Annotated in this window: 98 protein-coding genes and 5 pseudogenes (1 of these 103 only partly in view); 50 read left to right on the top strand and 53 right to left on the bottom strand. The window is 64.4% G+C overall.

Annotated elements, in window-relative coordinates:
- Positions 1 to 587, top strand: the 3' portion of a protein-coding gene (locus GW587_RS22900) for an SDR family oxidoreductase (RefSeq protein WP_166106980.1). 499 nt of this gene lie to the left of the window's left edge; only the last 587 of its 1086 coding nucleotides appear in the window; the start codon falls outside the window, past its left edge; its stop codon occupies positions 585 to 587.
- On the opposite strand, the gene GW587_RS22895 is transcribed toward GW587_RS22900, so the two are convergent.
- Positions 584 to 1495, bottom strand: a complete 912-nt coding sequence (locus tag GW587_RS22895; RefSeq protein ID WP_166106979.1) for a LysR family transcriptional regulator — start codon at positions 1493 to 1495, stop codon at positions 584 to 586. The two genes, GW587_RS22900 and GW587_RS22895, sit on opposite strands and share 4 nt — an antisense overlap.
- Before the next feature lie 79 nt (positions 1496 to 1574).
- Positions 1575 to 1967 carry a hypothetical protein gene (locus tag GW587_RS22890; protein WP_371875639.1) on the bottom strand — a complete coding sequence of 131 codons (393 nt, stop codon included), beginning with the start codon at positions 1965 to 1967 and terminating at the stop codon, positions 1575 to 1577.
- 473 nt (positions 1968 to 2440) lie between these two features.
- Between GW587_RS22890 and GW587_RS22885 the strand changes: the two genes are divergently transcribed.
- Positions 2441 to 3190, top strand: a complete 750-nt coding sequence (locus GW587_RS22885; protein ID WP_166106977.1) for an SDR family oxidoreductase — start codon at positions 2441 to 2443, stop codon at positions 3188 to 3190.
- Between the two features lie 21 nt (positions 3191 to 3211).
- Here the strand turns inward: GW587_RS22885 and GW587_RS22880 are convergent, their stop codons facing one another.
- The 9 genes from GW587_RS22880 to GW587_RS22840 form a co-directional block, all read right to left on the bottom strand.
- On the bottom strand, positions 3212 to 3622 hold the full coding sequence (locus GW587_RS22880; protein WP_166106975.1) for an Hpt domain-containing protein: 411 nt from the start codon (positions 3620 to 3622) through the stop codon (positions 3212 to 3214).
- 78 nt (positions 3623 to 3700) lie between these two features.
- On the bottom strand, positions 3701 to 4576 hold the full coding sequence (locus GW587_RS22875; RefSeq protein WP_166106973.1) for a proteasome-type protease: 876 nt from the start codon (positions 4574 to 4576) through the stop codon (positions 3701 to 3703).
- A 45-nt stretch (positions 4577 to 4621) separates the two neighbouring features.
- The gene (locus tag GW587_RS22870) at positions 4622 to 5425 is read right to left on the bottom strand and encodes a transglutaminase family protein (RefSeq protein ID WP_166106971.1); all 804 of its coding nucleotides are present in this window, start codon (positions 5423 to 5425) and stop codon (positions 4622 to 4624) included.
- 15 nt (positions 5426 to 5440) lie between these two features.
- Positions 5441 to 6394 (bottom strand): alpha-E domain-containing protein, encoded by a 954-nt coding sequence (locus GW587_RS22865; RefSeq protein WP_166106969.1) that lies wholly within the window; start codon positions 6392 to 6394, stop codon positions 5441 to 5443.
- Between the two features lie 10 nt (positions 6395 to 6404).
- On the bottom strand, positions 6405 to 7835 hold the full coding sequence (locus GW587_RS22860; protein ID WP_166106968.1) for a circularly permuted type 2 ATP-grasp protein: 1431 nt from the start codon (positions 7833 to 7835) through the stop codon (positions 6405 to 6407).
- A 76-nt stretch (positions 7836 to 7911) separates the two neighbouring features.
- A complete protein-coding gene (locus tag GW587_RS22855; protein WP_166106966.1) occupies positions 7912 to 8658 on the bottom strand; it encodes a transporter substrate-binding domain-containing protein in 747 nt (248 codons plus the stop codon).
- 117 nt (positions 8659 to 8775) lie between these two features.
- On the bottom strand, positions 8776 to 9288 hold the full coding sequence (locus GW587_RS22850) for a PRC-barrel domain-containing protein (RefSeq protein ID WP_166106964.1): 513 nt from the start codon (positions 9286 to 9288) through the stop codon (positions 8776 to 8778).
- Positions 9289 to 9423: 135 nt separating this feature from the next.
- On the bottom strand, positions 9424 to 10662 hold the full coding sequence (locus tag GW587_RS22845) for a D-amino acid dehydrogenase (protein ID WP_166106963.1): 1239 nt from the start codon (positions 10660 to 10662) through the stop codon (positions 9424 to 9426).
- Position 10663: 1 nt separating this feature from the next.
- Complete coding sequence (locus GW587_RS22840) at positions 10664 to 11935, bottom strand: serine hydrolase domain-containing protein (protein ID WP_229259601.1); 1272 nt, start codon at positions 11933 to 11935, stop codon at positions 10664 to 10666.
- A gap of 184 nt (positions 11936 to 12119) precedes the next feature.
- Between GW587_RS22840 and GW587_RS22835 the strand changes: the two genes are divergently transcribed.
- From GW587_RS22835 to GW587_RS22810, 6 genes are all read left to right on the top strand, one after another.
- A complete protein-coding gene (locus GW587_RS22835) occupies positions 12120 to 13004 on the top strand; it encodes an N-acetylmuramic acid 6-phosphate etherase (RefSeq protein ID WP_166106959.1) in 885 nt (294 codons plus the stop codon).
- 66 nt (positions 13005 to 13070) lie between these two features.
- On the top strand, positions 13071 to 13961 hold the full coding sequence (locus GW587_RS22830) for a LysR family transcriptional regulator (RefSeq protein WP_166106958.1): 891 nt from the start codon (positions 13071 to 13073) through the stop codon (positions 13959 to 13961).
- Positions 13962 to 14214: 253 nt separating this feature from the next.
- Positions 14215 to 16962: a TonB-dependent receptor gene (locus tag GW587_RS22825; RefSeq protein WP_207393608.1), complete on the top strand. Its 2748-nt coding sequence runs from the start codon at positions 14215 to 14217 to the stop codon at positions 16960 to 16962.
- Entirely contained in the window at positions 16962 to 17993 is a 1032-nt protein-coding gene (locus tag GW587_RS22820) for a S66 peptidase family protein (RefSeq protein WP_166106954.1), read from the top strand. Before GW587_RS22825 ends, GW587_RS22820 begins: the two co-directional genes overlap by 1 nt.
- A 39-nt stretch (positions 17994 to 18032) precedes the next feature.
- Positions 18033 to 18824, top strand: a complete 792-nt coding sequence (locus GW587_RS22815; RefSeq protein ID WP_166106952.1) for a ferritin-like domain-containing protein — start codon at positions 18033 to 18035, stop codon at positions 18822 to 18824.
- Positions 18825 to 18907: 83 nt separating this feature from the next.
- Positions 18908 to 19306, top strand: coding sequence for a cupin domain-containing protein (locus tag GW587_RS22810; protein WP_166106950.1), 399 nt, complete (start codon positions 18908 to 18910; stop codon positions 19304 to 19306).
- Positions 19307 to 19312: 6 nt separating this feature from the next.
- Here the strand turns inward: GW587_RS22810 and GW587_RS22805 are convergent, their stop codons facing one another.
- The 4 genes from GW587_RS22805 to GW587_RS22790 form a co-directional block, all read right to left on the bottom strand.
- Positions 19313 to 20059, bottom strand: coding sequence for a substrate-binding periplasmic protein (locus GW587_RS22805; protein ID WP_166106948.1), 747 nt, complete (start codon positions 20057 to 20059; stop codon positions 19313 to 19315).
- Between the two features lie 104 nt (positions 20060 to 20163).
- Positions 20164 to 20364: a zf-HC2 domain-containing protein gene (locus tag GW587_RS22800; RefSeq protein WP_166106947.1), complete on the bottom strand. Its 201-nt coding sequence runs from the start codon at positions 20362 to 20364 to the stop codon at positions 20164 to 20166.
- Positions 20361 to 20948, bottom strand: a complete 588-nt coding sequence (locus GW587_RS22795) for a sigma-70 family RNA polymerase sigma factor (protein ID WP_166106945.1) — start codon at positions 20946 to 20948, stop codon at positions 20361 to 20363. Before GW587_RS22795 ends, GW587_RS22800 begins: the two co-directional genes overlap by 4 nt.
- 71 nt (positions 20949 to 21019) lie before the next feature.
- Positions 21020 to 21946: a catalase gene (locus tag GW587_RS22790; RefSeq protein WP_166106944.1), complete on the bottom strand. Its 927-nt coding sequence runs from the start codon at positions 21944 to 21946 to the stop codon at positions 21020 to 21022.
- A gap of 178 nt (positions 21947 to 22124) precedes the next feature.
- Between GW587_RS22790 and GW587_RS22785 the strand changes: the two genes are divergently transcribed.
- From GW587_RS22785 to GW587_RS22740, 10 genes are all read left to right on the top strand, one after another.
- On the top strand, positions 22125 to 23567 hold the full coding sequence (locus GW587_RS22785) for a catalase (protein ID WP_166106942.1): 1443 nt from the start codon (positions 22125 to 22127) through the stop codon (positions 23565 to 23567).
- A gap of 19 nt (positions 23568 to 23586) precedes the next feature.
- Positions 23587 to 24489 carry a LysR substrate-binding domain-containing protein gene (locus GW587_RS22780; RefSeq protein ID WP_166106940.1) on the top strand — a complete coding sequence of 301 codons (903 nt, stop codon included), beginning with the start codon at positions 23587 to 23589 and terminating at the stop codon, positions 24487 to 24489.
- 60 nt (positions 24490 to 24549) lie between these two features.
- The gene (gene yghU, locus GW587_RS22775) at positions 24550 to 25392 is read left to right on the top strand and encodes a glutathione-dependent disulfide-bond oxidoreductase (RefSeq protein ID WP_166106939.1); all 843 of its coding nucleotides are present in this window, start codon (positions 24550 to 24552) and stop codon (positions 25390 to 25392) included.
- 114 nt (positions 25393 to 25506) lie between these two features.
- Positions 25507 to 26814 (top strand): MFS transporter, encoded by a 1308-nt coding sequence (locus GW587_RS22770; RefSeq protein WP_166106937.1) that lies wholly within the window; start codon positions 25507 to 25509, stop codon positions 26812 to 26814.
- Between the two features lie 25 nt (positions 26815 to 26839).
- Positions 26840 to 29725 carry an ATP-binding protein gene (locus tag GW587_RS22765; RefSeq protein WP_166106935.1) on the top strand — a complete coding sequence of 962 codons (2886 nt, stop codon included), beginning with the start codon at positions 26840 to 26842 and terminating at the stop codon, positions 29723 to 29725.
- Positions 29726 to 29812: 87 nt separating this feature from the next.
- Positions 29813 to 30829: an aldo/keto reductase gene (locus GW587_RS22760; RefSeq protein ID WP_166106933.1), complete on the top strand. Its 1017-nt coding sequence runs from the start codon at positions 29813 to 29815 to the stop codon at positions 30827 to 30829.
- 14 nt (positions 30830 to 30843) lie between these two features.
- On the top strand, positions 30844 to 31260 hold the full coding sequence (locus GW587_RS22755; protein WP_166106931.1) for an SRPBCC family protein: 417 nt from the start codon (positions 30844 to 30846) through the stop codon (positions 31258 to 31260).
- Between the two features lie 68 nt (positions 31261 to 31328).
- On the top strand, positions 31329 to 31802 hold the full coding sequence (locus GW587_RS22750) for a (2Fe-2S)-binding protein (protein WP_166106929.1): 474 nt from the start codon (positions 31329 to 31331) through the stop codon (positions 31800 to 31802).
- Complete coding sequence (locus GW587_RS22745; protein WP_166106927.1) at positions 31799 to 33943, top strand: xanthine dehydrogenase family protein molybdopterin-binding subunit; 2145 nt, start codon at positions 31799 to 31801, stop codon at positions 33941 to 33943. Before GW587_RS22750 ends, GW587_RS22745 begins: the two co-directional genes overlap by 4 nt.
- Positions 33940 to 34545, top strand: coding sequence for an Isoquinoline 1-oxidoreductase subunit (locus tag GW587_RS22740; RefSeq protein WP_166106925.1), 606 nt, complete (start codon positions 33940 to 33942; stop codon positions 34543 to 34545). Before GW587_RS22745 ends, GW587_RS22740 begins: the two co-directional genes overlap by 4 nt.
- Here the strand turns inward: GW587_RS22740 and GW587_RS22735 are convergent.
- Entirely contained in the window at positions 34520 to 35554 is a 1035-nt protein-coding gene (locus tag GW587_RS22735) for a GlxA family transcriptional regulator (protein ID WP_166106924.1), read from the bottom strand. The genes GW587_RS22740 and GW587_RS22735 overlap by 26 nt on opposite strands.
- Before the next feature lie 140 nt (positions 35555 to 35694).
- On the opposite strand from GW587_RS22735, the gene GW587_RS22730 reads away from it, so the two are divergent.
- Complete coding sequence (locus GW587_RS22730) at positions 35695 to 36801, top strand: S-(hydroxymethyl)glutathione dehydrogenase/class III alcohol dehydrogenase (RefSeq protein WP_166106923.1); 1107 nt, start codon at positions 35695 to 35697, stop codon at positions 36799 to 36801.
- Here the strand turns inward: GW587_RS22730 and GW587_RS31480 are convergent.
- The 3 genes from GW587_RS31480 to GW587_RS22715 form a co-directional block, all read right to left on the bottom strand.
- On the bottom strand, positions 36798 to 37421 hold the full coding sequence (locus GW587_RS31480; protein ID WP_229259600.1) for a PEP-CTERM sorting domain-containing protein: 624 nt from the start codon (positions 37419 to 37421) through the stop codon (positions 36798 to 36800). The genes GW587_RS22730 and GW587_RS31480 overlap by 4 nt on opposite strands.
- A gap of 106 nt (positions 37422 to 37527) precedes the next feature.
- Entirely contained in the window at positions 37528 to 38007 is a 480-nt protein-coding gene (locus GW587_RS22720; RefSeq protein ID WP_166106922.1) for a nuclear transport factor 2 family protein, read from the bottom strand.
- 97 nt (positions 38008 to 38104) lie between these two features.
- Positions 38105 to 39574 (bottom strand): NAD-dependent succinate-semialdehyde dehydrogenase, encoded by a 1470-nt coding sequence (locus GW587_RS22715; protein ID WP_308495398.1) that lies wholly within the window; start codon positions 39572 to 39574, stop codon positions 38105 to 38107.
- Between the two features lie 201 nt (positions 39575 to 39775).
- On the opposite strand from GW587_RS22715, the pseudogene GW587_RS31475 reads away from it, so the two are divergent.
- Positions 39776 to 40125, top strand: a pseudogene (locus GW587_RS31475) (ISNCY family transposase); the annotation flags it as partial.
- A gap of 43 nt (positions 40126 to 40168) precedes the next feature.
- On the opposite strand, the gene GW587_RS22710 reads toward GW587_RS31475, so the two are convergent.
- The 3 genes and pseudogenes from GW587_RS22710 to GW587_RS22700 form a co-directional block, all read right to left on the bottom strand.
- Positions 40169 to 40813, bottom strand: a complete 645-nt coding sequence (locus tag GW587_RS22710) for a HEAT repeat domain-containing protein (RefSeq protein WP_166106921.1) — start codon at positions 40811 to 40813, stop codon at positions 40169 to 40171.
- A complete protein-coding gene (locus GW587_RS22705; RefSeq protein ID WP_166106920.1) occupies positions 40814 to 42130 on the bottom strand; it encodes a hypothetical protein in 1317 nt (438 codons plus the stop codon).
- 41 nt (positions 42131 to 42171) lie between these two features.
- Positions 42172 to 42763 (bottom strand): annotated as a pseudogene (locus GW587_RS22700) (flavin reductase family protein).
- Between the two features lie 196 nt (positions 42764 to 42959).
- Between GW587_RS22700 and GW587_RS22695 the strand changes: the two are divergent.
- The 7 genes from GW587_RS22695 (at position 42960) to GW587_RS31470 (ending at position 53696) form a co-directional block, all read left to right on the top strand.
- The gene (locus GW587_RS22695) at positions 42960 to 43250 is read left to right on the top strand and encodes a DUF1330 domain-containing protein (RefSeq protein WP_166106919.1); all 291 of its coding nucleotides are present in this window, start codon (positions 42960 to 42962) and stop codon (positions 43248 to 43250) included.
- On the top strand, positions 43247 to 43693 hold the full coding sequence (locus GW587_RS22690) for a DUF2721 domain-containing protein (protein ID WP_166106918.1): 447 nt from the start codon (positions 43247 to 43249) through the stop codon (positions 43691 to 43693). The genes GW587_RS22695 and GW587_RS22690 overlap by 4 nt, the downstream gene beginning before the upstream one ends.
- Positions 43694 to 43702: 9 nt before the next feature.
- Positions 43703 to 44446 carry an alpha/beta fold hydrolase gene (locus tag GW587_RS22685; protein ID WP_166106917.1) on the top strand — a complete coding sequence of 248 codons (744 nt, stop codon included), beginning with the start codon at positions 43703 to 43705 and terminating at the stop codon, positions 44444 to 44446.
- 493 nt (positions 44447 to 44939) lie between these two features.
- Positions 44940 to 48140: a di-heme oxidoredictase family protein gene (locus GW587_RS22680; RefSeq protein ID WP_229259599.1), complete on the top strand. Its 3201-nt coding sequence runs from the start codon at positions 44940 to 44942 to the stop codon at positions 48138 to 48140.
- 63 nt (positions 48141 to 48203) lie between these two features.
- Positions 48204 to 48914: a glycine-rich domain-containing protein gene (locus tag GW587_RS22675; RefSeq protein WP_166106916.1), complete on the top strand. Its 711-nt coding sequence runs from the start codon at positions 48204 to 48206 to the stop codon at positions 48912 to 48914.
- Positions 48915 to 48996: 82 nt separating this feature from the next.
- Positions 48997 to 51363, top strand: a complete 2367-nt coding sequence (locus tag GW587_RS22670; RefSeq protein ID WP_166106915.1) for an acyl-CoA dehydrogenase — start codon at positions 48997 to 48999, stop codon at positions 51361 to 51363.
- Between the two features lie 95 nt (positions 51364 to 51458).
- Entirely contained in the window at positions 51459 to 53696 is a 2238-nt protein-coding gene (locus GW587_RS31470; RefSeq protein WP_166106913.1) for a GDSL-type esterase/lipase family protein, read from the top strand.
- Here the strand turns inward: GW587_RS31470 and GW587_RS22660 are convergent.
- The gene (locus tag GW587_RS22660) at positions 53665 to 55023 is read right to left on the bottom strand and encodes a glycoside hydrolase family 88/105 protein (RefSeq protein WP_207393607.1); all 1359 of its coding nucleotides are present in this window, start codon (positions 55021 to 55023) and stop codon (positions 53665 to 53667) included. The genes GW587_RS31470 and GW587_RS22660 overlap by 32 nt on opposite strands.
- A gap of 12 nt (positions 55024 to 55035) precedes the next feature.
- Positions 55036 to 56547 (bottom strand): rhamnogalacturonan acetylesterase, encoded by a 1512-nt coding sequence (locus GW587_RS22655; RefSeq protein ID WP_166106911.1) that lies wholly within the window; start codon positions 56545 to 56547, stop codon positions 55036 to 55038.
- Positions 56548 to 56671: 124 nt separating this feature from the next.
- On the opposite strand from GW587_RS22655, the gene GW587_RS22650 reads away from it, so the two are divergent.
- On the top strand, positions 56672 to 58003 hold the full coding sequence (locus GW587_RS22650) for a TolB-like translocation protein (protein ID WP_166106909.1): 1332 nt from the start codon (positions 56672 to 56674) through the stop codon (positions 58001 to 58003).
- A 2-nt stretch (positions 58004 to 58005) separates the two neighbouring features.
- Here the strand turns inward: GW587_RS22650 and GW587_RS22645 are convergent, their stop codons facing one another.
- The gene (locus tag GW587_RS22645) at positions 58006 to 58641 is read right to left on the bottom strand and encodes a 3-keto-disaccharide hydrolase (protein WP_166106907.1); all 636 of its coding nucleotides are present in this window, start codon (positions 58639 to 58641) and stop codon (positions 58006 to 58008) included.
- A 17-nt stretch (positions 58642 to 58658) separates the two neighbouring features.
- On the opposite strand from GW587_RS22645, the gene GW587_RS22640 reads away from it, so the two are divergent.
- The gene (locus GW587_RS22640; protein WP_229259598.1) at positions 58659 to 59579 is read left to right on the top strand and encodes an alpha/beta hydrolase; all 921 of its coding nucleotides are present in this window, start codon (positions 58659 to 58661) and stop codon (positions 59577 to 59579) included.
- On the opposite strand, the gene GW587_RS22635 is transcribed toward GW587_RS22640, so the two are convergent.
- The 6 genes from GW587_RS22635 to GW587_RS22605 are packed head-to-tail and all read right to left on the bottom strand — an operon-like array spanning position 59567 to position 69150.
- Positions 59567 to 59881 carry an L-rhamnose mutarotase gene (locus GW587_RS22635; RefSeq protein WP_166106906.1) on the bottom strand — a complete coding sequence of 105 codons (315 nt, stop codon included), beginning with the start codon at positions 59879 to 59881 and terminating at the stop codon, positions 59567 to 59569. The two genes, GW587_RS22640 and GW587_RS22635, sit on opposite strands and share 13 nt — an antisense overlap.
- Entirely contained in the window at positions 59878 to 61071 is a 1194-nt protein-coding gene (locus tag GW587_RS22630) for a glycoside hydrolase family 88/105 protein (protein WP_166106904.1), read from the bottom strand. The genes GW587_RS22635 and GW587_RS22630 overlap by 4 nt, the downstream gene beginning before the upstream one ends.
- Entirely contained in the window at positions 61071 to 62501 is a 1431-nt protein-coding gene (locus GW587_RS22625; protein WP_166106902.1) for a glycoside hydrolase family 28 protein, read from the bottom strand. Before GW587_RS22625 ends, GW587_RS22630 begins: the two co-directional genes overlap by 1 nt.
- Positions 62498 to 65707: a glycosyl hydrolase gene (locus tag GW587_RS22615; protein WP_371875638.1), complete on the bottom strand. Its 3210-nt coding sequence runs from the start codon at positions 65705 to 65707 to the stop codon at positions 62498 to 62500. Before GW587_RS22615 ends, GW587_RS22625 begins: the two co-directional genes overlap by 4 nt.
- A gap of 3 nt (positions 65708 to 65710) precedes the next feature.
- Positions 65711 to 67006, bottom strand: a complete 1296-nt coding sequence (gene rhaI / locus GW587_RS22610; protein WP_166106901.1) for an L-rhamnose catabolism isomerase — start codon at positions 67004 to 67006, stop codon at positions 65711 to 65713.
- Between the two features lie 44 nt (positions 67007 to 67050).
- A complete protein-coding gene (locus GW587_RS22605) occupies positions 67051 to 69150 on the bottom strand; it encodes a bifunctional rhamnulose-1-phosphate aldolase/short-chain dehydrogenase (protein WP_166106899.1) in 2100 nt (699 codons plus the stop codon).
- A gap of 311 nt (positions 69151 to 69461) precedes the next feature.
- Here GW587_RS22605 and GW587_RS22600 point away from each other — a divergent pair, with 311 nt between their 5' ends.
- Genes GW587_RS22600 through GW587_RS22575 form a run of 6 tightly spaced genes read left to right on the top strand, consistent with a single transcriptional unit; the run spans position 69462 to position 76239 of the window.
- Positions 69462 to 70328, top strand: a complete 867-nt coding sequence (locus tag GW587_RS22600; RefSeq protein WP_166106897.1) for a DeoR/GlpR family DNA-binding transcription regulator — start codon at positions 69462 to 69464, stop codon at positions 70326 to 70328.
- A gap of 17 nt (positions 70329 to 70345) precedes the next feature.
- On the top strand, positions 70346 to 71332 hold the full coding sequence (gene rhaS, locus GW587_RS22595; protein ID WP_229259597.1) for a rhamnose ABC transporter substrate-binding protein: 987 nt from the start codon (positions 70346 to 70348) through the stop codon (positions 71330 to 71332).
- 11 nt (positions 71333 to 71343) lie between these two features.
- On the top strand, positions 71344 to 72861 hold the full coding sequence (locus GW587_RS22590; protein WP_166106894.1) for a sugar ABC transporter ATP-binding protein: 1518 nt from the start codon (positions 71344 to 71346) through the stop codon (positions 72859 to 72861).
- A complete protein-coding gene (locus GW587_RS22585; protein WP_166106892.1) occupies positions 72858 to 73853 on the top strand; it encodes an ABC transporter permease in 996 nt (331 codons plus the stop codon). Before GW587_RS22590 ends, GW587_RS22585 begins: the two co-directional genes overlap by 4 nt.
- A gap of 14 nt (positions 73854 to 73867) precedes the next feature.
- The gene (locus tag GW587_RS22580) at positions 73868 to 74872 is read left to right on the top strand and encodes an ABC transporter permease (protein ID WP_166106890.1); all 1005 of its coding nucleotides are present in this window, start codon (positions 73868 to 73870) and stop codon (positions 74870 to 74872) included.
- Positions 74873 to 74874: 2 nt separating this feature from the next.
- Positions 74875 to 76239 (top strand): FGGY-family carbohydrate kinase, encoded by a 1365-nt coding sequence (locus GW587_RS22575; RefSeq protein WP_229259596.1) that lies wholly within the window; start codon positions 74875 to 74877, stop codon positions 76237 to 76239.
- Between the two features lie 14 nt (positions 76240 to 76253).
- Here the strand turns inward: GW587_RS22575 and GW587_RS22570 are convergent, their stop codons facing one another.
- A complete protein-coding gene (locus tag GW587_RS22570; RefSeq protein ID WP_166106887.1) occupies positions 76254 to 77153 on the bottom strand; it encodes a LysR substrate-binding domain-containing protein in 900 nt (299 codons plus the stop codon).
- A 100-nt stretch (positions 77154 to 77253) separates the two neighbouring features.
- Here GW587_RS22570 and GW587_RS22565 point away from each other — a divergent pair, with 100 nt between their 5' ends.
- The gene (locus tag GW587_RS22565) at positions 77254 to 78438 is read left to right on the top strand and encodes an MFS transporter (protein WP_166106885.1); all 1185 of its coding nucleotides are present in this window, start codon (positions 77254 to 77256) and stop codon (positions 78436 to 78438) included.
- On the opposite strand, the gene GW587_RS22560 is transcribed toward GW587_RS22565, so the two are convergent.
- Both GW587_RS22560 and GW587_RS22555 read right to left on the bottom strand, forming a co-directional pair.
- Positions 78378 to 79349 (bottom strand): glycoside hydrolase family 43 protein, encoded by a 972-nt coding sequence (locus GW587_RS22560; RefSeq protein ID WP_229259595.1) that lies wholly within the window; start codon positions 79347 to 79349, stop codon positions 78378 to 78380. The two genes, GW587_RS22565 and GW587_RS22560, sit on opposite strands and share 61 nt — an antisense overlap.
- Before the next feature lie 53 nt (positions 79350 to 79402).
- Positions 79403 to 82552 (bottom strand): TonB-dependent receptor, encoded by a 3150-nt coding sequence (locus GW587_RS22555; RefSeq protein ID WP_166106882.1) that lies wholly within the window; start codon positions 82550 to 82552, stop codon positions 79403 to 79405.
- 183 nt (positions 82553 to 82735) lie between these two features.
- Here GW587_RS22555 and GW587_RS22550 point away from each other — a divergent pair, with 183 nt between their 5' ends.
- A complete protein-coding gene (locus tag GW587_RS22550; protein WP_166106880.1) occupies positions 82736 to 84403 on the top strand; it encodes an FAD-dependent oxidoreductase in 1668 nt (555 codons plus the stop codon).
- Here the strand turns inward: GW587_RS22550 and GW587_RS22545 are convergent.
- Together GW587_RS22545 and GW587_RS22540 are read right to left on the bottom strand one after the other, a co-directional pair.
- On the bottom strand, positions 84400 to 84570 hold the full coding sequence (locus GW587_RS22545; RefSeq protein ID WP_166106878.1) for a hypothetical protein: 171 nt from the start codon (positions 84568 to 84570) through the stop codon (positions 84400 to 84402). The two genes, GW587_RS22550 and GW587_RS22545, sit on opposite strands and share 4 nt — an antisense overlap.
- Complete coding sequence (locus tag GW587_RS22540) at positions 84567 to 85739, bottom strand: PepSY-associated TM helix domain-containing protein (protein WP_166106877.1); 1173 nt, start codon at positions 85737 to 85739, stop codon at positions 84567 to 84569. Before GW587_RS22540 ends, GW587_RS22545 begins: the two co-directional genes overlap by 4 nt.
- 127 nt (positions 85740 to 85866) lie before the next feature.
- On the opposite strand from GW587_RS22540, the gene GW587_RS22535 reads away from it, so the two are divergent.
- Positions 85867 to 88062 carry a TonB-dependent receptor gene (locus tag GW587_RS22535; protein WP_166106875.1) on the top strand — a complete coding sequence of 732 codons (2196 nt, stop codon included), beginning with the start codon at positions 85867 to 85869 and terminating at the stop codon, positions 88060 to 88062.
- Between the two features lie 3 nt (positions 88063 to 88065).
- On the opposite strand, the gene GW587_RS22530 is transcribed toward GW587_RS22535, so the two are convergent.
- From GW587_RS22530 to GW587_RS22520, 3 genes are read right to left on the bottom strand one after another with little or no spacing between them, the layout of a single operon-like run.
- On the bottom strand, positions 88066 to 89454 hold the full coding sequence (locus GW587_RS22530) for a DUF2799 domain-containing protein (RefSeq protein WP_166106873.1): 1389 nt from the start codon (positions 89452 to 89454) through the stop codon (positions 88066 to 88068).
- 42 nt (positions 89455 to 89496) lie between these two features.
- Positions 89497 to 91284: a sensor domain-containing phosphodiesterase gene (locus GW587_RS22525; protein ID WP_166106872.1), complete on the bottom strand. Its 1788-nt coding sequence runs from the start codon at positions 91282 to 91284 to the stop codon at positions 89497 to 89499.
- A gap of 2 nt (positions 91285 to 91286) precedes the next feature.
- Entirely contained in the window at positions 91287 to 92936 is a 1650-nt protein-coding gene (locus GW587_RS22520; RefSeq protein WP_166106870.1) for a methyl-accepting chemotaxis protein, read from the bottom strand.
- Between the two features lie 190 nt (positions 92937 to 93126).
- Between GW587_RS22520 and GW587_RS22515 the strand changes: the two genes are divergently transcribed.
- On the top strand, positions 93127 to 94188 hold the full coding sequence (locus GW587_RS22515; protein ID WP_166106868.1) for an acyltransferase family protein: 1062 nt from the start codon (positions 93127 to 93129) through the stop codon (positions 94186 to 94188).
- Here the strand turns inward: GW587_RS22515 and GW587_RS22510 are convergent.
- On the bottom strand, positions 94185 to 95411 hold the full coding sequence (locus GW587_RS22510) for a putative porin (RefSeq protein ID WP_166106867.1): 1227 nt from the start codon (positions 95409 to 95411) through the stop codon (positions 94185 to 94187). The two genes, GW587_RS22515 and GW587_RS22510, sit on opposite strands and share 4 nt — an antisense overlap.
- A gap of 68 nt (positions 95412 to 95479) precedes the next feature.
- On the opposite strand from GW587_RS22510, the gene GW587_RS22505 reads away from it, so the two are divergent.
- A complete protein-coding gene (locus GW587_RS22505) occupies positions 95480 to 95971 on the top strand; it encodes a hypothetical protein (RefSeq protein WP_166106865.1) in 492 nt (163 codons plus the stop codon).
- 135 nt (positions 95972 to 96106) lie between these two features.
- On the opposite strand, the gene fusA is transcribed toward GW587_RS22505, so the two are convergent.
- Positions 96107 to 98209 carry an elongation factor G gene (fusA, locus tag GW587_RS22500; RefSeq protein ID WP_166106863.1) on the bottom strand — a complete coding sequence of 701 codons (2103 nt, stop codon included), beginning with the start codon at positions 98207 to 98209 and terminating at the stop codon, positions 96107 to 96109.
- 200 nt (positions 98210 to 98409) lie between these two features.
- Here fusA and GW587_RS22495 point away from each other — a divergent pair, with 200 nt between their 5' ends.
- Entirely contained in the window at positions 98410 to 99507 is a 1098-nt protein-coding gene (locus GW587_RS22495) for a phospholipase A (protein ID WP_166106861.1), read from the top strand.
- On the opposite strand, the gene GW587_RS22490 is transcribed toward GW587_RS22495, so the two are convergent.
- From GW587_RS22490 to GW587_RS22480, 3 genes are all read right to left on the bottom strand, one after another.
- A complete protein-coding gene (locus tag GW587_RS22490; RefSeq protein WP_166106860.1) occupies positions 99504 to 99701 on the bottom strand; it encodes a hypothetical protein in 198 nt (65 codons plus the stop codon). The two genes, GW587_RS22495 and GW587_RS22490, sit on opposite strands and share 4 nt — an antisense overlap.
- Positions 99702 to 99833: 132 nt before the next feature.
- Positions 99834 to 100082 carry a hypothetical protein gene (locus GW587_RS22485; RefSeq protein WP_166106858.1) on the bottom strand — a complete coding sequence of 83 codons (249 nt, stop codon included), beginning with the start codon at positions 100080 to 100082 and terminating at the stop codon, positions 99834 to 99836.
- Positions 100083 to 100149: 67 nt separating this feature from the next.
- Complete coding sequence (locus tag GW587_RS22480; RefSeq protein WP_166106857.1) at positions 100150 to 101073, bottom strand: class I SAM-dependent methyltransferase; 924 nt, start codon at positions 101071 to 101073, stop codon at positions 100150 to 100152.
- Positions 101074 to 101259: 186 nt separating this feature from the next.
- Here GW587_RS22480 and GW587_RS22475 point away from each other — a divergent pair, with 186 nt between their 5' ends.
- Complete coding sequence (locus GW587_RS22475; RefSeq protein ID WP_166106855.1) at positions 101260 to 102063, top strand: alpha/beta fold hydrolase; 804 nt, start codon at positions 101260 to 101262, stop codon at positions 102061 to 102063.
- On the opposite strand, the gene GW587_RS22470 is transcribed toward GW587_RS22475, so the two are convergent.
- Both GW587_RS22470 and GW587_RS22465 read right to left on the bottom strand, forming a co-directional pair.
- On the bottom strand, positions 102060 to 102749 hold the full coding sequence (locus GW587_RS22470; RefSeq protein WP_229259594.1) for an ankyrin repeat domain-containing protein: 690 nt from the start codon (positions 102747 to 102749) through the stop codon (positions 102060 to 102062). The two genes, GW587_RS22475 and GW587_RS22470, sit on opposite strands and share 4 nt — an antisense overlap.
- Complete coding sequence (locus GW587_RS22465; protein WP_166106853.1) at positions 102746 to 103525, bottom strand: TatD family hydrolase; 780 nt, start codon at positions 103523 to 103525, stop codon at positions 102746 to 102748. The genes GW587_RS22470 and GW587_RS22465 overlap by 4 nt, the downstream gene beginning before the upstream one ends.
- Positions 103526 to 103572: 47 nt before the next feature.
- On the opposite strand from GW587_RS22465, the pseudogene GW587_RS22460 reads away from it, so the two are divergent.
- Both GW587_RS22460 and GW587_RS22455 read left to right on the top strand, forming a co-directional pair.
- A pseudogene (locus GW587_RS22460) lies at positions 103573 to 104530 on the top strand (cation:proton antiporter); the annotation flags it as partial.
- Positions 104531 to 104549: 19 nt separating this feature from the next.
- Entirely contained in the window at positions 104550 to 105134 is a 585-nt protein-coding gene (locus GW587_RS22455; RefSeq protein ID WP_166106851.1) for a DNA-binding protein, read from the top strand.
- Here GW587_RS22455 and GW587_RS22450 read toward each other — a convergent pair.
- From GW587_RS22450 to mltG, 5 genes are read right to left on the bottom strand one after another with little or no spacing between them, the layout of a single operon-like run.
- Positions 105109 to 105624: a GNAT family N-acetyltransferase gene (locus tag GW587_RS22450; RefSeq protein ID WP_166106849.1), complete on the bottom strand. Its 516-nt coding sequence runs from the start codon at positions 105622 to 105624 to the stop codon at positions 105109 to 105111. The genes GW587_RS22455 and GW587_RS22450 overlap by 26 nt on opposite strands.
- Positions 105625 to 105639: 15 nt before the next feature.
- Positions 105640 to 106020 (bottom strand): PilZ domain-containing protein, encoded by a 381-nt coding sequence (locus GW587_RS22445; protein ID WP_166106847.1) that lies wholly within the window; start codon positions 106018 to 106020, stop codon positions 105640 to 105642.
- Between the two features lie 10 nt (positions 106021 to 106030).
- On the bottom strand, positions 106031 to 107065 hold the full coding sequence (locus GW587_RS22440; protein WP_166106846.1) for a DNA polymerase III subunit delta': 1035 nt from the start codon (positions 107063 to 107065) through the stop codon (positions 106031 to 106033).
- 28 nt (positions 107066 to 107093) lie between these two features.
- A complete protein-coding gene (gene tmk, locus GW587_RS22435) occupies positions 107094 to 107723 on the bottom strand; it encodes a dTMP kinase (RefSeq protein WP_166106844.1) in 630 nt (209 codons plus the stop codon).
- Between the two features lie 4 nt (positions 107724 to 107727).
- On the bottom strand, positions 107728 to 108717 hold the full coding sequence (gene mltG, locus GW587_RS22430) for an endolytic transglycosylase MltG (protein WP_166106843.1): 990 nt from the start codon (positions 108715 to 108717) through the stop codon (positions 107728 to 107730).
- Positions 108718 to 108874: 157 nt separating this feature from the next.
- Between mltG and ygfZ (GW587_RS22425) the strand changes: the two genes are divergently transcribed.
- Genes ygfZ (GW587_RS22425) through GW587_RS22415 form a run of 3 tightly spaced genes read left to right on the top strand, consistent with a single transcriptional unit; the run spans position 108875 to position 110914 of the window.
- The gene (gene ygfZ / locus GW587_RS22425) at positions 108875 to 109891 is read left to right on the top strand and encodes a CAF17-like 4Fe-4S cluster assembly/insertion protein YgfZ (protein ID WP_166106842.1); all 1017 of its coding nucleotides are present in this window, start codon (positions 108875 to 108877) and stop codon (positions 109889 to 109891) included.
- Between the two features lies 1 nt (position 109892).
- Positions 109893 to 110180 carry a DUF4936 family protein gene (locus tag GW587_RS22420; RefSeq protein WP_166106841.1) on the top strand — a complete coding sequence of 96 codons (288 nt, stop codon included), beginning with the start codon at positions 109893 to 109895 and terminating at the stop codon, positions 110178 to 110180.
- A complete protein-coding gene (locus GW587_RS22415; RefSeq protein ID WP_166106840.1) occupies positions 110171 to 110914 on the top strand; it encodes an NRDE family protein in 744 nt (247 codons plus the stop codon). Before GW587_RS22420 ends, GW587_RS22415 begins: the two co-directional genes overlap by 10 nt.
- 15 nt (positions 110915 to 110929) lie before the next feature.
- On the opposite strand, the gene GW587_RS22410 is transcribed toward GW587_RS22415, so the two are convergent.
- Positions 110930 to 112045 (bottom strand): serine hydrolase domain-containing protein, encoded by a 1116-nt coding sequence (locus tag GW587_RS22410; RefSeq protein ID WP_166106839.1) that lies wholly within the window; start codon positions 112043 to 112045, stop codon positions 110930 to 110932.
- Between the two features lie 130 nt (positions 112046 to 112175).
- A complete protein-coding gene (locus GW587_RS31065; protein ID WP_207393622.1) occupies positions 112176 to 112670 on the bottom strand; it encodes a hypothetical protein in 495 nt (164 codons plus the stop codon).
- Positions 112671 to 112847: 177 nt separating this feature from the next.
- Here GW587_RS31065 and ygfZ (GW587_RS31060) point away from each other — a divergent pair.
- The 3 genes and pseudogenes from ygfZ (GW587_RS31060) to GW587_RS22395 form a co-directional block, all read left to right on the top strand.
- Positions 112848 to 113396, top strand: a pseudogene (ygfZ, locus tag GW587_RS31060) (CAF17-like 4Fe-4S cluster assembly/insertion protein YgfZ); the annotation flags it as partial.
- Positions 113297 to 113608, top strand: coding sequence for an NRDE family protein (locus tag GW587_RS22400; RefSeq protein WP_371875637.1), 312 nt, complete (start codon positions 113297 to 113299; stop codon positions 113606 to 113608). The pseudogene ygfZ (GW587_RS31060) and the gene GW587_RS22400, both read left to right, overlap by 100 nt.
- A gap of 38 nt (positions 113609 to 113646) precedes the next feature.
- A pseudogene (locus GW587_RS22395) lies at positions 113647 to 113946 on the top strand (transposase); the annotation flags it as partial.

Raw genomic sequence — 113946 nt, 5'->3', positions numbered from 1 at the left:
ATATCGGCAACGCGCTGTCGCCGTACGCGCTGACCAAGTATGTCGACGAGCTGTACGCCGGCGTCTATGCGCGCTGCTACGGCACCGAAAGCATCGGCCTGCGCTATTTCAACGTGTTCGGGCCGCGCCAGGATCCGGCCGGAGCCTACGCCGCCGTCATTCCGCAGTGGATCGCGGCGATGATCGAACACCGCCAACTGGTGATCCATGGCGACGGTGAAAGCAGCCGCGACTTCTGCTACGTCGCCAACGCGGTGCAGGCCAACCTGTTGGCGGCCTTGGTGGACAAGCCCGCCGCCGTCAATCAGGTCTACAACGTGGCGCTGAACGCTCGGACCAGCCTCAACGAACTTTATCTGACGCTGCACGGCCTGCTGGTGGAGCGCCACCCGCACCTGCGCGACTTCCAGCCGCATTACGGCGACTACCGGGCCGGCGACGTGCGCCACTCCCAGGCGGACATCGGCAAGGCCACAAGGCTGCTGGGCTACGCGCCCACGCACGATCTGCGGCGCGGCCTCAGGCAAGCGCTGCGCTGGTACGAGGCCCATCTGACGCCGAAAGCGGCGCAACCAGGCCGTGCTTAGTCGGCGCGGTCCCACGGCGGGGTGCCGGCGAATTCTTCGACCAGGAAATCGATCATCACCCGCACCTTGGCGCTGAGGTGACGCCGGCTCGGATAGACCGCCAGCACGTCGATGTCCGGCATGTGATAGTCCGGCAGCACGCGCTGCAGGCGGCCGGCGCGCAAATCGGCGCCGATCAGGAAACTCGGTTGCCAGATCACGCCCATGCCGCCCAGCGCCGCCGCACGCGCGGTGTCGCCATTATTCGAATGCATCACGCACTGCACCTTGACCGCGTGCGGCTGGCCGTCCTGGTCCAGCATTTGCCATTCGTCGGCCGTGGCCGAATAGCTGTAGCCGACGCAGGCATGCTGCAGCAGGTCGGCCGGATGCAGCGGCATGCCACGCTTCTGGATGTAATCGGGGGAGGCGCACAGGATGTTGCGCGAGCTGGCCAGCTTGCGCGCCACGTGCGAGGTCGAACCGGTGCGCGAGATGCGGATCGCCATGTCGTAGCCTTCCTCGACGATGTCGACCACGCGGTCGATCAGCGCCACGTCTAGCCGCACCTCGGGATACTTTTGCGCGAATTTGGCCCACAGCGGCGCCAGGTGCAGCACGCCGAAGCTCAGCGGCGCGTTGATGCGCAACACGCCATGCGGTTGCAGCGTGGCCGACGAGACGATCGCCTCCGCCTCGGCCACGTCGTCGAGAATCGACTTGGCGCGCTCGTACAGCGCCTCGCCGCTGGAGGTCAGCGACATCTTGCGCGAGCTGCGATTGAGCAGCCGGGTCTGCAGATGCGCTTCCAGGTCGCTGATGTAGCGGGTGACGTTGGCCGGCGAGGTATCGAGCGCGTCCGCCGCGCGCGCGAAACCTTCGCGCTTCACCACTTCGACAAAGACTTCCAGCGCGCGCAAGCGATCCATTGCAAACTCCGATTCGAGATAAGAAAAAAGCCGCGACACCGGATTGGTGTGGCGGCTCTGTCGACGCAGGCGCTACAGCTTAATGCGCGATGTAGTTGACGGTCGCCGCTTCCTTGATGACACGGCCGGCGCTGATCGCGGCGCTGGAACCGCCGCCGATGACGACGCCGCTGTTCTGCGCCATGCTGACCAGTCCGACCGCCGCCTGGGCATCGCCGGCGCTGGCGGCGCGTTCGAACAACTGCATCGCCTCGCGGCGTTTTTCCGGTTTGGACAGGTAACGCAGCGCCAGCTCGCGCTGGGCGACCGGCGAGCCCTGGTCGGCCCATTCCTGCAGACGGCGTTCGGCGGCGGGCTGTCCCTGCGGCCCAAGTTGCATGGCGGCGGCTTCAATCACGGTCGACGAGGGCACTTCGTCTTCCTGTGCCTGGCAGGCGATCAACGCTCCGACCATCACGAGGACCGACGACACCAACACGCCAGACTTGTTGAATAATTCCATATGTTAAATACCTTTGTTTAATACCAGTCGACTCACCGCGATGCATTGCACCATTATACTTGCAGTCGGGCAAATTGTCTAATACGCAAGTGAACAGAGCGAGCAACTTTCACGCCGCAATTTACAAAATAGTCCGGAAACCGCCCGCGCGCAGGGTCGCGCCGATTCCAGCTGCAAGTGCTGGCGATATTAGCATGAAGAATTTACATCCACAGCGCACGCTTGGCGAACGGGGGTAACAATTGTAACCATTCGTTAATGGCTGAAATAGCCGATCAGCGCTCCGGTACTGTGCAGTGCAACACGAACACAGGTTCATAAATGGTGAACGGTGCATATTCCTTTAGTCGATTGTTGCCGACCGGGTCGAGGCATATAGTGAAGTCCAAGGCAGCCAGGGGGCTTCCACCGTAACAACTCATTACACTTATCAGGAGTTCACCATGAATCGCTTCGACAACAAAACCGTACTGGTCACCGGCGGCAACAGCGGCATCGGTCTGGCCACCGCCCAACAATTCGCCAACGAAGGTGCCCGTGTCATCATCACCGGCCGCGACCAGGCCAAACTGGATGTGGCGAAGGAACAACTCGGCGCCGCCGCCATCACCATCCTCAGCGATGCCGGCGACAGTAAATCGGCCAAGGCACTCGGCGCCGAACTCGCCGCCAAGGGCATCACGCTGGACGCCGTGTTCATCAACGCCGGCGTCGCCTTGTTCTCGCCGCTGGAAGGGGTGGACGACGCGTTCTGGGACAATATGTTCAACACCAACGTCAAAGGCGCCTACTTCACGATCCAGGCTATCACGCCACTGCTGAACCGTGGCGCCGCGGTGATCCTGAACGGTTCGATCAACGCCCACATCGGCATGGAAAACTCCAGCGTCTACGCGGCCAGCAAGGCGGCGCTGATTTCCCTGGCCAAGACCTTGTCGGCGGAACTGATCGGACGCGGCGCCCGCGTCAACGTGGTCAGCCCAGGCCCGGTCGCGACCCCGCTGTATGGCAAACTCGGCATGGAAGCGGAGCAGCTGAACCAAGTCGCCGCCGGCATCCAGGCGCAGATTCCGCTGAAACGCTTCGGTACGCCGGACGAAGTGGCAAGCGCCGTGGTTTATCTTTCCAGCCCGGAAGCGGCCTTCATCGTCGGCACCGAGCTGATTGTCGACGGCGGCATGAGCCAGCTGTAAGGAAAAAGGGCGGCGCGCGCTTCAGGCTTGCGCCGCCTGGCCATCCTGCGGAGCGATGCTTCGTAACCAGGCGGCGGCGTCGCGCAACACCAGCTGGTATTCCGACTCCAGGGCGGCAAACAGGGAAGGGATGTGCGCCTCCTGGCGCTCGGCGATCGCCTGTTCCAGCTTCAGCGACGCGCTGACCAGGCGCTTGGCGCCCAGCGTGCCGATCGAGCCGCGCAGGCTGTGGAACACCTTGCCGGCGTCGGTGTAGCGCTGCTCGCGCAAGGCGGCGGCCGCCGCTTCGAACGGCGCCATGCCGGGCGCGCAGGCGTCGCGCACGATTTTCGATACGATGCCCAGCGCCTTGTCGTCATTTCCCATATATTTCAGCAATACATCGACCGAGAAGATGCCTTCTTCGGGATGCAGCGGGTTGGCTTCGGACATGCGGCGCTCCATGACGGGTTGATAAGTTTTGACCCTATGATACTCTCTCCGACCGCCGCTTTCCGCCGCGCACGCTACTTATTGCTGTCCGTCATGAAATTGCTGCGCCAGAGTTTGCAGCGGCGCGCTCGCCACCTCGGGCGCCGTCACACTGGCGGGCGGGGCGATACGAATCGGCTTGCTGCTGGCGTTGCTTGAATGTAACACATTGCTGGTGGCGTCGGGCGCGGCATCCCATACCGGGCAATCCAAACCTTCGAACACGCGCTTGAGCTGGTCGCCCCACGTGTTGCGGATCATCTGGAAATACTGGTTGCGTTCGTCGATGGTGACGAAGTGGGTCACCGCCAGCGCGTTGTTTTCATACACCAGCATGTCCAGCGGCAGGCCGACCGAGACGTTGGAGCGCAGCGTCGAATCCATCGAGATCAGCGCGCATTTTGCGGCATCGTCGAGGCTGGTGGCGGGCGTGACCACGCGGTCAATGATGGGCTTGCCGTATTTGGCCTCGCCGATCTGGAAATAGGTGTTTTCGTCGTGCGACTCGATGAAGTTACCGGCCGAATAGACTTGGAACAGGCGGCAGCGCTCACCCTTGATCTGGCCGCCGAAGATGATGCCGACATTGAATTCGATGCCGAACTCGGCCAGCGATTTGGCGTCGCGCTCGTGCACCTTGCGCACCGCGTCGCCAAGCAGGCGCGCCGCCTCGTACATCGACGGCGCGTTCCAGATGCTGCTGCCGTCCTCGCCGCGGTGTTCGGCCACCAGCTGGCGGATCGATTGCGAAATCGACAGGTTGCCGGACGTCATCAGCACCATCATGCGATCGCCGGGAATCTCGAACACGCTCATCTTGCGGAACGTGCCGACCTGGTCGACCCCGGCGTTGGTGCGTGAATCGGATAAAAACACCAGCCCGGCATCCAGGCGCATGCCCACACAATAAGTCATCGTAGAACCGCAGTATTGATTTAAAGAATCGTTATTTTACACCCGTCACTGCGGGATGATCTGAACCTCGACGCTCAACGACTCGATGCCGCCGCCGCGCCGGGTGCCGCGCACCGGCGCCGCCGCGTCGTAATCACGGCCGATCGCCAGTCGGCAATAAGCGTCCGTCATCAGCCGCGAGTGGGTGATATCGATGCTGACCCAGCCGGTGTAGTCTTTGTCCTCGACCCAGGCGTCGACCCAGGCGTGGCTGGCGGCGTGGCCGGTGTTTTCCGGATCGATATAGCCGGAGACGTAGCGCGCCGGAATGCCGTGCGCGTGGCAGCAGGCCAGGAAAATATGCGCGTGGTCCTGGCATACGCCCTGGCCGAGGGCGAGGGCGGCGCTGGCGGTGGTGCCGACTTCGGTCGCACCGCTTTGATACCGGACCGCACCAAAAATGTGCTCGGCCAGCGACATCACATCGCGCGTCGCCGCCTTGCCGTCGGGCAAGCAAGATGCCGCCAGTTCCAGAATGCCGGGCGTCGCCTCGGTGAAGCGGGTCGGCACGGTGAAGATCAGCGGCGACAGGTCATCGCCGCTCGGCACCCTGCCACGGTCCGGCACCGTGGTGGCGATCACGCCCGAGGCGACGATGGACAGCGTCTGGTGCGGCGCGCTCATCGTCATCATATGCGACAAGTTGCCGTAGGCGTCGGTGTAGGCGTGGACGTGGCCCGGCATCACGATATTCCACGACAGCACGCGCTGTTGCGGCTCCACGCGCGGTGTCAGGTGCAACTGCTGGATGGTGTAGGCCAGCGGCGAGGTGTAGCCGTAGCGGGTTTCGTGCCGTATGTTCAGTTGCATGCAGTAGCCTTTCGGTCAAGCCGCCAGCGGCACCAGGAAATCGCGGCTGACGCGGTTGCCCAATTGGTAGATGTCCGACAGGAATCGGGTCAGCGTATCGTGCAGGCCATCGGCCAGGATGTCGTCGATCTTGGCGAAGCGCAGTTCGGCGTGCAGACGGCCGGCATAACGCTCGGTGTCGGCGGAAACGTCGTTGCGCACCTCGCGCAGGTTCTCGACCACCTCATCCATGCAGGCCAACAGCGAACGCGGCATATCGCCGCGCAACATCAGCAACTCGGCGATGCGCGCCGGGGTGATCACGTCGCGGTACACCTTGCGGTAGATTTCGAAGCCTGAGACCGAACGCAGCAGCGCGCCCCAGTAATAGAAATCGCGCTGCGACATGCCTTCGCCGCTGGTGGCCTCGGCGGCGCCGCCGTGGAACTTGACGTCCAGGATGCGCGCCGTGTTGTCGGCCCGCTCCAGGAAGGTGCCGAGGCGGATGAAATGCACCGCCTCGTCGCGCAGCATGGTGCCGACCGTTACGCCGCGCGACAGGTGCGAGCGGAACTTGACCCATTCGAAGAACTTGCTGGGATCGGTTTCCAGCAGATCGCTGTTGAGGCGTTTCTGCATGTCGAGCCAGGTCTGGTTCTGGATTTCCCAGACTTCGGTGGTCAGCGTGCCGCGCACGGCGCGGGCGTTTTCGCGCGCCTGGGTCAGGCAGGCGACGATGGAGGTCGGATTGTCCGGATCGCGCACCATGAAATCGATGACTTCGCGTGCCTGCAGCGACTGGTGCTTGCGGTCGAACGCGGCTTGCAACTCGGAGATGCCGAGCATCGCGCGCCAGCCCTCGGCGTCCTCCTCGGCGGATTGCGGCAGCATCGACGTTTGCACGTTGACGTCCAGCATGCGGGCGGTATTTTCGGCGCGCTCGGTGTAGCGCGCCATCCAGAACAGGTGATCTGCGGTACGGCTTAACATGGGTGTCTCCTTAGCGTTCCAGTATCCAGGTATCCTTGGTGCCGCCGCCTTGCGACGAGTTCACCACCAGCGAGCCCTCCTGCAGCGCGACCCGGGTCAGGCCGCCCGGCACCATCGAAATGGTTTTGCCGGACAGGACGAACGGCCGCAGGTCGATGTGGCGCGGCGCGATGCCGTTTTCGACATAGGTGGGGCAGGCCGACAGGGCCAGCGTCGGCTGGGCGATGTAGCCGTCCGGCTTGGCCAGCAGGCGTTGCCGGAAGTCTTCGATCTGCTGCTTGGTCGAGGCCGGCCCGACCAGCATGCCGTAGCCGCCCGCGCCGTGCACTTCCTTGACCACCAGCTCGCCCAGGTTGGCCAGCGTGTAGGCCAGGTCTTCCTTCTTGCGGCATTGATAGGTCGGGACATTGTTCAACACCGGTTCCTCGGACAGGTAGAACTTGATCATGTCGGGAACAAACGGGTAGATCGACTTGTCGTCGGCGACGCCGGTGCCGATGGCGTTCGCCAGCGTCACGCGGCCGGAGCGGTAGACCGACAGCAGCCCCGGCACGCCGAGCGAGGAGTCCGAGCGGAACGCCAGTGGATCGAGGAAATCGTCGTCCAGGCGGCGGTAGATCACATCGACCCGTTTCGGGCCGCGCGTGGTGCGCATGAACACGGTGTTGTCGCTGACGAACAAATCCTTGCCCTCGACCAGCTCGACGCCCATTTGCTGGGCCAGGAAGGCGTGCTCGAAGTAGGCCGAGTTGTACATGCCCGGCGTCATCACGACCACGGTCGGATCGTTGATGCCCATCGGCGCCACCGAGCGCAGGTTATCCAGCAGCATGTCCGGATAGTGGTCGACCGGCGCGATCTTGTTGCGGGCGAACAGTTCCGGGAACAGCCGCATCATCATCTTGCGGTCTTCCAGCATGTAGGAGACGCCGGACGGCACCCGCAGGTTGTCCTCCAGCACATAGAACTCGCCTTCGCCGGCGCGCACGATGTCGACTCCGGCAATGTGGGCGTAGATGTCGGAGGCGACGTTGATGCCCTGCATTTCGGGCCGGTATTGCGCGTTCTTGTAGATCTGTTCGGCCGGAATGATGCCTGCCTTGATGATGTTCTGGTCATGATAAATATCATGGACGAACATATTCAGCGCCTTGACCCGTTGAATCAGGCCGGTTTCCATGCATTTCCATTCGGCCGCCGTAATGATGCGGGGAATGGTATCGAACGGAATCAGCCGCTCGGTGCCGGCGTCGTCGCCGTACACGGCAAAGGTGATGCCGACCCGGCGGAAGGTCAAATCCGCCTCCGCCCGCTTGCGTTCTATGGTTTCGGCGGACTGGCGCTGCAGCCAGCCGCAAAACTCGCGGTAGTGTTCACGAACTTCGGTACTGGCGTTGTGTGCCAGACCATCTGCGGTCATTTCATTGAAGAATTTTGCCATATTGAACATTCCCTATTGAGCACATTTATTGTTATATCAAGAAACGTGCCAGAACCCGCGCACGATATTGGTGCAGTCAGCGTTTCAGCGCCAGCAAGCGATACCGTTCGATCTGGCCGGACTCGCGCATCCGTTTCAAGATCGCGGCCAGCCGGGGCGCGAGGTGGGCGTGCTTCTTGTTCAGATAAGCGTATAGCGGCCCGCGCTGCAGCACCGAAGCCACACGGATGCCGGCATCGCGGAACTCCGCGCCGGCGAGCAGCGGTTCGATCGCCTCCACGGCGTCGACGTACAAGTCGGTACGCCCCAGAATCAGTTTGCGCAGGCCGGTTTCGGAAGTTTGCACGGCGGACAGACTGGTGGCCGGCAATACCGCCATCAGCTTGCGTTCGGTGACGGAAAAGCCGAAGCGGTATTCGGTGCGGTAGGTAGTGCCGCGCAACCCCTCCCAACCGGCCGGCAGATGGATGTCCGGGCGGCGGGTATAGGCGGCGGTGGCGACGTAAAGCGTGGGTTCCGGCACGTGGATCATCGTGGTTTGCGTCGCCTCGTACTCCAGGCTGCGCGCCAGCTCGCCGTCGACATTGCCAGCCACCGCCTCGGCGCCGGCGCGCGCGGCGGGGAAGAAGCGGATTTCCAGACCCATGCCCAGCTGCTGAAAAGCCTCCAGGTAAATCAGCTCCAACCAGCGCGAGGAAAAACTGTCCTCTTGACCAAAGGATGCCATGACCAGGCGATCCGGCATGCGCTGGGCAAACGCGGAACCGCACAGCGCCGCCAGCGTTCCGCCGATAATGCCCGTAATAGCGCGTCTGCGCTGCATGGCGGTCCCAGCCTGAAATCAAAGAAGTGTTCAGTATAGCAATTATTGAGCGGAATAAAGAAGCCCGCCCCGCCTGCGGAAAACGCAAGCGGGGCGGGCGCGGGGAGAGTGCTGGAATTAGATGTTGCCGATGTCGCCGCTGCGGCTGCCGGTATAGCCGGGGTCGCTTTGCAGGCTGCCGCTGCCGGAGCCCATCACGCTGCCGCTGGCGGTACGGCCGCCGGGCACGCTTTGCTGGGTGCCGTAGAAGCTGTGCAATTGGGTGGTGAACTCGGCGCTGGCCATGTCGGGCCAATTATCCTGGTCGAAGCCGGGCGCGTTTTTCAGGTGATCCTTGGATACGTCGAGCAGGAAACGCTTGTTGACGGTGTCCAGCTCCAGCGCCTGCCATGGTACGGCGAACAGCTTGTCGCCCATGCCCAGCCAGCCGCCGAACGACAGCACCGCGTAAGCGACCTGGCCGTTGCGCATGTCGAGCATGATTTCCTTGATGTCCCCCAGGTCTTCGTCCTGGCGGTTGTATACATCCTCACCGATCAAGGTGTCGGCGCCCATCAGACGCGGGCCTGGACCCGAGGTGTCGTCGTCGCTGCGATAAATGCCGTAGGTGTCGCGGTCGAGATAGCTCATGGTGGTCTCCAAATGGTTAGTGAAGTCCCCCGTCTTGCAACGAGGTGACAAGACCAATCATGCGGGCGGCACGACGGTTGAGGTATAGGCACACGTGCGGTGTTGTTGTAGGAGGGCGCTGAGTTCCTGGGGAACCTACTTGGGCAGCGTCAGCCCGTCCAGCGTGAACGGCGCCGCCTCGCCGCGCATCAATCCGGCCAGGATGCTGGCCGTGCCGCAGGCGAAGGTGAAGCCCAGCGGGCCGTGGCCGACGTTCAGCCACAGGTTGTCGTAGCGGGTGGCGCCAATGATGGGTGCGCTGTTCGGCGTCGCCGGACGCAGACCGGCCCAGGCTTCGGCACGGTCGTAGTCGGCCGCGCCGGGCATGGCTTCCCTGGCCAGCCGCATCAGGCCCTGCACCCGGCGCGGATCGATGGTGCGGTCGGCGCCGACCATGTCGACCATGGCCGCCACCCTCAGGTCGCCGCCGATGCGCGCGTACAGCACCTTGCGTTCGAAATCGGTCACGCTGACCGCCGGCGCCTGATCCTGGGCGCGAATCGGCGCCGTCAGACTGTAGCCCTTGAGCGGGTACAGCGGCAGGTAAATACCGGCGCCGGCCGCCAGGTCGCGGCTCTGGATGCCGGCGGCCAGCACATATTTGTCGGCGCTGAGCACGCCCAGCGAGGTGCACAGCCCGGTCACCTTGCCATTGGCGGTCTGTAGAGACAGGGTGTTGCCGCGCAACACTCCGTGAAAGCGCGGATGCGCCAGCAAGCGCCGCTCCAGCGCGACGCAGAAGGCGTGGCAATCGGCCACCGCCTCGCCGCTGTTGAAGATGCCGCCGGCCAGATCGCCCTCCAAGGCGGCCAGCGCCGGCTCGCGCAGCACGGTGCCGGCCGGCGTCAGCAGCTCGGCGTCGGCGGCAGCGCGGGCGGCGGTGCGCTCGAACAGCCGACGGCTGCGATACACCACCAGCTTGCCGGCGTCGCGCCAGCCGAATTCGGACAGCGGCAGGTGCAGCGACAGCTGGTTCATCGCATTGCGGCTCAGTTCGCCTAGTTGCAGCAGCGTGGCGGTGGTGCGGCGATTGCTGTCGGCGTTGCAGTTGCGCAGGAATTGCAGCAGCCAGCGCCATTGGCGCAGATCCGCCTCGGGCCGGAAGCGCAGCGGGCCGTCCGGCTGGAACAGCCAGTGCAGCGCCTTCAAGGGCACGCCGGCGTCCGCCAGCGGCGCCACGTAGCGGTAGCTGAGCTGGCCGCCGTTGCGGTAGCTGGCGACGCTGCCCACTTCCGGCTCGCGCTCCAGCAGCGTGACGTGGTGTCCCGCCTCCAGCAGCCACCAGGCCGAGGTCAGGCCGACCACGCCGCCACCGATCACGATCACTTGACTCATATCACTGTCCCAGGATGGCGCGGCGGTACAGCGCGGTGAGGATGCGTTCTTCGCTGCGCGTCATGGCGGAGTAGCGGCCGGGGTGGCGCTCCGGATCGGCGCCGGTGCCGCCGATCAGCGAGATCATGCCGTTGCCGCTGTCCAGATCCACCACGAAGGTCGAGATCAGCCCGTACGCGTCGCCCAGATGGCCGCTGGCGCTGAAACCGCCGCCCTCGACCAGCCGGTTGCCGCCGCCCGCAGCGTCGTCGAAGCGCTGGCTGCCGAGTCCCCAGCTGTGATACAGGCCGCGATAGGTGTCGCCGTTGCCGCCGCTGTAGGTCCATTGCCGGCTAAACATCAGCTTGATGGTCTTGGGCTGCAGGATTTGTTGCTCCTGGTGGCGGCCATCGTGAATCAGCATCAGCATCACCTTGCCCAGGTCGCTGGCGGAAATACGCAGGCCGCCGGTCGGGCTGAACAGCGTCCCGTTGCTGCCGATGACGTAGCTGGCGATGCCGGGCGGCGCGACCGGCGGACGCACGCCATAGTCGTCGACCTGGGCGATCCATGGTCCGGCAGGGTTCCATTCCTCGCTATCGACCGCGCGCTTGCGGTACAAGGTCGCCACATCGGCCAGTTCGGCTGCCGAAAATTCGGACGGATTGTAGCCGCCGCGCAGCTGCATCGGGCCGAGCAGGAGGCGCCGCATCAGGCGGTCGAAACGCTCGCCGCTGACTTTCTCCATGATGGTGCCGATCACGCCCCAGTTCAGGTTGCTGTAGGTGAAATAAGCGCCAGGCGCGGCTTCCGGCGCCCACATGCCGGCCTCGGCCCCGGACAGCTTGTCCTTGATCGCCACACTGGCCGGCCACGAGTAGCCGGCGCCATCGCGCAGCGACGAAGTGTGCGTGAGCAACATGCGCAGCGTGATCGGCTGGTCCGGAAACGCGGGGTTGCGCAGCGGATAGCCGAGATACAGGCCGGCGTCGGCGTCCAGCGCCAGTTTTCCCTGCTCGACCAGCTTCATCAGACCGAAGGTGGTCATCATCTTGGACACCGACGCGACGCGGTACATGGTCTCCGCCGTGGCCGGCAGCGGCGCCTCTCCCAGGCGCCGCGGCCCGGTTTGATACTGGTAGACGACTTTGCCGCCGCGCACCGCCAGCACCGACAGGCTGGACAACGGCAGCGCCGGGTCGGTGGCGACGGCGGCCAGTTCCTGGTCCAGCGTGGCCGACTGGGCGCCGCCGCCGAGTCCGGCCATCAAGATCATGCCCATCAGAGCCTGCATTTCCGGTTTCATAGTGGCCCTTGTTGAATCGTTAAGGCACAGAATACCGGCGCTCCGTGCGCCTCGCCAATGAAAACCGGCTGTTGCCATATAACTTTTCGGAATGCCCGCCCGGCAAGCTTTCATGAGCATTCGGCGGGCGGGGCGATTACACTTCTTACAATCGAATCCCTACAGGCAGACGATGCTCAATACCGAACTCCCCAGCGAGGAACACGCCGCCCTGGACCAATATCCGACCGCCGACCTGGTCGACACGCTGATCGCCGACCAATTCAACGCGGTGCAGGCGGTGCGCAACGCCACGCCTTCGATCACCGCCGCGATCGAGGCCGCGGCGCCGCGCATCGCGGCCGGCGGACGCCTGATCTACGTCGGCGCCGGCACCTCCGGCCGTCTCGGCGTGCTCGATGGCGTAGAACTGTACCCGACTTTTTCCTGGCCGCATGAGCGCGCCTTGTCGCTGCTGGCCGGCGGCAAGGGGGCGATGTTCCAGGCGGTGGAGGGCGCGGAGGACGACCGGCAGCAGGGCGGGGCGGATCTGCTGGAACTGCTGCCGCAAGCCAACGACGTGGTGCTGTTGCTGGCCGCGTCCGGCACCACGCCCTATGTCTTGGGCGCGCTGGACGCCGCCAACGCCAGCGGCGCGCTGACCATCGGCATCGCCAACAACGCCGGCGCGCCGGTGGTGGCGGGCGCGCAGATCGGCATCACGCTCGACACCGGCAACGAAGTCATCTCCGGCAGCACCCGGTTGAAGGCCGGCACGGCGCAGAAAATCGTGCTCAACACCATCTCCAGCGCCATCATGGTGCGGTTGCACAAGGTCTACGGCAACCTGATGGTCGACATGCAGCCGACCAATATCAAGCTGGTGCAACGCGCCGTGGCGCTGACGATGCACGCCACCGGCGCCGACGAGGCCGCCGCGCGCGAGGTGCTGGAGCAATGCGGCTTCCACGTCAAGGTGGCGATCGTCGCGCTGTTGCGCAAGCAGCCGGTCGCGCAGGCGCAGGCCCTGCTGGCGCGCACCGACGGCAGCGTCCGCGCCGCGCTTTCGGCCCCCTGAGCGCGGGCTTTGATGGGCGCGTCACTCCTGCTACAGTAGCGGCTTCCGCAACCCGAAAGCAGGACGATGCGCTTACGCCATATTGAAGTTTTCCACGCCATCATGCAGGTCGGCACCATTAGCGGCGCGGCGCAGGTGCTGCATATCTCGCAGCCCGCCGTGACCAAGGTCTTGCAGCATTGCGAGCTGCAGCTGGGCATGCCGCTGTTCGAACGCGTGCGCGGCAAGCTCTATCCGAAGCCCGAGGCGCACCGCCTGTTCGCGGAAACCGAAAAACTCAACCGCGACCTGCAAGGCATCCGCCGCCTCGCGGCCAGTCTCAAGCACAGCACCGTCGAAACCATCCGCCTGGTGTCGACCCCGACCATCGCCGTCAGCGTGCTGCCGCAGGCGATGAGCGCCTGGCGCCGCAGCTTCGCCGACACCCGCTGCGAACTGGCGACCCACCACACCAGCGAAATCGTCAACACGCTGCGCCTCGGCGAGGCCGACCTCGGCCTGTCGTTGCAGGATCCGCGCCACCCCGGCATTCTGGCCGAACCGATCGCCCAAGGCGTGATGACGGTGATCGCGCCGCCGGGACGCTGGCCGGCCGCCGGGAGCGCCGAACCGCTGGGCGCCGCCGGCCTCGAAGGCGAGTTGATCGGCTATGCCGACACCGATCCGCTGGGCGAACTGGTGGTCGCCGCCTGCGAGGCGCAAGGCATCCAGCCACGTTTCCACACCGTGGTGCAGACCTACCAGATCGCCCGCTCGCTGGTGGAAGCGGGCGGCGGCATGGCGGTGGTCGATCCGTTCACCGCCGCCTCCGGCCGTGGCCGCCTGCAAAGCCGGCCGTGGGCGCCCGCGATCACCATCCAGCTCTACCTGCTGACCCCGGCCCACGCGCCGCTGTCGCACGGCGCGCGCCAGCTGGCCAACAGCATCGCGACCGCCGCCCGCGCGCTGCTCGAATAGACTTTATTTGTTGCAACGTGGCTAAAAAGATACAGATACCATTCCGTAAATCGGCCGCTACTGGCATCCTCCTGCGTCGCCGCCCGCTTCATTCCTAAAAGTTATAGCCGCAAAAGCTTATTTCATTGTCAGGGGGAGCGGGCAAGCGCTAATCTGATTTCGCCGGGATGACGTAATGCTATGACATTGCCACCCGCCGCACACGATAGATCGCAGGTATCAATCCAAGGGAGAGGCCGTGAAGGTTAAGAAAATGGCGCAAATGATTGCGCTGATAGGTGTAGTGGCTCCGGCGGCAAGTCCGGTCTTTGCGCAAGACGTCGCACCTGCGTTGCAACGGGTGGAAATCACCGGCTCCAGCATCAAGCGGGTGGCGAAAGAGGGCGCGTTGCCGGTCCAGGTCATCAATTACGAGACCATCGAGAAGTCCGGCATCACCAGCACCGAGCAACTGATCCGCAGCCTGTCGTCCAACGGCACCGGCGCCGACAATATGACGTCCGGTAACAACGTGTTCGGCGCCGACGCCGACCGCGTCAGCGGCGGCGCGTCGTACGCCTCGCTGCGCGGCCTCGGCCCGAACAGCACGCTGGTGTTGCTGAACGGCCGCCGCATCGCCGCCTTCGGCGCCAGCGCCAAGGCGGTCGACCTGAACGCGATCCCGCTGGGCGCGATCCAGCGCGTCGAAATCCTGAAGGACGGCGCCTCGGCCATCTACGGCACCGACGCCATCGGCGGCGTCATCAACTTCATCCTGCGCACCGACTACCGTGGCCTGGAAGCGTCGCTCAACGACAACTTCACCGAACACGGCGGTGGCGCCACCCGCCGGCTGTCGCTGCTGGGCGGCGTCGGTTCGCTGCAGAACGACGGCTTCAACCTGATGGGCAGCGTCACCTACGACAACAACGACAAGCTCAGCTCCAGCCAGCGCAGTTTCGCCAACGGATTCCAGCCGTCGCGCGGGCTGTCGCCGGACACCACCGGCACGCCGTACGCCAACCAGCTGACCGGCGCCGGCACCGCGCTCGGCACCGGTTTCACCCGTCCCGGCGACAGCACCACCTACCTGCAGGCCAACCCGCTGAGCTTCCAGGGCAAGTGCGACACCATCCCCGGCATGTCGCAATACCAGACCGCGCTGTGGAAGGATGTCACCGCCGCCAGCCGCAGCACCTATTCCTGCGCCTACGACTACGGCGCCGACTACATCATCAGCTTCCCGGTCGAGCGCCTGAACGCGGTTTCGCGCGGCACGCTGCAAATCAACGCCGACCACAAGCTGTTCGTCGAAGCGCTGTACGGCCACAGCAAGGCCACCGCCGAATTCACGCCGGTGCAGATCTCGACCTCGCTGGCCAACGGCAGCGCCTATCCGGTCGGCGGCGCGTATTACCAGGACTTGTCGGCCTACATCCCGACCTTCGACAAGACCAAGCCGATCATCTACAAGTGGCGCGCCAACCCATGGGGCAACCGCACCCAGGAAAACGTCACCGACAACGCGCGCCTGCTGGTCGGCGCCGAAGGCGTGGTCCGCAACTGGGACTACCGCGTCGGCCTGTCGCATGGCGAGAGCACCACCAAGACCGCGCTGCTGGACGGCTACGGCTACACCAGCAAGATCTACAGCGCGCTCGGCACCGGCATCATCAACCCGTGGCTGCTGGCCGGCCAGAGCCAGACGCCGGAAGCGATGGCGCTGGTCGAATCGACCAAATTCCGTGGTGCCTTCCAGCACGGCAAGACCAAGCTGACCCAGCTGGACGGCAACGTCTCCGGCGAAATCTGGCAACTGCCGGCCGGCGCGGTATCGATGGCGGTCGGCTTCGACCTGCGCCGCGAGGGCTATAGCTTCGCGCAGGACGTCGACGCCACGCAGATCCTGCTGTCGCCGGGCAACGCCGCGCTGAGCGACGCCAGCCGCGACATCAAGGCGGTCTACACCGAACTGCTGGTGCCGATCACCAAGCAGCTGGAAGTGCAGCTGGCCGTGCGCCGCGACCACTACAGCGTGTTCGGCGACACCACCAATCCGAAGATCTCGTTCCGCTACGAGCCGGCCAACTGGCTGCTGTTCCGGGGTTCGGCCAACAAGGGCTTCCTGGCGCCGAGCTTCACCCAGCTGTACTCGGCCCAGTTGTCGCAGGAACTGCCGAACGGCATCATCGATCCGATCGGCTGCCCGCAGCACCCCGGCGATCCGCTGTATTGCGCGATTCCGCGCCTGCCGTATTTCACCGGCGGCAATCCAACGCTGAAGCCTGAAACCTCGAAGCAGGGCAGCCTGGGCGTCGTGATCGAGCCGGTCAAGGGTTACTCGGCGTCGCTGGATTACTGGGCGATCAACTCGCTGAACCGCATCCTGAACCGCACGCCGCAAGTGGTGCTGGCCAACGCGGCCCTGCTGCAGAACAACATCATCCGCAACGCCGACGGCACTATCGCCTACGTCACCGCCGGCTGGATCAACGCGGCGGGCGCCAAGACCCGTGGCGCCGACCTCAGCCTGCGCGGCGAAGGCAAGATCGACGGCTACTCGTGGAACGCCAACCTGGACGGCACCTACACCCAGAGCTTCAAGTTCGCCGAGATCGAAGGCCAGCAATACAAGGAATACGTGGGCAACTTCTACACCCGCGACCTGTACCTGCGCTGGAAGCACAACGCCAGCCTGAGCGTGGGACGCGGCGACTGGAGCGCGATGCTGATCCAGAACTACAGCTCCGGCTACAACGACCAGCTGCCGAACGGCGGCAAGGGCACGCCGCCGGCCGGCTTCAACCCGCACGTCAAGTCGTACACCAAGTACGATCTGTCGGCGACCTACAGTGGCATCAAGAATACGACGATCACCATCGGCATCCAGAACTTGCTGGACACCGACCCGTCGTTCACCGCGCACAACGTGGATGAGGTGGTGGGCGCCGGTTGGGATCCACGCGTCGCCGATCCGCGCGGCCGCTCGCTCAACATCCTGCTCAAGTACAAGTTCCTGTAATGTCGGGCTTGTTCAGCCGGCGGCAGTTCGGCAATCTGCTGGCCGCCGCCGCGCTGGGTTCGGCGGCGCTGCCTGCAACGGCCGCGCCGCCTTCTCGGAGAAAATCCATGCGGCTGTTGAAACCGGCCCGACTGCGGCCGGGCGACTTGGTCGGCATCATCGCGCCCGGCGGCTTCACCAACGAAGCCGCGCTGGCCAAGGCGGTCGCCAACATCGAATCGCTGGGACTGCGGGCGCGGCTGGGCGACAACGTCCACTACGTCTACGGCAATTACGCCGGCACGGTGGAACAGCGTGTGGCCGACCTGCACGCCATGTTCCTCGACCCCGAGATCAAGGCGGTGTGGGCGATACGTGGCGGCTCCGGTTGCATCTCGCTGCTGGAGCACCTCGACTACAAGCTGATCCGCGCACATCCCAAGGTGCTGGTCGGATACTCGGACATTACCTGCCTGCACCTGGCGCTGTTGAAGCACGCCGGGCTGGTGAGCTTCCACGGCCCGGTGGCCTCATCGACCTTCTCCGAGTACGCGGTGACGCAGCTGCAAAACGTGCTGATGACCCCGCACGACGAGTACACCATCGAGATGTACGCCGAACACGCGCCGCGCACCGTGCACGGCGGCGTGGCCACGGGCCGGCTCATCGGCGGCAATCTGTCGCTGGTGGCCGCGTTGACGGGCACGCCATACGCGGCGGACTTCAAGGACGCCATCCTGTACCTGGAGGAAGTCAACGAAGAACCCTACCGCATCGACCGCATGCTGACCCAGCTGCAGCTCAGCCAAGGCTTCCGCAACGCCGCAGCGGTGATGATCGGCGTCAACGAGAACTGCGAAGCGCCGGAAGGCGACAGCGCGCTGTCGCTGGACGACACCCTCGACCAGCACCTGCAACCGCTGACCAGGCCGGCCGGGGTGGGCTACAGCTTCGGCCACATCCGCAACCAGTTCACCATCCCGGTCGGCATCCGCGCCCGGCTGGATGCGGACCGTCACACGCTGACCTTGCTGGAGCCCGGGGTCTCGTAGCTGTTACACTGTCGCCCTCATTGAATTGAAGGACACAGTATGGAACTCCGCGCGCGCGCACTAGCATGCCTGACCGAGGCCGACCCGGCCGCCAAGACGGCGGCGGTGGCCGCGATGGCGGTGGCGTCGGCGCAGGGTGCGTGCACGCTTGATCCGCAGGCGGCGATCATCGCATCCGCCGCCATTCCCGGCCGTCCGGCCAAGCCGGATCTGGTGCCGCCGCGACTGGTCGGGCGCCGCTCGATGAACACGGTCGAGGGCCGCGCCATGTTGATCCACGCGCTGGCGCATATCGAATTCAACGCCATCAACCTGGCGCTCGACGCGCTGTGGCGCTTTCCCGGCATGCCGCCCGCGTACTACACCGACTGGCTGCTGGTGGCCAAGGAAGAGGCCTACCATTTCTCGCTGCTGGCGGCGCATTTGCAGACGCTCGGCTATCGGTACGGCGATTTCAGCGCGCACGACAGCCTGTGGGAAATGGTCGAAAAGACCTGTGACGACGTGCTGGCCCGCATGGCGCTGGTGCCGCGCACGCTGGAGGCGCGCGGCCTCGACGCCAATCCGCCGCTGCGCGCCAAGCTGGCGCAGGCAGGCGACATGGACGCCGCCCGCATCCTCGACATCATCCTGCGCGACGAAATCGGCCATGTCGAGATCGGCAACCGCTGGTACGGCTACCTGTGCCGGCAGCGCGGCCTGGATTTGCGCGAGGCCTACGCCGAACTGGCCGCCCGTTACAAGGCGCCGGCGCTGCGCGGCCCGTTCAACATCGAAGCCCGCCTGCAGGCCGGCTTCACCGAGGAAGAAGTCAGGGCACTGGAGTCCTAGCCGGCGGGTGCTACACTGAAATCATCAGCCCGGACGGCCAGGTCGCCGGTTCCCCCGCTGACCAACCAGCGGAGGAATACAATATGAAAACCACTCGCATCGTTACGATGGGCGCGCTGCTCATCGCGGCCGGCTTCGCGCATCCCCAGCAACAGCCGGCCGCCGGCGGCATCGGCCGCACCGAGGCCATGCGGCACGACTACGACGACAAGCACGACTTCATCCAGGTACGCGTCGACTTCGGACCGGGCGCGGCCTTCCCGAAACACACGCATCCCGGCGTGGAGGTGGCGTATGTGCTGAGCGGCACGGTCGAATACCAGCTTGGCGACCAGCCGCCTGTGGTGCTCAAGACTGGTGACGCGTTATACATTCCAGCCGGTACGCCGCACTCCGCAAAGAGCGTCGGCAACGCAGCGGCGGCGGAGCTGGCGACCTACATTGTTGAAAAGGGCAAGCCTGTGCTGGTGCTGTCAAAATAGGCGGCGCTATCTGGCCGGCGCATGGGCATCGTCGAACTTCTTTACGATCCGGGCGTAGCTGCCGTCCTGTTGCATGGCTTCGAACGCCGCTTTCCATTTTTCGCCCTCGCGCGGGTCGAATTCCGGCGAGCTGACCAGATACAGGCCAGCTTTTCCTATCTGCCCGCCGACGCGCGGTTCCGCCAGCACCTTCCCCAGACGTGTCTGGGCGGCGCGCAGGACGCGCGGCGTGGCGATCCAGATGTCGATCCGGCCGAGCGCCAGTTTGCGGGCATTGCTTTCAGCGCTGACCGAAGTCTGAATATTCCGAAAGCCCGCCCGCCGTGCGAACAGCTCGGCCGGAGAGCCGAGAATGACGCCGACGCGCATATCCAGCGCCGCCTCCACCGATGAAATGTCGACCGTACTGCCGCCTGCGGCGACCATGTAGAAACTCGAATCGAACAGCTTCACCCACCAGATATATTGGCCTTCCATCTCCGGAAAGCGCCACAGCGTGCCAATCGCATCATGGCGGCTGCGCAGCAGGACGCGCTGGCGCTTCAATGGCATCGGAGCGATGGGGCCGGCATGATGCACGCGCTGCGCCATCTCCGACAGCAATTCAAACAGCAAGCCCTGCTGCTTGCCGTTCTCGCTGTAGGCCATTGGATCCACGCCATCGACATACACAACCGGCTCGCCATGGGCGACCGCCGCCGATGCGAGCAACAACAAACATGCCACCGCCCGCAGCCGCGTCAAAGCGCCCATGTTCAGCTCCCGGCCAAAGCCTCGATTGTGATGGATCGGACAAGCAAAGAGAAGCCGCGCTGCCGAAATTCACCCTTTCTTTCAACGCAACAACGAAGCGTTCACTAACGATGCTGGCGCGCCAGTAGCGTTTCCAAGTGCGCGAACAGCTGGGCGAACTGGGTGGAGGCGATGCGGCAGGCGTCGCAGGTGTCGAGATGGGCGGCGAGCCGCGCGCTCTGCTCGTCGTCCAGCGCCGCATCGCGCGATTCGGACACCAGGTAGGTGGTCTCGCGACAGCTGATTGGTACGATTTCAGGTTTCATTCCAGTTCTCCCCAGCCGCGCACGGCGCATTCACGCAAGCGCATGCGGGCGCGATACAGTATGACGCGCAGGTTCCCCGCGCTGACGGTGCTGTGCTCTTCGATCTCCGCCAACTCCATGCCCAGGTATTCGCGCATCAAAAATAGCCGCGAGGTTTCCTCCGGCAGGCGGGTCATGCACAGCTCGACGATGTCCAACAGCTGCCTTTCGGCCGCCTTGGTGGCGCCGCACACCGTGTCGATGAAGACCGCCGGATGCCAGGCGTCGTCGGCGGTGAACAGCGCATCGAACTCGGCGCGGTGATCGTCGCCGGACGATTCCTCCACCATCGGCGCGCTGTAGCGGCGGCCGCGTATCGCGTCGACGATCTTGTTGCGCAGGATGCCGGTCAGCCAGCTGCGCAGCATCGATCGGCCCTCAAAGCCGCGCCAGCCCTTGGCGGCGCCGAGCAGGGTCTCCTGCACGGCGTCCTCGGCATCGGCCTGGCTGCCCAATTGCAAACGCGCCAGACGCAGCAGGAACGGACGTTCCAGCGCCAGCGCCTGCCACAGCGCCTCAGGGCTGGCGGGATGAGTTGATGACATGATGCATTCCTGCGTTCGATAACTCGGATAGCTTACGGCATTCGGCAGGCGCCGGATACGCCTGCCGATCCTCATATTGTGCGCCGCTTCAAGGAGACGGCATAAGCCGCCGCACGCGCCAGCAAAATCGGATCTTCAGAGGCGCCGATGCCGGCCGGCAGGTTGACCGGCACGAACACCAGACCGTCGCAGGCGCCGTGTGCGGCGATGCCCGTCACCCGCAAACGCCCGAGCTTGACCATGCCGGCGCCCAACCAAGGCTGGCTGGGGTCGGTCAGCGAATCGCCTTCGGCCGGCAACTGCGCCATCACGTCGAATTCAACCGCCGCCGCATGGGTGCGCAGTGCCAATTCCTCTTCGAGGAAGGCATCCGGATAGGCGATCTCGTCTTCGTCCGACAGATAACGCGTGCCGGCCAGCGGCTGCACCACGATGCGGGCGGTCTGCACCGCGCCGGTGGCGGACTTGAAGGTGAAGGCGTTGTTCGAAAAATACGGTGTGGTCGCGTATGAAGCCGGCGCGCCGTGCGCAGCCAGCAAGGCCGGTTGGCGCGTGCCGTCGGGGAATTGCGCATTGTGCGCGGCGATCTTGGCCGGATCCGGCTTCCTGGTCAACGGATCGGCGACGCGGGCAGCGAGGAAGCTGACGAACGACTCCGGCGTCGCGGCGAAGAACACCGGCTCCGACAGCAGCACCAGATCCCAGTCCTGCTCGCCATGGGAGACGCGCACCGCCATGCCGCGCACCGAACGGCTCTTGTCCGAGACGCCGGGATTGCCGCCGCCGACCGAAAAGCGCAGCGTCGCCGCCAGCGCTTCGGCGCGGAACAGCGGGCCGTCGACCAGTTGCGCCGCATCCGGCGACGGCAGGAATTCGCCTCGGGCGCAGAATCCCTTGGCATGCGACGCGCGCTTGCCGGCATGCTTGCCGAAGGTATCGTTCAGCGCATCGATCATGGCGACCGGTCCCGGCCGGGTGACGATGTTGGTGGTGTCCATATTGCTCTCCATGTGTAGGTTCATGGTGTTAAGTCGAGCCAGAACGCTTGGCGTTACAGATATTTTATATATAGATATATCCTATATATAATAGATAGAGGATATATTGGATCTAATATTGCGGTGGCCTTAAGATTTCTTACACGCAAAGGCGTAAGAACAACTCAAGGAGCAGAAAATGAACGACAAACTCACCACCGCATTCGGCGCCCCCGTCAGCGACGACAACAACATCATGACCGCCGGCCCGCGCGGCCCGGCGCTGCTGCAGGACGTCTGGTTCCTGGAAAAGATGGCGCACTTCGACCGGGAGGTCATTCCCGAGCGCCGCATGCACGCCAAGGGCGCCGGCGCCTTCGGCACATTCACCGTCACCCACGACATCACGCGCTACACCAAGGCGGCGATCTTCTCGGAAGTCGGCAAGAAAACCGAGATGTTCACGCGCTTTTCGTCGGTCGCCGGCGAGCGCGGCGCTGCCGACGCCGAGCGCGACATCCGCGGCTTCGCGCTGAAGTTCTACACCGAGCAGGGCAACTGGGACCTGGTCGGCAACAACACACCGGTGTTCTTCATCAAGGACCCGCTCAAGTTCCCCGACCTGAACCACGCGATCAAGCGCGATCCGCGCACCGGCATGCGCAGCGCCGACAACAACTGGGACTTCTGGACGCTGCTGCCGGAGGCGCTGCACCAGGTGACCATCGTCATGAGCGAGCGCGGCATTCCGCGCGACTGGCGCCACATGCATGGCTTCGGCAGCCATACCTACAGCTTCATCAACGCCGCCAATGAGCGCTTCTGGGTCAAGTTCCATTTCCGCACCCAGCAGGGCATCCAGAACATGAGCGACGCCGAAGCCCAGGCCATCATCGGCACCGACCGCGAGAGCCACCAACGCGACTTGTTCGACGCCATCGAAGGCGGCGACTTCCCGCGCTGGACGCTGTTTGTACAGGTGATGACCGAGGCCGAGGCGGACGTCTATCCGATCAATCCGTTCGACCTGACCAAGGTGTGGCCGAAGAAAGACCATCCGCTGATCGAGGTCGGCGTGGTGGAACTGAACCGCAATCCCGAGAACTTCTTCCAGGACGTCGAGCAGGCCGCGTTCGCGCCGGCCAACATCGTGCCGGGCATCGGCTTCTCGCCCGACAAGATGCTGCAAGGGCGCCTGTTCTCGTATGGCGACACGCAACGCCATCGTCTCGGCGTCAACCACGCGCAGATTCCGGTCAACGCGCCGAAGTGCCCGGTGCACAGCTACCACCGCGATGGCGCGATGCGGGCCGACGGCAACGGCGGACGTGGCACGCACTACGAGCCGAACAGCCGTGGCGCATTGCAGGCGCAGCCGGACTTCTCTGAGCCGCCGCTGAAGAACGAGGGCGCCGTCGCGCGCTGGAACCATCGCGAGGATGACGACTACTATTCGCAACCACGCGCGCTGTTCCAGAACATGAACCCGGAGCAGAAACAGATTCTGTTCGATAATACGGCGCGCGCCATCAACGGCGCATCGCAGGCGGTGGTCGAACGGCACATCGCCAACTGCGCCAAGGCCGATCCGGCGTACGGGCAAGGCGTGGCTGATGCGATCGCGAAACTGGCCCAGGCCTAACCTTTAACAACGGAAGCACATGAGCCTCTCTGGAATCAACCTGCGTGATTTTGAATACGTGATCGCCGTGGCGGAGCTGGGCAGTTTCGTCAAGGCGGCCGAGCGTTGTCACGTATCGCAGCCGTCGCTGTCGATTCAGATCAACAAGCTGGAGGATCGCTTGAAGGTCGTGATCTTCGAACGCACCACGCGGCGCAACATCATCACGCCCCAGGGACGGGAGCTGATCGAGCAGATGCGGAAAGTATTGCGCGAAGCCGATCAGCTGCTGGCGATGACCGGCGACTCGGGTCTGCCGTTCGGCGGCACCTTGCGCTTGTCGGCGATCGCGACGCTCGGCCCGTATTATTTCCCGCATGTGCTGCAAGGCTTGCGCCGGGCCTATCCGGACCTGGCGCTGGTGCTGAGCGAAGGCAAGACCGACGAACTGATCGTCGCGCTGAGCAACGGCGAAGTCGACGCCATTCTGATCAGCCCGCCGTTCGCCGACGCCGGCCTGCAATCGGCGCCGCTGTTTCGCGAACCGTTCGTGATGGCCAGCCCCAGCGGCCACCACGCCAACGCCGACCAGGGTTGCGGCTGGCAGGGACTGGCGCCGAACGACCGGCTGCTGCTGTCGGAAGGGCATTGCCTGCGCGACCAGGCGATCGCCGCTTGTTCGGACGTGTCGGCGTCCAACCGCCACGCGACCAGCCTGGAGACGCTGAAGTACATGGTCGCGGCGGGGGAGGGCTGCACGCTGATGCCGGCGCTGGCCGCGAGCGAGGTCGCGGGCCTGGTGTACACGCCGCTGACCGGCACCGCGTACGCCAGGACCATCGCGCTGGCATGGCGCCGCAGCGATCCGCGCGGCGCCGAACTGGCGCAATTGGCGTCCCACCTTCGCGCCTTCCGCCACCCGGCGATCGAGAACCTGGGGTGAGCAAGCAAGACATTTCCACCCGTGTTACATTCATTTCTGAATGAATTTTTGGAGTGGTAGATGACAGATCAATTGAAATACGTGCCGCCTGCGATATGGGTGGCACCCGAGTCCTCGGGCGGTACGTTCGCCAGCATTAACCGCCCGGTCGCCGGCGCCACCCACGAGCGTGAACTGCCGGTCGGCAAACATCCGCTGCAACTGTATTCGCTGGGCACGCCGAATGGCGTCAAGGTCACGATCATGCTCGAAGAGCTGCTGGCGCTGGGCCACGCCGGCGCCGAATACGACGCCTGGCTTATCAAGATCAACGAAGGCAATCAGTTCTCCAGCGGCTTCGTCGGCATCAATCCGAATTCCAAGATCCCGGCCCTGACCGACAACAGCGGCGACCAGCCGCTGCGCGTGTTCGAGTCCGGCTCGATCCTGATGTATCTTGCGGAAAAATTCGACGCTTTCCTGTCCAAGGCGCCGGCGCAGCGCACCGAAACCTTGAACTGGCTGTTCTGGCAAATGGGCTCGGCGCCGTTCGTCGGCGGCGGCTTCGGCCACTTCTACGCTTACGCGCCGGAAAAGCTGCAATACCCGATCGACCGCTACGCGATGGAAACCAAGCGTCAGCTTGACGTGCTGGACCGGCAACTGGCGGCGCACCGCTATGTCGCCGGCGACGAGTACACCATCGCCGACATGGCGATCTGGCCGTGGTACGGCGGCATTGTGCTGGGCCAGCTGTACGGCGCGGCGGAGTTCCTGTCGGTGCACGAGTACAAGCACGTGCGCCGCTGGGCCGACGAGATCGCCGCGCGGCCGGCGGTGATTCGCGGCCGCAAGGTCAATCGCTCGTTCGGCGATGCGGCGGAGCAGGTGCCGGAGCGGCACGACGCGTCCGACCTGGACTGAGGTAACGCCCTTCTGGCGAAAGAGGGAGGCTGGCCAACTGGACGTGGCCTCCCTTGCAGCTTAGAATTTCAGCAAGCAGCGCCGCCCCGGCGCCCCGCCTACTGAGATCACGCCATGTCGCAGAGCACCGATACCTGCGGCGCCCATGAGTTGTTCCAGCCGGGCGCCGGCCCGACTAGCGCGCCGCCCACGGCGCGCGTCCTCGGCGCGGCGGCCGTGGGCAATCTGCTCGAATGGTATGACTGGGGGGTGTATGGTTTTCTCATCACCTACATCGGCCTGAATTTCTTTCCCTCCGGTTCCAGCAGCGCCACATTGATGATGACGTTCGCCGCCTTCGGCGCTGGCTTCCTGATGCGGCCGCTTGGCGCCGTCGCGGCCGGCTGGATCGGCGAAACCCATGGCCGCAAGGATGCGCTGCTGGTCACCTTGCTGGTGATGGCGATGGGGACGGTGCCGATCGCCTTCATTCCCAGCTATCAGAGCATCGGCCTGTGGGCGCCGCTGCTGCTGCTGTTGTGCCGCTTGTTGCAGGGGCTGTCCACCGGCGGCGAGCTGGGTGGGTCGCTGGCGTTCCTGGCCGAGTGGGCGCCGGCGCGGCACAGGGGTTTGTACGTCAGTCTGCAGCAGGCGTCGACGCATGGCGGCACCTTGCTTGGCTCGGCCGCCGCCGCGTCGCTGAACGCCGTGTTGACGCCGGAGCAGATGAACGACTGGGGCTGGCGCTTGCCGTTTCTTGCGGGCGGCGCGTTGTTGCCGGTCGCGCTGTGGCTGCGCTTCAACATCGACGAGACGCCATGCTACCTCGCCGCCAAGCGCGGCGCGGCGGCGGCTTCCGTGCCGGCGCGCGAACTGGCGCGGGCGATGGGGCTGATCGCCGCGCCGGTCGCATGCCAATACCTGTTTTTCACCTACATGGCGACTTTCGCGGTCCGCTACGGCGGCCTGACGGAGGCCGAGGCGCTGGGGGCGAACACCGCCGCGCTGGCCATGCTGATGCTCTGCACGCCCATCATGGGCGCCGCCTCCGACCGGTTCGGACGCAAGCCGCTGCTGCTGGCCGCAAGCATGCTGCTGTTGCTGGCCGCCGGCCCGGTGTTCGCCAGCGTCGCCTCCGCACCCGGCGCGGCCAGCGTCCTGATCCTGCAAGCCCTGCTGGCCATCGTGGTCTCGATGCTGCACGGCGCCGGCCCCGCCGCCGTGACCGAACTGTTCCCGACGCACGGCCGCGCCTTGCTCGTGTCCATCGCCTACGGCCTGGGCGTCGCGCTGGCCGGCGGCTTCGCGCCACTGGCCGCCATCTGGCTGATCGACCGTACCGGCTCGCCCGCCGCGCCGGCGCTGTACATCGCCGCCGCCTGCGGCATCACCGCGTGGTCCGCCGCGCGCATGCCGGAGACGGCGCAACGACGACTGGCGTGAGTACGCCAACCATTCGGGAGTGCCCATGGATTACAGCGAAGATCATGTCACCCCGGTTGAAACCGAATATGTGTTCGGGCCATTCCGCTTCATCCCGGCGCGGCAATCGTTGCAATGCGGCGAAACACAGCTGCACCTCGGCGGCCGCGCGCTGGGCATCCTGGCCGGCCTGGTCGAACGCCCCGGGGAGTTGATCAGCAAACGCGAACTGATGGTGCGGGTCTGGCCGGAAACCGTGGTGGAGGAAAGCAACCTCAAGGTCCAGGTGGCGGCGCTGCGGCGCGCCTTGGGCGAGGGCGACGGGGATGGCGAGCAGGGCAACCGCTACATCGGCACCGTCAAGGGACGCGGCTACTGCTTCATCGCGCCGGTCGGCAGCCACGTGCCGGCGACGCCGGAAGCGCCGCCCGGGATCCGGCCGAAGACGGCGCCCAAACAACCGCTGGCGATCAGCCGCCCGATCGGCCGCGACGGCGCCATCCGCGCCGCGCTGCGGCTGTTGATGCGGCGCCGCTTCGCCACCATCGTCGGCCCCGGCGGCATCGGCAAGACCACCGTCGCGCTGGCCGTCGCCGAGGCGGCGACCGCCGAATACGGCATCGACGTCTGCTTCGTCGACCTGAGCCCCTTGTCCGACGCACAATTCGTGGCCGGCGCCATCGCCTCCGCATTGGGGCTGACCATCCATTCCGCCGATGCCGCGCCGGCGCTGGCCGCCAGCCTGCGCGACCGGCGCCTGCTGTTGCTGCTGGATAGCTGCGAGCACGTCATCGAACAGGCGGCCGGGATCGCGGAGGCCATCGTCGCCGGCGCGCCGGAGGTGCTGTTGTTGTCGACCAGCCGCGAACCGTTGCGCGTGCCCGGCGAATGTGTGCAGCGGCTGGCGCCGCTGGACGTCCCGCCGGGCGCCGGCATGCTGACGGCGGCGCAGGCGATGAGCTATCCGGCGATCGAACTGTTCGTCGAGCGCGCCGCCGAATGCGTGGAGCATTACCGCCTCAGCGACGCCGATGCGCCGGCGGCGGCCGAGATCTGTCGCCGTCTCGACGGCAACGCGCTGGCGATCGAACTGGCGGCGACCCGCATCGACGCCTTCAGCGTGCGCGAGCTGGCGGCGCGCCTGGACGACCAGTTCCGCCTGTTGCAACGCGGCCGGCGCGGCGCGCACCATCGCCACCGCACCCTGGCCGCGACGCTGGACTGGAGCTACGAATACCTGCAACCGTCGGAGCAGGCGATCCTGCGCGCCACCTCGGTGTTCGCCGGTGCGTTCACGCTGGACGCGGCGACCGTGCTGTGCGTCGACGCCGGGCGCGGCGCCGAGGTCATCGTCGACGGCGTGGCGGAACTGGCGGCCAAGTCGCTGCTGTCGGTCGACACCAGCGGCCCGGTCGCCCTGTACCGGCTGCTCGACACCACCAAGGCCTACGCGCTGGAAAAGCTGGAACGCTGCGGCGAGACCGCCGCGATCCGGCGCCGTCATGCCGCGCTGTTCCAGGCCATCTTCGAACGCTCCGCGGTCGAATGGGAGGCGCGGCCGACCGCCGACTGGCTGGCCGACTACGGACGCGGCATCGACGACGCCCGCCGCGCCCTGGCCTGGGCCGCGTCCGGCGGCGGCGACCGCGCCACCGGCGTCGCCCTGACGGTGGCCGCGATTCCATTGTGGATGCACCTGTCGCTGCTGGGCGAATGCCGCCACAGCGTCGAACAGGTGCTGGACGGCGCCTTGTCCGGCGTGCCGCCGGCGCCGCGCGACGAGATGAAACTGCAGGCCGCGCTGGCGGCCGCCAACCTGCACACCTGCGGCCCGCTGGCCGGCACCGACGCTAGCTGGCTGCGCGCGCTGGCGCTGGCCGAACAGCTCGACGACGGCGAATACCAGTTGCGCGCATTGTGGGGCCTGGCCGTGCACCGCAGCTACACCGGCCAATACCGCGACGTGCTGACGCTGGCCGAACGCTTCCGCGCCATCGCCGGCACCCACGGCGATCGCGCCGCGCGCGTCAGCGTCGACCGCATGATCGCCGCCGCGCTGCATTATCTGGGCGAACAGCGCGCCGCGCGCGCCCACCTCGACGCCATGCTGAGCCGCTACGTCGCGCCGGTGCACCGCTCGCACGTGGCGCGCTTCCAGCTCGACCAACGCGCCGCCGCGTTGGGCACGCAAGCCAACGTGCTGTGGCTGCAAGGCTATCCGGACCAGGCGGTGCGCGCGGCGTCCGAAGCGCTGCAATGCGCGCGCGACAGCGGCCACGCGCTGTCGCTGCTGAACGCGTTGGTGCACGCCGCCTGCCCGGTGCGCCTGTACGTCGGCGATTACGCGGACGTCGAACGCCTGCTCGACGAGCTGCACGACCACCTGGCCAAGCATGCGCTGACCGTGTGGAACGCGCTGTGGCGCTGCTTGCGCGGCATGCTGCTGGCGCGGCGCGGCGACGAAGAGGGCCTGCAGTTGCTACGCGGCGCGCTCGACGAGCTGCGTCACGCCGGCTTCCGCCTGCGCTATGCCGGCTACCTCGGGGCGCTGGCGGAGGCGCTTGGCGAGCATGGCCGGCGCGACGAGGCGCTGGTGGCGGTCGATGAGGCGCTGACCCGCAGCGAGATCGGCGAAGAGCGTTGGTGTGTCGCCGAGCTGTTGCGGATACGCGGCGGCCTGCTGGAAGAAAGCGATCCCGATGCGGCCGAACAACTGTACCGGCGCGCGCTCGACACGGCCGAGGCGCAGGACGCGCAGGCATGGGCCTTGCGCGCGGCCACCAGCCTCGCCAGGCTGCTGAAGCGGCGCGGGCGGGGAGAGGCCGGACGGCAACTGCTGGCCGTCGTCTACGCCCGTTTCACCGAAGGCCACGACAGCCTCGACCTGCGCCGGGCCAGGGCATTGCTATGGCCGGAGGAAACCCACGTTTAACCCCGATTTACCACGCTTAACTGTCGAACCGGGCACCGGGACGCTACATTTGAAGCACCACCAACTTCATCACGGAGCGATCACATCATGAGCCTGAGAGACAAGCTACCAGCCGTACCGCTGGGATTCGGCACCGCGCCGCTTGGCAATATGTTCCGCAACATCCCCGAGGAGGAGGCCGCCGCCACCGTCGATGCGGCGTGGAAGCTCGGCACCCGCTATTTCGACACCGCGCCTTTCTACGGCGCCGGCCTGTCCGAGATACGGCTGGGCCAGATCCTCGGCAAATATCCCCGCAGCGAGTACGTGTTGAGCACCAAGGTCGGCCGCCTGATCCTGGACGAGACCGAAGACCCGGCGGCGCGCGACCTCGGCGAGAAAGGCGGCCTGTTCGAATTCGGCCGCCCCAACAAGATCGCCAACGATTACACCGCCGACGCCACGCTGCGCTCGGTCGAGGACAGCCTGAAGCGCTTGAAGACCGACCGCCTGGACATCGTCTGGGTGCACGACATCGCGCAGGATTTCTACGGAGACGAATGGCTGATCCATTTCGAGGAAGCCCGTACCGGCGCCTTCCGCGCCCTGACCCGGCTGCGCGAGGAGGGCGTCATCAAGGGCTGGGGCCTGGGGGTGAACCGGGTCGAGCCGTGCGAGCTGACGCTGGAACTGGACGAGGCGCAACCGGACGGCTTCCTGCTGGCCGGCCGCTACACCTTGCTGGACCACGAAAAGGCGCTGCAACGGCTGATGCCGGCGGCCGCCGCGCGCAAGGTCGAGATCGTCGTCGGCGGCCCCTACAGCTCCGGCGTGCTGGCCGGCGGCACGCATTTTGAATACCAGCCCGCGTCGCCGGAGATCCTGGCCAAGGTCGCGCGGATACGTGCGTTGGCCGAGCGCCACGGCGTGCCGGTCAAGGCGGCCGCGCTGCAATTCGCGCTGGCGAATCCCGCCGTGGCGTCGGTGATTCCGGGCGCCAGCCGGCCCGAACGGGTAAAGGAAGATCACGCCGCGCTGACCGCGACAATCCCGCCGGATTTCTGGAAGGATCTGCGTCAACAAGGCTTGGTGGCCGCCGCCGCGCCGCTGCCGATCGATCGCTGAAACGGGAGGACATCATGGCAAACGCATCCGCGCATATCAATGTCCCCGCCCCGGCGGACACCGTATGGCAACTGATCGGCGGCTTCGACTCGCTGCCGGATTGGCTGCCCTATATCCCGCAAAGCGTACTCAGCGAAGGCGGGCGGGTACGGCATCTGGCCAATCCCAACGGCGACCCCATTGTCGAACGGCTGGTGGCTTTCGACGAGACCGGCCGCAGCTACAGCTACGCGATCCTGCAGGCGCCGTTCCCGGTCAAGGACTACGTCGCGACGCTACGGGTGAACGACGCCGGCGCCAAGGCGGCGCAGGTCGAATGGTCGGGCAGTTTCACGCCGGTGGGCGTCAGCGACCAGGAGGCGACGCGCTTGTTCCAGGGCATCTACGAGGACGGCCTGCGCGCCTTGGCCGACCGATTTAACCGTATTTAACCTGCCTTTACCTCGGGCGCGGTCTACAGTGAAACCACTTACGACCGCTGACGACAGGGGGAAAGGCAATGGCATATCAGGTTGTAGTGAACGGCAAAAAACTCGCGGCCGATGTCGACGCGGACACCCCGTTGCTGTGGGTGCTGCGCGACACGCTCGGCCTGACCGGCACCAAGTTCGGCTGCGGCGCGGCGCTGTGCGGCGCCTGCACGGTCCATGTCGACGGCCAGGCGCGCCGCTCGTGCGTGACGCCGGTGTCGCTGCTCGACCAGGGCGTCAAGGTCACGACGATCGAATCGCTGGGCAGCCTCGCCGCCGGACGCGCGCTGCAACAGGCCTGGCGCGAATTGGAAGTGGCGCAATGCGGCTACTGTCAGTCCGGTCAGTTGATGCAGGCCGCCGCGCTGCTTCAAGCCAACCCGAAGCCGAGCGACGCCGACATCGATTCTGTGATGGCCGGCAATTTGTGTCGCTGCGGCGCGTACGGCCGCATCCGCGCCGGCATCAAACGCGCCGCGCAATTGATGGGGAGCGCGACATGAGCACCAGCCGCCGTTCCTTCATCGTCAGCAGCATGGCGGCCGGCGGCGGTCTGATGCTCGGCATCCCGCTGCGCCTGGCCGAAGCGGCGCCCGCCGCCGGCGCGGTCATGGCGCCGAACGCCTTCATCCGCATCGACCGGCGTGGCGCCGTCACGCTGATCCTGCCTTACGTGGAAATGGGGCAGGGCGCGCTGACCTCGCAGGTGCAGATTCTGGCCGAGGAACTGGAGGTCGCACCCAAGCGCGTGATCGTCGAACACGCGCCCGCCGACGAGAAACTGTACGCCAGCCCGCTGTTGGGCGGCCAGATCACCGGCGGCTCGGCGTCGCTGCTAGGCTCCTGGAAGACGATGCGGACGGCCGGCGCGTCGGCGCGCATCATGCTGATCCAGACCGCCGCGCAGCGCTGGAAGGTCGACAGCGCCGACTGCGTGGCGGTCGACGGCACCGTGATCCACCGCGCTTCGGGCAGGAAGATCGGCTATGGCGAGCTGGCCGCCGACGCGGCCAAACAGCCGGTGCCCAAAGACCCGCCGCTCAAGGCGCGCGAGGCATACGAGGTGATCGGCAAGCCGGTGCACCGGGTCGATACCTCCGGCAAGCTCGATGGCAAGGCCACCTTCAGCATCGACGTGCGCCAGCCGAACATGCGCTACGCGGCGGTCGCGGCCAGTCCGGTGTTCAACGGCAAGCTGGCCTCGGTGGACGCCAGCGAAGCGATGAAGGTGAAGGGCGTCAGCCAGGTGGTCAAGCTGGATGACGCGGTGGCGGTGGTGGCGAACAACACCTGGGCCGCGATGAAAGGACTGGCCGCGCTGAAGATCGGCTGGGACGACGGCGCCAACGCCGGCCTGAGCAACGCCGATCTGGTGGCGCGCGCCGACGCCGCGCTGAACGAACCCGGTATCGTGCATTTGCGCGAAGGCGATGTGGCCAAGGCCGAAGCGGGCGCCAGGGCGCGCTACGAAGCGGTGTTCCGCGAACCGGCGCTGGCCCATGCCGCGATCGAGCCGATGGGTTGCACCGTCCACGTGCGCAAGGACGGCTGCGATGTCTGGTGCGGCAGCCAGGTGGTGGGCCGCGCCGCCAAGGTGACGGCCGAGGCGACCGGCCTGCCGCTGGAAAGCGTGAAAGTGCACAACCATCTGCTGGGCGGCGGCTTCGGACGCCGGCTGGAAACCGACTTCATCAGCCAGGCGGCGTTGATCGCGAAACAGGTCAACGGTCCGCTGAAGGTGACCTGGAGCCGGGAAGAGGACATGCGGCACTGCGTCTATCGCGGCATCAACCACAGCCGCGTGACGGTGGCGCTGGACGGCGCCGGACGTCCGCTCAGCTGGCGCCATCGGGTGGTCGGGCCGAACGTGATGGCGCGCTTCCTGCCGATTTACCAGAAGGACGGCGTCGACCTCGACATCGTCGAATGCGCGCACGGCCCGTACGACATCCCGAATGTGCACATCGAGTTCACCCGGCACGAGGCGCCGCAAGGGATGCGCACCGGGAACTGGCGCGGCGTCGGGCCCTCGCGCAACGTGGTGATCGTCGAGAGCGTGATGGACGACCTGGCCAAACGCGCCAACGCCGATCCGATCGCTTACCGGCTGGCGCTGATGACCAAGGCCACGCCGCGCCTGACCAAGGTGCTGCAACTGGCGCGCGACCAGTCCGGCTGGGGCCAGCCGCTGCCGGCCCGCAGCGGACGCGGGGTGGCGGTGTTCCACGCCTTCGGCAGCTTCCTGGCGCTGGTGGCCGAGGCCAAAGTGGCCGACAACGGCGAGATCAGCGTGCCGCGCGTCACTTGCGTGGCCGATATCGGACTGGTGGTCAATCCCGACATCGCCCGCGCGCAACTGGAGGGCGGCATTGTGTTCGGCATCTCGGCGGCGCTGTATGGCCGCATCACCGTCGCCGGCGGACGGGTGGAGCAAGGCAATTTCGACACCTACCCGGTGTTGCGCATCCACCAGGCGCCGCAGATCGACGTACATCTGGTGGACAGCGCGGAAGATCCCGGCGGCGTCGGCGAGCCCGGCACATCGGGCGCCATCGCCGCCGTCGCCAACGCGGTGTTCGCCGCCACCGGCGTGCGTGCCTACACGCTGCCCCTCGACCCCTCTCAATTCAAGGTGACGACATGAAGCTTCGTCTCGCAATCATCTTCCTGATCGTGTCGTCGGTGAACGTGGGCGCGCAGGACGGCGGCACCTTGCTGCCGCCCGCATCGTTCGACAACATCGCCGATCCCGCCGCCCGCTCCGCCGCGCTGTTTCTGGAGGCAAGCAAGGTGATCACGCATCCCCGCTGCCTGAACTGCCATCCCAACGGACGCGTGCCCACGCAGGGCGACAACCTGCGTCCGCATGTTCCGTACATCAATGCGGGCGAGGCGGGCATGGGGAAGGCGGGATTGTCGTGCACCGGCTGTCACCAGTCGCGCAATGTGCCGGTCGCCACGCAGGGTTCGGCGTTCCGTTCCATCCCCGGGCATGCGCCCTGGATGCTGGCGCCGGCATCGATGGCATGGCAGCAGAAGTCGGTCACCGAGATTTGCCGGCAAATCAAGGACACGTCGCGCAACGGCGGCATGTCGCTGGCGAAGATCGAAGAGCATATGCACAAGGATGCGCTGGTCGGATGGGCCTGGCATCCGGGCGAGGGCAGGGTGCCGGCGCCCGGGACCCAGGATCAATTCGGGCAGCTGATTCAAGCCTGGATCAAGCTCGGCGCGGCCTGCCCATAAGCATCGGCGCGTCGACGCCGGTGGTGGCGAAGCGCTCGCGATAGACCTTGGGCGTGATGCCCAGCTTCTTCAGGAACACGCGCCGCATGTGGGCCTCGTCGCTGAAGGCCGCGCGCGCGGCGACCGCCTTCAACGGTAGCGCCAGGTCGGCCAGCAACTGCGTCGCGCGTTCGAAGCGGCACAACTCGATGAACTCCTGTGTGCTCTGGCCGACTTCCTGCTGGAACACGCGGGCGAAGTGGCGCTCGCTCATCATCGCTTTTTGCGCCAGTTGCGCCACCGTCAGGCGCTCGTGCAGATGGTCGAGGATCCAGTTTTGCAGTTCGCGGATATTGGGGCGGGTGGTGCGCTCGCTGAGCAGATGGGCGCTGAACTGCGACTGGCCGCCGGGCCGCTTCAAGTACACCACCATTTCGGTCGCGACCTCCAGCGCCAGGTCGCGACCGTAGTCTTCCTCGACCAGCGCCAGCGCCAGGTCGATGCCGGCGGTGACGCCGGCCGAGGTCCAGACATTGTCCGCGCGGATGAAGATGGCGTCGGCATCGACCTCGATGGCCGGATAGTCGGCCTGCAGGCGGTCCGCCACGCTCCAGTGCGTGGTGGCGCGCTTGCCATCCAACACGCCGGCCGACGCCAGGAAGAAGGCGCCGGAGCACAGCGCCGCCAGGCAGCCGATGCGGGGCGCGACCTGCGCCACCCAGTCGATGATCGCAGTGCTCTCCAGCAACGCCTCCCTGATGTGGCGTGCGCCGACGATGATGGCCTTGTCCGGCAGCGCCAGCGTGCTGAGCGCCTTGGTCGCGTCGAGCGACATCAGTGTGTCGGAGCGAACCTGGCCGGTTTTGTGCGAGGCGATGCGCACATCGTAGCCGGCCGGCTTGCCGCGTCGTTGCAGGTGCAGATTGGCGTACTCGAACACCGACATCGGGCCGATCGCTTCCACCGCCTTGAAGCCGTGATAGACCACGATGTCGACCGTGATCGCGGGCCGGGCTGAAGCTGAATTCATAGGGTGAACGCTATGGCTGAGGAAAATCCGGTCATTATTGCATCAATTCCTGCCATTCTCAGCGGCCCGCCTGTCACGGCGGCGCCGGCGTCGGCACAATGGCGGCACTTTCATCCACCACCATTTGCGGGAATCCATCCATGAAAACCAAAGCAGCCATTGCCTGGCGCGTCGGCGCGCCGCTGACCATCGAAGAAGTCGACCTGCACGGACCGCGCGCGGGCGAGGTGCTGGTCGAGCTGAAAGCCACCGGCATCTGCCACACCGATTACTACACCTTGTCCGGCGCCGATCCGGAGGGCTTGTTCCCGGCCATCCTCGGCCATGAAGGCGCGGGCGTGGTGGTCGACGTCGGCCTGGGCGTCACCAGCCTGAAGAAGGACGACCACGTGATTCCGCTGTACACGCCGGAATGCCGCCAGTGCAAATTCTGTCTATCGCGCAAGACCAACCTGTGTCAGGCGATCCGCTCAACCCAAGGACGCGGCCTGATGCCGGACGCCACCAGCCGCTTCTCGCTGGACGGCAAGCCGCTGTTCCACTATATGGGGACGTCGACTTTTTCGAACTATATCGTTGTGCCGGAGATCGCACTGGCCAAGATCCGCGAAGACGCGCCGTTCGACAAAGTTTGCTACATCGGTTGCGGCGTCACGACCGGCGTCGGCGCGGTGCTGTTTTCGGCCAAGGTGGAGGCGGGCGCCAATGTGGTGGTGTTCGGCCTGGGCGGCATCGGCCTGAACGTGATCCAGGCGGCGAAGATGGTCGGCGCCGACAAGATCATCGGCGTCGACATCAACCCCGCGCGCCAGGAGATCGCGCGCAAATTCGGCATGACCCACTTCATCAATCCGAACGACGTGGAAAATGTGGTCGACAGCATCGTACAGCTGACCGACGGCGGCGCCGATTACTCGTTCGAATGCGTCGGCAACACCACGCTAATGCGCCAGGCGCTGGAGTGCACGCACAAAGGCTGGGGCAAGTCCTTCATCATCGGCGTGGCGGCGGCCGGGCAAGAAATCTCCACCCGACCGTTCCAACTGGTGACCGGGCGCGAATGGCGCGGCTCGGCATTTGGCGGAGCACGCGGCCGCACCGACGTGCCGAAGATCGTCGACTGGTACATGGAGGGCAAGCTGAACATCGACGACCTGATCACCCACCGCCTGCCACTGGAACGCATCAACGAAGGCTTCGACCTGATGAAGAGCGGCGAGTCGATCCGCTCCGTAGTGCTGTACTAGGCCTGTTTGCGCGAGCGGCGGCGTGCGACAACGCCCAACATGCCGAGACCGGCGGCCAACATGGCGTAGGTTTCCGGTTCCGGCACGGCGGTGACGGTGATGTTGACGTCGGGCGCGAAGTCGGCCAGGCGGCCGGTGCCGGCGACGCGGCTGTCGATCGACCACACGGTCCAGGTGTAATCCTTGAACGCAAAGCCCTTGGACGGCAGCAGCGAAGCGGAAATGGTCGAGAAGATCTCGTTGCCGACGATATGGGTGCTGACCGCGCCGCCGCCGCCGATGCCGCCGGTGCCATCGGAACGCAAGGTCACGGTGGTATTGAAGGTCACGCCCGGCAGGCCGACGCCGGCGAAGGGCGCATTGGTCGAACCGCCCGCATCCAGGCCGAACACATAGGCGGCCCCCGCCATGCCGGCGATATCGCCGGCGGCGGTGGTGCGGAAAATAAACTCGTTGGTGCCGGCGTTGTAAGCGACATCGGCGGACAGCACGTCGAACGCGGCGGTGTGGCTACCGGTGTAGACCGCCAGGAAGTCGTCGGCGGGATCGGTGACGGCATGAGCATTGGCGGCGGCGGCGATGCCGGCGATAGCAAGAGCCTTGAAGAAGATTTTTTTCATTTCGGTCATCCGTTATATAAGGTTATAGGAAGCGGGCCTGAACCCGCTCACCGTATATTCCCGACAACACCGAAAAGGTTTCAATAATATAAAAATATCTTCGTGCTCACATCCCCAGGTCGGTCAGACCGGGGTGATCGTCGGGACGACGGCCCAGCGGCCAATGGAATTTGCGGTCGGCCTCCTTGATCGGCAGATCGTTGATGCCGGCGAAGCGACGCTGCATCAGGCCCTGGTCGTTGAACTCCCAGTTCTCGTTGCCATAGGAACGGAACCAATTGCCCGAATCGTCATGCCATTCATAGGCGTAGCGGACCGCGATGCGGTTGTCATCGACCGCCCACAGCTCCTTGATCAAGCGATAGTCCAGTTCCTTGGCCCACTTACGGGTCAGGAACTGCACGATTTCCGGACGGCCGGTCGCAAACTCGGCGCGGTTGCGCCAGCGACTGTCGGGCGTGTACGCCAGGCTGACTTTTTCAGGGTTGCGAGAATTCCAGCCATCCTCGGCCAAGCGAACCTTCTCGATCGCAGACTCGCGCGTGAACGGCGGCAAAGGCGGACGGGTTTCAATAGTCGATGTCATGATGGCTCCTGATGGATTGAGACCACAAATTTTATGAGCAATCCTTTGCCGGCGATATAGCCGAGGGCGCAATGCTCTATTGACGGCAGCGAAATGCTCAGCCGGACGGGTTCCGGGCCCACACCGCCTGGGCATTGGTAAATTCCCGCAAACCGAAGTGCGACAGTTCCCGTCCGTAGCCGCTTTTCTTCACCCCACCAACCGGAATGCGCGCGTTGGACGCGGAGAAGCCGTTGATGAACACGCCACCTGTCTCGATGCGCCGCGCAAGCGCCAGGGCGCGAGGGATATCGCGGGTCCAGAGATTGCCGCCCAAACCGTAATCGCTCGAATTCGCCAGTAACAACGCCTGTTCCGCATCGTTGGCCGTGACAATCGCCGCGACCGGACCAAAGGTTTCCTCATCGTATGCCGCCACGCCTTGCTTGACGTTGCCCAGCACCGTGGGCGGGTAGAAATTGCCAGGGCCATCGATTTTACGGCCGCCGAGAAGCAAGGCGGAGCCCGCCGCGACGCTGCGTTCGACCTGTCGATGCAGCTCGTCGCGCAGATCGAAGCGCGCCATCGGCCCGAGGTCGGTGGATGGGTCAAGCGGATCGCCGACCTTCAGCTCACTAGCGGCGGCCACGAATTTGCGGGTAAATTCCTCGGCGATCGGCGCTTCCAGAATAAAGCGCTTGGCCGCCAGGCACACCTGGCCGGCATTGTGAAAGCGGGCCTGGATGCCGGCCTTCACCGCCAGATCGAGATCGGCATCGGCCAGCACGACGAAAGCATCGGAGCCGCCCAGTTCCAGCAAGCTTTTCTTCAGCGCCTTGCCGGCGGTCGCCGCGACGGCGGATCCGGCCCGCATGCTGCCGGTCAGCGTCACGGCGGCGATGCGGCTATCTTCGATCGCGCGGGCGACTGTCTCGTTGTCGGAATTCAGATTGGCGAACAGCCCCTTGGGAAATCCAGACGCCTCATAAACCTGCTGCAACGCCAGCGCCGAGCCCATGACGTTGGGTGCATGTTTGAGCACAAATCCGTTCCCGGAGAACATGATGGGTCCAGCGGCCCGGACCACCTGCCACAGCGGGAAGTTCCACGGCATGACGGCGAGCACGGTGCCGATCGGCAGATACGAGACATAGATCTGGTCATCGTTGTCGGCCGCAACCGGTTCGTCCGCGATGAGCGGAGGGCCGTTTTGCGCAATCCAATCGATGGTGGCGGCGCATTTCTCGACCTCCGCGCGGGCTTCGCCGATGGTCTTGCCCATTTCCGAGGTAATCAGAGCGGCGAGGGCGCTCGATCGTTCGCGCAAATTGCCGGCAAGGCGACGGTAAGCCGCAACCCGTTCCTCAATCGCGGTGGCGCGCCACAGCCGAAAGGCGGCGGCGCTCGCTTCAAGCAGGGATTCAACCTCAGCCGGCGTCTGGAATGGATAGGTGGCGATCAAAGCGCCGTTAGCAGGGTTGCGTGAGATCGCGGCGGCTGCGGGGCTGGCGCTCGGCGACGTATCTGGATTCGTCATCACAATTTCCTCCATTGGAATCACGTGCACGCGGCCGCGTGCATTGCTCATTCAATGTAGTCCGCGGGAAGATCGCGCGAGGTTAAATTGCGTTAAATTTGGGCGTGAAGGGCATCTGGAGCGCTGCTGGAGCGCTACGATTGTCCTACATAGGGCATTGATGGCGGATCGTATTTTACATAATATAAATTATGCGAAGACCTGGTGTAGGAGCAATGTTGTAGTATCCGGTTCTAGCAACGTTGAAATGTCCGCCTCATCCAACGTTACATCGATCCCGGCGCTAGCGGCCTGGTCTCTCTCAAACGCGGCAAGCCAAGAAATTTCCAACTGGCGCCCGGCTTGGCCGCCAGCGCGCTGGCGATCATCCGCGAGCGCTATCAGGACTTCGGCCCAACGCTCGCCTGTGAGAAGCTCCGAGAGCTGCATGGCTCCGTCCTGGCAAAGGAAACGGTCCGCAAGCTTATGCTCGATGCCGGCCTATGCCTACCGCGTCGGCTGCGGTCCCCATCGATCTACCAGCCACGTAGCCGCCGGGATTGATCGGCGAACTGATCCAGATAGACGGCAGCGATCACGACTGGTTTGAAGGCCGCGCGCCCTGCAAAGTTCAACTAGCTGCAAATTCGATACCGAAGAGCCCTTCTAAATTGAAGATCGGGTCTCTTGGCCCGGCTCATCGGTATATTTACGAGCTAACGCAACCAGACGCTCTCGTCCATCCTCATGAGCAAGTGAAAGGTATATCGGGAATAGTTTCGATTCAATTATCTTCAGTGCGGATAGCGCGCCCATGCGAGGATACTCTTCGCCAGTATCCCAAGCGGCGACAGCAAGTGCAGGAACTGCAACCGATTTCATCTCGGCCAATGAAAGCAACGCGAGCCGCCGCGTACGCTCGTGTTTGTCCTGCATAAATTCTATAAGCAATGCCTCAGCCTCATCGCGATGCTGGGTGCAATGCCTTAGTTGATCGGCGATTTCGTCGCTAGCAACGCCCCCTCTCGCGAGGGAGTGTTTGGCTATCATCAACGCCATGGGTTCGTTCTGAGTAAGCAGTTCCGCGATATAGTCCGTGCTGAATTGCTCCAGCACATAGAGCAAGTCCGTCACGTCTTCTTCGGACCAATCCTGCGGCTGTACACGCGCCAGAAAATCTTGCAGAGCGCTAACGACGCCCCCTACCTTCCACCAGTAGTCGTACTGGTCGACCCAACGGTTCGTGATGAGCCACGTGCGAACTTTTTCCACTTCGACATGAAAATCTACGGTCATTGTTTCTTGTTCCATTTAGGCTCTTGGAGTATCGGGGTACCCGACTAGTCCACGTGTCCCGGGGTCTGCGTCAACTGCGGATTCAGTTATCAACCACGCCGGTGCAGTGTTGGTTGCGACCATCGCTTTCACGGCCTGCCTACGGCAGGTCGAACATGGCGAATATTCATATACGTATAGAAGGCAATCAAGCGCTTCGTCACCAGGATGCGCTTCACACAAGTTCAAGACCTCTCCGACGAGATGATGTGCCTCGTCAGCATCCTCGAGTTGGGTCAAGTGATCGGCACACGTTGAGAAATCACCCGCCTCAAAATTGTTCACCAGCAGCGCCACGCCGCTTGCGATGTCACCATCAACGATTAAAGACTTCGCTGCTTGTCGTAGTTCGCTATGTTTAACAGGCGCCAGAGCCTTCACTGCGCTCCACCGGACTTGTTCGTCGGAATGGGTAAGCCATTGGAGCAATCGATTGTCGAACCGCGGCACGCCGGTTTTTGCGAAACATCTGAACAGCCGCTTGACATGCTCAGGCTCGTTCGACACCAACAGGTCCGCAAAAACGATCTCGCGCTGATCAATATCGGCTTGCGCGCCCCACCGTCTGAACCAGTGGCATTGGTCCTTCGGATTCTCTTGTACGTGCGCCACGATCTGGGCGCCAGTGTAGGCTGAGGCGTCGAAACGATTTGAGGCCCCTGCCAGGTGCTCGCGATTCTTACGTACGCCGACAAGATAAGTCGCGACGTCGGAGTGAACTTCTGCTGCGCGCTCCAATGCCTCAAGCCCTCGCCCATCACCTGCTGATTCCTCAAATTGCGCAATGAGGTAGTCATCAACACAAAAATCAGGATCGTCCCGCAACCATCGCCCAAGTTGTCGGGCGACATAAATCAACCCATTTTCGCCGTCGAGAGCGACGATGTGGTCGGCGGCGATTACATCCGACGTGTGCGACAAGCGGACAAGCGACGAATACAACAGGCGTCGCGCTTCATCCGAGCCATTGGAGGCGAGGTCTTTCAAGATCGCGCAGCGCTGGTCCATATCGCGACGGTCCTCCGGCGGCGGTTCTCTCACCATCGCCGCGATCGCCTCCACTGCCTTACCGTTCAGATTTGCGTGACGAAGAATCGAACACAGCCACGGTGCCCGATCGGCCTCACACTGCGGATCATAAGACAGACAAAAAACGCATGCTTCGATGATCTTTTCTTCCAGCCCCCCTGCCCCATACCGCTCGACCTGTTGCATGGCACGCCCATGCCCGGTCCGAAGAGCGGACGAAAATGCGCCGGCGGTCAAAGGCAGAATCGGGGTGGTTATTTGCATTGGCATTCAGAAAAATCGTCTTGCGGACAAGAATAGCATGATCACACCTGCGCTAACGCCTCATACGCCTTTTCCGGTATCTCAGCGAGCCGTGACGTATGCACCTGTCCGCTAAGCCCATAGAACTTCTGAAAGCTCATGATCAACGGCGACCACTTGTCCGGATCGATCCGGTTGGCGTGCCCCTCCATCAGCAGATCGGGGTGGACGTGCACGCGTTGGATCCGCACTTCGATTAAGCTGATGAAGCCGCGCAGTTTGTCGCTGTCCTCGCCGATGCCGTGGGATGCTGCTATCACCGCTTCGAGCTGGATCGGACATTCGAGCGCGCGCGCGGCGCCGATGGTTTCGGACGCCACCTGCGTCATGCCCGCCCGGCCGAATTTATCGGGCTCATAGACGTAGCCCAAGGCCTGCCTGAATTCAGACACCGACGCACTCACCGGTGCGCAACAGATTGCGCGTGGTCTGCGACCCGGTCGCGATGCCAAGCACACCGCGCCAGCCCAGCCAGAAAACCGATGAGATCGGAGCCAGATTATGCGTTCCATCTTCGTTGACGGTGCTGACCAGAACAACGGGCGTTCCAAGATACAGGATGTGAGGTTCGATGGCGACGTGAGGCGTATTCATGAGTTCCTTTCGTGAGTAGAGGCTTTCATGATACGAACCGTCGATGCGAGCGACACTCCGATTCTTGCTTCCCATTGCGACAGCATAGCGCGCTGGGGATCGGCCCGCTTTACCCATCTTAACCCTAATTTACCAAGCCTCTTCCGCCCTTGGCATAAACTGGATTTAAGTTCCAATCCGCTTCAGGGAGATCGCAATGTCCGCCTATGTCGTCTTCATCCGCGAAGCCACCATCGATGCCGCCGAGATGGACTTATATGCCCAGGCCGCGCCGGCGGCGCGCGCCGGCCACGATATTACCCGCGTCGCCTTCTACGGCAAGCTGGATGTGCTGGAAGGCGTGCCGGTCGAGGGCGTGGCGATCCTGCGTTTCCCCGACATGGCCGCAGCCCGCGCCTGGTATGACAGTCCGGCCTACCGGCAAGCTCGCCAACACCGGTGGAAAGGTGCGAAATACCGTCTGCTGCTGGTCGAAGGCAGCGAATGAGCATCCAGCTCGGCGACGTCGGCCATATCATCCAGCTCGCGATCGCGCCGGTGTTCCTGTTATCCAGCGTTTGCACCAAGTTGATCGTGCTGATCAACCGCATGTCGCGCATCGTCGACCGTACCCGCGTATTGGAAGAACGGATTGAAGTGGAGTGCAAGGAGAATTACCTGAGAGAGCTGGCGGTGCTGGACCGGCGCTACCATCACATCAGTACCGCGATCAGTCTGGCGACCGCATGCGGGCTGTTCGTCTGCTCGATCATCGCCCTGCTCTTCATCAGCAACGCCCTGGACACGAACCTGGACCAATACGTCGCCGGCATGTTCGTGATCGCGGTGCTGTGCTTCATCGGCAGCTTCAGTTTCCTGCTGAAGGAGATATTTGTCACGTCGGCGTTCAAGCGCGACCAGTGCCTGCGCCGGCCTCATGTCCATCGTTAAGGAGCCGCCATGCGTACCACTCTCAAATTTCTCGTCGCGGCGACACTGGCCGTCGGCGTGCCCGCCTGCGCGATCGCGGAGCCGGTGAAGAACGTCGTGCTGGTGCACGGCCAGTTCGCCGACGCCTCCGGCTGGCGCGCGGTCTATAACATTCTGATCAAGGACGGCTACCAGGTCAGCATGGTGCAGCCGCCGCTGACCTCGCTCGACGAGGACGTGGCCGCCACCAAGCGCGTACTGGATCGGCTGTCCGGACCGAGCATCCTGGTCGGGCACAGCTACGGCGGCACGATCATCACGCAGGCGGGCAACGATCCCAAGGTCGCCGGCCTGGTCTACATCGCCGCGCACGCGCTGGACGCGGGCGAAACCATCGTCGGCAACCGCAACAAGCTGCCCGGCAAGGTGCGCACCGTGCCGACCGGCGATGGTTATGTGTTCGTCGATCCCGCGCATTTCCACGAGGATTTCGCCGCCGATGTGCCCAAGGAGGACGCGGAGTTCATGGCGCGCTCCCAAATCCCGCCCGACCTGCGGGTGAATAATACGACCGTCAGCAATCCGGCCTGGCGCAATAAGCCGGTGTGGTACATGGTGGCCAAGGACGACCGGGTGATCAATCCGGACCTGGAACGCATGTATGCCGAGCGCGCCAAGGCCAAGACAGTGGAGGTCGCCGGCAGCCACGCGATCTACGTATCCCGCCCGGCCGAGGTCGCGGCGCTGATCAAGGAAGCCGCCGCTGGAAAATAGCGGCAAGGAGAATTCAGCCGCGCGCAGCACATCCGCCCTCTAAAGCCGCATAAATCCACGCTTAGCCTTCTTTTCAGCCATTTCCGGCCGATAGTCATTCGTCATCACCTGTTGGCATATGCATATAAAAAGCAACGATCGTGCTGCTATTTATATGCATAAGGATATGACTTGCCCGCTTGACATGCGCCAATTCACAATATATCTTAACTGTAATTGCCAAACGGCAAGTATTATGAAGATGCAATAATCCTATTGTGCGCCGGAAAATAATTGATCGTAGGACAATTCCGCCGTGCCACATGGAAACGTTTCCTTGACATGCACCACTTGTAAGAGCCGCCATCAGAAGCGGCTTTTTTGGTGATTGGGCCGGATAAATATCAGGTTTACATCACCTGTTGTCGGGAAGATAGGGCTGGGAAGTGTGTTGGCCGCTCCACCAGAGGGGTCGTTTTTTAATGTTGTCCCAGTAACAAAAAAGGGGAAATATATGAAAAAAATGCCATATCGGCATGGATTGAAATTGGGTCTGCCGCTCAGCTTGTCGCTGCTGCTGGCAGCCTGCGGCGGCGGCACCGGCGACGCCGGTGCGCCGGCGGTCAGCGCCAAGGTGGCGATGGGCGCGGCGCGCATGGCGGCGCCCGAAGTCGCGCTGACTCCGGTCAAGGCCGACGCCACCTCGGCCGAACGGGGCGACCTGTCGGCCGCCGCCGCCATCGACCAGAACGACCAGACCCGATGGGGCAGCGGCTTCACCGACAACGAGTCGCTGACCCTGGACTACGGCAGCTCCCAGCTGATCACTCGCGTCCGCATTCAGTGGGAAAACGCCCATGCCACCCAGTATGTGCTGGAAGTGTCCGAAAACGGTACGCAGTGGACCACGATCAAGACCGTGGACAACAGCGCCGGCGGCACCGAAGACTGGACCGGCCTGAACGGCCAGGGCCGTTATCTGCGCATGCGGGGCATCAAGCGCTCGACCGGCTATGGCTATTCGATCTTCGAGATCAAGGCCTTCTCCGGCACCCCGGCCGAACAGCCGTCCGATCCGACCAATCCGACCGACCCGACCATGCCTCCGATCGAAATCGATCCGACCAAGCCGGGCGTGGCGGTCAAGCCGATCAAGGCGACTTCGTCGGCCGTCGAAGGGGACATGACTGCCGCCAATGCCATCGACGGCAAGGGTAACACCCGCTGGGGCAGCGCGCCGGACGATGGCGCCTGGATCCAGTTCGACTTCGGCGCCAAGACGCCGATCGGCTACATGAAGCTGCAATGGGAAAACGCCTACGGCAAGGAATACGCGCTGCAGGTCTCGGACGATGGCGAAAAGTGGGTGCAAGCCCGCTACGTCAGCGGCGCCAAGGGCGGCGTCGAGGAATTCTTCAATCTCAACATCAACGCCCGCTTCGTGCGCCTGCAAGGCGTTTCGCGCGCGACCAACTACGGTTACTCGCTGTTCGAGGTCGAATTCAAGACCCCGGGCAACGATAACACCCTGGGCAGCAGCGCGACCACGCCGATCAAGTTCCCGGCCAACAGCGCCGGCTGGGCTCCCCTGCCCGCCGCCGCGCAACCGCTGGAAACCCTGCAGTTCACGCTGGCAGACGGCACGCTGGTCACCCGCTTCGGCGCGCGTGGCGTGGGCCGCCACGGCCGCGAGCGCGGCGAGGATTGGGAAGTCGGCGTCAACAACGAGACCATCGACAAGGTCACCGGCCTGCCGGTCGACAAGGGTCCGGGCAATTACTTCTCGTTCGTGCCGCAGTACTTCAAGAACCGCACCTGGGGCATCGAGATCATCGACAACAGCCGCGTCGCGGGCGTCACCAAGCCCAAGCTGATCGTCAATGAATACTTCGGCCAGGCCAACCTGGCCGGCGGCATCGCCTTCTTCCGTGCCTTCGACCGTCCGGGCGCGACCGGCTACGGCTGGATGAACAACGGCGAGCTGGCCTCGGGCAACAACACCCAGACCTGCAAGGCGACGCCGATCCCGACCGTCGCCAAGCTCAACACCGCCGACGGCATCAACAGTTCGTGCACGATCCTGATCAAGGATTACCCGAACCACGGTGAGCTCGACGCCGACGGCAATCCAACCGGCAAGGGCATCGCCGCGCGCGCGCTGTTGGTCGGCGATGCGATCGAAGTCTCGCCATCGATGTTCGCGCCGGATGGCGTGATGGCCGCCAAGGGCGACAATGGCGGGAACCGCTACTATTCGACCGAGTACATGTACGTGGTCGGCGGCGGCATCCGCCCATGGTACGGCATTCAGCCGCGCCTGAATTCGATCCCATTGCCTGACAGCACGCTGTCCGGCGGCCTGGGTTCGGTGTCGTACAACTACGCGGATGATTCGCTGTTCATCTTCCAGCAGCCGTTCACCAACATCGGCATGCAGAACATGCAGCGCTTTGTCGAAGGCCGCCGCCTGGTGCACACAAACTTCACCACCGGCGATCACAACGAACCGGGCAACGATCGTTACCAGGCGGCGGTAGGCCTGCAAGGTCAGCGCTTCAACCAGTCGGCCTGTATCGGCTGCCACGTCAACAACGGCCGCAGCCCTGCGCCGCTGGCGGCGAACCAGCGTCTGGACTCGATGTCGGTGCACGTCGCCGTCACCGGCGCGGACGGTCAGCAAAAGCCGCATCCACAGTACGGCAGCGCCGTGCCGATGAATGCGGTGTCGGCGACCGGAACGCCACAAAGCTGGGGCACCGGTGTGCGCGTCGCGAGCTTCGAGAGCCGCACCGCGAAACTGGCCGACGGCACCGCGGTCGAACTGCGCAAGCCGACGCTGGTCTTCGAAGGCGCGACGCCTGACGTGGTCTCGCTGCGCGCCGCGCAACCGATGTTCGGTACCGGCCTGCTGGAAGCCGTGCCCGAAGCGGACATCCTGGCCCGCGCCAACGGCGCCGCCGACGTCGACGGCGTCAAGGGTGTCGCCAACTTCGTGTTCGAACCGGAAACCGGCGCCGTGCGTCTGGGCCGTTTCGGCTGGAAGGCATCGAAAGCGACCTTGCGCCACCAGGCCGCCTCCGCGCTGTTGCAGGACATGGCCGTCACTTCGCCGGTCTATCCTAACCGCAGCTGCAACACCGACCCGGCCGGTTGCGCCGGCGCCGCCGCGCAGAAAGGCATCACCGAAGCGGATCTGCAATCGATCTCGCGCTACCTGCAACTGGTGGCGGTGCCTGCGCAACGCAGCCTGTCGAGCGGTTTCCCGAAAGGCGTCGCACCGATCGCCGACCTGGACGTCGACGAAGCCAAGGTGAAAGCCGGCTCCACCGTGTTCCAGGCGCTGCGCTGCGTCGCTTGCCACACGGCTGAAATGAAGACCGGCAACGGTCACCTGATGGCCGAATTGCGCAACCAGACCATCCGTCCGTACAGCGATCTGCTGCTGCACAATATGGGCGACGGTCTGGCCGACAAGCTGGTCGAGGGTCAAGCCAAGGGCAATATGTGGCGTACCGCGCCGCTGTGGGGCATCGGCTACACCGAGAAGGTGCTGGGCGCGAACGCCAAGGTCGGCTACCTGCACGATGGCCGCGCACGCAACCTGACCGAAGCCGTCATGTGGCACGATGGCGAAGGCGCGGCAGCGCGGCAGCGCTTCGAGAAGTTGTCCAAGACCGATCGCGACAACTTGATGATCTTCCTCAAGTCCTTGTAACGCTGTGAACGAATGCCGGGCGGATAGTTTGCCCGGCATTCTTTTTTATGCAATCATCGGGCGATGAATATCGCCATCACCCTCACCTGCGTCGCGTTCGCCGGACTGTCATTGGTCCTGTGGCGGCGGCAACGCAAGGCCCGCCGCGAAGCGCACATCCGCAATTTCAAACTGCCCGCCGGCTTGTTCGACAAGCTGATGCATCATTATCCCGCGCTCGGCGTCAAGGATTGTCAGTTGGTGGCCCAGGGTCTGCGCCAGTTCTTCCTCGCCCATCTCAAGAGCGGCAAGCAATTCGTCTCCATGCCGTCGCAGGTGGTCGACGAGCTGTGGCATGAATTCATCCTCTACACCCGGGACTACGATCATTTCTGCCGCCATGCGTTCGGCGGCTTCCTGCATCACACGCCGGCCGTCATCTTGAGCCAGGGCAAGCAAGGCGACGCCGGGATCCGCCGCGCCTGGCACTTCGCCTGCCGCGAGGAGAATATCAATCCGTACAAGCCAACGCGGCTGCCGCTGCTGTTCGCGCTGGATAGCAAGTTCGACATCCCGAACGGTTTCGTCTACGTGCCCGATTGCAAGGGCGTCAAGCGTCAGGGAGACAGCGGCGGCGGCGCGGTGTACTGCGGCGCCGATGCAGCCGGCGGCGGCGACTCTGGTTCAAGCGACGGCGGCGGCGATGGCGGCCACGGTGGCGACGGCGGCAGCGGTGGCGACAGCAGTTGCGGCGGCGGTGGTTGCGGCGGCGGCTGCGGAGGTGGCGGCGACTGATTTCAGCCCTGTTATGAGCGTAACCGCACGGAAAAACTCCTGACCCCAAGGTATCTTCAGGGGAATAAAAAAGGAGGTCGACATGATCCTGTGGATATTCATCGCCGTACTAGCGGCCATCATCGCCGTGCTGGCCATCCCCGCGCTGCGCCGCAGCCTGGTCACACCGCGCATCTTCGCGCTGTTCAAGCGCATCCTGCCCGCCATGTCCGATACCGAACGCGACGCGCTCGAAGCCGGCACCACCTGGTGGGACGCCGACCTGTTCAGCGGCCGCCCCGACTGGAACAAATTCCTCGACCTGCCGCGCCCAAGACTGAGCATCGAAGAGCAAGCCTTCCTCGACAACGAAGTCAAGACACTGTGCGAACTGGTCGACGACTGGGAAGCGACCCAGGTCTGGCAAGGCCTGCCCGCCCCCGCCTGGCAGTACGCGCGCGACAAGGGTTTCCTCGGCATGATCATCCCCAAGATGTACGGCGGCAAAGCGTTCTCGGCGTATATGCACTCGCAAGTGGTGATGCAGCTGTCGACGCGCTGCTCGGCGCTGGCGGTGCAGGTGATGGTGCCGAACTCCCTCGGCCCGGCCGAACTGCTGCTGCACTACGGCACCGACCAGCAAAAGGATTACTACCTGCCGCGCCTGGCCGCCGGCACGGAAATCCCCTGCTTCGCGCTGACCAGCCCCTACGCCGGCTCCGACGCGGCCGCGATTCCGGACACCGGCGTGGTCTGCATGGGCCAGTTCGAAGGCCGCGAGACGCTGGGCTTGCGCATCAACTGGGACAAGCGCTACATCACGCTCGGCCCGATCGCCACCTTGCTGGGGCTGGCCTTCCGCGTGGTCGATCCGGACAAGCTGCTGCCGCCCGACGCCACGCAGGGCATTACCTGCGCGCTGATCCCGACCACGCATCCCGGCGTGGTGATCGGCCGCCGTCATTGGCCGCTGAACGCCGTGTTCCAGAACGGCCCGACCAGCGGCGACAACGTCTTCATCCCGATGGAATGGATCATCGGCGGCCCGCAACAGATCGGCAAGGGCTGGCGCATGCTGATGGAATGCCTGGCTGCGGGACGCGCGATCTCGCTGCCGTCGGCCAGCGTCGGCACCGCCAAGCTGGCGGTGCGCGGCACCAGCGCCTATTGCGCGATCCGCCGCCAATTCAAGACCGCCATCGGCAAGTTCGAAGGCGTCCAGGAAGCGCTGGCCCGCATGGGCGCCAACCTGTACATGATGGACGCGACACGCAAGCTGTCCGCGCTGGCGGTCGATCTGGGCGAGAAGCCCGCCGTGATCTCGGCCATCGCCAAATACCACGTCACGGAGCGCGGCCGCGCCGTCGTCAACGACGGCATGGATATCCTCGGCGGCAAAGGCATCTGCATGGGACCGAGTAATTTCCTGGCCCGCGCCTACCAGCAGATCCCGATCGCGATCACGGTCGAAGGCGCCAACATCCTGACACGCTGCCTGATCATCTTCGGCCAGGGCGCGATCCGCTCGCATCCCTACGTGCTGCGCGAAATGCGCGCCACCGCCGAAGCGGACCAGCGAAAGGGCGAGCGCGATTTCGACGCCGCCTTCTTCGGCCACGTCGGCTTCGTCTGCGCCAATGCGGCGCGCGCGCTGTGGTACGGCATCACCGGCGGCATCACCGCGCCGGTGCCGAAGAAAGCATCCGGCGACACGGCGGCCTACTACCGGGCCGTCGGCCGCCTGTCGACCGTGTTCGCGCTGATGACCGACATGTCGATGTTCATCCTCGGCGGCGAATTGAAGCGGCGCGAGCGCATCTCGGCCCGGCTGGGCGACGCGCTGTCGCTGATGTACCTGGTCAGCGCGACGCTGAAGCGTTATGAAGACGACGGCCGTCAGGAAAGCGATCTCGCCTACGTCCACTGGTCCGTGCGTGACGCCTTGAACAAGGCGGCGCTGGCACTGGACGGCGTGCTGCAGAACTTTCCCAACCGTCCGGCCGCCGTGCTGGCGCGACTGCTGGCCTTCCCGTTCGGCCTGCCCTACGCGGCGCCATCCGACGACCTGGGCGCGGCAGTCGCCGTCGCCATGCAGACGCCGGGCACGAGCCGCGAACGTCTGCTCGCCGACGGCTTCCTGGCCGACGACCTGCGCGATCCGGTGGCCTGCGGCGAACTGGCCTTCGCACTGCTGCCGCTGGTCGAGTCGATCGAGCATCGCCTCAAGCCCGCGATCAAATCCGGCAAGCTGGAAAGCATCCCGCAAAGCCTGCCGGAGATGGAAGGCTGGATCACGCAAGCGGCCTCGCAAGGCTTGCTGACGCCGGAAGAACGGCGCGCGATGTCGGACTTCGCCCGCTTCACCGATCTGTCGGTGCACGTCGACGACTTCCCGGCCGATCTGGGCGTGGCCGGCGATGCCGACAAACGCCGCCGCATGGCGACACGCGCCGCCACCGCCGAGGCGTAACGTTCGGTCATAAAGATGATTAGATTGCGCGTCCCGTTGACACCTTAGGCGGGAGTCTTGATACTCGTTCCAGCTGAAACACTGGGACTTACAGTATGTTCAAACCGTGCACTCCTTCCCTGCCGGTGGTACGCCGCGTCTCCTCGGCGCTGCTGCTGGCGGGGTTTTCTATTTGCGCCATGGCCGCCGACAACTGGCGCTTCGAATTCGGCGCCGCCCAGCCTTCGGCTGGCTACATCAATGTGCGGCCTGACATGGAATACAGCGCCGCACGCGGTTTTGGCTTTGAATCAGGCGCCTCTGCGCGGACCGTCGAAGACGCATCCGGCGATCGCCTGCACGCCGGCTATCTCACTGGCGACAAGCCTTTTTTCTTCTCGGTGGATCTCCCTGAAGGCAATTACAACGTCACGGTCACGCTGGGCGCCGGCAAGGCCTCATCCAGCACCACCGTCAAGGCGGAACTACGCCGGCTGATGCTGGAAAACGTCGCCACCGCGCCCGGCGCCACGACCACGCGCAACTTCACCGTCAACGTCCGCACGCCGCGCATCGCGGGCGGCGGCGCGGTCAAGCTCAAGGAGCCGCGCGAAACGGTGCAGGAAGCCTGGGCCTGGGACCAGAGGCTGACGCTGGAGATCAACGGCGCCAGTCCGGCCATCCGCGCCATCGAGATCACGCCGGCGCAGACGCCGACGCTGTTCCTGCTCGGCGACTCCACCGTCTGCGACCAGCCGGGCGAACCGTATAACAGCTGGGGCCAGATGCTGCCGCGCTTCCTCAAGCCCGGCATCGCCGTCGCCAACCACGGCGAATCCGGCGAGACCTACCGCGACTCGCTGCAGCGCCGCCGGCTCGACAAGATCCTCGGCGCCATGCGGCCCGGCGACACGGTCCTGATGCAGTTCGGCCACAACGACCAGAAGCAGATCAAGGATGGCAAAGGCGGCCCGTTCACCACCTACAAGGATGAAATCCGCGCCCACGTCGAAGCGATCCGCGCGCGCGGCGGCGTCGCCGTGATCATATCGTCGATGGAGCGCCGCAATTTCGACGCCGCCGGCAAGATCGTGCCGTCGCTGACCGACTACGCCAACGCCGCGCGCGAGTCGGCGCGGGAGCTGGGCGCGCCGTTCATCGACCTGAATGCGATGAGCATTCCGTTCTACGAAGCGCTCGGTCCGGAGCGGTCGAAGAAAGCCTTCGCCGAGCCGGAGCCGGGCCGCATCGACAATACGCACCACAACAACTATGGCAGCTACGAGCTGGCGCAGGCAGTGCTGACCGGCCTGCGCATGAGCGGCGTGGCGGCTGCGTCCTACATCGCCGACGGCTACGGGCACTTCGACCCGTCGCATCCCGATCCGGTGGAAAAATTCGCCGTGCCGCCCAGCCCCAACTACAGCAACCAGCGCCCGCTCGGCGACGACGCCACCGCCTATCTGTTCACCTACTTCACCGGCAACGGCGAGGACGGACTGCATCTGGCCGCGAGCAAGGACGGCTACCAATGGGACAAGCTGGGCGGCGGCCGCAGCTACCTGACGCCGCAAGTCGGCAAGTCGAAACTGATGCGCGACCCGAGCATCGTGCGCGGCCCGGACGGAACCTATCATATGGTGTGGACCTCCGGCTGGAACGAGAACAACATCGGCTACGCCTCGTCGAAGGATCTGGTGCACTGGTCGGCGCAGCAGCAGGTGCCGGTGATGGCGCACGAATCCGGCGTGCTGAACGCCTGGGCGCCGGAAATCGTGTATGACGACAAGCGCGGCGAGTTCCTGATTTTCTGGGCGTCGACCATACCGGGCCGCTTCGCCGCCACCGACGGATCGTCGGAGGAAAAGTACAACCACCGCATGTACTACACCACCACGCGCGACTTCAAGAGCTATGCGCCGACCAGGCTGTATTACGATCCCGGCTTCAGCGTCATCGACGCAACCATCCTGCGCACCCGGGACGCCAACTACCTGCTGGTCAAGGATGAAACGCGCAATCCGCCGAAGAAGTATCTGCAACTGGCGGCGGCGCCGGACGTGCAAGGCCCGTTCGGCAAATTAAGCGCGCCGATCACCGCTCCCGGCCTGTGGGTCGAAGGCCCGACCGCGCTGCAAATCGGCGAGGACGTCATCGTCTACTACGACGCCTACATGAGCAAGCATTACGGCGCCATGCGCTCGCGCGACCTGGTGCATTGGGAAGACGTCACCGCCAGGATGCATTTCCCCGATGAAGGCACGCCGCAGCGCCTGCGCCACGGCACGGTGATCGCCGTGCCGCAGGCGCTGGTCGACTGCCTTAATTCACCAGCTGCAGCGAACTGTCGTTGATTTCGAACTGGTGGGTCTTGATCATCGTGATCACCTCGGCGCCCGCCAGCAGCACAGGACCGTAGCCGTGGGCGGCATATACGTTCACCGGCCGGTAGGCGTAGAACGCGGTGTCGAAGCCCATGCCGGTGCCGACGCAGGTCCCCTCCACTTGCCCCTTGGCGTTGACCTTGGTGGCCACCGCGTTCCAGGCCAGGATGACGGCCGGCGCGTAGGCGCGCTTGTCGATGTAGCCGCGATTGATCGCGCGCGCCATTGAATAGGCGTAGATGGCCGTGGCCGAGGTCTCCAGGTAGGTATCGTTACGGTCGATCAGCTGGTGCCAGAAGCCGGTGCCGTCCTGGTACGCGCTCAAGCCCTTGACGTGGGCGCGCAGCTGTTGCAGCACCATGTTGTAGCCGGGATGCTCGGGCGGCAGCACGTCCAGCAGCTCCACCATCGTCATCACCGCCCAGCCGTTGGCGCGGGCCCAGTGGAATTCCGGATGCACGTCCATGCCCTGCACCCAGCCGTGCATGTAGAGCCCTTTCTGCGGATTGAACATCCGGTCCGAGAACTGCTTCACCTGCCTGACCGCGTCGTCATAGTATTTGGCGTCTCCGGTCAGCTTGCCAAGTTGCGCCAACGCGGGTATCGCCATGAACATATCGTCCAGCCACAGGGTGTTCGGCTGCGGACGATTGCGCGCCAGCGTGCCGTCGCTGAAGCGGAACTCGCGCGTGCCGATGAATTCGATACAGCTGTTGAGCAGCGGTGTCAGGTCGGTTTGCAGGCCGCCGCGCTTGGCCTTGATCATCGCCGCGCACACGGCGCCGATGTCGTCCAGCGCGTGCGGCTGCAGCATGCTGCGCACCGGCGACTTGGCTTTCGGGTCCGCCTTCATCCGCTTCAAGGTCGCCGGCGACAGTTTGGCCAGCAGGGTCAGACGCTTGTTGACGTATTCGTTGTAACGCTGGTCGCCGGTGGCGCCCGCCGCCAGCATCATGCCGGCATAGGTCACGCCCCACTCGTAACTGGTCAGGCGGAAGTCGCCGGGCGCCAGCACGGTGTCGTCGTCGAGCTGGTCGAAATTGGTGATTTCTTTCTTGGTTTTGGCATTGATGGCATGTGCCGGCGACGCCGCGTCCAGGTAGGTGAAGACCCGATCCAATACCTTGGTCACCGCTTCGACCGACGGCTTGCCGTAGGGGGTAACGTAGTCCGGTTGCAGCAGGTGCAGCGGCGCGGTGGCGTCGTTGACCGGCTTGGCCTGGGCCCAGGCCTGGCAGGCGAGCGGCAGCAACATGGCGGCGATGGCGGTTTTCTTCAGCAGCAGCTTGGTCTTCATGTAGTCGTCTCTTTATTTTAAGTATGGTGCCAGCGGCTTGCCTGGCAGGGTGTTGAAAGCGTCGATCACGCGCGCGGCGTTGAACTGAGCGCCGGCGTCGTTGGTGTGGGTGCGGGCGTCGGCAAAGTAGCGGTCGACGACTTTTGCTCCCGCCTTGCGGTAGGCATCGCTGACGACCATCGTGAGGTCGGCGTACAGCGCGCCGCCGGCGCGGGCCACCTGCTCATCCCATTGCGCGTAGCTGGCGAAGTCGCGGCCATTCGCCCACACGTCGCGATGCGGCACCGGCGACAGCAGGATCACCGTCGCGCCCTTCGCACGCGCATCGGCGACGTAGCGTGCCATGTACCAGCCAAAGCTGTGCACCTGCTCCTTGCCGCCGTCAGGCTTGGTGTCCTCGACGGTTTCAGGGCCCATGCCCGGCACGGAACCACGGTTCTTCGCGGCTGGATCACCGATGCGGCCGCCATCGTTGTGGCCGAACTGGATCGCCACGAAGTCGCCGGCCTTCAGCTGTTCCAGTACCTTGTCCCAGCGGCCTTCGGTGAAGAAGGTACGGCTGCTGCGGCCGCCGATGGCGTGGTTGACGACGTTGATCTTGTCCTGGTTGAAGTGCGGCGCGATACGCTCGCCCCAGCCGAATGCTCCATTGGTGCCGCCGCTCTTGACGGTTGAATCGCCCACCAGGAACAAGGTCGGCAACGCCGGCATGATGCCCAACGCTTTCATGCCCGCGACCACGGTGCGCGCGTTCAGCTCCGCCCCGGCCATATTCGTATGGATGTTTTCCGGCTCGGGGAACAACTGCATCACGCCATCGCGTCCCATCGCATCGTACTGGCTGGCCACCATCTCGTTCAGATCGATGAAACCGATCTGCTCCTGACGCGCGACCTGCGCCGCCCAGCCTGCGTAGGAATCGGCGCTGCGGACTATCTTGCCGTCCTTGCCCCAGATCTTGCGCGGAATCGGCGAGCAGATGACGGCGGTGGCGCCACGCGCCTTGATGTCGGCCACGAAGCGGCGCAGATACCAGCCGTAGCTATGCACGATCTCGTGTTCCTTGGTGATCAGGTTGTCGATCTCCTCCGTCTCCTCGCCGATGCCCTTGATCGTACCGCGCGCTCGGACGGCATCGTTGACGGGCGAGGCGTCGTTATGGCCGAATTGGATCAGCACCACGTCGCCGGGCTTCATGAAGTCCAGCGCGGCTTGCCAGCGGCCGGCGCTCAGATAGGTGCGGCTGCTTAAGCCGCCGATGGCGCGGTTGACGACATTGACCTTGTTGCGATCGAAGTAGCCGGCCAACGGATTTCCCCAGCCCCACTGCCCTGCGGCGCCCTTGCCCTGGCCATCGTCGCGGCCATTGCGGACGGTGGAGTCGCCGATGAGTATCAGCGACGGCAGCCTGGCGTCCAGCGGCTCGGGCATGGTGACTTGGGCGTTGCGTGGATCGGTGTTCTGGGCCTGAACCGCAAGCGCGCAGCACAAGGTGATCAGGAAAGTGGCGAGGTATTTATGCATGCCGCTCATTCTATGCGATGAATTTCCGGCCTTGCGCGCGGCTTTTAAAGAATCAGAAAAATGAGCGGTTTTCATAACGATATGGGCAGACAATCGAAGCCTCCTTCATTTTATTGAGCGAATAATGATCCACAGATTACTCCTTTGCGCCGCGCTGGTCCTGTGCACCAGCGCGCAGGCCCAGATCGGCAAACGTTTTCCATCGGAGCGCAAGGTGGTCAAGGATCCGGTGACCGGCACCATGCTCACCTTCCTGACCACCAGGCCGCATGGCGATTCCAAGATCTATCCCACCCATCCGCAATGGACGTCGGACGGCAAATGGGTGGTGTTCCGATCGGCGTTGGCGCACGGCGAGGCGATGGCCGTCAACGAACAAAGCGGCGACATCGTGCAGGTCACGGAGGGCGGCTACGTCGGTATGCTGAACCTGGCGCGCAAATCGATGAAGCTCTACTTCATGCGCAAGGACGCGCAGCCGAAGCGCCTGCAAATCGTCGAAGTGGATTTGGCCGCGCTATTGGCCGACAGCGCGGCCGGCAAGCTGAAAGCCGCCGACGCCTACCAGCGCATCTGCGGCACCACGTCGGAGGAACTGGAAGCCGGCGGCGACATGGCGCTGGATGCGGCCGAGGACTGGGTCTACTTCCGCGTCGGGGCCGCGGCGGCGGCCAGGCACCTGGCGCCGCGCGTGAAGATCGAGCCCGCGTTCGGGCCGCGCAACATGGGAGCGGGCCCGAACGGCATCGCGCGCATGAACATCAATACCGGCGAAGTCAGACATGTGGTGTCGGTGCCGTTCCAGATCGGCCATATCCAGGCCAACCTGTGGAACCCCGGCGAGATCGTATTCTGCTGGGAGACCGGCGGCAAGTCGCCGCAGCGCACCTGGACCGTGCTGGCCGACGGCAGCGGCCTGCGTCCGTTGTACCCGGAAGCGCCCTACGAATGGGTCACGCATGAAGCGGTGATCTCGAAGGATGAAGTGGCGATGTCGATCATGGGCCATCGTCCGATCGCCGGAGGCGCCGGCGGCGTGGATGCGCCGGCGACCGGCGTCGGCGGCGCCAATCCGGGCCAGGACAACGGCTGGGGCGTCACCGGCACACGCGAGAAACCGAGCGGCCTGGCCATCGTCAATCTGCGCACGCGCGAGATGACCATCGCCGGGCAAACCCCGTCCGGCAGCGGCTTGTGGCATGTGCACGGATCGTCGGACGGGCGCTGGGCGGTGGGCGATGACTTCAGCCGCAGCGTCTACCTGATCGACCGCCGCACGCGCGAAATGACGATGCTGACCACCGGCCACAAGGCCACGGCGGCCGACCATCCCCACCCTACTTTCAGCGCCGACGGCACGCGCATCGAGATCCAGTCGGCGATGCTGTCCGAAGACGGCCGCAGCATGAACATCTGTATCGTGCCGGTGCCGGAAGCCTGGTTGCAACGGCGGTGACGCTAGTCCGGCAGCGGCGTCAGCTCGACGCGGCGCAGCTCGTAGGGCGTGCCTTCCAGCTGGAAGCCGATGCGCCCGGAAGCCGGCTGCGCATGGGTGACGCGGTTCTGCGGCACGCCGTTGACGCTCACGTCGATGGTGCCGTCGCGGCTGACGATGTCGCAGGTATTCCATTCGCCGACCGGCCTTTCGCTGTCCGCTCCGGTGTGCGCTTTGATGCGGGGCTCGGCGCCTTTGGCGCTGGTCAGCGCTTCGTCGAAGCTGGCGCCGGCCATCGGCAGCAGATCGCCGGCGTTGCCGTTCTTGGTCTGCACCTGCAGGCTGACAGGCCACACGCGGTCCATCGGGCCTTCGCTGACGTGCAGCAGCACGCCGCCGTTGCCCGGCTTGCCGCTCCAGCGCCACTCGACGTGCAGCCGGTAGTTGCGGTAGCTGTCCAGCGTCGCCAGGAAGCCGGAGGGCTTGCCTTCGGAGGCGATGACGCCGTCCGGCAGCATGCGAAACGCGCTGGCTATCGTCGCGGCGGGCGTGGTCTTCAACTCCCAGTTGCTGAAATCGCGTCCATTAAACAAGTCCACCGCGCTTGCGGCCTGCGCCGACAGCGCCAATGTAACAGCACACCAAATCCGTTTGTTCATCTGCTAAAGTCTCCACCATGAAAAAAATACTGTTTACTCTGATTCTCGGCGCCAGCGCCGGCATGGCCTGCGGCGCGACGTCCGTCATCCCATTATGGCCCGAGGGCGTGCCCGGTCTGCGCGACATCGGCCCCGAGAAGATCGGCGGCGGCTACAACTCCAACGTCAGCGAAGCGTCCCTGACCATGGCGGGCCCGGCGGTCGACCGGCCGAACGGCACTGCCGTCATCATCTGCCCGGGTGGCGGTTACGTCCGCATGTCCACCGCGCGCGAAGGCGATCAATATGCGAACTGGCTCGGTAGCCTGGGCGTCACCACGTTTGTGCTGAAGTATCGCATGCAGGAGTACGGACATCCAGCGCCGTTACAAGACGTGCTGCGCGCGGTGCGTACGCTGCGGTCGCGCGCGGCGGAATTCGGCATCAACCCGGCCCGCATCGGTGTCATGGGCAGCTCGGCCGGCGGCCACCTCGCGGCCAGCGCCGGCACGCTGTTCGACCATCCGCTGGGCCGCACCGGCGCGGCGCTGGACGCGGTCAGCGCAAGGCCGGACTTCCTGATGCTGATGTACCCCGTCATCACGATGCAGGACCCCGCCGTTCATGCCGGCTCGCGCAAGGCGCTGCTCGGCGCCAAACCGTCGGCGGATGCGCTGCAACTGATGTCGCTGGAAAAGCAGGTCACCGCCGCCACGCCGCCGACGCTGTTGATCCACACACAAGAGGATACCTCGGTCCCGGTCGAGAACAGCATCCTGTTCTACCAGGCGTTGACGCGCGCGCACGTGCCGGCGGAGATGTATCTGTTCGAACACGGCAGCCACGGCATGGGCATGCGCGACGGCCTGGGCACCTCGTCCAACTGGCCGCGCCGCGCCGAAGAGTGGCTGCGCGATCGCGGCTTGCTGACGCCGATGGCGGCGGCTCAGGCGAAGTAGAACATCGGCTGCAAAGGCCACTCGCGTGGCCGGTTGCCCGGTTCTACTTCCATCAGGTCGGCCATATGATCCCACCAGCGCTGCATCACCGGTTTGGCCGGCAGCGCTTCGATCTTGTGGTCGGGCCAGAGCTTGAGCACCGCGAACAAGTGCAGCGTCTCCTCATCGAGGAAGATCGAGTAGTCGTAAATGCCGGCCTCACTTAACGCGCGGGCCAGATCCGGCCACAATTCGTCGTGGCGTCGCTTGTACTCGTCCACGGTGCCCGGTTTAAGCTTCATCCTGAATGCGCGGGTGGTCATGGTTTGCCTCCGCCGGCCATTTTCTTCAGCTCCGATGCGGCCAGCAGATAGCCACCGACGCCGTAGTTGAAGCTCGACGCCGGCAGATAGAACGCCGGCTCGGCGCCGGTTTGCTGGATGCCGCCCAGGCGGCCATCGGCGTACACGTGTTTCAGGATTCCGGCCCAGGCGCGCTCGATCACCGGACGGTAGACTTTCGCGTCCAGGTAGCCCTGGTTGACGCCATACGCCATGCCGAACACGAACAGCGCCGAACCGGAAATTTCCGGCAGCGGATAGCTGGCGGGGTCCAGCAGGCCGGCGTGCCACAAGCCGTCCGCGCCCTGGAGCTGGGCGATGCGGGCCGACATCTCGCGCAATTGCTGAATGTAGAACGGGCGTTGCGGGTCGTCCTGCGGGATGTAGCCGAGCGTGCGCGCCAGTCCGCCCATCACCCAGCCTTCGCCGCGCGACCAGAAGATCTTCTTGCCATTCGGCTCGCGCTTGGGGATATAGCTCGCGTCGCGCGCGTACAGGTGCTCTTCCTTGTCGTATAGCAGATCGTAAGTCTTGCGCCACTGTTCGTGCACGTAGTCGAGATATTTGCGCTCGCCGGTGGCCTTGTACATTTTCACCCAGACCGGCGGCGCCATGAACAGCGCGTCGCACCACCACCATGGCAGGCGGTCGTCGTTGGGCTTCAGTGTCTTCAGGTCGATCAGGATGTCCAGTTGTTCGCGCGTCGGCGCGATGCGTTCCGGCGATGGATCGCGCAGATACAGCTCCAGATAGGTTTGCGCGACGCTGATATCGTCGGCATTGGGGTATGGCGTGCGCAGCTTCCATTCGAACTGTTTGCTCATGCTGAGCATCGCGTCGCGGTATTTGGGATCGCCGCTGGACTCGGACGCGGCCATGAAGCCGGTGAACAGCACGGCCGAGGTCCAGATCTTGTCCAGGTGCTGCATGGTGCGCGCCAGCTGCCAGTCCGCGACTTTGCGCATGGCTTTATCGATGGCGGCGGGCTGCAAGGCCGGCGACAAATCGGTGGCCATCGGGCCGCCATCGGCCGGCGCGTCGCCGAAGTACCGGCTGGTGTCCTTGTCGACGATGGCTTGCATCGCCGGCGTCGGCAGCGGGTACTGCTGTTGCGCGTGCAGCGTGCCGAAGGCCATGCCCAGCGCGGCGATCAGTAGGTGCGAAGTCTTCATCACGTTTTGTCCTGTTCTTCAAAGCTCTTCTTGGATGGATCGGCTTTCGGCGCCGCCGGCTTGACGATGCTGCTGGCCGCAGGCAGGCCGCGCACCGAGGTGGCGTCTTCCAGCGCGATGGGCTCGGCCAGCGTCAACCTGGCGTTGGTGAATTGCCAGTCGCTGGCATCGTAGATATGGCCGCCCTTGCGGGCTTCGATATCGAGGTTTTCAAGGCTGAAGCGTTGCAGCGGTGCTTCCTTGTAGCCGTCCACTTCAAACGCGGTGGCGGCACCGGCGGCCCTGATGTTCCAGATGCGGACATCGTGGAAGTGGGCGATGCCCTTCTCTTTCGGCACCGGCGTGGCAAGCACTTTCCAGTATGGCGGGTAGTCCTTGATCTCTTTCGGGATCTCGGCATAGCTGTAGCTCGGGTTCCAGTTCATGGTGATGCGCAGGACGACCGGCGTTCCCTTCATCGTGAAATCGTGGAGGCGCAGGTTTTCGCCGAAGCCGCCGCGCGTATGCGCGGACTTGAACAGGATCCCGACCGGCACCTGGTCCAGCACGGTGATGTTGTAGGCTTCGATGTTGCGGAAGCCGCCGGAGGTCTCGCTGCCGAAGGTGACGCCGGCCGCGCCGTCGCGCACGATGGAGTCTCGGATAATGACGTCTTCCGTGCTGCGGTTGACGCGCTGGCCGTCGGAATCGCGGCCGGCCTTCAGGCAAAGCGCGTCGTCGTTGACGGCGATGTCGGCGTGCTGCACCAGCACTTTCTTCGACGAGTCGATGTCGATGCCGTCGGTCGACGGTCCGCGACCGCCTTCGTTGTTGCGGATAATGACGCCGTCGACGGTGATGTCGGTCGAGTAGCAGATGTGCAGCGTCCAGAAGCCGGAGCGGCGCAGCAGCAGGCCGCCGCCGACCTTGACGTGCGACGAGTTGAACACCTGGATCAGGCGCGGACGCGGGGCGTCGTAGTCGGATGCCCAGCGCAGGCCGCGCGGTTCGTAGCTTTTGCGCAGGGTCCAGTAGCTGTCCCAGAAGATTTTACCGTCGCCGTCGATAGTGCCTTCGCCGGTGATGGCGGCGTTCTTCCGCTCGTAGACGTTGATCAGCGCGGCGGGCCAGCGCATCTCAATGCCGGCGATCCGGGTCGGCATGACGGGGTAGTCTTCAATCCTCTGGGAGCCGAGGATGGTGACGCCTTTGTCCACTTGCAGCGTGACGCCGGTTTTGACGAACAACGATCCGCTCAGGTAGGTGCCGGGGCTGAGCACCACCGTGCCGCCGTCCTTGGCCGCCGCGTCGATGGCGGTTTGGATGGCTTTGGTGTTGAGCGTGGTGCTGTCGCCTTTGGCGCCGTAGTCGTTGGCGTTGTAGGTCTTGGCGCCGGCCGTCGCGGCGCACATCAACAGCAGCGCGGTAAAGACTAGTCGTATGCCGTTCATGGTTGGCTTTCTGGTTGGGTCAGCAGTCGCACGGGGCCGAGGATGCCGGATGGCTGCGGCACGATCAGGTGTGTGTCCTGCGGGACGAAGCGTTGGCCGTAGCGGGCGGAGAGCAGCCGGTAGTCGGGACGCTCCTGCCCCGCCAGCGCGTTCAGCGACAGGTTGGCGACTTTGATGTCGATCTTGTTGGCGCCCGCTTGCAGTTGGCTCGTGATGTCCAGTTCATACGGCGGGTGCCAGATGGCGCCGGCGCGTTGGCCGTTGACGTAGACTTCGGCCGCTTCGCGGATCGGGCTTTCCAGCATGGCGCGCATGCCGCTTGGGACTTTTGGTGTGGTGTCCAGCGGTGTGCCGGGGCCGAAGTCCAGGCGGATCGTCTGGCCTTGCAGCTGGGCGGCGGTCAGGGCGATGTCTTTGCTGTACGTGGCGACGCCTGAGAAAAAGCGTTTGGCAGGATCGTCGGTCCATGAGCGCAGTGTCGGCATGGCCTGCGCCTCGCCCGCGCCGGCGAAGCGCACCTGCCAGTCGCGGCTTAGGTCCGCAAGGACGGCGGCCTGCCGCGCGCCGGCGAGCGGCGTGGCTCCGGCGGCGACGCTGGTTGGCGGCATGGCGCCGGTTGCGACGCTCGGCAGCGGTGTGGCTCCGGCGGCGACGCTGGGCTGCGGCGTGGCTCCGGCTGCGACGCTCGGCAGCGGCGTGGCTCCGGCGGCGACGCTGGTTGGCGGCATGGCGCCGGTTGCGACGCTCGGCAGCGGCGTGGCTCCGGCGGCGACGCTGGGCTGCGGCCTGGCTCCAACGGCAACGCTGGGCAGCGGCATGGCTCCGGCGGCAACGCTGGTTGACGGCATGGCGCCGGTTGCGACGCTCGGCAGCGGCGCGGCTCCAGCGACGACGCTGGGCAGCGGCGTGGCTCCGGCGGCGACGCTGGGCTGCGGCGTGGCTCCGGCGACGATGCTACTGGGCGGCGCGGCTCTGGCAGCGGCGACAGGGGGCGCGGGCGGCGCGCTGTCGGTGAGCACCAGGACGCGCGACTCGTACGGTGCCAGCGTCAAATCCAGCGCGGGGCGGACGGTTGCGGCGCTGGTCTTGCCGGTGTACGGGTTCCACCACGCGGCGACTTTGCGCGGCGCGCGCAGCGTGGCACTGGTACGCACGTCGCGGTTGCTGGTGTTGGCGATGAAGTAGATATCGCCATCGGCCAACTTGCGATGGATGAACCCGACGTCCGCCGCCTGCGCCGCGACCTTGATGTCCGGCTGAAGCGCCTTGCCCAGCGCCGCGCCAACGCCGGCATCATCCGCGACCAGCTGCACGCCCGCCTTGCCAAGCAGGCCTTTGGAAGCCGCAACCACCTGCGCTGAAATCCGCTGCGCCTCTGCGAACCCCGGCGCCATCGAAGGCATCGCGCCAACCGCGATGATCTTGCCCCCGCCGCGCACGTAGTCGGCCAGCTTGGCCAGCACCGCCGGCGACAAGCGCGTCACGTGCGGCATGACCAGCACCGGATGCGTGATTCCGAGCGCCAGGATCGATTCCGCATCGACGTAATCCAGATTGTGGCCCGCGTCCAATATCTGCTCGGTGAGCTGCGGCGTGACGTAGTGATGCATCTCCGCCGACAACGATACTTTGCCCGGCACTGCCGCCGCATAGACGTCGTCGTTGGGCAGCAACACCGCGACATCGTTGGCCGGCCTGCCCTGACGCAGCAGGTAGCTGGTGCGGCTCAGATACGCGTTCACGTCGGGCATGACGTTCCACCATGGCTGGTGGTTGTTGAACACTGCGGCGGCATAAAAGGCGTAACCCGGCTCCGGCAAGCCCGGCGGCGTGTATGGCCAGCCGTGGCCGATGAATTGATTCACTCCTTGTAGCAGCATGCGGTCCGCTTCGGCCTTCATGTCCAGCGGCGTGGCGCTGAAGGCCGGCGAATGCAGCCAGGTCCAGGTCTCGGCCGAAATCACCGGACGGTCGTACAGGTGCCCGGCCGATGTGGCCAGCCGCGTGAACGAGAAGCTGCGAAATTGCGGACCTTCGCCCTCCGGCAGCGCGACCAGGCGGTTGCTTGACATCGAAACCGCCGGTTCGCCATAGGTTTGGGAGCGGAACCGGGTGTTGTGCGCGCGCGCCCAGTCGTTGACTGGGGTGAGATAGCGTTCGTTGACCAGCTCCGTTTGGGTTTGCACCCAGTCGTGGCGCAGCGCGGCGGCTTTGTCGCCCTGGCCGCTGTAGATCAGCGGCAGGTGCGGTTTAAGGTCGTAGCCGCGCCGGCGCTGGAATTCGCCGAGGAAGTCGTCGGTCCAGTCGGTGCCGTAGACTTCCAGGCTATCCGAGAAAACGGCGTATGGCGGTTGGTCGCCAAAGGCTTTCAACAGCGGCTCGGCGATGGTGTTGAGGTGGTGGTCGATGGCCTTGCGGCTCAGGTGATCGAGCACGAAGCCTTCGGCGCCTAGCGCGGCGCGCTTGACCTGCTGGCCAGTGCGGCTGGCGATATAGAACGCGACCACACGCGGCTCGTTCGACGCCGTCACGGCAATACGTCCTGGCCCGACGCCGCCGGGGCCCGGCGGGATTGCCGGGGCGAGTTTGGTGGCGTCGTATTGTTGGGATGTGCCTGGGCCGATGAAGGTTGCCAGCAGGGTTTCGCCGCTCATGATGGCGGGCAGCGCGGCCGCCGTGGCGCCGGGCGCCAGTTCAGCCACCGCCAGGCGCAGGCGGCCGGCGGATTCGGTGACCGGGACATGGGGGCCGCCGTAAGGCCAGCCGCTGGCCAGCGTCATGTCGACACGCATGCCTTCCGCCCTCGCCTTGCGGTTGACGAAACTGACCGCATCGAGAAATTCCGTCGACAGGTAAGGCAAGTTCTTGATGCCGCGTGCCGGGTCGTCCAGCTCCATCGGGTAGACCGGCTGGATCTCGACGCCGCCGAAGCCGCCCGCCTTCATCGCCAGCAGTTCGCGCTCCAGTTGCGGCTTGACCACCGCCGGACCGAACCACCACCAGCGCACCATTGGACGCGCGTCGTCCGGCGGCGCAGCCAGATGGGCGGCGACATCGGCGATACGGTTCGAAACTATCGGCGTGGCGGCGGTCTGCGCGGCGGGCGAGCCGGCGACGCCGATGAGCAGCGCGGCGGCCAGCGTGACGCCCACGACAGGCGTCATCGAGCCGCGCGGCTTGCGCTGGCTCTTCGTGACTGCGGCCACGGCTTAGACGATGCCGCTGCTGCTGGCGCCCGCCTTGGCCGGACGCGCCTCCGCCGCCTGCGCGCGGTAGCCGCTGGCGCGGTAGCACGCCACCGGATCGATGGCGCCGCCCGAGCGGAAGCGCGCCATCGCCAGAATCGCACTGACATCGGTACGGTACGCATGCTTGAGCGCCTGCGCCGACTCCAGCGCATCGTTGGCTTCCTGATGCGCACGCAACGCCGCGCGATCCACCAGATTCGCCTGCACGAACGCGCGCTGCACTTCCACCGCGCTGTTCATCAAACTCTCGATCGGATCGGTGACGTTGTGCGACTGATCCAGCATATAAGCCGGCTTGAACGCAGCGCCCTCGCGCGACGCCGCATCGGCCAGCTCGTTAAACACCAGGAACAGCTGGAACGGATTGATGCTGCCTGAATCCAGGTCATCGTCGCCGTACTTGCTGTCGTTGAAGTGGAAACCACCGAGCTTGCCGAACTGCGCCAGCCGCGCCACGATCATCTCGATATTGGTATTCGGCGCATGATGGCCCAGATCGACCAGGCATTTCGCCTTGTCGCCCAGCGTTTGAGCGCAGGCGAAGCTGGTGCCCCAATCGGCGATGGTGGTCGCGTAGAACGCCGGCTCGAACAGCTTGTGCTCGATGAACATCAGCCAATCCGCCGGCAGCGCCGCGTAGATGCCGCGCGCGCTGTCGAGATAGCGCTCCAGCGCACCCCGCAGATTGTGCTGGCCGGGGAAATTCGCGCCGTCGCCGACCCACACCGTCAGCGCCTTCGAACCCAGCGCCTGGCCCAACTCGATACATTCGATATTGTGCGCCACGGCCTGCGCGCGCGTAGCCGCGTTCTGCGACGTCAGGCTGCCGTACTTGTAGCTGTGCGCCTGGTCCTGCTGATCCTGGAAGGTATTCGAGTTGACCGCGTCGAAGTACAGGCCATGGCTCTCCGCCTGTTGACGCAGGGCCGCCGGATCGGTGGTCTTATCCCACGGGAAGTGCAGCGACACGCCCGGCGTGGCGCGGGTCAGCTGATGAATGACCGCGCAGTCGTCCAGCTTTTCAAACACGTTGCGCGGTTCGCCACGGCCGGGGAAGCGCGCGAAGCGCGTGCCGCCGGTGCCGACGCCCCAGCTGGGCAAGGCCACCGCGAAGGTCTGCGCCTGCGCGGTCAGTTTTTCGATGTCCACGCCGCGCCGCTGCAGCATGCCGCCCAGCGCCGCGTAGTCCGCTTCCAGATTCGCCGTCAGGCCGGCGTTGTGCTCGGCCACACGGCCGTTGTCGATAATGGTACTCATGTGATGTCTCCGTCTTTATATTTTTGTGTCACTCAGTTTTGAACTCAGCGAGTGAACGCGCCGGCATTTCCTGCATCGACGTTCAGGATATTACCAGTGCTCTTGGCCGATTTGTCGCTGGCGAGGAAGTAGACCGCTTCGGCGATATCCTCCGGCAGAACGCTCAGCTTCAGCATGCTGCGCTCGCGGTAGAACGCCTCGACGTCGTCGGCTTCGATTTTATTCGACTGCGCCCGCTCCTGCTTCCACTTGCCGTCCCAGATGCGCGAACCGCGTATCACCGCATCCGGATTGACGACGTTGACGCGGATGCCGTGCGGCGCGCCTTCCAGCGCGATGCAGCGCGCCAGATGGATCTCGGCCGCCTTGGCGGTGCAGTACGCCGACGCGCCGGCCGACGCGACCAAGCCGTTCTTGCTGGCGACGAACACCATGCTGCCGCCCAGCTTTTGCTGCTTCATGATGCGGAAGGCGGCGCGGCTGGCGAGGAAATAGCCGGTGACCAGGATGGCCTGGTTGCGTTCCCAGATCTCCAGCGTGGTGTCTTCCAGCGGCGCCGACGAGGCGATGCCCGCGTTGGACACCAGCAGGTCGACGCCGCCGAAGCGCAGCGATGCGGCGGCCAGCACCGCGTCCACCGCCTCCTCACTGGTGATATTCGCGACCACGCTGCCGACGCTGTCCTTGCCCGCGCCCTTGACCAGATCCTTGTGCGCCTGCTCCAGCGCTTCCGGATCGATATCGGTCAACATGACGCACGCGCCCTCTTGCAACAGCTGTTTCGCGACTGCCTGTCCGATGCCCCCAGCGCCGCCGGTCACCAGCGCGATGCGGCCCGCCAGGCTTTTCGGCTTCGGCATGCGCTGCAGTTTCGCTTCCTCCAGCAACCAGTATTCGATGTCGAACGCTTCCTGTTCCGGCAGGCCGACGTAGGTGTCGACGCCGTTCGCGCCGCGCATCACATTGATGGCGTTGACATAGAACTCGCCGGCGATGCGCGCGGTAGCCTTGTCCTTGGCGAAGGACAGCATGCCCACGCCGGGAATCAGATAGATGATCGGATTGGCGTCGCGCACCGCCGGGCTGTTATCGCGCTTGCAGCGCTCGTAGTAGGCGACGTAGCCGGCACGATATTCGTCCAGCGCCTGATCCAGGCCGGCGACCAGCTTCTCGAAGTCCGGCTTGAGCGGATCGAAGTCGATCACGAAGGGACGGATCTTGGTGCGCAGGAAGTGGTCCGGGCACGACGTGCCCAGGGCCGCCAGCGGCTGCAGGTCGCGGCTGCAAACGAATTCCAGCACGGCGGCGCTGTCGTCGAAGTGACCGAGCTTGTATTCGTCGCGGCTGATCTTGCCGCGCAACAGAGGCATCAGCTTCGCCGCCAGCGCGCTGCGCTCGTTCGCCGGCAGCGGCTCGATCGCTTGACCGCCGAACGAAGGCTGCTTCGAGTTCGCGGCCAGCCATTCCTCGGCGCGCTTGATGATGGCCAGCGTGGTCTCGTAGCAGGACTTGGCGGTATCACCCCAGGTGAACAGGCCATGGCCTTCGAGGATAATGCCCTTCAGTTCCGGCTGCGCCTTCGATACGGCTTCCAGCTTCAGCCCGAGGTCATAGCCGGGACGCTGCCACGGCAGCCAACCCAGCTCGCCTTCGAATATTTTCTGCGTCAGCGCCTTGCTGCCGGCGCAGGCGGCGATGGCGATCACCGCGTCCGGGTGCATGTGGTCGACGTGCTTGCGGTCGATGTAGGCGTGCAGCGGCGTGTCGATGCTGGCGGCGCGCGGGTTCAGGTTGAAGGTGCAGTGTGGCAGATACGCCACCATCTCATCCTCCAGTGCCAGGCCGCGATAGCGCGCCTTGAGCGCGTTCAGCTTGTCCATGTACAGCGTCGAGAAGCCATCGAGCTTGATGCTGCCAAGGTCGCCGCCGGAGCCTTTGACCCACAACACCTCGACCTGTTCGCCGTTCAGCGGATCGGCCATCATGACCTTGGCGGAGGTATTGCCGCCGCCGAAATTGGTGATGCGCAGGTCCGATCCAAGCAGGTTCGAACGATACAGGAGCAGCTCAGGCTCGCTCATCGCGGCCGCTGCGGCATCGTCCCACAAAGAACTGATCGGTGATAACTGCTGGGGTACTTTCATTGCTGATCTCCGTTGTTAGATATTCTTTTTTGCCATGGGTGGCAACTGCTTTCAGTAGAAATCAGGCGGCGATGGGTGTCAATGCGGAAGCGATCAACATGATGACCAAGGTTTAAATAATCATGCCAGTGATTGAAACTTGACTGGTATGCCAAATCGATATGGAAACAATCAAATAATTGATCGCACAATGATTGACTGACCTTTTTGAAGTGTTTAGTCTTTATCGTTAATAAAGTGACACACCGGATCGGTCCCTAGGCAAAAACCAAGGCAGCGACGGTAGTAGTTACAAAATAAAGGAGACAAATATGGTAAATCACAAGCGCCGTAAACGTTTGCTGAAGCTGCTCGCCGAACATAATACGGCCAGCGTGCCGCAATTGGTCGACTGGCTCAGCGCCTCGCCCGCCACCGTGCGGCGCGACATCAGCTGGCTCGCCGCCCGCAGCCTGCTCACCCGCACCCGTGGCGGGGCCGCCAACCTGGAACAGAAAAAACGCGGCTTCACGCTCACCAGCGAGACCTTCCAGCACAATATCCAGTGCTACGCCGAGCGCAAACGCGCCATCGCGCGCCATGCCGCCGGCATGTGCAATGATGGCGAAACGATCATCATCAACGGCGGCACCACCACCTTCATGATGGCCGAGTTCCTGGTCGACCAGCATCTCAAGATCCTGACCAATTCCTTCCTGATGGCCGAGCGCCTGCTGGTGTCGAGCGAGAACGAGATCATCGTCCCCGGCGGCAAAGTCTATCGCGAGCAGAACGTGATCCTCAGCCCCTTCGACAACGACATCACCCAGCACCACTACGCCGCCAAGATGTTCATGAGCGTTTACGGCCTGTCGCTGCTTGGCCTGATGGAGGCCGACCCGCTGCTGATCCAGGCCGAGAAGCGCCTGATCTCGCAGGCCGAGGAACTGATCGTGCTGGCCGACAGCTCCAAGTTCGCCAAGAAGGCGGGCCTGATCCTGTGCGGCTTGAACCGCGTGGCGACCGTGATCACCGATACCTACGCCTCCGATTCGGCGGTGCAGCTGCTGGAGCAATCCGGCGTACGGGTGGTGACGGTGGAACCGGAAGCGCTGCCGCAGCAGTTGACGCCGTCGGCGTTCTCGGCGCCGTTCGACTACCAGACCGCGGCGATGTACCAGTCGGAGGCCGCCCATTGAAGCTCAGGAAGATCGTATTGGCGGCCGTTGCCGCCGGCCTGCTCGCGACCGTCGTCGGCTGCAAAGAGAAGGAGCCTGAAAAGATCCGCATCGCCATGGTGGTGAAAAACCTCGGCAACGGCTTCTTCGACGCCGCCCACACCGGCGCGATGGACGCGGCGCGCGAGCTGAAGGACGTCGAAATCATCTACACCGGCCCCACCACGCCCAGCGCGGAAGGCCAGATCGAGATCATCAACTCGCTGATCAGCCAGAAGGTCAACGCCATCGTCATCTCGGCCAACGACCCGAACGCGCTGGTGCCGATCGCGAAGAAGGCGATGGCGCGCGGCATCAAGGTGATCTCGTTCGACAGCGGCCTGGCCAAGGAAGGCCGCTTGATGCAGCTGAATCCCTCCAACGCCGACTTGATCGGCTTGAAGCAGATCCAGATGGCGTCCGACGCCATCGGCGGCAAGGGCGAGATCGCGATCCTGTCGGCGTCGGCGCAGGCAACCAACCAGAATATCTGGATCGGCGTGATGAAGACCGTACTGGCCAAGCCGGAATTCAGCAATATGAAGCTGGTCGCCACGGTGTACGGCGACGACCAGTCGGACAAGAGCTACCGCGAAGCCATCGGCCTGTTGCGCAGCAATCCCAACCTGAAGGCGATCATCGCTCCGACCACGGTCGGCATCAACGCGGCCAGCAAGGCGGTGGTGGACGAGCACCTGGTCGGCAAGGTGTTCGTCACCGGCCTGGGACTGCCGTCCGAGATGGCCGGCCACGTCAAGAGCGGCGCGGTGCGCGAATTCGCGATCTGGAATCCGATCGACCTCGGTTACGCGGCGACCTATGCGGCGTATGACTTCGTCAAGGGCCAGTCTACCGCCAAACCGGGTGGCAGCGTCGCTGCGGGCCGCATGGGCAGCATCGCACTCGACGCCAATGGCGAGGGTGCGATGGCGCCGCCGTTCACTTACGACAAAGGGAACGTCGACAAGTTCTCCAAGATTTTCTGAGCCGGGGACTTATGCATAACAATACCAACCCGGTGCTGCAGCTGACCGGGATCTGCAAGCGCTTCGCCGGCATCGTCGCATTGAACAATGTGGCGCTGTCGGTGCGCGCGGGTGAAGTGATGGCGCTGATCGGCGAGAACGGCGCGGGCAAGTCGACGCTGGTCAAAACGCTGACCGGCATTTACCAGCCGGACCAGGGTTCCATCGAACTGGCCGGCCAGCCGGTGGTCTTCGCCAACGCGCAGGATGCGATGCGCGCAGGGATCACCGCCGTGCACCAGGAGACCGTGATGTTCGACGAGTTGACGGTGGCGGAGAATATCTACGTCGGCCGGCATCCATCCAAGGGCGCGCGCATCGATTGGGCACGCATAGAAGCGGAGGCGGAAAAGCTGTTCGCGCGGCTGGAGGTGACGCTGCCGGTGCGGGCGCGGGTCAAGGACCTGAGCGTGGCGCAGCGCCATTTCGTCGAGATCGCGCGGGCGCTGTCGCAGGACGCGAGGGTGGTGATCCTCGATGAGCCGACGGCCTCGCTGTCGCAGCGCGAGATTCATGAGCTGTACCGCATCATCGGCCAGCTGCGCGCGGCCGGCACGGCGATCATTTTCATTTCGCATAAATTCGACGAGATCTTCACGGTCGCGGACCGCTATACGGTGCTGCGCGACGGCCAGTTCATCGCCGAGGGCCGGATGGCCGATATCACCGAGCCGGAACTGGTGTCGCTGATGGTCGGCCGCACCGTCAAGCAGGCCTACCCCAAGGCCGACGTGACGCCGGGCGAAGTGCTGCTGGAGGTTAGCGGCTACAACCACCCGACGGAATTCAGCGATGTCAGCTTCACGCTGCGCCAGGGCGAGATACTGGGCTTCTATGGCCTGGTCGGCGCCGGGCGTTCGGAAGTGATGCAGGCGCTGTTCGGGCTCAGCTCCAGCGCCAACGGCACCATCAAGTTGGGCGGCAAGGAGATCATCATCTCGTCGCCGGCCGGCGCGATCCGCCAGGGCATCGCTTACGTGCCGGAAGACCGCCAGCACCAGGGCGCGCACCTGTCGCTGCCGATCATGCACAACATCACGCTGCCGGTACTGTCGCGGGTCGGCTTCTTCCTGCGCGGACGGCGCGCGCAGGAGCAGGCCATCGCGCGCCACTACGCGGAGCAACTGGAACTCAAGGCGACCCATCTGATGCAGAACGTGTCCGAACTCTCGGGCGGCAACCAGCAGAAGGTGGTGCTGGGCAAATGGCTGGCGACCAATCCCAAAGTAATCATTCTCGATGAGCCGACCAAGGGCATCGACATCGGCTCCAAGGCCGCCGTGCACCGCTTCATCGGCGAGCTGGTGGCCAAGGGCTTGTCGGTGATACTGGTCTCGTCCGAGCTGCCGGAGGTGATGGGCCTGGCCGATCGCATCGTCGTGATGCATCAGGGCCGCATCGAACATATCTACGACCGCGCCGACGCGACGCCGGAAAATATCGTCGCCGCCGCATCGGGCAGCGCGCCGCTGCTGGAGGAAGCCGCATGAAAGCACTGCTGAAATTGCGCGAGACGCAGCTGGCCTTGTGCACCGTGGCGCTGATCCTGCTGGTCGGCATGCGCGCGCCGGTGTTCGTCAGCGGCGCCAGCCTCGGCAACCTGCTCACCGACAGCACGCTGCTGATCATGCTGGCGTTGGCGCAGATGCTGGTGATCCTGACGCGCGGCGTCGACCTGTCGATGGCGTCCAGCCTGGCGCTGGCGGGTATGATGTCGGCGCTGCTGGCGTCGCGCTTCCCCGCCCTGCCGCTGATCGTCGTGATGCTGGCGGCGATGTCGATCGGACTGGTGCTGGGGCTGATCAACGGCTACCTGATCGGCTGCCTGGAACTGCCGCCCATCGTCGTCACGCTGGGCACCATGAGCGTGTATCGCGGGTTGGTGTTCGTGCTGTCCGGCGGCGCCTGGGTATCGTCGCACCAGATGCCGGCGGAGTTTGTCGCGTTCCCGTTGGCCCGGCTGCTGGGCGTCACGCATCTGGTGTGGATCGCCGGCGCGGCGGTGCTGGGGGCCTGGTATCTGGCGCGGCACACGCGCTTCGGCCGCGACCTGTACGCGATCGGCAACGAGCCGGCGTCGGCGCGCTACGTCGGCATCCCGATCGCCCGGCGGCTGCTGTGGACCTACGGCCTGGCCGGCGCGGTGTCCGGCTTGTGCGGCTACCTGTGGGTGGCGCGTTATGCGGTGGCCTACACCGAAATCGCCTACGGCTTTGAATTCACCGTGATCGCGGCCTGCGTCATCGGCGGCATCAGCATCGCCGGCGGCAGCGGCAGCGTGGCCGGCGCTGTATTGGGCGGCTTGTTCCTCGCCGTGATCGGCAACGCGCTGCCGGTGGTGAAGGTTTCGCCGTTCTGGCAAAGCGCGCTGACCGGGCTCGTGATCCTGACGGCGGTGATGATCAACGCCCGCAGCGGCAAGCAAAGCGGCCGGCAGATCCTGCCGCTGCACCTGAATAAAACATCCCGGAGCGCTGTTTGAATATGAGTACCATAATGTCCATCGAATCCGCACCGGCTTCACGCTACGTCATCGCCGACAAGCCGGGCTTTCGCGTCGTTGCGGCGCTCGGCCGCTGGGAAAGCCTGCTGGCCTTGTTGTTGCTGGCGGCGTTCGTCGCTAACAGCATCCTGCTGCCGACTTTCCTCGATCTCGACAACCTGGCCGACGGCACCTTCAACTTCAGCGAGAAGGCCTTGATAGCGCTGCCGATGGCGTTGCTGATCATTTGCCGCGAGATCGATATCTCGGTGTCCGGCATCCTGGCCTTGTCGTCGGTGGCGATCGGGCTGGCCAACGTCAACGGCATGCCGCCGGAGACGCTGCTGCCGATCGCACTGGCCACCGGCACGCTGTGCGGCTGCCTGAACGGCATCATGGTGACGCAATTCGGCTTGCCATCCATCGTGGTCACCATCGGTACGGTGTCGCTGTTCCGCGGCCTGGCCAGCGTGGTGCTGGGCGATCAGGCGTTCACCGGCTATCCGCAGCTGATGGCCGATTGGGGCCAGGGTTACTTCTTCGGCTTCGTCCCGCGCGAGTTCGTGGTGTTGCTGGCTTTTGCGGCGCTGTTCGCGGTGGTGCTGCACATGACGCGCGTCGGCCGGCGCATCTACGCCATCGGTAACAACCCGGTGGCGGCGCGGTTCTCGGGCATCCACGTGTCGCGCTACCGCATGATGCTGTTCATGCTGACCGGGGCCATGGCCGGCCTGGCCGGCTATCTGCTGACGGGCCGCATCGGCAGCACGCGGCCGAATATCGCGATGGGCTGGGAGCTGGAGGTGATCACCATGGTGATCCTCGGCGGCGTCAGCATCGCGGGCGGCGCGGGAACCATCGGCGGCGTGATGCTGGCGGTGCTGACGCTGGGGACCGTGACGTATGGCCTATCGCTGGCGAACATCCCAGGCATTTACATGACCATCGTGGTCGGCATCCTGCTGCTGGCGACAATCGCCCTGCCTCGCCTGCTGCGGGGCCGAAAGACTACGAAATGAGCATGCCGCAAGACGCAACCATCGTGCTCGACATCGGCAAGACCAACGTCAAGCTGGTGCTGGTCGATGCGGTCGGCGCGGTGCTGGCGGAGCGGCGCAGTCCGAACGAGATTCTGGACGATGGCCTGTATCCGCATCACGATACGGAGCGGATCTGGGACTGGATGCTGACGGCCATGAAGGAGTTCGCCGGCATGGCGCAGGTTGGCGCCATCGTGCCGGTCACGCATGGCGCCACCGCCGCGCTGGTCGATGACGATGGGCTGGTGCTGCCGGTGCTGGATTACGAGTATGAGTTGCCGGCGTCGCAGCAGGCGCATTATGCGGTGCAGCGGCCGCCCTACTCGGCGACTTATTCGCCGCAGTTGCCGGCGGGGTTGAACCTCGGCCGGCAGTTGGCCTGGCAGGCGCAGGCTTTTCCCAAGCAGTTCCGGCGCGCGCGGCATATCCTGATGTATCCGCAGTATTGGGCCTGGCGTCTGTCCGGCATCGCCGCCGGCGAGGTGACGTCGCTGGGCTGTCATACGGATTTGTGGCAGCCGTCGCGCCAGCAGTATTCGTCGCTGGTGGAGCGGATGGGATGGAGCCGGCTGTTTCCGGCGCTGCGGCCGGCATGGGCGCCGCTCAATGTGCTCAATCCGGAATTGGCGCAGTTGACCGGGCTGCCGGCGGATTGCCGGGTGCTGTGCGGCATCCACGACAGCAACGCCTCGCTGCTGCGGCACCTCGGCGCAGGCGCGGACGCGGCGTCGCCGGCGGTGCTGTCGACCGGCACCTGGGTGATCGCCGCAGCGCCGGGCATGCCGCTCGACGGCTTGCGCGAACAGGCGGACATGCTGGCCAACAGTAATGCGCTGGGCCAGGCGGTGGCTTGCATGCGCTTCATGGGCGGGCGCGAGTTCGCCGAACTGGCCGGCGCCGATGCACAGCCTTGCGGGATCGAGGATTTGCAAACGCTGATCGAGCAAAAGACGATGGCGCTGCCCTGCTTCTCCAACGCGGGCGGGCCGTTCGCGGGGCGGGCCGGTGCGGTGGTCGGCCCGGCGCCCGGCGGAGGGCTGCAACGGTATGCCCTGGCGACCTTGTACTGCGTTTTGATGAGCGACTACTGCCTGTCGGCGCTGGGGGTGTCGTCGGCCGTGGTGGTCGAGGGCAGCTTCACCGGTAATCCGTGGTTCGCGCCGCTGCTGGCGGCGTTGCGTCCGCAGCAGCAGATCGGCAGCACCGACGACGCCAGCGGCACCACTTGCGGCGCCTGGATGCTGCACCATTGGGGCCGCGCCCCGGCGGCACGCGGCAAGACGGCCGAGCCGCTGCAACTCGCGGGTCTCGCGGAATACCGCCAGCGTTGGCTGGATGCGCTGTAGGCGCTCCGGCGCGGTCAGATACGCAACGATGCCTCGAAGTGGGCGATCAGGCTTTGCACCTTCGGCGCGTGTTGCCTGCTACGCTGCCATACGATATGCAACGGCAGCCCCTGCGTCGCCAGACCCGGAAGTATCTGTATCAGACTGCCTTCCCGGATCTGCCGCTCCACCAGCCAGGTCGCCAGCTGCGCCACGCCCAGCCCCGCCTCCACGGCGGCGACTTGCGCCTCGGCCTGGCCAAGTACGATACGGCCTTCCACGTGCTGGCGCGCCAGTGGCGCATGGCCGTCCTTGATCAACCATGGGCTGGTGCTGCCGTCGGCCCGTCCGTAGAGGATGGCAGCGTGCTTCAACAGCGCCTTCAATGACTTGGGCCGGCCATGCGTCGCCAGATAATCAGGAGATGCGCAGAAGATCAGCTCCTCGTGCCCGAGGTATTTGTAGTCCACCGATGCCGGCCAGGTATCGGCGCCGCCTATCCTGACCACGACGTCCAATCCATCCTCCACCAGATCGACAAACCGGTCGGTGAACGATATGTGCGGCATGACCTGCTTGTGCTGCTCGGCGAACGCCAGCAGCGCCGGCAGCGCGCGCATGCGGCCGTAGGTCGCGGGCAGATCGACCCGAAGCCGGCCCGAGGGAACCGGCAGCTCCGCCGCCAGCGCGCGCTCCGCAACTTCCAGCTCCTCCAGCACGCGCACGCAGACTTTATGGAAGGCGTCGCCGGCGTCGGTCATTTCCAGACGCCGCGTGGTGCGGTCGAACAGCTGCTTCTCCAGCCTTTCCTCCAGGCGCGCGATCGCTTTTCCGACCGCCGAATTGGTGAGGTTGAGCCGCTCGGCGGCGGCCGTGAAACTGCCCGCATCCGCCACAGCGACGAAAGTCTCCAATCCCTTCAAACGCTCGCTCATGGCCGGCTTTCTGGAATAATTTTCCGCAATGATCTGGAAATCTTATCCAACATAAGAAATTCCATCCCTTATATGATGGCTGATTTTTCGGGTCAGCACAATGTCCACCATCATTCTCGCCATCGCGGCGTTCGTCATCGTCACCACGGAGTTTCTGATCGTCGGCTTGCTGCCGGCGCTGGCGCGCGATCTCTCCGTACCGATCGCCACCGCCGGCCAGCTGGTGACCCTGTTCGCCGTGGTGGTCATGCTGTTCGGTCCCGTCCTGACCGCGTGGCTCGCCAACGTCGACCGCAAACGGCTGTTCGTCGCCATCCTGATGCTGTTCGCGGCGTCCAACGCGGTGGCGGCTGCGGCATCGAACTTCTGGATACTTGCGCTGGCGCGATTGGTGCCGGCCCTGGCGCTGCCGGTGTTCTGGGGTACAGCCAGCGAAACCGCCGCCGATATCGCCGGGCCGGGCAAGAGCGGCCGCGCCGTCTCCACCGTTTATCTCGGCATTTCCGCCGCCATGCTGTTCGGTATTCCGCTTGGCACGCTGGCATCCGATGCCATCGGCTGGCGCGGCGCCTTCGCCCTGCTGGCGGCGCTGTCGATGGTGACCGCGATCCTGATCTACTTCGTCATGCCGGCGGTGCGGCCGTCCAAGCCTGTAGCGATGCGCGAGCAGGCCCGCATACTCAAGAGGCCTATCTTCCTGGCCAACGTGGCGCTGTCGGTGCTGGTGTTCACCGCCATGTTCACCGGCTATACCTATCTGGCGGAGATGCTGGAGAAATCGGCCGGCATCGCGCCGGCGCTGGTGGGCTGGTGGCTGATGGGCTTCGGCGCCGTCGGCCTGGCCGGCAATTGGCTCGGCGGCCGCTGGGTCGACCACAAGCCGCTCGCCACCACAGCCCTGTTCTGCGCGGTGCTGGCCGTGGGGATGGCGGCGACCATGGCGCTGGCCGGCTCGATGTGGTTCGCCGTCGCGTTGGCTGTCTGGGGCATCGCCAACACCGCGCTGTATCCGGTATGTCAGATCCGTGTGATGAAGGCGGCTTCCGAGGCGCAGGCGCTGGCCGGCACGATCAACGTCTCCGCCGCCAACGGCGGCATCGCGCTCGGCGCGGTGATCGGTGGCCTCAGCATCTCGGCCTGGGGCGCCGGGAATATCGGCTATGTGTCCGGCGCCATCGCGGTGCTTGCGCTCCTGGCGGCGCCGTTGGTGGCGGGCTTGTCGCGTCAGTCCGCGACCGGTACACCGAAGTCCGGCGTGCCGTCCGCGCGCCAGCGCAGCGCCTGAGCGCGCGTGTGCCGGTTCTGGTCCTTGAGCGGATCGCCGACAATGTCGCGGTAATTCCGCGCATGGTAGACCAGGATGTCGGTCTTGCCGTCCGGCGTGGTGGTGAAGGAGTTATGTCCCGGCCCATATTGGCCGTTCGCCGCGCTGCTGGCAAACACCGGCGTGGGCGACTTGCTCCATGATCCGGCGTTCAGCAGATCGCTGCCGACCGGCGCGGTCAGCAGGCCGAGGCAATAGTTGGCGTCCGTGGCGCTGGCCGAATAGGTCATGAACACGCGGCCGTTCCTGACCAGCACCGCGGGCGCCTCGTTCACCTCGTACTTGACCTTCTCCCATGCGTACTCAGGCCGCGACAGCAAGACCGGCGGACCTTTGATCGACAGCGGCGACTCCATCTGCGCCATATAGATATTGGTCGCGTGCGCGGTGGCCTCGGGCGCGCGCTGGGTCCAGACCAGATAGCGCTTGCCATCCAGTGCGAAGGTGGTGGCGTCCAGCGAGAAGGATTCCCAGCCGGTCTTCAGCTGGCCGCGTTCTATCCATTCGCCTTCCAGCGGATTCGGCGAACTGTTTTCCAGCACGTAGAGGCGGATCTCCCAGATCGCGTCGGCTCGGCCGGCGGTAAAGTAGATATACCATTTGCCGTCGATGTAATGCATCTCCGGCGCCCAGATGTGGGCGCCCATCTCGCCGCTGGCATGCTTGCGCCAGGCGACATGCGCGTCGGCCGCGCCCAGGTCGTTGAGCGAGCGCGCGCGGCGCAGTTCGATGCGGTCGTATTCCGGCGCCGTCGCCGTGTAATAGTAATAGCCGTCGCTGTGCAGCGTGACTTGCGGGTCGGCGCGTTGCTTCACCAACGGGTTGTTGAATCGCGGCTCCGCCGCCTGCGCAAACGACAAAGCAGCGGCCATCAAGGCCGCCGCTTTCAGTCCACGCGCACAAAACGCTTGCGCCATGCCCGTCCTTAGTTTTTAACCGATACAGTAAAGAAGTAACGACGTCCGGACCAAGCCACCTCGTTGACGCGGAACAGATCACCCGCATCGGTGGTCTGCGCCTGGTCGGTCAGGTTCTTGCCTTCGATCGAAATCGTGACGTTGTCATTGTAGCGATACTGGAACTTGGCGTCGAGGAAGCCGGTCTTCTCCTGGAAGTTTGGATTGCCCGAGACGTCGTTGGCGCCGGTGTAGAAGCGGTCGCGGTAGTTGTAGGCCAAGCGTGCATTGACTTTGCCCAGGTCGTACCACAGCCCCAGGTTATAGCTATTGCGCGACAGTCCTGGATACGACAGCACCGTCCCGTCCAGCGAGTTGAGACGCTCGTAACCCTTGGCGTACTTGTAGCTCATGCGGGTGTAGTTGGCGTCGCCGCCGAAGCCACTCAGCCAGCCGGGCAGGAAGGTGAACGCGGTACGCGCGGTCAGCTCGATGCCCTTGGTGGTGGCGCCCTGCGCGTTGATCGCCTGGGTCACGTCGAACAACTGACCGTTCTTGAACAGGTCCACGCCCTTGACCAGTTGCTTCTCCAGGATGTAGCTGTCGATCTTCTTGTTGAACAGACCGACGCTGAGCTGGCTGTCCGCGCTTGGGTAGTATTCGAAGCTGAGGTCCGTGTTCGTGGCGCGGAACGGCTTCAGGTTCGGATTGCCGGCGGTGCAGTCATCCTGCCCATCGCCGCCGAACTGCGCCAGGCCGCTGCCCTGGACGCAGGCGGCGCCAGGCACCAGCAGGTCGATGCTCGGCCGCGACATCACCTTCGACAGGCCGTAGCGCACCATGAACTTCTCCGGTGTCACCCAGAACATCGCGTTCAGGCTAGGCAGATAGTCGTGATAGGTATTGTCGACACTGGTGATGGTGGTGCCGATGACACGATCGACAAAGGCCGAGCTGCCCGGCGAGGTGGCCTGGCGGACCGAATACTTGAAGGCGCCGGTGGACTTGTCGCGCGTGCCGGTATAGCGCACGCCGATGTTACCCCACAGCTGATGGCCATACAGGTCGGTGTCCCAGTCCACGCGCGCGTAGCCGGAGCGGATGGTCTCGTCGACCTTGAAGGTCGGGATCTGCGGATACATCTTGCCGTCGCTGCCCGGCGCGTTGTAGACGTTGCCGAAATTGAAGTGCGAGGTGTCGAAGAACTGCGTCGCCTGGCCGTACACGGGCGTCATCCAGCTGGTCGGGATGTTGCTGATCTTGTCGTAGCCGCTGAAGAAGGTGCCGGGCGAGCGGCCGCGCACCGCGTCCACCAGCGCCGCCATCTGCGCCGCGCTGACGTACTTGCCGCCGTAATTGGCGTTCAGGAAGCTGAAGGTATCGGGCGGGCGCGGCGTGGAGCCGGTGTACAGCGGGTCGTAGACGATGGTCTGATTGACGTTGGCCGTGGTGACGTTGACGTCGTCGGCGGTGCTGATCAGGTCCGCGCCGTTGCTGGCCAAATAGCCGCCGCCGTCGTAGCGCTGCGCAGCCGCCTTGCGTCCCTGCACGCCGAACCACACCTTGCTGAAGAACGGCGTGTCGAGGCGATATTTGAAGTCCAGTTTCAGCTGGTCTTCCTTGTTCTTCGCTTCATACGGGCGGTATTGCAGCTGCGCCTGGACGTAGGAGCTGCTCTTCTCCGGATCGTAGGCGGCCGGGAAGTCGAAATGCGGCAGGCCTTGCGAATCCAGCGTTACTTTCAAGCCGGGAGCGTTCTGGGTCAGGATGACGCTGTTGGTTTCGTTGTGATAGGTCGAGCGCGAGGTGCCGCCGAGGCCTTCCACTTCCAGCGCGCCATTCTTGTACGAGAAGCCGGTGGTGGTGTAGTTGGAATCGACCTTCAGCGCGAAGTCGCGCGCCGAGGTGCTGAAAGCGCCCTGCCCGCCCAGGCCTGTCGCGTTCAGGCAGTTGCCGACCGTGTACTGGGTCACGTAATGGTTCTTGACCACCATGCCGGCCGGCGTCACGCCGGTGGGCACGGTGGCGCAGGTGCCGCCGCTCGGCACGCCCGTCGCGCTATAGGTCGGCGCGTTGCCGGCGTTGGCAAGGCGCGTGTCGGCGCCCAGGTCGGTGCCGTAATTGCGGTCGTTCAGGCGCTGGTCCTGACGATTGCCCTGGTAGCTGACGTAGGCTTTCAGCTCGTTGCTGAATTTGTACTGCGCCGTGAGCTCCGCCGACGAACGTTTGTGGTCGCGGGTCCAGATGCCGTAGCGCGAGATACCCGGCGAGTAATCCGACCACTGGCTGGAACACGCGGTTTTTTGCGCGGCCGTCAGCGCGGCGGTGGAGCAGCCGGCGGCCGAGGACACCGCCGCCACCGCAGGATCGGTGCTGACCACGGTCTTGTCGGGCGACATATCCCAGTCGCGCAGAAAGCGCCACGAGGTGTTGCGGGCGTAGTCGTTGCGGGTGAAGACCTTGTCGTAGACGATGTTGGCCATCAGGCCGAGGCGGCCGTCCATGAACTGGTCTGCGATCAGCAGGCTGCCGCGCGGCTGCACGCCGCCACGGCTCGACGCCTGCTCGCCGGCCAGCGTGGTGGCGATGGTGAACTTCTTGAAATCGAGCGGCTTGCGGGTGGTGATCACTACGGTGCCGCCGACGCCGCCCTCGGTCAGGTCGGCGGTGCTGCCCTTGTAGACGTCGATCGACGAGATCAGCTCCGAGGCCAGCTCGCGCAGTTCGGCGCCGCGTCCCGCCGTGCCGTTGGAGGCCAGGATCGACATGCCGTTGACTTCAACGCGGTTCAGATTGGGCTCGACGCCGCGTATCGACACTTGCGTGCCTTCGCCGAAATCGCGCGTCAGCTGCACGCCGGTGATGCGCGACAGCGCCTCGCCCACGTTCTTGTCCGGGAATTGGTTGATGTCTTCGGCCACCAGCGAATCGGAAACGGTGGAGTTGCGGATTTTGCGGTCGATGGCGGAGGCCACCGATTTGCGCGTGCCGACCACGGTGACGACGGTCTCCGGCTTCACATCGTCCGGCGCGCGCTGCGCCGCCGGCGCGGAGCTGGCGGCCTGCTGCGCCATGGCGCCGTTCGCGGCCAGTAAGGATGCGATCGCGGAGGCGACGGCCGCCGCCATGACGCGTCGGCCACTGCGGCCGGATGAGGATTGAGTCAAATGCTTGATCATTGATGGTCTCCCTTGTCTCGGCCTTTGATTGGCCGGTGTTTTATAGTCAGCTTGTGGTCGCATTCTATGTTCGCGCTGCGCGAAAAAAACGCCGTCCGATCAAAGAATCACAATGATGAGCGGCGCCCGCCTACCTCGTTTGAGATCTGGCAGTGCAACATCATTCCGCGTTAGACTGGCACCATGGCCATCTACGACACCTTCAAATCGCGCGCCGCCCAGGCGCTTCCGCAACTGACATCCGCCGAGATCAAGCGCATGCAGCGCTTCGGCGCCATGGCCTGCTTCCGCGACGGCGAGCGGCTGTTCGAGGCCGGACGCACCAGCTTCGGGCTGTACGTCGTGATCAAGGGCGTGATCCGCATCAGCCGCTACGACGGACTGGGTAACACCTCGGTCATCACCGAGCATGTGGCGGGCGAATTCGCCGGCGAGATCAGCCAGTTCTCCGGCGCGCCGTCGCTGGTCAACGGCCACGCGGTCGGCGAGGTCGAGGTGCTGGCGCTGACCACCGAGGCCTTGCGCTCGCTGCTGATGGCCGAGGCGGAACTGGGCGAGCGCATCGTGCGCGCCTTCATCCTGCGCCGGCTGGAACTGATCGAGAGCAAAGCCTGCGGCCTGGTGCTGGTGGCGACGCCGGGCCATCCGCGCATGCATGCGCTGCAGGGCTGGTTGACCAGCAACGGCCATCCGCACAAGGTGCTCGATCCGCGCGCGGACGAACAGGCGCGCGCGCTGTGCGCGCATTACCAGCCGACGGCCGAGGATTGGACGCTGGTGGTGTGCCCGGACGGCTGCGTCAAGAAAAATCCGTCGGTGGTCGAAATCGGCCGCTGCCTCGGCACGCTGCCGGAGATGGAAGACGACAAGCTGTGGGACGTGATCGTGGTCGGCGCCGGGCCGGCCGGCCTGGCGACGGCGGTGTATGCGGCGTCGGAAGGCTTGTCGGTGCTGGCGCTGGAGACGCGCGCCTACGGCGGTCAGGCGGCGGCCAGCGCGCGCATCGAGAACTATCTGGGCTTCCCGACCGGCATATCGGGCGGCGCGCTGGCCGGCCGCGCTTATGTGCAGTCGCAAAAATTCGGCGTCAAGATGGCGATTCCGGCGCCCGCCGGCCGGTTGTTGTGCGATCAGAATCCGCTACAGGTCGAGATGTGTGGCAGCCTGACGCGCCTGCGCGCACGCGCCGTGGTGCTGTCGTGCGGCGCGCGCTATCGCCGGCCGTCGCTGGCCAACCTGAAGCAGTTCGAGGGTAAAGGCGTGTACTACTGGGCCTCGCCGCTGGAGGCCGGCCTGTGCGCCAGCGAGGAAGTGATACTGGTCGGCGGCGGTAATTCGGCCGGCCAGGCGGCGGTGTACCTGGCGAGCCACGCCGCCAAGGTGCATCTGCTGATCCGCAAGGACAGCCTGGCGTCGACCATGTCCAGCTACCTGATCGAACGGATCGCGGCGACGCCGAATATCGAACTGCATACGCAGTCGGAGATCGTGGCGCTGGAGGGCTGCGACGAGGAAGGCCTGCAACAGGTGCGGGTGCGCGACAACCGGGCCGGCACGGAACGCGACTACGACACCTGCCGCGTATTCCTGTTCATCGGCGCCGATCCCAACACCGGATGGCTGGGCGATTGCGGCGTCGAGGTCGACGGCAAGGGGTTCATTCTGACCGGCCTGGATGCGGCGGGCGGCGCGCCAACCACGCGCTCGGGCCTGGAAACCACCGTGCCGGGCGTGTTCGCCATCGGCGACGTGCGCGCGAATTCAACCAAGCGCGTGGCCGCCGCCGTGGGCGAAGGCGCGGCGGTGGTGGCGCAGATCCATGCCTACCTGGCGCGCCGGCCGGTTGTTTAAGATTTTCGACGCAGGCCGTACCAGAGGCAGCACAGTACCGGTACACCCAGCGTAACGGCCGACAGCGCGTCCCACACACCATCGCCTATCAGCGCGGACAGCAGGCCGATGATCGTCAGGATCGCCAGCAGGGTGGGCGCGCCCCACATGCGCAGGAATGGACTCATCGCGCCTCTCCCTCGGTGGCGTAGGCCGGCACGGTGCGGCCGTCCGCTTCGGCTTCGGCGCCCTTCTTCTCGGTCGCCTTGGCCTGGGCGCCGCGCTTCAGCCACAGATACAGGCCGCTGCCCAGCACGAAGATGGTGGCGATATCCAGCATCGCCCACAGGAACTGCAGCCATCCGCCGCCGTAGTCACCGAAGTGCAGCGGCTGCGAAATCAGCAGCGCCTTCAGATACCACGGCAGCTCGCGGCTTTCGGTGATCTCGCTGGTCTGGGCGTCGATCAGCACCGGCTTGTACATGCGCGAGGTCAGCGCCGAATCGCCGTTCATGAAAACGCCGTAATGGTGCGGACTGCTGAACGGCGTGCCCGGGAAGGCGACGAAGGCGACCTTCATGTGCGGTTCGGCGGCGCGGGCGTTGTCGATCGCCTTCTGCATCGATCCCATGACGGTCGGCAGCGGCAGGTTCTTGTACGGCGCGACCATCTCGGCCATCTCGGTGTACTGCCAGTATTTGAGCAGCATGTCGGCCCAGGTGTTGATCATGCCGGTGGCCCCGACCACCAGCGCCCAGGTCAGCGTGACGATGCCGAGCATATTATGCAGGTCCAGCCACTTGACGCGCGGACCGCGCTCGCGCCGCACTTCGCCGAACTCCAGCTTGCGCATGAATGGCGAGTACAGCACCACGCCGGAGACGATCGCGATCACCAGCAGCAGGCCCATGAAACCGAGGAACAATTTGCCCCACAAGCCGGCGTACAGGTCGACGTGCAGGTGGAACATGACGCCGAGGAAGGTGCCCTCGAACGCGGGCTGCGCCAGCACCTTGGCGGTGCGGGCGTCGACCGCGATCGACTTGAAACCCTCGTCGGTCGGGTTGTCGCCCAGGGTCACATTCCAGATATTCGGCTCGTCCGCCTCCTGCGAAATGTACATCGGTATTTTGCCCGGATACAGCGCCTTGCCGGCGGCGAGCACGGTGTCCACGCTGGCCTTCGGCGTGCCGGGCGTCATCACCGGCGCTTCGGCTTCATTGCCCAGCAGGTGGTTGATCTCATGGTGGTAGATCAGCGGCAGCCCGGTGACGCAGAGCAGCAGCATGAAGACGGTGCAGATCAGGCTGGACCATTTGTGGATCCAGGCCCAGCGGCGGACGGTGATGGGAGTCATGGGGAAGTGTTAGTTACGGCTACTGGAATCGACATGATAATGCAAATCACTCTCATTTAATAGCTAAAACCATGTAATCGAGATACAATTGAGAATCAATCTCATTTAGTTAATAAAAATATATATCATGCAAACCCTGAACCTGAAATTGTCCCCGCTTGCCCTCGCCGCCATGCTGCTGGCCAGCGCGACCGCACACGCGCAAGACAGCGCCACCACTACCGTCGCCGATGCGGGCGACGCCAAAATTCAGACCGTCGTGGTCAGCGCCTCCGCCGACGCTTCGGCCGACGGCCTGCCGAAATCCTTCGCCGGCGGCCAGGTCGCGCGCGGCGGCCGCCTCGGCCTGCTGGGCAATGTGGACATGATGGAGACGCCGTTCAACACGTTGAACTTCACGCAGCAAGTCATCCAGGACCAGCAGGCGCGCAGCGTGGCCGACGTGCTGCAGAACGATCCGTCGGTGCGCGTCGCGCGCGGCTTCGGCAACTATCAGGAGCTGTATGTGATCCGCGGCTTCGCGGTCAACTCGGACGACCTGGCCTACAATGGCCTGTACGGCCTGCTGCCGCGCCAGTTCGTGGCGTCGGAACTGCTGGAGCGCGTGGAAGTCTTCCGTGGCGCGAACTCCTTCATCAACGGCGCGGCGCCGGGCGGCGGCGGCATCGGCGGCACCATCAACCTGCTGCCTAAACGGGCCGGCAACAACGACCTGACCCAGCTGACGGTCGGCACCGAGACGGGCGGCCAGGGTTATGCCGCCGTGGACATCGGCCGCCGCTTCGGCGCCGACGGCAACACCGGCATCCGCGTCAACGCGGTGCGCCGCGACGGCGACACCTCGGTCGACCGCGAAAAGCGTGAACTGACGGTGGCGTCCATCGGCGTCGACTTCCAGTCGCGCGACTTCCGCCTGTCCGCCGACGTCGGCCACCAGGAACACAAGCTGAAGGCCGCGCGTCCGAGCGTGACCGTGGCCGGCGGCATCGCCCTGCCGGAGGCGCCTGAATCGGACAGCAACTTCGCGCAGAAGTGGACCCACTCCAACGAGCGCGATACTTTCGGCACGCTGCGCGGCGAGTACGACCTGGCCAAGGACAGCGTGGTCTGGGCCGCGCTGGGCGCGCGCTCGGGCGACGAATCGAACATCCTGGCCGCGCCGACCGTCAGCAGCAGTAACGGCGACGCCAGCATGTACCGCTTCGACAACGAGCGTCACGACAACGTGCGCACCGGCGAGATCGGCATCCGCGCCAAGGTGCGCACCGGCGCCATCGGCCATAGCCTGAGCGCCACCGCCTCCACTTACTGGCAGGAGTCGCGCAACGCCTACGCCTTCAGTAACTTCGCAGGCTTCGCCACCAACATCTTCCGTCCGGTCGATGTGGCGGCGCCGGCCACCGACTTCTTCACCGGCGGCGTGTTGAGCAATCCTAAGCTGACCAGCAAGACCATCCTGTCCAGCTACGCCGTGGCCGACATGATGTCGCTGATGGATGACAAGCTGCTGATCACCGTCGGCGCGCGCAACCAGACCATCAAGTCCGACAGCTACGACTACAACACCACCGCCACGCTGTCGCACTACGACGAGAGCAAGGTAACGCCGGTGGCCGGCATTGTCTACCGCCCGGTCAAGTCGGTGTCGCTGTACGCGAACTACATCGAAGGCCTGCAGCAAGGCCCTACCGCTTCCGGCACCGCGATCGACAATATCGGCGAAACCTTCGCACCGTATGTCTCGCGCCAGAAGGAAATCGGCGTCAAGTACGATCACGGCAACGTCGGCGCCAGCGCCGCGTTGTTCAGCGTGGACCAGCCGTCGGCGTATGTGGTCAACAACCACTTCGGCGTGTTCGGCGAACAGCGCAACAAGGGCCTGGAACTGACCGTGTTCGGCGTGCCGACGCGCGGCTTGCGCGTGCTGGGCGGCCTGACGCTGCTCGATGCCAAACAGCGCATCACCGCCGGCGGCGTCAACCAGGGCAAGGATGTCATCGGAACGCCGGATACGCAGCTGAACATCGGCGCGGAATGGGATGTGCCGGGTGTGCGCGGCTTGAACCTGAACGCGCGCGTGCTTTACACCGCGTCGCAATACGCGGACGGCGCCAACACGCAGGAACTGCCGTCGTGGAACCGCCTCGACCTCGGCGCCAACTACATGACCCGCATCCTGGACCGCAACGTGACCTTCCGCGCGCGGATCGACAACGTCGCCGACAAGAACTACTGGGCTTCGGCCGGCGGCTACCCGGGCTCGGGTTACTTGGTGCTGGGCGCGCCGCGCACCGTCACTGTATCGGCGACGGTGGACTTCTAAGCTTCAATAGATCTCGCGGCGCAGGCGCTGCATCTGCTGCTCGTGACGATCCGCCCAACGGCGGGCGTCATCGAGCTGGCGCTCCAGCCGCTGGATGTAGTCGATCAGCTCGCGCCGGTCCTGTTCGCGGCGCCGGTCCTGCTTCTTGGTTTCCTCATTCACCGCGCGATCCTTGGCATCGAGGTTGGCGCGGATCTCCCTTTCCAGACGTCCCAGACGATTGCGTCCATCGCGCACGCGGTCGAACAATTCGTTGACATCGCTCACCGCCTGGCGGTACTTGAGCGCTGTGATCTCGTAATCCTGCCCGCTGACGTAAGCGTGCTTCAACTGGTTGCGCAACTCGGCGCGGCAGACGTCGACCGCGATGCCGCTGTTGGCGCGGCCCATTTCAAAGGCGTTCTCCGGCACGCAGTAGCGGGCGTTCTGTTCCTGCCATGCGGCGGTGTACAGGTCGCGCGTGGCGGCGATGGTGAACACACCGTTGCGGCCGGCGTTGGCGATGCGGTCCTCCAGCAGGAAGGGTTTGCCGAAGCCGTCGTCGGCGCCGGCCTGGCGCCAGTAGTCCGCTAGCCGCGTTTCCCATGCCTGGCGGTAGTCCTGCTCGTAGACCTTCAAGCCCTTCTGGCGCGCCTCCTTGTTCCGCATCGCGAAGTCCTTGCCGCTGACCGCGTCCTGCGTGCCGAGGTTGCGCCAGTAGTTGACGATCTCGCCGTTCCATGCCGCGCGGTAGGCTTCTTCCTGCACCTGTACGCCTGCGTCGCGCGCGGCGGCGGCCCGGTTGCGGAACTCGCTGTCCGGCGTACCGTTGCGGGCGTCGGTATAGCCGGCGTCCGACCAGAAGGTGCGGTTGCCGGCGTGCCAGCCGTTCGAGTAGGCTTCGTCGTCGAAGCGCAGCGGGATGGCGGCGGCCTTGCCACGGCTGGCCTCCTTCTGCGTCAGCGGCAGGCCGGCGATGCCGTCGCGGTTGCCGATGTCCTTCCAGTATTCCGAATTACCGAAGGCCCAGCCGGCATCGTAGGCCGGGCGGTTCAGCGGTGTCTTGTGCTTGCGGACTTCCTCGGTGGCGGCGTGCTTGTCGTACTGCGCTTGCTGCCCCTGCCGGCCATCGATGCTGCCCAGCGCATGCCATGCGTCCCAATTGCCCTGCGCCCAGCCGGCCAGGTAGCGCGCCGACGAATCCGAGGCGGCCGGCGTCCTGGCGTCGGCATGGTCGTCGCAGAAGTCCTTGCGGTCGGCGTAACTTGGCGGCTCGCCCAGCAAACCGTCCTTGTGTCCGATGGCGTTCCAGTCGCCGACCTTGCAGTCGGCGATGCGCTGCATCGTGGACTGGCACCCCGCAAGCAAGGCGGAGGCCAGTATCAAGGGAAGGAGGCGAACGGCAGTTTTCATCGTGGCGGCAGTGAGTTTCGGCCGCCAGATTATAGTGCTGTTTCAGGCCGTCGCCGCCATCTCGCGGTGACGGATCGCATGATCCAGGAAATCGCTGGCTGTCAGCGGCTTGGCGAAGTGATAGCCCTGGGCGATGTGGCAGCCCCAGTCGCGGATCAGGTCCAGCGATTGCTCGGTCTCCACGCCTTCCGCCACCACCTGGTAATCCAGCTCCTTGGCCAGCGCGATCAGCGAGCGTACGATGCGTTGGTCGCGCGGGCTGTTGTGGACATTGCGGATCAGCGATTGGTCGACCTTGACCACAGTGGCCGGCACCTTTTGCAGATAGGCGAAGTTGCTGTAGCCGGTGCCGAAATCGTCCAGCGCGAGACTCATGCCCAGATCGCGGATGCCGTGCAGCGCCTTCAGGATGCCGGGGCCTTCCATCCAGATGCCTTCGGTGCATTCGATCTCGACGTAGCGCGGATCGACGGCGAACTCCTTGCACAGCGCGGCAAGGCGCTCGACGATGTCGGGCTCTTCGAAATTGTAGGCCGAAAGATTGATCGCCACCTTGATCCGGTTGCCGGCCGCGTGCCACTCGCCGACCTGCTTGATCGCGGTGCGCATCACCCAATGGGTCAAGGGGCCGATCAGCGCGGTCTTCTCGACCAGCGGGATGAATTCCGCCGGCGAGATCGGCCCCAGCTCGGCGTGGTGCCAGCGCAGCAGCGCTTCGGCCGACATGCTTTGGCCGCTGGCCAGGTCGTGCTTGGGCTGGTACAGCAGCTGGAAGTGGCCGCCGGCGATGCCCTCGCCCACGTCGTTCAGCAAACGGAAGGCGCGCTTCTGGCGCTCGTCCTCGGCGTTGTTGTAGACGCTCCAGCGCTGCTGGCTGATCAGCGCCTGGTTGACCGCCGCAGCGGCCTTGCGCGGCGCGTCCTTGGCGGCGCCGGGACAGAGGTCGAACTCCACGATGCCGCAGAAGGTCGTCAGGCTGAGCGGCACATTGCGGTCGTGCAGCGGCGCCTGCAATTCCTGCTCGACGCTGTACAGGTAGTCGATGAAGCCCTGGTTGTCGCCGTCCCTGGAGAGGATGGCGAAACGCGCGTCGGTCAGGTGGTAGACCTGCGCCCTGCCGGCGAACAGCCGCGTAAGCCGCTCGCCCGCCTCGCGCACCAGGCCGTCGTAGACGGTGGCGCCCAGCACGCGCACGATTTCGAAGGCCTTGGCCGCATCCGGCATGTCGATGTCGGCCAGCACACGGTCCTCGCCGGGATGGTTCTTGGCCAGCGTGGTCAAGTCCTCGAACAGCTGATATTTGTTCGGCATGCCGCTGACCGCGTCGACGTGACCGACGGCCCGGCCCAGCATGATGTGGGCCATCACCAGTCCGGCCAGGTTGGTCAGCTTGTCCTTTTCGGCGGCGTTCAGCGTGCGCGGCTTGGTATCGACCACGCATAGCGCGCCGATGGCGTAACCGTCGGGCGTCAGCAGCGGCGCGCCGGCATAGAATCGAACCGCCGTCGGACCGGTGACGATGGGATTGTCGGCGAAGCGCGGATCGAGCAGCGTGTCCTCGATCATCAACACACTGCCCTGCTGGATGGTGTAGTTGCAGAAGGTCTCGTCGCGCTGCATGCTGCCCGGCGCGCAGAAACCCGCCACCGATTTGAACCACTGGCGGTCGGCGTCGATCAGCGAGACGTAACAACCGCTGACGCCGAACATGTCGGCCGCCAGGCGTGTGATCGAATCGAAGTACTCGCTACCGTTGGTGTTCAGGACGCCCAGCTGCTGCAGCGCCGCGACGCGTTCCGATTCCGTATTTTTCAGCAAAATCTCCTGCATGCTTACACTCCCACCGGCGCCGCCAGCATCCGATGTCCGGTGTCGGCCGGCTGTGCGCGGGTCGGCCTGGCGTGCCAGGTATCGCGCTCGGTCTTGAACACACCGACCGCGTGGTTCAGGTGCGAGGCCTGGTCCTGCAAGGTGCCCACCACTTCGGCCGCCTGCTCGACCAGCATCGCGTTTTGCTGCGTGACCTGGTCCATTTGCGAGATGGCGCGGTTGACTTCCTCGATGCCCACACGCTGCTCGTCGCTGGCGGTGGTGATCGCGCCGACCATGCCGCTGACCTGTTTGACGCTCTGCACGATGTCGCGCATGGTGCTGCCGGCGTGTTCCACCAGCTCGGTGCCGGCGTGGATCTTGGCCACCGATTCGTCGATCAGCGATTTCACCTCGCGCGCCGCCGTCGAGCTGCGCTGCGCCAGGTTGCGCACTTCGGTCGCCACGACCGCGAAGCCACGGCCCTGTTCACCGGCGCGCGCCGCCTCCACCGCCGCGTTCAGGGCGAGGATATTGGTCTGGAAGGCGATGCCGTCGATGACGCTGATGATCTCTTCGATTTTGCGCGACGATTCGTCGATGGCGTTCATGGTCAGCACCACTTCGCCGACGATCTCGCCGCCCTTGCTGGCGATGTCGGAGGCGTTCTGCGCCAGCGTGTTGGCGTCGCGGGCGCTGTCGGCGTTCTGCTTGACGGTGGCGGTCAGCTGCTCCATCGCCGATGCGGTTTCCTCCAGCGAGCTGGCCTGGTCTTCGGTGCGGCTGGACAGGTCCTGGTTGCGCTCCGAGATCTGGTCGCTGATGGTGGTGACGGCGACGGCGGCATCGTGCACTTCGGTGACGGTGGCGCGCAGGTTGCCGCTCATTTTCACCAGCACCGCCATGATGCTGTCCTTGTCGTTGCCGCGCAGCTGGACTTCGTGATACAGCTCGCCGCGATCGACCGCGTTGGCCAGCGCCTTGACTTCCTCCGGCTCGGCGCCGAGGGCGCGTTGCAGATAATTGGTCACGCGCCACGCCACGACCGTGCCGACCGCGATCGCGACCGCCAGCAGCGCCAGCGTCAGCGCCTGGAAGTTGTGCGCGCCCTGGCGCGCCACCGACGATTCGGCTTCGGTCATGTTTTCCTGTTGGTCGATGAAGCCGTTGATCGTGGCCAGCCACTCGGTGAAGGCCGGCTTGGCTTCCACCAGCATCATGCGGCGCGCGCCTTCGATGTCGCCGGCGCGGCGGGTCTCGATGATTTTCTTGATCAGCGGCGTGGCGCGGCCTTCGGCCTGCTTGATCCTGGCCAGCCACTCGCGCTCCTCGGGCTTGACCTGGGACTTGCTGAACAAGGCGTCCAGCGGCTGGGCGGAGGCCTGGTAGTCGGCGTCGAGCTTGTCGATCACACCGGTGACGCCGCCGATGTCGGCGTCGGCCACCAGCGTCACGTCGCGCAGCGCGATGGCGCGGTCGTGCACGCTGCCACGGAAGTTGATCGCATAGCGCTGCTTGACGTTGTTGACTTCACTGATGTGCAACAGGCTGTTGTCGATGGCGTTGACTTTGATGATGCTGAACACCGACAACACCAGCATCATCGCCAGGATGATGCCGAAGCCGATGGTCAAACGGGCCGCGACGCTGATTTCATTTTTTGTGGTTTCCATGCTGTGTTCCTTAGATCGCATACGAGATAATCGCCATCATATTTCCTCGGCGACATTTTGTGAAATTTATAAATTAAATAAAATTCATAGTTATTTCCTATTGGAAATCATGAGCCGGCATTTGTTGAAACTTTACTACTTAGAGATCGCTAAATCGCCTCTCAAATGGCATACCGATTTACAATCGGGCATGAGAATTCACTCCATCGATGCGGTACGCGGCCTGACCGTCGCCGCGATGCGATTGGTAAACGACGCCGGCGACTGGTCGCACATCTACCCTTGGCTGGAACACGCCGAATGGCATGGCTGCACGCCGGCCGATTTCATCTTCCCGGTATTCATGCTGATCGTCGGCGTCTCGCTCAGCCTGGCGATGGGACGCCAACTGGACGCCGGCGCGGCCCCGGCCCCGTTGGCGCGCGCGGTGCTGCTGCGCGGCGCACGCATCGTGCTGTTGGGCGTGGCGCTGAACGTGATCTCGATGTTGCTGCTGGACGGGCGCGGCTTCCGGCTGCTCGGCGTGCTGCAACGGACCGGCATCTGCTTCGCGGCGGCGGGCATGCTGGCGATTTACATGCGCTCCGCCCGCGCGCAATGGACGGCGCTGGCCGCGCTGCTGCTCGGTTATTGGGCGCTGCTGGCGGCGGGCGGCTCGGTGGAGCCGGTCCTGAATTTGGCGGACCGCATCGATACCGCGCTGCTGGGCCAGCTCTCTTATCAGTACGATGCCGCGACCGGCCTGGCGCACGAACCGGAAGGCTTGCTGAGCACGCTGCCGTCGCTGGGCACGGTGATTCTCGGCCTGCGCGCCGGCGATTGGCTGCGCAAGGGCCAGACCAGGACGCTGGCCATCGCCGGCGCGGCGGCGATGCTGCTGGGCTGGCTGTGGGCGTTGGCGCTGCCACTGAACAAGCAGTTGTGGACCTCGTCGTTTGTGCTGTGGACCGGCGGCTTCGGCATGCTGGCGATCGCGCTGGCGCACCGGCTGATCGACGTGCGCGGCTGGCCCGCCTTCGGCCGCGCGATGGGCATCAACGCCATCGCCGCCTATGCCGGCTCATGGATCGCCACCTGCCTGCTGGCCTACAGCGGCGTACTGGGTCCGCTGTACGAGCAGGCATTCCGCTTGCCGCTGACGCCGCTGATCGGCCCGGCCGGTGCGTCGGCGGCGTTCGCGGCCTGCTTTACCGCCGTGTTCTGGCTGGCTGCGGCGTATGCGGGCAAGCGCGGCTGGCGCGTCACCATTTAAAACCGCCGGCGCAGCGCCACCGTCACGCTGCGTTCACGTTGCGCCCGCCGCTCGCCGATCAGCGTGCGCGCCGCACGCTCGCTGCTGATGCGCAGCGCTTCCGTTATCAGGCTCAGCGCATCCGTCAGCGGCAGGCTGTAGGCCAGCGCCAGGCAGTGCCCGGTTTCGTTGTTGGGATCGCCGGGCAGCGCATCGTGTTCGCTGGTGCTGAAGCGGTCGTAGCGCGCCGCCAGCGTCCCCGGGCCGACGGGATGGCTGAGCAAGGCGTACCAGGACTGGAAGTCCAGGCTGACCGCGTTGTTGCCCATCAACGTATCGCCGCGCATCGCCTGCGCCAGCACTTCCCAGCCGCCGCCGGGGCGCAGCACCATGCTCAGGTGGTCGAAACGCGTGCGCCAGGCATACTGGCCGTTCTTGACCACCAAGGGATCGGCGCGGTTGTCGTAACGCAGCGCCGCCAGCTCCAGCCGCGCGCCCAGATTGAAGTTGGCGCCGACGTAGTAGCCAAGCCGGCCGTCGAGCTCGCGAAACGGATGGATGGTGCGCGATTGACGCGGGATGTCGCCGTCGGCGCGGTACACCGGCAGATCGGCCAGGCGCAGCGCTTCATTGCGGCCGGCGATGCGGTCGCTGATCGACCAGCCGCGCCAGGCCAACAGCGTGCCGGTCGGGTCATTGCCGTTGAAGACGGCGGCGACCAGGCCGACGTCGTAGCGGGCGCCGGCGTGGCGGCCCAGCCGGCGCCCGCTCCATTCGACGCCATTGGTGCGCAACTCCTCGCCTATCCAGCTGTTGATGGCGGAACTGGAGATGGTGCGCTTGGGTGTCCAGCCGATACCGTCGTAATCGATCTCCACGCTCGATGGCGCGAAGAACTGGCCGACCTTGACCCGGGTTTTCCATGCGCCGGTCGGCAGCGGGCTCCAGCCCAGCCAGGCTTCGCGCACGTCGACCACGCCGTTGTGTCGGTCGTCGGCGCTGAGCTCCAGCGTGCCGCTGATGGTGTCGCTCAGGTCGGCGTCGCCGCGCAGCACCGCCTGGCCCAGCTGCAAGCCGTCTTCCGACCTGGTCTTGCCCAGGCCGCCGTCGAGGAAGCTGCGCGGGGCGTCGGCGGCGACCGCGCGCACATCGAGCAAACCGCGCCATTCGGCCGCCTGCGCATCGCCGGCGGCGACCGCCAGCGCCAGCAGGCCGGCACGGGAAAAGGAAGGGTGAAATTGCATTCAAGCATCATACACCGGCTTGCGGCGAAGGCTATAATCCAGGCTCCCCATGACTTAGAGAGTTTGGCATGATCAAAAGTTTGCGTATCGCCGGCCTGGCGCTGCTGGCCTGCGTGTCCGGCACGGCGATGGCCGATGGTTTCGAGACCATCGAATCGGCGCCGTTGAAGGAAGTGTGGCTGAATGGCGGTTTTTACTCCTACCACTTCCAGCGCGATAAGAACCTGAACGACAGCAATCCCGGCCTGGGCGCGGAATATCGCTTCTCGACGGTGGCGTCGGTGACGGCGGGCCGCTTCTACAACAGCGACCGCGCGTATTCCAATTATCTCGGCCTGTATTACCAGCCGTTCAAGGTCGGCCCGGTGCGGCTGGGCGCGGTGGTGGGCGGCTTCGACGGCTACCCGAAAATGCGCGACGGTGGCTGGTTCCCCGCCATCATCCCCACCGCCAGCTTCGAATACGAACGCGTCGGCGTCAATGTCGCGATCGTGCCGAGCTACAAAGATCGCCTTTACGGGGCGATCTCGGTGCAACTGAAACTCAAAGTCTTCGATTGAGACGCGGACCCCGCACCCCGAGGCGGGGTCAGACCCCGGATGGGGTCTGACCCCTGGTCGCCGCCGTGCGGGTTTGACGGGCGCTGCCACGGCTCGCCGTGATACGCGCCGCCGACTGGCGGCGGCTTTCCCCCTTTACTTCGCCTTGACCGCGATCTGATCCAGGATGTGCTTCGGCACGGCGGAGTAATGCTTGAACTCCATCGTGTACGTCGCACGCCCCTGGGTCGCTGAACGCAGCGAGGTCGAATAACCGAACATTTCCGACAGCGGCACTTCGGCGCGGATGATCTTGCCGCCTCCCCCCGCGATCTCGTCCATGCCCTGCACCATGCCGCGCCGCGCCGACAAATCGCCCATCACCGTGCCGGCGTAGTCTTCCGGCGTTTCCACCTCGACCGCCATCATCGGCTCCAGCAACACCGGATCGGCACGCCGCATCGCTTCCTTGAAGGCCAGCGAACCGGCCATGCGGAACGCGTTCTCGTTCGAATCGACGTCGTGGTAGGAGCCGAAGGTCAGCGTGGCGCGCACGTCAACCACCGGGTAGCCGGCCAGCACGCCGGACTTCAGCGTTTCCACGATGCCCTTCTCGACCGCCGGAATGAATTCGCGCGGCACCACACCGCCTTTGATGGCGTCGACGAATTCAAAGCCCTTGCCCGGCGCCTGCGGCTCCAGCCGGATCTGCACGTGGCCGTACTGGCCGCGTCCGCCCGATTGCTTGACGAACTTGCCCTCGACGTCGTCGACCGCGCGCTGGATGGTCTCGCGGTAGGCCACTTGCGGCTTGCCCACGGTCGCTTCGACGCCGAATTCGCGCCGCATGCGGTCCACCAGGATCTCCAGGTGCAGCTCGCCCATGCCGGACATGATGGTCTGGCCCGATTCCTCGTCGGTATGCACGCGGAACGATGGATCCTCCTGCGCCAGCCGGTTCAGGGCGATGCCCATCTTTTCCTGGTCGACCTTGGTCTTCGGTTCGACCGCCTGCGAGATCACCGGTTCCGGGAAAATCATTTTTTCCAGCACGATCACGTGCTCGGGCGAGCTTAGCGTATCGCCGGTGGTCACACCCTTCAGGCCGACCGCCGCCGCGATGTCGCCGGCGTAGACTTCCTTGATCTCCTTGCGCTCGTTGGCATGCATCTGCAGGATGCGGCCCAGCCGCTCCTTCTGGCTCTTGGTCGGGTTGTAGACCGTATCGCCGGAATTCACCACGCCCGAGTACACGCGGAAGAAGGTCAGCTGGCCGACGAACGGGTCGGTCATGATCTTGAACGCCAGCGCGGCGAACGGATCGGTATCGTTCGGATGACGCTCGATCGGATTGTCGTCCTCGTCGGTGCCGGCGATGGCGGGCACGTCCAGCGGCGACGGCAGGTATTCGATCACCGCGTCCAGCATCGCCTGCACGCCGCGATTCTTGAACGCGCTGCCGGCCAGCATCGGCACGATCTCGTTGCGGATGGTGCGCAGGCGCAGCCCGGTCTTGATCTCGTCCTCGGTCAGCACGCCGCCTTCGAGGTATTTTTCCAGCAGCTCGGGCGTGCCTTCGGCGGCGGCCTCGACCATCTTGTCGTGCCACTCCTGTGCGACCGCCTTCAGGTTGTCCGGGATTTCCTCATAGGTGAACTTGACGCCCAGGCTCTCGTCATCCCAGTTGATGGCGCGCATCTTGACCAGATCGATCACGCCATGGAAGTTGTCCTCGGCGCCCAGCGGCACCTGGATCGGCACGGCCATGCCCTTCAGGCGGCTGGCGATCTGTTCGCGCACGCGGAAGAAGTCGGCGCCGACGCGGTCCATCTTGTTGATGAAGGCGATACGCGGCACTTTGTACTTGTTGGCCTGGCGCCACACGGTTTCCGACTGCGGCTGCACGCCGCCGACGGCGTCGTACACCATGACGGCGCCGTCGAGCACGCGCATCGAGCGCTCGACTTCAATCGTGAAGTCGACGTGGCCCGGGGTGTCGATGATGTTGATGCGGTGTTCGTCGAAATTCCCGGCCATGCCTTTCCAGAAGGCGGTGGTGGCGGCCGAGGTGATGGTGATCCCGCGTTCCTGCTCCTGCTCCATCCAGTCCATCGTCGCGGCGCCGTTGTGCACCTCGCCGATTTTATGGTTGACGCCGGTATAAAACAGGATGCGTTCCGTGGTCGTGGTCTTGCCAGCGTCGATGTGGGCGCTGATGCCGATGTTGCGGTAACGCTCGATGGGGGTCTTGCGGGTCATCACAATTCTCCTTAAACACTGTATTAACAGTTATGGGAAGTCTCAAATGCGGTGCTTCATGGCAAAATCAAGAGCAACCTAGCGTGCGACATGATAGGAGGCAATTAATATAGTCTCTGGACTAACCTGCAAGCTTACCCCTGACTTGGATCCCGTGCATGACTCTCCGTAGAAAAACCAGCCTTTTCCTGACCTTTGGCATGGCGCCAGCCCTTGCCTTCGCGCAGGCCTCCGACCTTGAGATGCGACTCGAACGCTGCGCCGTACTGGGCGACGCCAGCGCCCGCCTCGCCTGCTACGACGGCCTGTCGAAGACCGCGCCGGCCGTGACCGCCGCCGGCGGCAACGCGGTCGGCAAGCCCGATCCCGGCACCAGCAGCAAGGTGGTGACCGCCATTACCCAGCCGTCGTCGACCGCCGCCGCCGAAGCGACGCAGCCGGCCGCCCCGCCGGAAGAACCGAAGATTCCGGCCAAGCTGGCCGCGATCACCACCATCGCGCCGGAAGACACCGTCTCGCGCATGGTGCAGTGGTGGGAGCTGGACCGCTCCGCCAAGCGCGGCGTGTTCAACTTCCGTCCGCACCGGGAAAATTATCTGTTGCTGGCCAATTACAGCACCAGCTCCAATGATGCGCCTTTCCAGGAAGTGACGCCAGGCGGCGTCGACACCAAACACGTGGAACTGACCTACCAGCTCAGCTTCAAGATGAAGATGATCGAGCAGGTGGCGGATACGCCGATCGACTTCTGGTTCGGCTACACGCAGAACAGTTTCTGGCAGGCGTACAACCGCGCCGCGTCCAGCCCGTTCCGCGAGACCAACTACCAGCCGGAGCTGATGCTGACCACGCCGCTGAACCTCAATCTCGGCAAGGTCGATATCCGTTACCTGACGCTGGGCATGGTGCACCAGTCGAATGGCCAAACGTCGACGCTGTCGCGCAGCTGGAACAGGATCTATGCGGAAGTGGGTGCGGAGCACGGCAAGTTCGACGCGCGCTTCCGCATCTGGAAGCGGCTGGACAACGCCCGCTCCGACAACGACAACATCGACATCACCGATTACCTGGGCCACGGCGACCTGAACCTCGGCTACCGCAACAACGGCCATGCGTTCACGCTGATGGCGCGCCGCAACTTCTCGACCAACCACGGCGCCATCCAGGCCGGCTGGGCGTTCCCGGTGGTGGCGAATCTGAAGGGGTATGTGCAGGGCTTCAGCGGCTACGGCCAAAGCCTGATCGACTACAACTACTCGCAGAAATCCCTGGGCGCGGGATTCCTGGCGGACTTTTAACGTCCCGGTCCACCCAGGATGCGCGCCGGAAGCATGACCACGGCGCGCAGCAGGGCGAACAGGCCGTCGACGCCGATGCCGAGCAGGCGGAACGGCAAGGTGATCAGCCAGAATAGCGGATAGAGCACCAGCGCCAGCAAGGCCAGCGGCCAACACAGGAACAGCAAGAACAGCCACAGGACGAAACCCAGCATGAGATGCTCCGATTCAGTTGACGCGTTATCAATGCTGTCACTGTATCGCCGAGTGTCGGCGCGGACAATTCCCATGCGACCAACTGCGGATTACCGCGATTAAGCGGGCAAATCGGGGGATAAACGGGAGACTTACTGGCCGAGGCAAATGATCTTGGTCACGTACTCGTGCGCGTTGGGCTTCTTCTTGGCCGCCCATTCGATGGCCTGGTTGGCCTGCTCGATGGTCAGGATCGACGCCTTTTCCTTGGATTTGATGAAGGACACGCCCTCGAAGGCGCCTTCCTTGCTGCGCATGACTTTGGCAAACACGGGCGGCTTGCTCTCGCCGTCGGCGATCTTGTTTTGCTGGATGAGGTAGCGCTGGTCGTTCTGTTCCATAACTTTCTTCTTTCTTTCAAAAGAAGAAGTATACACGCCCCGTGCGCGGGGCGTGTAGTCCGGCGGGTCAGGCGAAGGCCGGGAGCCGTTGCGCCGGTTGCAGCGCGGCTTCGTACAGGATGTCGGCGCGCAGCGAGGCTTGCAGCGACGGGATCGAGCCGCCGGCGCGATACTGGAAGCTGACCTGCAACACATCGCCCTCGCGCGCCTTGACCGGATTGGCCAGCGGCAAGGTCATGTAGTGGTTGAGCCAGTCGATGGTGGTGGAACGCTCCGCGACCACCGCCAGGATGTTCTTGGTGACGAAGCGCATGGCGTTGATCTCGCCGTTGCGTTCCACCACGAACTTGCCCTGCCACGAGTACGACAGCTCATTGGGCTGGTTGAAGTCGATGATGCTGTACACCGCCGGCTGCGACATCTCGACCGTGCCGGGATAGATGACCGTGGTTTCCTGGAACTGCACGATGGGTGCGTAGAAACCCTCGAAGTCATATTCCTGCTGCAAGGGCTGCACCGCCATGATCACCGCCTCGGGCAGGAACACCGGCAGCGGGCCGCCGAAGCGCTCCAGATAACGGCGCTTGAACGATTCGATCACCTCCACCTGTTTTTCACGCACCATGGCGACGTGGATCATCTCGCAGATGACGACATCGACCGGCTCCGGCGGCAGGTATTCGAAGGCGTCGGCGTGCACCACCTCGACTTTTTCGCCGTTCGGGTTCATCGCCAGCATCTTGCGGGCTTCCTTGACCATGTCCGGGTTGAACTCGACGCAATACACCTTCGATGCCTTGGCCGCCGCGAACCACGACAGCACGCCGGTGCCGCCGCCCAGCTCCAGCACTTTGGCGCCGGGCTTGACGGCGTAGTCGATCGCCGACTTGAAGCCGTGCATGCGGTTTTGATCCATCAGCATATTGTGATGGTAGTGGACTGGAATGAATTGCCCCAGATAGCAGCTTTCGATCTCGCGTTCGTTCAGCATGGTTGTCCTTGGTTGATGCGCATTGGGTCTGGATGCAATGCGGTAAAGACATTATCGTTAACATGCCTGACGTTCCAAGCGGCGAGCTAGCCGGGAAAAACCCATCAATTCGGAATTTTCCCCAACTTAGTTGGCTTGGTTGCATTGTTGCTCGTTATACTCACGGTATCAATCCGGAGAAACTGAATGTCGATTCAACACCGCAACAATGTCTTGTGCCATGGGGATGGCGCGGCGACCGTGATGCTGGTCCACGGCTACGGCTGCGACCAGCACATGTGGCGCTTTATTTATCCGGCGCTGGCCAGGCGCTACAAGGTGGTCCTGCTGGACCTGGTGGGTTGCGGCGAGTCGCACCTGGGCGCCTACGACCGCGACAAGTACGCCACGCTGCACGGCCATGCGGAGGACATGCTGGACGTGATCAGCCTGTACGCCACGGGGCCGGTGTTTTTCGTCGGCCACTCGGTCGGCGCGACGATCGGCATGCTGGCGTCCATCGTGGCGCCGGAGAAGTTCGCGGCGCACATCATGATCGGGCCGTCGCCGTGCTACATCAACGATGGGGATTACGTGGGAGGCTTCAATCCGGAGGACATCGACGGCGTGCTGCAACTATTGGATGCGGACTATCTGGAATGGGCCAGGCGGATGGCGCCGGTGATCATGGGCGCACCGGCGCAACCGCATTTATCGGCCGAGCTGAAGGCGCGCTTCGAGCGCAACGACCGCGACATCGCCCGGCATTTCGGCCGCGTGACCTTCACCTCCGACCATCGCGCGGATGTGCCGAAGTGCACGGTGCCGTCGCTGATCCTGCAATGCAGCGACGACCTGATCGCGCCGCGCGAGGTGGGCGACTACCTGCACCGCCACCTGCCCGCCAGCAAGCTGGCCGCGATCACCAACACCGGCCACTGCCCGCACCTGAGCGAGCCGGACGTCAGCTATCGCCTGATCAGCAGCTATATGGAAGAGATTCTGGCTTAACGCGGTTTCTTGGCGGCCAGGAAGGCGTTGATGGTTTTGGCGATCCAGGGTTTGTCGGCCTTGGTGGCGAATTCGGCGGCGGTGAGGTGGAAGCCGCCGTCTTTCAGCGTGGCGTCGGCGCCCTGCTCCAGCAACAGCGCGACCACCTTTTCCTGCCCTTCGCGCGCGGCGATCATCAGCGGCGTCATGCCGGAAGGCGATTCGGCGTCGATGTAGGCGTGATGCTCCAGCAGTATCGTGGTGATCTCGACGCTGCCGGCGGCCGCCGCGTAGTGCAAGGCGGCCCAGCCCTTCTGGTTGACCTGCGCGCCGCGCTGGATCATGTCCAGCACCATGGCCTTGTTCTGGCGAAACGCGGCCATCATCAAGGCGGTGTTGCCGTTCGGCGCCTTGGCTTCCAGGTCGATGCCCTTCTGGTCCATCAACAGCGTGGCGACCTTGTTGGCTTCGTAGCGCATGGCGACGATCAGACCGGTCTCGCCGCCCGGCTCGCGCACGTTCGGGTTCAGCCCGCGCGCCAGGATCTTCTTTACCGTCGAGACGCTGTCCAGCTGCGCGGCGCGGAAGAAGTCGACCTCGTCGTCGCTCTGTTCGGCCGCCAGCGCCATCGACGCGGCCGGCGCCAACAGCACGGCGGCGAAGGCCAGCAGCATGCGGCGGCGCGCGGGCAGCGTCCGGCGCATCATGCCGCCACGTTGAACAGCTTGCGGAAGTTCGCCGTGGTCTGCTCGGCGACCTGCTCCACCGGGATGCCCTTGAGCTTGGCGATGTATTCGCCGACATGGGCGACGAAGCCCGGCTCGTTCATCTTGCCGCGATGCGGCATCGGCGCCAGGTAGGGCGAGTCGGTCTCAATCAGGATGCGCTCCAGCGGCACCTCCAGCGCCACCGCCTGCAAATCCTTGGCGCTCTTGAACGTGACGATGCCGGAGAACGAAATATAAAACCCCATCTCGATGGCGGCGCGCGCCACTTCCAGCGACTCGGTGAAGCAGTGCATGACCCCGGCCACGCCGCCCGCCTCCGTGCCCGCGCCCTCTTCGCGCATGATGCGGATGGTGTCTTCGCTGGCGTTGCGGGTGTGAATGATCAGCGGCTTGCGGGTGATCCGCGACGCCTTGATATGCGTGCGGAAGCGTTCGCGCTGCCACTCCAGGTCGCCCTGCAGGCGGAAGTAATCCAGCCCGGTCTCGCCGATGGCGATGATCTTCGGATCGTCGGCCAGTTCGACCAGTTGCTCGACCGACGGTTCCGGCGTGTCTTCATAGTCGGGATGCACGCCGACCGAGGCGTAGATGTGCGGATACTCGTGCGCCAGCGCCAGCACCTGCGGGAAATCCGGCAAGTCGACCGACACGCACAGCGCGTGGGTCACCTTGTTGTCGGCCATCTTGGCCAGGATCTCGGGCATGCGGGCGGCCAGCTCGGGGAAATTGATATGGCAATGGGAATCGATATACATGCCGCGATTGTAACCGATAGCCTTGCACGCCGCGCCCCGCCGCACAACTCGGCCCGGGCGTGGTCGGCGCCGCCTTCCCCGAATACCATAAATTCCTGTTCAACCCGGATGTCGTCAAGACTCTTAACGGTGTCGGCCAATGGGGCGTGATGCTGTTCGTTATGCTTGCCGGCATCGAGCTGGATCTGAAGAAGGTGTGGGAGCATCGCCGCGAAAGCGTCACCACCGCCGGCCTGTCGCTGGGCATGCCGCTGCTGTTCGGCTGCGGCGCGGCGCTGCTGTTGATGGGCTACCAGGGATGGATGGGCGCCAAGGCCGCCGACTGGCAGTTCATGCTGGGCGTCGGTATGGCTTGCGCCGTGACCGCGCTGCCGGTGCTGGTGCTGCTGCTGGAAAAGCTCGACATCCTGCGCCAGCCCATGGGCCAGCGCATCCTGCGTTACGCCAGCCTGGACGACGTCGCCATCTGGGGTGTCCTGGCGCTGATCATGCTTGACTGGGAACGCGTCGGCCGCCAGGCCGGCTTCCTGCTCGCCTTCGCCGTGCTGACCTTCGCCTTCCGTCGCCTGATGGTACGCCTACTGGTTCGGCCAGGAAAAGCTGGACGCCCTGTTCAAGAATGTGCTGCTGGTGCTGATGCCGGTGTTTTTCCTCAGCACCGGGCTGCGCACCAAGTGGGATTTGGGCGGCTATTCGGTGTTCTTCGTCGGTGGGATGCTGTTGTTCGCCTCGGTCGCCGGCAAGCTGGCCGGCGCGCACATCGCCGGCAAGGCGCTGAAGTGGAAGAAAGGCGAAGCCTCGATCATCGGCTGGCTGTTACAATCCAAGGGCCTGATCGAAATCATCTTTGCCAACATCCTGCTGGACAAGCAGATCATCACCAGCGAAACCTTCACGGCGCTGCTGTTGATGGCGGTGGGCAGCACGATGCTGACGATTCCGGTGGTGCATCCAAAGCTGAACCGGGCACAGAACCGCGGACTGGTGGGGCAAGCCAGTTCCTGAACTACAGACGAAAAGACTCATGGCGCGAACAGGACTCACGAAATCCCAAGTCAGGGCCAGCCGCGATCAGCTGCTGGCGGAAGGACGCTACCCGTCCGTCGACGCGATCCGGCTCGCGCTCGGCACCGGTTCCAAATCCACCATCCACAAGTATCTGAAAGAATTGGGCGGCGAGGACGCGGGCGCAGGCCTGAAGCGGGAAGACACCGCCCGCACCCTGCTCGGCGTGGTGGAGCAACTTGCCGACCAGCTGCACGGCGATGCCGAGCGCCGCGTGGCCTCGCTGCGCGCCGAGCATGAACAGGCGCTGCGGGAGAAGGATGCCGAATTGGCGGCCATGCGCCAGACGATGGCGAGGCTGACCGCACGTGTGCAGGAGCTGGAAGGCGTCGCTTCCTTCGGCGGCTTCGCCACGCCGGCGCAGGAACCGCCTCCCGGCGGCTTCGGCGAGTTCGATGTGATGCAGCTGAGCTCGCGCAGCGGCCGGCGCGAGAACTCGCCGTTCAGCATCCTGCTGTCCGGCGGCCGCTCCGCGATCTTTGAATTCGACAGCCTGCAGGACGCGGGCCGGATCCAGCTCAAGCCACGCGCTTACCCAGGATAATCAGGTCGCGCTCGACGCCGTCCAGATTCGCCACCTTCGGCAGGTGCGCCCAGGTCTCGAAGCCGTATTTGGCGAACAGGCCCAGGCTGGGCTTGTTGTGGCCGAAGATAAATCCCAGCAAAGTATGCACCTTGATCTGCGGCGCGTAGGCGATCGCCTGCTCGATGCAGTAGCCGCCGATGCGCTTGCCGCGCCAGGCCTCGGCGATGTAAATCGAAATCTCCGACGTGCCCGAATACGCCGGACGGCCATAGAAATTCGAGTACGACATCCAGCCCAGGATTTCCGGCTGCGCCGACGTATCGCCGGCCTGCTCGATGATCCACAGCGGACGCTTTTCCGGCGTGTGATCGTGGAACCACCCCAGACGCGATTCCACCGACACCGGCTCGGTATCGGCGGTCACCTCGCGCGAGGCGATGGTGGTGTTGTAGATGGCGACGATGGTCGGCAGGTCGTCGAGCGTGGCGAGGCGGTGGCGAAAAGTCATGGGATCGAAACGAAGTTACAAAGTATGAGTGGCGCGCGACGAACGCAGCGCGGCGCCGAGGATTTCTTCGATGCGCAGGCGGGCGCGCTGGCCGCTCTCGTCGTCCGAGAAATGCACGCCGATGCCCTGCGCCTTGTTGTTGTGCGCACCGGGCGGCGTGATCCAGGCGACCTTGCCGGCGATCGGGTATTTGTTGGTGTCGTCCATCAACGCCAGGATCAGGTAGATCTCGTCGCCGAGCTTGTACGGCTTCTGGGTCGGAACGAACATGCCGCCGTTTTTCAGGAACGGCATGTAGGCGGCGTACAGCGCGGCCTTTTCCTTGATCGCCAGCGACAGCACCGTCGGCCGCGCGATGGGCACGGTGTTCGGGTCGAGTGGGCTGGCAGCGGACATGGATTACCTTTCAGGCGCAGCAGGCGGTGTAGTCGAGCAGCATATCCTCCAGGAACAGCTTGGGCGACAGCGGATGATCGGCGGTCGCGCGGCGTTCGTTGGCGCCCTTGATCGCGGCCAGCAGGCGGCTGACGTGGATCTTGTCGGCCACCGCCGCCAGCTCTTTCTGGTAGCGCGGATAGTAGCGGACGCTTCCCGCCAGTTTGTAGGAAAACACGTCATAAAGCCAGCGCTGCACCCAAGAAACCTGTGCACTCAGCGGCACTTTTTGCAGCTTGTCAGCAACTTTCAACGCGCCTTCGACGCTGGGGCGGGCCAGCAGTTGCAGCAGCACTTCGAGATCGTCGCGGTTGCCGACCTCGGCCTGCGCCATCGCCGCCAGCGGCGCGCCGCCCTGCTCGCGCAGCCAGCTGTCGGCGTCGGGCACGCCCTGGGCCTTGAGCCAGGCCAGCGCCTCGGCGTGGTTCGGCATCGGCAGCGCGAACTTGCGGCAGCGCGACAGGATGGTCGGCAGCAACCGGTCCAGGCTGTTGGACGCCAGCAGGAACACCGTGCCCGGCGGCGGCTCTTCCAGCGTCTTCAGCAAGGCGTTCGAGGCCGGCATGTTCAGCGCCTCGGCCGGATACAGCACCACCACCCGCAAACCCTGGCGATGGGTGGAGATATTCATGAAATCCGACAGGTTGCGGATCTGCTCGATCTTGATTTCCTTGGATGGCGCCTTGGCCGACTTGGCGGTCTTCTTGACCTCGCCGTCGCCCTCTTCGCCCTCGCCGGAAGGCTCATCCTCCAGCGCCTCGGGCCGCACGCGGCGGTAGTCGGGGTGGTTTTGCTGCGAGAACCAGCCGCAGGACGCGCACACGCCGCAGGCGTGCCCGTCGGGCAGCACCGCCTCGCACAGCAATCCTTGCGCGAAGGCTTCGATGAAGTCGGACTTGCCTATCCCGGCGGCGCCATGGAACAGGATGGCGTGCGGCATGCGCTGGCGCAGCAGTTGCAGCTGCTGCCAGGACGATTCCTGCCACGGGTAGATGGAGTTGCTCATTATTGGTATTTTGTTTTAAAACAAACGCTTAAGCAATGCTTTTAAAGCATTCATCCAGGATGGCGGCGATCTGGACCTGGATCTCGGCGATGCTCTGCGTCGAGTCGATGACGCGGAAGCGTTGCGGGAACTGGGTGGCGCGGCGCAGGTACTCGTTGCGGGTGGCTGCGAAGAAGTCGGCCTGTTCGCGTTCGAACTTGTCCAGCGAACGGGTGGCGTTCAGCCGCGCCCGGGCCACGTCCAGCGGCACGTCGAACAGCAAGGTCAGGTCCGGTTGCAGATGCGGGTGCACCCATTGCTCCAGCGCTTCCAGTTTCGGCAGGTCCATGCCGCGTCCGCCGCCCTGGTAGGCGAAGCTGGCGTCGGTGAAGCGGTCGGAAATCACCCAGGCGCCGCGCGACAGCGCCGGCGCGATCACCTGCGCGATGTGTTCGCGGCGGCTGGCGAACATCAGCAGCGCTTCGGTTTCCAGGTGCATCTTTTCATGCAACACCAGGTCGCGCAGCTTTTCGCCCAGCGGCGTGCCGCCCGGCTCGCGCGAGCTGACCAGGTCGACGCCGCGCGCCTTCAGATATTCGCTGACGAAGGCGATGTGGGTGGATTTTCCGGCGCCGTCGATGCCTTCAAAGGTGATGAATTTGCCGCTGTGTTGAGTCATGTAGTTATCTTTGGTACTTGTTCACTGCCCGATTGTGATCGTCCAGATTGTCGGAGAATTTGCTGGTGCCGTTGCCCTTGGAAACGAAATACAGGGCCGGCGTCTTGGCCGGCGCCAGCGCCGCCGTCAGCGATTGCACGCCCGGCAAGGCGATCGGCGTCGGCGGCAAGCCGCTGCGGGTGTAGGTATTGTACGGGGTGTCGGTCTCCAGATCCTTCTTGCGGATCTTGCCTTCGTATTTCAGGCCCATGCCGTAGATCACGGTCGGGTCGGTCTGCAGCATCATGCCGATCCGCAGGCGGTTGACGAACACCCCGGCGATCATGCCGCGCTCGGACTTCTGGCCGGTTTCCTTCTCGACGATGGAGGCCATGGTCAGCGCGTCGTACGGGGTTTTGTACGGCAGCTGCGGATCGCGCTTGTCCCAGGCTTCGCGCAGGCGCGTCAGCAGCATCGCGTGCGCCTGCTTATAGATCTGCAGGTCGCTGGCGCCCTTGGCGAACAGATAGGTATCCGGGAAGAACAGTCCTTCGGCATCCTTGTAGTCGGAACCGATGGCGTTCATCACTTCCAGGTCGCTCAGCGCGACGGTATCGTGCTTCAAGCCCTTGTGGGCGGCGATCGCGGCGCGCATCTGGCGGAAGGTCCAGCCTTCGATGATGGTCAGTTGTTCCTGCGCGAACTCGCCGCGCGCCAGCTGGTCGATCAGGCGCATCGGCGTGGTGCCGGGCTTGAGCTCATACGAGCCGGCTTTGATCTTGCTGCTCTTGTTGGTCATGCGCGCCAGCAGATTGAACAGCAGCGGCCGGATCGGCACGCCCGCTTCGGCGATCTGCTGGCCGGCGGCATGGGCGCCGCTGCCGGGGATGACGGTGAAGTCAATGGCCTCGGCGCCCGCATCGATGATCGGCTGCTGCGACCAGTACATGAAATAGCCGCCGCCGGCGAGGGCCAGCAAGATGCACAAACTAATTATTTTTTTGATAAAAGCCATTGATAAAGCCGTATTGTTTGGATCAAGTCGCACAGCTTGCCAGTTCTTTGCCCAGTCCGCCAGTGCCGCGTTTTACGCGGCATCCGACGCGTTCCTCGCGACATCACTATAATGAGCCCGTAATGATAATGCTTTAATCGTCAAATTATTGGAAATTATGTCTTCTTGGAATGAACTTTTAGCACCAGCCGCCGGCCCGCTGACCACCACGCAGCTGGCCGTGGGCTTCGTCGCGCCGATCACCGACCTGGGCCTGATCGCCCTCGACGGCGAGGAGTCGGCCAGCTTCCTGCACAATCAGCTGACCAACGATGTCGAACACCTCGGTGTGGGCGAAGCGCGCCTGGCCGGTTATTGCTCGCCGAAGGGCCGCTTGCTGGCCTCGTTCCTGATGTGGCGCAGCGCCTCGACTATCTTCCTGCAACTGCCGCGCGACATCCAGGCGCCGGTGCAGAAGCGCCTGTCGATGTTCGTGCTGCGCGCCAAGACCAAGCTGAGCGACGCCACCGAGCTGCCGGCCAACCAGGTCGTGCTGGGTCTCGGCGGCGGCCTGGCCGAAGCCGTGCTTCAAACCTGGTTCGACGCCCTGCCCGCCACGCCGTACACCAAGCTCGACCATCCGCTGGGCACGCTGATCCGCGTCGCCGACGTGTTCGGCGAGGCGCGTTATCAATGGCTGATGTCGGCCGAGACCGCGCAAACCGTCGCGGCCGAGCTGGCGGACAAGCTCAGCGTCGGCGACGGCGATGCCTGGCGTTTGTCGGAGATCCACGCCGGCGTGCCGCAGATCACCAAGGCGACGCAGGAACAATTCGTGCCGCAGATGATCAACTTCGAGCTACTGGGCGGCGTCAACTTCAAGAAGGGTTGCTACCCGGGCCAGGAAATCGTCGCCCGCAGCCAGTATCTCGGCAAGCTCAAGCGCCGCACCACGCTGGTCGGCATCGCCGACCCGGCGGCGGCGGCCGGCGCGGAAGTGTTCGCCACGGCCGATCCGGAACAGCCATGCGGCATGATCGTCAATGTGGCGCCGAACGGCAACGGCGGCGTCGACGCGCTGGTGGAGATGAAACTGGCCGCGATCGAAGCGGCGTCGGTGCGGCTCGGCTCGGCCGACGGCGCGCCGCTGACCTTCCTCGGCATGCCTTATGTGCTGGACGCGCTCGACCTCTAGCATGGATCTCTATATTTACTACCAGGTCAAGGACGCCGACGCGGCGCCCTTGCAGGCTGCGGTCGTCACCATGCAGGCGGCGCTCACGCGAGACCACCGCGTGGTTTGCCAGCTCAAGCGCCGCCCGGAAGCCAAGGACGGCAAGCAGACGTGGATGGAAGTCTACGCCGCCACACCCGCCGCCTTCGCCGCCACGCTCGACGGCGCGGTCGAACTGGCCGGTTTATCGGCCCTCACCGCCGGCCCGCGCCACACCGAAGTCTTCACGGATCTACTCCCATGTGCTTGATCGTTTTCGCCTGGCGGGTGATCCCGGCGGTGCCCTTGGTGGCCGCAGCAAACCGTGATGAATACTACCAACGCGCCACCGCCCCGGCTGCCGCCTGGCCGGAGCATCCGCAGATCTACGCCGGCCGCGACCTGCAGGCCGGCGGCAGCTGGATGGGCATCACCCAGCCGGCGGTCGAAGGCGGGCCGTCGCGCTTCGCCGCCATCACCAACATCCGCGCGCCGTCCGAGCATCGCGACGATGCGCCGTCGCGTGGCCATCTGGTGGCCGATTACCTGGCGGGCGGCATGTCACCGCAGGAGTATGTCGATTCGATCCGCGAAGACGCCGACGCCTACAACGGCTTCAACCTGGTGCTGGGCGACCGTGACACCTTGATCTGGTTCTCGAACAAAGGCGACAACGACCCGCGCAACGGCAAGCCGCTGGAACCGGGAGTGTACGGCTTGTCGAACGCGCTGCTGGATGCGCCATGGCCGAAGGTGGTCAAGACCAAGGCCCAGTTCGCCAGCCTGCTATGCCTGGGCGCGCCGGACGAAGCCTTCTTCGAAATGCTGGCCGACACCACCCCCGCCCCCGACCAGCGCCTGCCGGAAACCGGTGTGCCGCTGGACCTGGAGCGGATGCTGTCGGCGGTACGCATCGAAAGCCCGAGTTACGGCACCCGCACCTCCACCGTCGTCAAGCTCTACGCCGACGCGCCGGGCACGCTGCACGAAATGCTGATCCATTAATCTCGGCGGCACGATCTAATTGCGCCACTGGCTCATGACGATCGACGCCGCCTGGACCGCAGCAGTTTCGGCGTCATTGCCGACGCCGAGATTGCTCAATACAGCCACGTAGAGCTTGTCCTCAGGAATGCGCAGGACTGCTGCGTTGAAGCCGCTGATACTGCCGCTATGCGAGATGATTTTCAAGCCGAACAATTTGCCAATTTCCCATCCATAGCCGTATTTGGTGACGGTTCCGTCGGTCAGCGCGTAGGGAGTGAATGCCCTTTTCCAGGTCGATTCCTTCAGCAGCTTCCCACCGGAGATTGCGGCATCGCATCGCGCCAGGTCGTCCACGGTCGATACGAGCGCTCCGGCTGCGTAAGGCTGACTCATGCTGAGTGCCGGACTGGGGACGAGGCCCTTTTTGGCCCGGCTATAGCCTTCGATATGCCTGACGGAAGAGCGCTCGCGGCCTTCGTAGGCGGTATCGTTCATACCCAGAGGAGCGAAGATATTCTGCGCCAGGAAGTCGGCATACGTAAGCCCGGAGACTTTCTCAACGATCGCGCCCAGGAGAAAGTAGCCGGAATTGCTGTAGGAATAACGCTGGCCAGCTTCGAATTCCTTGGGCTGATCCTTGAAGTAATCGATCATCTCGCCTACGCTCATGTCGGTCCTGCTGCGGGCGACGAAGTCACGCATGCTGGTATAGCTAGCGATGCCGGAGGTATGCGTGAGCAGATGTTCGATCGTAATTACCTTGCCGCTGATCGGATAGGTCGGGAGAAATTTTCGGATATCGTCATCGACTGCCAGCTTGCCTTGGTCGGCGAGCATCAGGATAGCGGTGGCGGTGAATTGCTTGGTGACTGAGCCGATGCGCAGCGACATATCGGCTGTCATGGTCTGCCCTTTCGCGATATCGGCAAGACCGTAGGCTTTGCGGAAGAACGTCGCGCCATTTTTGACGACAATGACCACAGCGCCGGGTTGGTTTGCTGGGTAGTGCTTCCCAATCGCGTTATCCAGACGGGCAACGATCTCGCGGTCCATGATCGCCTCACCCGGCGCTTGCGCGGTCTGGGCGAATATGCCGGGAGCCTGCAATAGAGTGAATGTGAACGTACAAATGCTGAGCAACTTCGACATGGAGCGGTACTCCGGATAAAGACTTGCGAATTGTATGTCCGATTCCGCCCCATTTGCGGAGTGTGGAAAGTCCGAAAGAGTAGACGCCGTCGCTGATTTCCACCTGTAATCAGCTGCTTAGCCTCCTCTGCTATTGCGGTGCCTTATTGCTTCCTGGGCTCGCAATCTTGGACAGAACCTTGAGGTCATATGATGCAAAATTAAGGGGCCGTGTCATATCAGAAAATTGAATCTCGGTTTTATCTGACTCGTTTCGGTAGATTAGCCACTGTCGCGACAGCTTAACTGGTCCCTCCGGTCCATGTCCCCACTCTGCAACTGTACGGGAACACGTACTGTACGAATTCAGGATCAACTTGTCGCCAGGCTTAGAGCGGCCCTTGAATACGCGCTCTATCCTGAACGTCGTCCTTTCGCCCACCAACTCAACTTCCATCTCTATCTTTTTCACTTTGCTCACATCAAGGAGCGTAACCAGCACCACCGAATCGACGCTGTTGAATCGCTCGCGAACACGCTTCTCCGTCTTTGCAAAAATTTCGGGTGGCAATGGGAGACATGCAAGCACTGGAGCAGCGACGCCACCCATAACACCCAGTAGCAAGACACGGAAAATTAATTTCATGGCGGCTGGCCTGCAGTAAATACGGTTGTGAAATCGAACGGCCCGATTCAAAGCCGAACGAATAGGTGGTAAGCGCAGGCCAAAAAGGCTTGCCTGCGGCCCGCTCTCTAACGCGCCCCGTCTGAAGGCGGCGGTGTCGGATTCAGCTCCTGCGACCATACCACTCCCGCGATTCCCCTGCAACTGCCGCGCGACATCCAGGCGCCGGTGCAGAAACGCCTGTCGATGTTCGTGCTGCGCGCCAAGACCAAACTGAGCGACGCCACCGAGCTGCCGGCCAACCAGGTCGTGCTGGGTCTCGGCGGCGGCTTGGCCGAAGCCGTGCTTCAAACCTGGTTCGACGCCCTGCCCGCCACGCCGTACACCAAGCTCGATCACCCGTTGGGCACGCTGATCCGCGTCGCTGACGTATTCGGCGCGGCGCGTTATCAATGGCTGATGTCGGCCGAGACCGCGCAAACCGTCGCGGCCGAGCTGGCGGACAAGCTCAGCGTCGGCGACGGCGATGCCTGGCGTTTGTCGGAGATCCACGCCGGCGTGCCGCAGATCACCAAGGCGACGCAGGAACAATTCGTGCCGCAGATGATCAACTTCGAGCTACTGGGCGGCGTCAACTTCAAGAAGGGTTGCTACCCGGGCCAGGAAATCGTCGCCCGCAGCCAGTATCTCGGCAAGCTCAAGCGCCGCACCACGCTGGTCGGCATCGCCGAGGCGGGCCGTCGCGCTTCGCCGCCATCACCAACATCCGCGCGCCGTCCGAGCACCGCGACGATGCGCCGTCGCGCGGCCATCTGGTGGCCGATTACCTGGCGGGCGGCATGTCACCGCAGGAGTATGTCGATTCGATCCGAGAAGGCGCCGACGCCTACAACGGCTTCAACCTGGTGCTGGGCGACCGTGATACCTTGATCTGGTTTGAATCGCCACGAGTTCTGTAGACACTTCTGAGCCATAATTCTAGGCTAAAGGAGTGAGTATGAGCGGGAAACGATATACGGAAGAATTCAAGATCGCTGCGGTCAAGCAAGTGGCGCAGCGCGGGCACCCGGTCAGCGAAGTGGCCGAACGGCTTGGCGTGAGCATTCATAGCCTGTACGCCTGGGTGAAACGCTATGGCGTCCCCGAGGACGAGCGTAAAGCAGTCGATGCCCAGAGCGACGAGATGCGGCGATTGAAGGCTGAATTGAAGCGCGTCACTGAGGAGCGCGATATATTGAAAAAAGCCGCGGTGTACTTTGCCAAGACGTCCGGGTAAGGTACACCTTGATTGTTGCGC

Source organism: Duganella aceris, from assembly GCF_011090165.1.
Classification (GTDB): Bacteria; Pseudomonadota; Gammaproteobacteria; order Burkholderiales; family Burkholderiaceae_D; genus Rugamonas; species Rugamonas aceris.
Note: the sequence above shows the minus strand (reverse complement) of the source record. Positions and strands in the feature narration are given on the sequence as shown.

What these genes read in the sequence shown, in the direction of transcription:
- GW587_RS22895 (WP_166106979.1), bottom strand. Translation starts at nt 1,495, where the DNA reads ATGGATCGCTTGCGCGCGCTGGAAGTCTTTGTCGAAGTGGTGAAGCGC.
- GW587_RS22885 (WP_166106977.1), top strand. Translation starts at nt 2,441, where the DNA reads ATGAATCGCTTCGACAACAAAACCGTACTGGTCACCGGCGGCAACAGC.
- GW587_RS22880 (WP_166106975.1), bottom strand. Translation starts at nt 3,622, where the DNA reads ATGTCCGAAGCCAACCCGCTGCATCCCGAAGAAGGCATCTTCTCGGTC.
- GW587_RS22875 (WP_166106973.1), bottom strand. Translation starts at nt 4,576, where the DNA reads ATGACTTATTGTGTGGGCATGCGCCTGGATGCCGGGCTGGTGTTTTTA.
- GW587_RS22870 (WP_166106971.1), bottom strand. Translation starts at nt 5,425, where the DNA reads ATGCAACTGAACATACGGCACGAAACCCGCTACGGCTACACCTCGCCG.
- GW587_RS22865 (WP_166106969.1), bottom strand. Translation starts at nt 6,394, where the DNA reads ATGTTAAGCCGTACCGCAGATCACCTGTTCTGGATGGCGCGCTACACC.
- GW587_RS22860 (WP_166106968.1), bottom strand. Translation starts at nt 7,835, where the DNA reads ATGGCAAAATTCTTCAATGAAATGACCGCAGATGGTCTGGCACACAAC.
- GW587_RS22855 (WP_166106966.1), bottom strand. Translation starts at nt 8,658, where the DNA reads ATGCAGCGCAGACGCGCTATTACGGGCATTATCGGCGGAACGCTGGCG.
- GW587_RS22850 (WP_166106964.1), bottom strand. Translation starts at nt 9,288, where the DNA reads ATGAGCTATCTCGACCGCGACACCTACGGCATTTATCGCAGCGACGAC.
- GW587_RS22845 (WP_166106963.1), bottom strand. Translation starts at nt 10,662, where the DNA reads ATGAGTCAAGTGATCGTGATCGGTGGCGGCGTGGTCGGCCTGACCTCG.
- GW587_RS22840 (WP_229259601.1), bottom strand. Translation starts at nt 11,935, where the DNA reads ATGCAGGCTCTGATGGGCATGATCTTGATGGCCGGACTCGGCGGCGGC.
- GW587_RS22835 (WP_166106959.1), top strand. Translation starts at nt 12,120, where the DNA reads ATGCTCAATACCGAACTCCCCAGCGAGGAACACGCCGCCCTGGACCAA.
- GW587_RS22830 (WP_166106958.1), top strand. Translation starts at nt 13,071, where the DNA reads ATGCGCTTACGCCATATTGAAGTTTTCCACGCCATCATGCAGGTCGGC.
- GW587_RS22825 (WP_207393608.1), top strand. Translation starts at nt 14,215, where the DNA reads ATGGCGCAAATGATTGCGCTGATAGGTGTAGTGGCTCCGGCGGCAAGT.
- GW587_RS22820 (WP_166106954.1), top strand. Translation starts at nt 16,962, where the DNA reads ATGTCGGGCTTGTTCAGCCGGCGGCAGTTCGGCAATCTGCTGGCCGCC.
- GW587_RS22815 (WP_166106952.1), top strand. Translation starts at nt 18,033, where the DNA reads ATGGAACTCCGCGCGCGCGCACTAGCATGCCTGACCGAGGCCGACCCG.
- GW587_RS22810 (WP_166106950.1), top strand. Translation starts at nt 18,908, where the DNA reads ATGAAAACCACTCGCATCGTTACGATGGGCGCGCTGCTCATCGCGGCC.
- GW587_RS22805 (WP_166106948.1), bottom strand. Translation starts at nt 20,059, where the DNA reads ATGGGCGCTTTGACGCGGCTGCGGGCGGTGGCATGTTTGTTGTTGCTC.
- GW587_RS22800 (WP_166106947.1), bottom strand. Translation starts at nt 20,364, where the DNA reads ATGAAACCTGAAATCGTACCAATCAGCTGTCGCGAGACCACCTACCTG.
- GW587_RS22795 (WP_166106945.1), bottom strand. Translation starts at nt 20,948, where the DNA reads ATGTCATCAACTCATCCCGCCAGCCCTGAGGCGCTGTGGCAGGCGCTG.
- GW587_RS22790 (WP_166106944.1), bottom strand. Translation starts at nt 21,946, where the DNA reads ATGGACACCACCAACATCGTCACCCGGCCGGGACCGGTCGCCATGATC.
- GW587_RS22785 (WP_166106942.1), top strand. Translation starts at nt 22,125, where the DNA reads ATGAACGACAAACTCACCACCGCATTCGGCGCCCCCGTCAGCGACGAC.
- GW587_RS22780 (WP_166106940.1), top strand. Translation starts at nt 23,587, where the DNA reads ATGAGCCTCTCTGGAATCAACCTGCGTGATTTTGAATACGTGATCGCC.
- yghU (WP_166106939.1), top strand. Translation starts at nt 24,550, where the DNA reads ATGACAGATCAATTGAAATACGTGCCGCCTGCGATATGGGTGGCACCC.
- GW587_RS22770 (WP_166106937.1), top strand. Translation starts at nt 25,507, where the DNA reads ATGTCGCAGAGCACCGATACCTGCGGCGCCCATGAGTTGTTCCAGCCG.
- GW587_RS22765 (WP_166106935.1), top strand. Translation starts at nt 26,840, where the DNA reads ATGGATTACAGCGAAGATCATGTCACCCCGGTTGAAACCGAATATGTG.
- GW587_RS22760 (WP_166106933.1), top strand. Translation starts at nt 29,813, where the DNA reads ATGAGCCTGAGAGACAAGCTACCAGCCGTACCGCTGGGATTCGGCACC.
- GW587_RS22755 (WP_166106931.1), top strand. Translation starts at nt 30,844, where the DNA reads ATGGCAAACGCATCCGCGCATATCAATGTCCCCGCCCCGGCGGACACC.
- GW587_RS22750 (WP_166106929.1), top strand. Translation starts at nt 31,329, where the DNA reads ATGGCATATCAGGTTGTAGTGAACGGCAAAAAACTCGCGGCCGATGTC.
- GW587_RS22745 (WP_166106927.1), top strand. Translation starts at nt 31,799, where the DNA reads ATGAGCACCAGCCGCCGTTCCTTCATCGTCAGCAGCATGGCGGCCGGC.
- GW587_RS22740 (WP_166106925.1), top strand. Translation starts at nt 33,940, where the DNA reads ATGAAGCTTCGTCTCGCAATCATCTTCCTGATCGTGTCGTCGGTGAAC.
- GW587_RS22735 (WP_166106924.1), bottom strand. Translation starts at nt 35,554, where the DNA reads ATGAATTCAGCTTCAGCCCGGCCCGCGATCACGGTCGACATCGTGGTC.
- GW587_RS22730 (WP_166106923.1), top strand. Translation starts at nt 35,695, where the DNA reads ATGAAAACCAAAGCAGCCATTGCCTGGCGCGTCGGCGCGCCGCTGACC.
- GW587_RS31480 (WP_229259600.1), bottom strand. Translation starts at nt 37,421, where the DNA reads ATGAAAAAAATCTTCTTCAAGGCTCTTGCTATCGCCGGCATCGCCGCC.
- GW587_RS22720 (WP_166106922.1), bottom strand. Translation starts at nt 38,007, where the DNA reads ATGACATCGACTATTGAAACCCGTCCGCCTTTGCCGCCGTTCACGCGC.
- GW587_RS22715 (WP_308495398.1), bottom strand. Translation starts at nt 39,574, where the DNA reads ATGAGCAATGCACGCGGCCGCGTGCACGTGATTCCAATGGAGGAAATT.
- GW587_RS22710 (WP_166106921.1), bottom strand. Translation starts at nt 40,813, where the DNA reads ATGGAACAAGAAACAATGACCGTAGATTTTCATGTCGAAGTGGAAAAA.
- GW587_RS22705 (WP_166106920.1), bottom strand. Translation starts at nt 42,130, where the DNA reads ATGCAAATAACCACCCCGATTCTGCCTTTGACCGCCGGCGCATTTTCG.
- GW587_RS22695 (WP_166106919.1), top strand. Translation starts at nt 42,960, where the DNA reads ATGTCCGCCTATGTCGTCTTCATCCGCGAAGCCACCATCGATGCCGCC.
- GW587_RS22690 (WP_166106918.1), top strand. Translation starts at nt 43,247, where the DNA reads ATGAGCATCCAGCTCGGCGACGTCGGCCATATCATCCAGCTCGCGATC.
- GW587_RS22685 (WP_166106917.1), top strand. Translation starts at nt 43,703, where the DNA reads ATGCGTACCACTCTCAAATTTCTCGTCGCGGCGACACTGGCCGTCGGC.
- GW587_RS22680 (WP_229259599.1), top strand. Translation starts at nt 44,940, where the DNA reads ATGAAAAAAATGCCATATCGGCATGGATTGAAATTGGGTCTGCCGCTC.
- GW587_RS22675 (WP_166106916.1), top strand. Translation starts at nt 48,204, where the DNA reads ATGAATATCGCCATCACCCTCACCTGCGTCGCGTTCGCCGGACTGTCA.
- GW587_RS22670 (WP_166106915.1), top strand. Translation starts at nt 48,997, where the DNA reads ATGATCCTGTGGATATTCATCGCCGTACTAGCGGCCATCATCGCCGTG.
- GW587_RS31470 (WP_166106913.1), top strand. Translation starts at nt 51,459, where the DNA reads ATGTTCAAACCGTGCACTCCTTCCCTGCCGGTGGTACGCCGCGTCTCC.
- GW587_RS22660 (WP_207393607.1), bottom strand. Translation starts at nt 55,023, where the DNA reads ATGAAGACCAAGCTGCTGCTGAAGAAAACCGCCATCGCCGCCATGTTG.
- GW587_RS22655 (WP_166106911.1), bottom strand. Translation starts at nt 56,547, where the DNA reads ATGCATAAATACCTCGCCACTTTCCTGATCACCTTGTGCTGCGCGCTT.
- GW587_RS22650 (WP_166106909.1), top strand. Translation starts at nt 56,672, where the DNA reads ATGATCCACAGATTACTCCTTTGCGCCGCGCTGGTCCTGTGCACCAGC.
- GW587_RS22645 (WP_166106907.1), bottom strand. Translation starts at nt 58,641, where the DNA reads ATGAACAAACGGATTTGGTGTGCTGTTACATTGGCGCTGTCGGCGCAG.
- GW587_RS22640 (WP_229259598.1), top strand. Translation starts at nt 58,659, where the DNA reads ATGAAAAAAATACTGTTTACTCTGATTCTCGGCGCCAGCGCCGGCATG.
- GW587_RS22635 (WP_166106906.1), bottom strand. Translation starts at nt 59,881, where the DNA reads ATGACCACCCGCGCATTCAGGATGAAGCTTAAACCGGGCACCGTGGAC.
- GW587_RS22630 (WP_166106904.1), bottom strand. Translation starts at nt 61,071, where the DNA reads ATGAAGACTTCGCACCTACTGATCGCCGCGCTGGGCATGGCCTTCGGC.
- GW587_RS22625 (WP_166106902.1), bottom strand. Translation starts at nt 62,501, where the DNA reads ATGAACGGCATACGACTAGTCTTTACCGCGCTGCTGTTGATGTGCGCC.
- rhaI (WP_166106901.1), bottom strand. Translation starts at nt 67,006, where the DNA reads ATGAGTACCATTATCGACAACGGCCGTGTGGCCGAGCACAACGCCGGC.
- GW587_RS22605 (WP_166106899.1), bottom strand. Translation starts at nt 69,150, where the DNA reads ATGAAAGTACCCCAGCAGTTATCACCGATCAGTTCTTTGTGGGACGAT.
- GW587_RS22600 (WP_166106897.1), top strand. Translation starts at nt 69,462, where the DNA reads ATGGTAAATCACAAGCGCCGTAAACGTTTGCTGAAGCTGCTCGCCGAA.
- GW587_RS22590 (WP_166106894.1), top strand. Translation starts at nt 71,344, where the DNA reads ATGCATAACAATACCAACCCGGTGCTGCAGCTGACCGGGATCTGCAAG.
- GW587_RS22585 (WP_166106892.1), top strand. Translation starts at nt 72,858, where the DNA reads ATGAAAGCACTGCTGAAATTGCGCGAGACGCAGCTGGCCTTGTGCACC.
- GW587_RS22580 (WP_166106890.1), top strand. Translation starts at nt 73,868, where the DNA reads ATGTCCATCGAATCCGCACCGGCTTCACGCTACGTCATCGCCGACAAG.
- GW587_RS22575 (WP_229259596.1), top strand. Translation starts at nt 74,875, where the DNA reads ATGCCGCAAGACGCAACCATCGTGCTCGACATCGGCAAGACCAACGTC.
- GW587_RS22570 (WP_166106887.1), bottom strand. Translation starts at nt 77,153, where the DNA reads ATGAGCGAGCGTTTGAAGGGATTGGAGACTTTCGTCGCTGTGGCGGAT.
- GW587_RS22565 (WP_166106885.1), top strand. Translation starts at nt 77,254, where the DNA reads ATGTCCACCATCATTCTCGCCATCGCGGCGTTCGTCATCGTCACCACG.
- GW587_RS22560 (WP_229259595.1), bottom strand. Translation starts at nt 79,349, where the DNA reads ATGGCCGCTGCTTTGTCGTTTGCGCAGGCGGCGGAGCCGCGATTCAAC.
- GW587_RS22555 (WP_166106882.1), bottom strand. Translation starts at nt 82,552, where the DNA reads ATGATCAAGCATTTGACTCAATCCTCATCCGGCCGCAGTGGCCGACGC.
- GW587_RS22550 (WP_166106880.1), top strand. Translation starts at nt 82,736, where the DNA reads ATGGCCATCTACGACACCTTCAAATCGCGCGCCGCCCAGGCGCTTCCG.
- GW587_RS22545 (WP_166106878.1), bottom strand. Translation starts at nt 84,570, where the DNA reads ATGAGTCCATTCCTGCGCATGTGGGGCGCGCCCACCCTGCTGGCGATC.
- GW587_RS22540 (WP_166106877.1), bottom strand. Translation starts at nt 85,739, where the DNA reads ATGACTCCCATCACCGTCCGCCGCTGGGCCTGGATCCACAAATGGTCC.
- GW587_RS22535 (WP_166106875.1), top strand. Translation starts at nt 85,867, where the DNA reads ATGCAAACCCTGAACCTGAAATTGTCCCCGCTTGCCCTCGCCGCCATG.
- GW587_RS22530 (WP_166106873.1), bottom strand. Translation starts at nt 89,454, where the DNA reads ATGAAAACTGCCGTTCGCCTCCTTCCCTTGATACTGGCCTCCGCCTTG.
- GW587_RS22525 (WP_166106872.1), bottom strand. Translation starts at nt 91,284, where the DNA reads ATGCAGGAGATTTTGCTGAAAAATACGGAATCGGAACGCGTCGCGGCG.
- GW587_RS22520 (WP_166106870.1), bottom strand. Translation starts at nt 92,936, where the DNA reads ATGGAAACCACAAAAAATGAAATCAGCGTCGCGGCCCGTTTGACCATC.
- GW587_RS22515 (WP_166106868.1), top strand. Translation starts at nt 93,127, where the DNA reads ATGAGAATTCACTCCATCGATGCGGTACGCGGCCTGACCGTCGCCGCG.
- GW587_RS22510 (WP_166106867.1), bottom strand. Translation starts at nt 95,411, where the DNA reads ATGCAATTTCACCCTTCCTTTTCCCGTGCCGGCCTGCTGGCGCTGGCG.
- GW587_RS22505 (WP_166106865.1), top strand. Translation starts at nt 95,480, where the DNA reads ATGATCAAAAGTTTGCGTATCGCCGGCCTGGCGCTGCTGGCCTGCGTG.
- fusA (WP_166106863.1), bottom strand. Translation starts at nt 98,209, where the DNA reads ATGACCCGCAAGACCCCCATCGAGCGTTACCGCAACATCGGCATCAGC.
- GW587_RS22495 (WP_166106861.1), top strand. Translation starts at nt 98,410, where the DNA reads ATGGCGCCAGCCCTTGCCTTCGCGCAGGCCTCCGACCTTGAGATGCGA.
- GW587_RS22490 (WP_166106860.1), bottom strand. Translation starts at nt 99,701, where the DNA reads ATGCTGGGTTTCGTCCTGTGGCTGTTCTTGCTGTTCCTGTGTTGGCCG.
- GW587_RS22485 (WP_166106858.1), bottom strand. Translation starts at nt 100,082, where the DNA reads ATGGAACAGAACGACCAGCGCTACCTCATCCAGCAAAACAAGATCGCC.
- GW587_RS22480 (WP_166106857.1), bottom strand. Translation starts at nt 101,073, where the DNA reads ATGCTGAACGAACGCGAGATCGAAAGCTGCTATCTGGGGCAATTCATT.
- GW587_RS22475 (WP_166106855.1), top strand. Translation starts at nt 101,260, where the DNA reads ATGTCGATTCAACACCGCAACAATGTCTTGTGCCATGGGGATGGCGCG.
- GW587_RS22470 (WP_229259594.1), bottom strand. Translation starts at nt 102,749, where the DNA reads ATGATGCGCCGGACGCTGCCCGCGCGCCGCCGCATGCTGCTGGCCTTC.
- GW587_RS22465 (WP_166106853.1), bottom strand. Translation starts at nt 103,525, where the DNA reads ATGTATATCGATTCCCATTGCCATATCAATTTCCCCGAGCTGGCCGCC.
- GW587_RS22455 (WP_166106851.1), top strand. Translation starts at nt 104,550, where the DNA reads ATGGCGCGAACAGGACTCACGAAATCCCAAGTCAGGGCCAGCCGCGAT.
- GW587_RS22450 (WP_166106849.1), bottom strand. Translation starts at nt 105,624, where the DNA reads ATGACTTTTCGCCACCGCCTCGCCACGCTCGACGACCTGCCGACCATC.
- GW587_RS22445 (WP_166106847.1), bottom strand. Translation starts at nt 106,020, where the DNA reads ATGTCCGCTGCCAGCCCACTCGACCCGAACACCGTGCCCATCGCGCGG.
- GW587_RS22440 (WP_166106846.1), bottom strand. Translation starts at nt 107,065, where the DNA reads ATGAGCAACTCCATCTACCCGTGGCAGGAATCGTCCTGGCAGCAGCTG.
- tmk (WP_166106844.1), bottom strand. Translation starts at nt 107,723, where the DNA reads ATGACTCAACACAGCGGCAAATTCATCACCTTTGAAGGCATCGACGGC.
- mltG (WP_166106843.1), bottom strand. Translation starts at nt 108,717, where the DNA reads ATGGCTTTTATCAAAAAAATAATTAGTTTGTGCATCTTGCTGGCCCTC.
- ygfZ (WP_166106842.1), top strand. Translation starts at nt 108,875, where the DNA reads ATGTCTTCTTGGAATGAACTTTTAGCACCAGCCGCCGGCCCGCTGACC.
- GW587_RS22420 (WP_166106841.1), top strand. Translation starts at nt 109,893, where the DNA reads ATGGATCTCTATATTTACTACCAGGTCAAGGACGCCGACGCGGCGCCC.
- GW587_RS22415 (WP_166106840.1), top strand. Translation starts at nt 110,171, where the DNA reads ATGTGCTTGATCGTTTTCGCCTGGCGGGTGATCCCGGCGGTGCCCTTG.
- GW587_RS22410 (WP_166106839.1), bottom strand. Translation starts at nt 112,045, where the DNA reads ATGTCGAAGTTGCTCAGCATTTGTACGTTCACATTCACTCTATTGCAG.
- GW587_RS31065 (WP_207393622.1), bottom strand. Translation starts at nt 112,670, where the DNA reads ATGAAATTAATTTTCCGTGTCTTGCTACTGGGTGTTATGGGTGGCGTC.